85 protein-coding genes and 1 tRNA gene (2 of these 86 only partly in view) are annotated in these 115,343 nt (G+C 40.9%); 58 read left to right on the forward strand and 28 right to left on the reverse strand.

The window, feature by feature from the left end; genetic code table 11:
• From QZL88_RS07300 to asnS, 11 genes are all read left to right on the forward strand, one after another.
• A protein-coding gene (locus QZL88_RS07300; protein WP_296939641.1) for a NigD-like protein crosses the window boundary here: on the forward strand, nt 1-534 show its 3' portion. 171 nt of this gene lie to the left of the window's left edge; 534 of the gene's 705 nt are visible here — the last part of the coding sequence; its start codon lies off the left edge, out of view; its stop codon occupies nt 532-534.
• 251 nt (nt 535-785) lie between these two features.
• Nucleotides 786-1,295 carry a transcriptional repressor gene (locus QZL88_RS07305; protein ID WP_194223967.1) on the forward strand — a complete coding sequence of 170 codons (510 nt, stop codon included), beginning with the start codon at nt 786-788 and terminating at the stop codon, nt 1,293-1,295.
• Nucleotides 1,292-2,554, forward strand: a complete 1,263-nt coding sequence (locus QZL88_RS07310) for an adenylosuccinate synthase (RefSeq protein ID WP_296939649.1) — start codon at nt 1,292-1,294, stop codon at nt 2,552-2,554. The genes QZL88_RS07305 and QZL88_RS07310 overlap by 4 nt, the downstream gene beginning before the upstream one ends.
• 92 nt (nt 2,555-2,646) lie before the next feature.
• A complete protein-coding gene (locus tag QZL88_RS07315) occupies nt 2,647-3,336 on the forward strand; it encodes a zinc metallopeptidase (protein WP_296945038.1) in 690 nt (229 codons plus the stop codon).
• 140 nt (nt 3,337-3,476) lie between these two features.
• Complete coding sequence (locus QZL88_RS07320; RefSeq protein WP_296939651.1) at nt 3,477-4,607, forward strand: metallophosphoesterase; 1,131 nt, start codon at nt 3,477-3,479, stop codon at nt 4,605-4,607.
• Nucleotides 4,604-5,797, forward strand: coding sequence for a metallophosphoesterase (locus QZL88_RS07325; RefSeq protein WP_296939653.1), 1,194 nt, complete (start codon nt 4,604-4,606; stop codon nt 5,795-5,797). The genes QZL88_RS07320 and QZL88_RS07325 overlap by 4 nt, the downstream gene beginning before the upstream one ends.
• Nucleotides 5,798-5,812: 15 nt before the next feature.
• On the forward strand, nt 5,813-7,471 hold the full coding sequence (gene recN, locus QZL88_RS07330; protein ID WP_296939655.1) for a DNA repair protein RecN: 1,659 nt from the start codon (nt 5,813-5,815) through the stop codon (nt 7,469-7,471).
• A 251-nt stretch (nt 7,472-7,722) separates the two neighbouring features.
• The gene (locus tag QZL88_RS07335) at nt 7,723-8,823 is read left to right on the forward strand and encodes a DegT/DnrJ/EryC1/StrS family aminotransferase (protein ID WP_296939657.1); all 1,101 of its coding nucleotides are present in this window, start codon (nt 7,723-7,725) and stop codon (nt 8,821-8,823) included.
• 281 nt (nt 8,824-9,104) lie between these two features.
• Entirely contained in the window at nt 9,105-10,448 is a 1,344-nt protein-coding gene (gene purB, locus QZL88_RS07340) for an adenylosuccinate lyase (protein WP_296939660.1), read from the forward strand.
• Nucleotides 10,449-10,511: 63 nt separating this feature from the next.
• Complete coding sequence (locus QZL88_RS07345) at nt 10,512-11,846, forward strand: pseudouridine synthase (RefSeq protein ID WP_296939662.1); 1,335 nt, start codon at nt 10,512-10,514, stop codon at nt 11,844-11,846.
• Nucleotides 11,847-11,939: 93 nt separating this feature from the next.
• Entirely contained in the window at nt 11,940-13,337 is a 1,398-nt protein-coding gene (asnS, locus tag QZL88_RS07350) for an asparagine--tRNA ligase (protein WP_296939663.1), read from the forward strand.
• Between the two features lie 106 nt (nt 13,338-13,443).
• On the opposite strand, the gene QZL88_RS07355 is transcribed toward asnS, so the two are convergent.
• From QZL88_RS07355 to QZL88_RS07370, 4 genes are read right to left on the reverse strand one after another with little or no spacing between them, the layout of a single operon-like run.
• Nucleotides 13,444-15,261, reverse strand: coding sequence for a hypothetical protein (locus tag QZL88_RS07355; RefSeq protein ID WP_296939665.1), 1,818 nt, complete (start codon nt 15,259-15,261; stop codon nt 13,444-13,446).
• A 35-nt stretch (nt 15,262-15,296) separates the two neighbouring features.
• Nucleotides 15,297-18,293 (reverse strand): tetratricopeptide repeat protein, encoded by a 2,997-nt coding sequence (locus tag QZL88_RS07360; RefSeq protein WP_296939668.1) that lies wholly within the window; start codon nt 18,291-18,293, stop codon nt 15,297-15,299.
• The gene (locus QZL88_RS07365; protein WP_296939669.1) at nt 18,290-18,811 is read right to left on the reverse strand and encodes an NUDIX domain-containing protein; all 522 of its coding nucleotides are present in this window, start codon (nt 18,809-18,811) and stop codon (nt 18,290-18,292) included. The genes QZL88_RS07360 and QZL88_RS07365 overlap by 4 nt, the downstream gene beginning before the upstream one ends.
• A gap of 41 nt (nt 18,812-18,852) precedes the next feature.
• A complete protein-coding gene (locus QZL88_RS07370) occupies nt 18,853-19,440 on the reverse strand; it encodes a DUF3109 family protein (RefSeq protein ID WP_296939671.1) in 588 nt (195 codons plus the stop codon).
• Between the two features lie 341 nt (nt 19,441-19,781).
• On the opposite strand from QZL88_RS07370, the gene QZL88_RS07375 reads away from it, so the two are divergent.
• Together QZL88_RS07375 and QZL88_RS07380 are read left to right on the forward strand one after the other, a co-directional pair.
• Nucleotides 19,782-19,853 (forward strand) — tRNA-Arg (locus QZL88_RS07375).
• A 294-nt stretch (nt 19,854-20,147) separates the two neighbouring features.
• Complete coding sequence (locus QZL88_RS07380; protein ID WP_296939673.1) at nt 20,148-20,321, forward strand: hypothetical protein; 174 nt, start codon at nt 20,148-20,150, stop codon at nt 20,319-20,321.
• A gap of 9 nt (nt 20,322-20,330) precedes the next feature.
• Here QZL88_RS07380 and QZL88_RS07385 read toward each other — a convergent pair whose 3' ends face one another.
• Nucleotides 20,331-20,507: a hypothetical protein gene (locus QZL88_RS07385; protein ID WP_296939676.1), complete on the reverse strand. Its 177-nt coding sequence runs from the start codon at nt 20,505-20,507 to the stop codon at nt 20,331-20,333.
• A 267-nt stretch (nt 20,508-20,774) separates the two neighbouring features.
• On the opposite strand from QZL88_RS07385, the gene QZL88_RS07390 reads away from it, so the two are divergent.
• The 5 genes from QZL88_RS07390 (at nt 20,775) to QZL88_RS07410 (ending at nt 27,748) form a co-directional block, all read left to right on the forward strand.
• Nucleotides 20,775-21,383, forward strand: coding sequence for a porin family protein (locus tag QZL88_RS07390; protein ID WP_296939677.1), 609 nt, complete (start codon nt 20,775-20,777; stop codon nt 21,381-21,383).
• 3 nt (nt 21,384-21,386) lie between these two features.
• Complete coding sequence (gene priA, locus QZL88_RS07395; protein WP_296939679.1) at nt 21,387-23,828, forward strand: primosomal protein N'; 2,442 nt, start codon at nt 21,387-21,389, stop codon at nt 23,826-23,828.
• 466 nt (nt 23,829-24,294) lie between these two features.
• A complete protein-coding gene (locus tag QZL88_RS07400; RefSeq protein WP_296939681.1) occupies nt 24,295-26,670 on the forward strand; it encodes a transglycosylase domain-containing protein in 2,376 nt (791 codons plus the stop codon).
• A 55-nt stretch (nt 26,671-26,725) separates the two neighbouring features.
• On the forward strand, nt 26,726-27,331 hold the full coding sequence (locus tag QZL88_RS07405) for a CD225/dispanin family protein (protein ID WP_296939684.1): 606 nt from the start codon (nt 26,726-26,728) through the stop codon (nt 27,329-27,331).
• A gap of 12 nt (nt 27,332-27,343) precedes the next feature.
• Nucleotides 27,344-27,748: a DUF2752 domain-containing protein gene (locus QZL88_RS07410; protein WP_296939687.1), complete on the forward strand. Its 405-nt coding sequence runs from the start codon at nt 27,344-27,346 to the stop codon at nt 27,746-27,748.
• A 2-nt stretch (nt 27,749-27,750) separates the two neighbouring features.
• Here the strand turns inward: QZL88_RS07410 and QZL88_RS07415 are convergent, their stop codons facing one another.
• The 4 genes from QZL88_RS07415 to QZL88_RS07430 form a co-directional block, all read right to left on the reverse strand.
• Complete coding sequence (locus QZL88_RS07415; RefSeq protein ID WP_296939689.1) at nt 27,751-28,671, reverse strand: TraB/GumN family protein; 921 nt, start codon at nt 28,669-28,671, stop codon at nt 27,751-27,753.
• A gap of 206 nt (nt 28,672-28,877) precedes the next feature.
• Nucleotides 28,878-29,453 (reverse strand): hypothetical protein, encoded by a 576-nt coding sequence (locus QZL88_RS07420; protein ID WP_296939693.1) that lies wholly within the window; start codon nt 29,451-29,453, stop codon nt 28,878-28,880.
• An 11-nt stretch (nt 29,454-29,464) separates the two neighbouring features.
• A complete protein-coding gene (locus QZL88_RS07425) occupies nt 29,465-29,947 on the reverse strand; it encodes a sigma-70 family RNA polymerase sigma factor (RefSeq protein WP_296939695.1) in 483 nt (160 codons plus the stop codon).
• 429 nt (nt 29,948-30,376) lie between these two features.
• A complete protein-coding gene (locus QZL88_RS07430; RefSeq protein ID WP_296939698.1) occupies nt 30,377-31,072 on the reverse strand; it encodes a phBC6A51 family helix-turn-helix protein in 696 nt (231 codons plus the stop codon).
• Nucleotides 31,073-31,479: 407 nt separating this feature from the next.
• Here QZL88_RS07430 and def (QZL88_RS07435) point away from each other — a divergent pair, with 407 nt between their 5' ends.
• The 16 genes from def (QZL88_RS07435) to QZL88_RS07510 all read left to right on the forward strand — a co-directional run bounded on the left by def (QZL88_RS07435) (nt 31,480) and on the right by QZL88_RS07510 (nt 48,253).
• Nucleotides 31,480-32,049: a peptide deformylase gene (gene def / locus QZL88_RS07435; RefSeq protein WP_296939700.1), complete on the forward strand. Its 570-nt coding sequence runs from the start codon at nt 31,480-31,482 to the stop codon at nt 32,047-32,049.
• A gap of 398 nt (nt 32,050-32,447) precedes the next feature.
• Nucleotides 32,448-33,467: a branched-chain amino acid aminotransferase gene (locus QZL88_RS07440; protein WP_296939701.1), complete on the forward strand. Its 1,020-nt coding sequence runs from the start codon at nt 32,448-32,450 to the stop codon at nt 33,465-33,467.
• Nucleotides 33,468-33,485: 18 nt separating this feature from the next.
• Nucleotides 33,486-34,280: an LPS export ABC transporter ATP-binding protein gene (gene lptB, locus QZL88_RS07445; protein WP_296939703.1), complete on the forward strand. Its 795-nt coding sequence runs from the start codon at nt 33,486-33,488 to the stop codon at nt 34,278-34,280.
• Nucleotides 34,281-34,475: 195 nt separating this feature from the next.
• On the forward strand, nt 34,476-34,901 hold the full coding sequence (gene ruvX / locus QZL88_RS07450) for a Holliday junction resolvase RuvX (protein WP_296939707.1): 426 nt from the start codon (nt 34,476-34,478) through the stop codon (nt 34,899-34,901).
• Nucleotides 34,902-34,914: 13 nt separating this feature from the next.
• Entirely contained in the window at nt 34,915-35,478 is a 564-nt protein-coding gene (gene def / locus QZL88_RS07455; protein WP_296939708.1) for a peptide deformylase, read from the forward strand.
• 19 nt (nt 35,479-35,497) lie between these two features.
• Entirely contained in the window at nt 35,498-36,310 is an 813-nt protein-coding gene (locus QZL88_RS07460; protein ID WP_296939710.1) for a polysaccharide biosynthesis/export family protein, read from the forward strand.
• Between the two features lie 91 nt (nt 36,311-36,401).
• Nucleotides 36,402-37,148 carry a polysaccharide biosynthesis/export family protein gene (locus tag QZL88_RS07465; protein ID WP_296939712.1) on the forward strand — a complete coding sequence of 249 codons (747 nt, stop codon included), beginning with the start codon at nt 36,402-36,404 and terminating at the stop codon, nt 37,146-37,148.
• Between the two features lie 120 nt (nt 37,149-37,268).
• Nucleotides 37,269-39,674: a tyrosine-protein kinase family protein gene (locus QZL88_RS07470; RefSeq protein ID WP_296939714.1), complete on the forward strand. Its 2,406-nt coding sequence runs from the start codon at nt 37,269-37,271 to the stop codon at nt 39,672-39,674.
• A 95-nt stretch (nt 39,675-39,769) separates the two neighbouring features.
• Nucleotides 39,770-41,824: a tetratricopeptide repeat protein gene (locus QZL88_RS07475; RefSeq protein ID WP_296939716.1), complete on the forward strand. Its 2,055-nt coding sequence runs from the start codon at nt 39,770-39,772 to the stop codon at nt 41,822-41,824.
• An 842-nt stretch (nt 41,825-42,666) separates the two neighbouring features.
• Nucleotides 42,667-44,619, forward strand: coding sequence for a threonine--tRNA ligase (thrS, locus tag QZL88_RS07480; protein WP_296939719.1), 1,953 nt, complete (start codon nt 42,667-42,669; stop codon nt 44,617-44,619).
• Nucleotides 44,620-44,691: 72 nt separating this feature from the next.
• The gene (gene infC, locus QZL88_RS07485; protein ID WP_296939721.1) at nt 44,692-45,324 is read left to right on the forward strand and encodes a translation initiation factor IF-3; all 633 of its coding nucleotides are present in this window, start codon (nt 44,692-44,694) and stop codon (nt 45,322-45,324) included.
• A 53-nt stretch (nt 45,325-45,377) separates the two neighbouring features.
• Nucleotides 45,378-45,575, forward strand: a complete 198-nt coding sequence (gene rpmI / locus QZL88_RS07490; protein ID WP_006798842.1) for a 50S ribosomal protein L35 — start codon at nt 45,378-45,380, stop codon at nt 45,573-45,575.
• Nucleotides 45,576-45,681: 106 nt separating this feature from the next.
• Entirely contained in the window at nt 45,682-46,026 is a 345-nt protein-coding gene (gene rplT, locus QZL88_RS07495; protein WP_291107332.1) for a 50S ribosomal protein L20, read from the forward strand.
• A 158-nt stretch (nt 46,027-46,184) separates the two neighbouring features.
• Entirely contained in the window at nt 46,185-46,850 is a 666-nt protein-coding gene (locus QZL88_RS07500; RefSeq protein WP_296939722.1) for a DUF1080 domain-containing protein, read from the forward strand.
• Nucleotides 46,851-47,001: 151 nt separating this feature from the next.
• On the forward strand, nt 47,002-47,799 hold the full coding sequence (locus QZL88_RS07505) for a helix-turn-helix domain-containing protein (protein ID WP_296939724.1): 798 nt from the start codon (nt 47,002-47,004) through the stop codon (nt 47,797-47,799).
• Between the two features lie 85 nt (nt 47,800-47,884).
• Nucleotides 47,885-48,253: a VOC family protein gene (locus QZL88_RS07510; protein WP_296939726.1), complete on the forward strand. Its 369-nt coding sequence runs from the start codon at nt 47,885-47,887 to the stop codon at nt 48,251-48,253.
• Nucleotides 48,254-48,315: 62 nt separating this feature from the next.
• Here QZL88_RS07510 and QZL88_RS07515 read toward each other — a convergent pair whose 3' ends face one another.
• Complete coding sequence (locus QZL88_RS07515; protein ID WP_296939728.1) at nt 48,316-49,956, reverse strand: fumarate hydratase; 1,641 nt, start codon at nt 49,954-49,956, stop codon at nt 48,316-48,318.
• 216 nt (nt 49,957-50,172) lie between these two features.
• Between QZL88_RS07515 and QZL88_RS07520 the strand changes: the two genes are divergently transcribed.
• A complete protein-coding gene (locus QZL88_RS07520) occupies nt 50,173-51,348 on the forward strand; it encodes a hypothetical protein (RefSeq protein WP_296939757.1) in 1,176 nt (391 codons plus the stop codon).
• On the opposite strand, the gene purN is transcribed toward QZL88_RS07520, so the two are convergent.
• A complete protein-coding gene (gene purN / locus QZL88_RS07525; RefSeq protein ID WP_296939760.1) occupies nt 51,345-51,911 on the reverse strand; it encodes a phosphoribosylglycinamide formyltransferase in 567 nt (188 codons plus the stop codon). The two genes, QZL88_RS07520 and purN, sit on opposite strands and share 4 nt — an antisense overlap.
• Before the next feature lie 154 nt (nt 51,912-52,065).
• Here purN and QZL88_RS07530 point away from each other — a divergent pair, with 154 nt between their 5' ends.
• The 3 genes from QZL88_RS07530 to rnc are packed head-to-tail and all read left to right on the forward strand — an operon-like array spanning nt 52,066 to nt 54,417.
• Nucleotides 52,066-52,302: an acyl carrier protein gene (locus tag QZL88_RS07530; RefSeq protein ID WP_006798850.1), complete on the forward strand. Its 237-nt coding sequence runs from the start codon at nt 52,066-52,068 to the stop codon at nt 52,300-52,302.
• 21 nt (nt 52,303-52,323) lie between these two features.
• The gene (fabF, locus tag QZL88_RS07535; protein WP_296939763.1) at nt 52,324-53,586 is read left to right on the forward strand and encodes a beta-ketoacyl-ACP synthase II; all 1,263 of its coding nucleotides are present in this window, start codon (nt 52,324-52,326) and stop codon (nt 53,584-53,586) included.
• A gap of 33 nt (nt 53,587-53,619) precedes the next feature.
• Nucleotides 53,620-54,417: a ribonuclease III gene (gene rnc, locus QZL88_RS07540; RefSeq protein WP_296939764.1), complete on the forward strand. Its 798-nt coding sequence runs from the start codon at nt 53,620-53,622 to the stop codon at nt 54,415-54,417.
• 62 nt (nt 54,418-54,479) lie between these two features.
• On the opposite strand, the gene QZL88_RS07545 is transcribed toward rnc, so the two are convergent.
• Entirely contained in the window at nt 54,480-55,835 is a 1,356-nt protein-coding gene (locus QZL88_RS07545; protein WP_296939765.1) for an FAD-dependent oxidoreductase, read from the reverse strand.
• 235 nt (nt 55,836-56,070) lie between these two features.
• On the opposite strand from QZL88_RS07545, the gene asnA reads away from it, so the two are divergent.
• The 4 genes from asnA to QZL88_RS07565 all read left to right on the forward strand — a co-directional run bounded on the left by asnA (nt 56,071) and on the right by QZL88_RS07565 (nt 62,832).
• A complete protein-coding gene (gene asnA, locus QZL88_RS07550; RefSeq protein ID WP_296939767.1) occupies nt 56,071-57,108 on the forward strand; it encodes an aspartate--ammonia ligase in 1,038 nt (345 codons plus the stop codon).
• 155 nt (nt 57,109-57,263) lie between these two features.
• Complete coding sequence (locus QZL88_RS07555) at nt 57,264-58,934, forward strand: nucleoside kinase (RefSeq protein WP_296939769.1); 1,671 nt, start codon at nt 57,264-57,266, stop codon at nt 58,932-58,934.
• Between the two features lie 421 nt (nt 58,935-59,355).
• Nucleotides 59,356-60,327, forward strand: coding sequence for a hypothetical protein (locus tag QZL88_RS07560; RefSeq protein ID WP_296939771.1), 972 nt, complete (start codon nt 59,356-59,358; stop codon nt 60,325-60,327).
• 504 nt (nt 60,328-60,831) lie between these two features.
• Nucleotides 60,832-62,832 (forward strand): hypothetical protein, encoded by a 2,001-nt coding sequence (locus tag QZL88_RS07565; RefSeq protein WP_296939773.1) that lies wholly within the window; start codon nt 60,832-60,834, stop codon nt 62,830-62,832.
• 67 nt (nt 62,833-62,899) lie between these two features.
• Here the strand turns inward: QZL88_RS07565 and QZL88_RS07570 are convergent, their stop codons facing one another.
• The 9 genes from QZL88_RS07570 to QZL88_RS07610 all read right to left on the reverse strand — a co-directional run bounded on the left by QZL88_RS07570 (nt 62,900) and on the right by QZL88_RS07610 (nt 71,562).
• Entirely contained in the window at nt 62,900-63,352 is a 453-nt protein-coding gene (locus QZL88_RS07570) for a copper resistance protein NlpE (RefSeq protein WP_296939775.1), read from the reverse strand.
• Nucleotides 63,353-63,361: 9 nt separating this feature from the next.
• Nucleotides 63,362-63,661 (reverse strand): heavy metal-associated domain-containing protein, encoded by a 300-nt coding sequence (locus QZL88_RS07575; RefSeq protein ID WP_296939776.1) that lies wholly within the window; start codon nt 63,659-63,661, stop codon nt 63,362-63,364.
• Between the two features lie 136 nt (nt 63,662-63,797).
• Nucleotides 63,798-66,650, reverse strand: a complete 2,853-nt coding sequence (gene gcvP, locus QZL88_RS07580; protein ID WP_296939778.1) for an aminomethyl-transferring glycine dehydrogenase — start codon at nt 66,648-66,650, stop codon at nt 63,798-63,800.
• 17 nt (nt 66,651-66,667) lie between these two features.
• Nucleotides 66,668-67,309 carry an MBL fold metallo-hydrolase gene (locus QZL88_RS07585; RefSeq protein WP_296939780.1) on the reverse strand — a complete coding sequence of 214 codons (642 nt, stop codon included), beginning with the start codon at nt 67,307-67,309 and terminating at the stop codon, nt 66,668-66,670.
• Nucleotides 67,310-67,487: 178 nt separating this feature from the next.
• Nucleotides 67,488-68,138 (reverse strand): NAD(P)H-binding protein, encoded by a 651-nt coding sequence (locus QZL88_RS07590; protein WP_296939782.1) that lies wholly within the window; start codon nt 68,136-68,138, stop codon nt 67,488-67,490.
• 65 nt (nt 68,139-68,203) lie between these two features.
• Complete coding sequence (locus tag QZL88_RS07595) at nt 68,204-68,614, reverse strand: Rrf2 family transcriptional regulator (protein WP_296939783.1); 411 nt, start codon at nt 68,612-68,614, stop codon at nt 68,204-68,206.
• 70 nt (nt 68,615-68,684) lie between these two features.
• A complete protein-coding gene (gene rsmG / locus QZL88_RS07600) occupies nt 68,685-69,305 on the reverse strand; it encodes a 16S rRNA (guanine(527)-N(7))-methyltransferase RsmG (RefSeq protein ID WP_296939786.1) in 621 nt (206 codons plus the stop codon).
• 1 nt (nt 69,306) lies between these two features.
• Nucleotides 69,307-70,152: a DUF3298 and DUF4163 domain-containing protein gene (locus QZL88_RS07605; RefSeq protein ID WP_296939788.1), complete on the reverse strand. Its 846-nt coding sequence runs from the start codon at nt 70,150-70,152 to the stop codon at nt 69,307-69,309.
• A 228-nt stretch (nt 70,153-70,380) separates the two neighbouring features.
• Nucleotides 70,381-71,562, reverse strand: coding sequence for a vWA domain-containing protein (locus QZL88_RS07610; RefSeq protein ID WP_296939791.1), 1,182 nt, complete (start codon nt 71,560-71,562; stop codon nt 70,381-70,383).
• 157 nt (nt 71,563-71,719) lie between these two features.
• On the opposite strand from QZL88_RS07610, the gene QZL88_RS07615 reads away from it, so the two are divergent.
• Together QZL88_RS07615 and QZL88_RS07620 are read left to right on the forward strand one after the other, a co-directional pair.
• Entirely contained in the window at nt 71,720-73,525 is a 1,806-nt protein-coding gene (locus tag QZL88_RS07615; protein ID WP_296939793.1) for a histidine kinase, read from the forward strand.
• Nucleotides 73,522-74,280: a LytTR family DNA-binding domain-containing protein gene (locus tag QZL88_RS07620; protein WP_296939795.1), complete on the forward strand. Its 759-nt coding sequence runs from the start codon at nt 73,522-73,524 to the stop codon at nt 74,278-74,280. The genes QZL88_RS07615 and QZL88_RS07620 overlap by 4 nt, the downstream gene beginning before the upstream one ends.
• A gap of 26 nt (nt 74,281-74,306) precedes the next feature.
• On the opposite strand, the gene QZL88_RS07625 is transcribed toward QZL88_RS07620, so the two are convergent.
• The 3 genes from QZL88_RS07625 to QZL88_RS07635 all read right to left on the reverse strand — a co-directional run bounded on the left by QZL88_RS07625 (nt 74,307) and on the right by QZL88_RS07635 (nt 81,001).
• Nucleotides 74,307-75,536: a glycoside hydrolase family 71/99-like protein gene (locus tag QZL88_RS07625; protein ID WP_296939797.1), complete on the reverse strand. Its 1,230-nt coding sequence runs from the start codon at nt 75,534-75,536 to the stop codon at nt 74,307-74,309.
• 102 nt (nt 75,537-75,638) lie between these two features.
• On the reverse strand, nt 75,639-78,080 hold the full coding sequence (locus tag QZL88_RS07630; protein ID WP_296939801.1) for a glycoside hydrolase family 95 protein: 2,442 nt from the start codon (nt 78,078-78,080) through the stop codon (nt 75,639-75,641).
• A 344-nt stretch (nt 78,081-78,424) separates the two neighbouring features.
• Nucleotides 78,425-81,001 (reverse strand): hypothetical protein, encoded by a 2,577-nt coding sequence (locus QZL88_RS07635; protein WP_296939803.1) that lies wholly within the window; start codon nt 80,999-81,001, stop codon nt 78,425-78,427.
• 255 nt (nt 81,002-81,256) lie between these two features.
• On the opposite strand from QZL88_RS07635, the gene QZL88_RS07640 reads away from it, so the two are divergent.
• From QZL88_RS07640 to QZL88_RS07705, 14 genes are all read left to right on the forward strand, one after another.
• On the forward strand, nt 81,257-83,473 hold the full coding sequence (locus QZL88_RS07640) for a glycoside hydrolase family 3 C-terminal domain-containing protein (protein ID WP_296939805.1): 2,217 nt from the start codon (nt 81,257-81,259) through the stop codon (nt 83,471-83,473).
• A gap of 721 nt (nt 83,474-84,194) precedes the next feature.
• The gene (locus QZL88_RS07645; RefSeq protein ID WP_296939807.1) at nt 84,195-86,012 is read left to right on the forward strand and encodes a PL29 family lyase N-terminal domain-containing protein; all 1,818 of its coding nucleotides are present in this window, start codon (nt 84,195-84,197) and stop codon (nt 86,010-86,012) included.
• Between the two features lie 120 nt (nt 86,013-86,132).
• Nucleotides 86,133-89,324 (forward strand): TonB-dependent receptor, encoded by a 3,192-nt coding sequence (locus QZL88_RS07650; protein WP_296939809.1) that lies wholly within the window; start codon nt 86,133-86,135, stop codon nt 89,322-89,324.
• A gap of 16 nt (nt 89,325-89,340) precedes the next feature.
• Nucleotides 89,341-91,353 carry a RagB/SusD family nutrient uptake outer membrane protein gene (locus QZL88_RS07655; protein WP_296939811.1) on the forward strand — a complete coding sequence of 671 codons (2,013 nt, stop codon included), beginning with the start codon at nt 89,341-89,343 and terminating at the stop codon, nt 91,351-91,353.
• Between the two features lie 29 nt (nt 91,354-91,382).
• A complete protein-coding gene (locus QZL88_RS07660; protein WP_296939813.1) occupies nt 91,383-92,129 on the forward strand; it encodes a DUF3823 domain-containing protein in 747 nt (248 codons plus the stop codon).
• A 223-nt stretch (nt 92,130-92,352) separates the two neighbouring features.
• Nucleotides 92,353-93,861 carry a glycoside hydrolase family 71/99-like protein gene (locus tag QZL88_RS07665; protein ID WP_296939816.1) on the forward strand — a complete coding sequence of 503 codons (1,509 nt, stop codon included), beginning with the start codon at nt 92,353-92,355 and terminating at the stop codon, nt 93,859-93,861.
• Nucleotides 93,862-93,866: 5 nt separating this feature from the next.
• Nucleotides 93,867-95,519 carry a family 43 glycosylhydrolase gene (locus QZL88_RS07670; RefSeq protein ID WP_296939818.1) on the forward strand — a complete coding sequence of 551 codons (1,653 nt, stop codon included), beginning with the start codon at nt 93,867-93,869 and terminating at the stop codon, nt 95,517-95,519.
• Nucleotides 95,520-95,660: 141 nt separating this feature from the next.
• A complete protein-coding gene (locus QZL88_RS07675; RefSeq protein WP_296939820.1) occupies nt 95,661-97,922 on the forward strand; it encodes a GH92 family glycosyl hydrolase in 2,262 nt (753 codons plus the stop codon).
• Nucleotides 97,923-97,937: 15 nt separating this feature from the next.
• Nucleotides 97,938-99,680: a family 43 glycosylhydrolase gene (locus tag QZL88_RS07680; RefSeq protein ID WP_296939822.1), complete on the forward strand. Its 1,743-nt coding sequence runs from the start codon at nt 97,938-97,940 to the stop codon at nt 99,678-99,680.
• Between the two features lie 12 nt (nt 99,681-99,692).
• On the forward strand, nt 99,693-101,015 hold the full coding sequence (locus QZL88_RS07685) for a glycosyl hydrolase family 28-related protein (RefSeq protein WP_296939825.1): 1,323 nt from the start codon (nt 99,693-99,695) through the stop codon (nt 101,013-101,015).
• 9 nt (nt 101,016-101,024) lie between these two features.
• A complete protein-coding gene (locus tag QZL88_RS07690) occupies nt 101,025-103,394 on the forward strand; it encodes a TIM-barrel domain-containing protein (protein ID WP_296939827.1) in 2,370 nt (789 codons plus the stop codon).
• A 114-nt stretch (nt 103,395-103,508) separates the two neighbouring features.
• Nucleotides 103,509-106,178 (forward strand): beta-glucosidase, encoded by a 2,670-nt coding sequence (locus QZL88_RS07695; RefSeq protein WP_296939829.1) that lies wholly within the window; start codon nt 103,509-103,511, stop codon nt 106,176-106,178.
• A complete protein-coding gene (locus QZL88_RS07700) occupies nt 106,175-107,572 on the forward strand; it encodes a GDSL-type esterase/lipase family protein (RefSeq protein ID WP_296939831.1) in 1,398 nt (465 codons plus the stop codon). The genes QZL88_RS07695 and QZL88_RS07700 overlap by 4 nt, the downstream gene beginning before the upstream one ends.
• 22 nt (nt 107,573-107,594) lie before the next feature.
• The gene (locus QZL88_RS07705) at nt 107,595-108,560 is read left to right on the forward strand and encodes a family 43 glycosylhydrolase (protein ID WP_296939833.1); all 966 of its coding nucleotides are present in this window, start codon (nt 107,595-107,597) and stop codon (nt 108,558-108,560) included.
• Between the two features lie 96 nt (nt 108,561-108,656).
• Here the strand turns inward: QZL88_RS07705 and QZL88_RS07710 are convergent, their stop codons facing one another.
• From QZL88_RS07710 to QZL88_RS07725, 4 genes are all read right to left on the reverse strand, one after another.
• Nucleotides 108,657-109,109, reverse strand: a complete 453-nt coding sequence (locus QZL88_RS07710; protein WP_296939834.1) for an RpiB/LacA/LacB family sugar-phosphate isomerase — start codon at nt 109,107-109,109, stop codon at nt 108,657-108,659.
• Between the two features lie 131 nt (nt 109,110-109,240).
• Nucleotides 109,241-111,268, reverse strand: a complete 2,028-nt coding sequence (locus tag QZL88_RS07715) for a transketolase (RefSeq protein WP_296938709.1) — start codon at nt 111,266-111,268, stop codon at nt 109,241-109,243.
• 676 nt (nt 111,269-111,944) lie between these two features.
• Complete coding sequence (locus QZL88_RS07720) at nt 111,945-113,909, reverse strand: alpha-L-arabinofuranosidase C-terminal domain-containing protein (RefSeq protein WP_296945040.1); 1,965 nt, start codon at nt 113,907-113,909, stop codon at nt 111,945-111,947.
• A gap of 141 nt (nt 113,910-114,050) precedes the next feature.
• A protein-coding gene (locus QZL88_RS07725) for a glycoside hydrolase family 97 protein (RefSeq protein WP_296939836.1) crosses the window boundary here: on the reverse strand, nt 114,051-115,343 show its 3' portion. The gene runs 642 nt beyond the window's last position; 1,293 of the gene's 1,935 nt are visible here — the last part of the coding sequence; its start codon lies beyond the right edge, outside the window; its stop codon occupies nt 114,051-114,053.

Genomic DNA, 115,343 nt, shown 5'->3' on the forward strand with positions numbered 1-115,343 from the left:
GTGGCCGCTCCTGTAGGTCTTAACTTGAAACCTAAGTACGACAGAGCGATAATAAACTATACTATCCTCTCCGACGAGAAAGATGGTTATGACCATTACATCAGACTGAACGATTATTATGACGTACTGACCAAAGGCGTTATTTATATAGCCCCCGACGATCAGGTAAAACAAGACAGTATAGGGAATGATCCTATCAAAGTATATTCCGTTTGGGAAGGCGGCGGATATCTGAATATCAATTTTGGATACAACACCGGAGAAAAAGAGCCGCATATGATCAACATGGTATCGGCAGAACCGGATTTATCAGTCGACAAAGATATCGTAAAATTAGAATTCAGACATAATATAAATGGTGACGAACCATCACGATATCCGGTAAAAGGCTATGCAAGTTTCGATCTTACACCTTACAAAATCGCAGGACGTGACAAAGTTACGTTTGAGATAACATCCAAAGATTTTGGAGGAGAAACAAAAACATTTAATATAGAATACAAATACACAGTGGACGAACCACTGGACGAATAAGCAAATACATACTAACCTGAATATTTATTATAATATTCTTTTTGATTTCCTTTCTAAAAAGAGAGCTCGTGAGAGTTCTCTTTTTAATTTGAATACACTCATACTCAAAAAGATTTCTATTTCCCGGCCCAAACATACCTCATGGAAGCTTTATTAGACAAATTCTAAATAGTTAATAACTTTTTCTTCCTCATACTGCCTGATATTCTATTAAAAAGATGTATTTTTGTTCATATCAGATTTTTCTATAAATGGATAATTCAAAAGTAAAGGAACAAGTCAAAAGCGAGTTCACGGACTATCTCGGTCTGCATAAACATCGTAAAACCCCGGAAAGATATGCCATACTTGAGCATATCTATTCTACGAAAGGACATTTTGACATGGATTCTTTGTATAATGCCATGAAGCAATCCAGCTTCAGAGTCAGCCGTGCTACATTATATAACACTATCGAATTACTTCTGGACTGCGGTCTGGTCGTAAAACATCAGTTTGGAGCTAATGTATCTCAGTACGAGCGTGCCTATGGCAATGAGAATCATGACCATCTGATTTGCCTGAATTGCGGGGAAGTAAAAGAACATAAAAACGGAAATCTCTTTACTCCCACTCAGCAAAAAAAACTGCAACGATTCAAGATCAGCTATTATAGCATGTATATATATGGCATATGCAATAAATGTATGCGGGCAAAAAAAGCAGAAGAAAAAAAGAATAAACTAACAGAAAATAAAAATACACGTATTAAAAAGAAATGAAAGTAGATGTATTGCTAGGTTTGCAATGGGGCGACGAAGGAAAAGGTAAGATAGTGGATGTACTCACACCCCACTACGAGATAGTAGCCCGTTTTCAGGGTGGGCCAAATGCAGGGCACACACTGGAATTCGAAGGAAAGAAATATGTCCTTCGTTCTGTACCTTCAGGTATTTTCCAGGGAAACAAAGTCAACATCATAGGAAATGGTGTTGTACTTGACCCGGCCTTGTTTAAAGGAGAAATTGAATCGCTGGAATCATCCGGCCATGATTTAACAAAGCGTCTTCTTATCTCCAAGAAAGCACACCTTATACTACCAACCCACCGATTGCTCGATGCCTGCTACGAAGCAGCTAAAGGAGATTCCAAAATAGGAACTACCGGCAAGGGTATCGGGCCTACATATACTGATAAAATCAGTAGAAACGGTCTGCGTGTAGGTGATATACTGCACAATTTCGAGGAGAAATATAACACTGCAAAATCTAAACACCTAAGAATATTGCAGCAATATGGCCATGATATCAGTGCACTGGCCGAAATAGAAAAAGAATGGTTTGCAGGTGTAGCGAAACTTAAAGAGTTTACATTTATAGATAGCGAACACTATATTAACAACGCTGTAAAACAAGGAAAGAAAATACTGGCCGAGGGCGCACAAGGCACAATGCTCGATATAGATTTCGGGTCATACCCTTTTGTTACATCGTCCAATACTATATCTGCAGGAGCATGTACAGGATTGGGAATAGCACCGCAGTCGGTAGGTGAAGTGTATGGGATATTTAAGGCATACTGTACCCGTGTGGGTAGTGGCCCGTTCCCAACCGAATTATTCGACGCTACAGGAGATAAACTCCGCGAATTCGGATTTGAGTTCGGTTCTGTAACAGGACGTCCACGCCGTTGCGGATGGATAGACCTGGTAGCTTTGCGCTATGCCATTATGGTAGACGGCGTAACCCAGCTGATAATGATGAAAAGCGATGTCCTGGATACTTTCGAGACCATCAGAGCCTGCATCGGGTACGAAATAAACGGAGAGAAAGTTATAGATTTCCCTTTCGAAGTAGACGAGAGAATCAAGCCGATCTATGTGGATATGAAAGGATGGCAAACAGATATGACAAAAATGCAAAAGGAAGATGAATTTCCGGCCGAGTTCAAGCATTATATCTCATTTTTGGAAAAAGAATTGCAAGTTCCGATCAAGATAGTGTCGTTAGGCCCTGACAGGGAACAGACTATAATAAGGTAATTAAACCCTTTTTAAGAATATAGAATGTGCCAACAAACAATATTGGCACATTTTTTGTTTCATATATCATAAAAGAATATTCACAAAAAGATATAAATATGTATATAGGTTGGATTATATTGATACTGGTTGGGGTCGTAAGTTTTGCTGTTTCACAAATGCTGAAAAGTAAATTTAATAAATATTCTAAAATTCCTTTAACCAACGGGATGACCGGACGTGATGTAGCTGAAAAGATGCTTCACGACAACGGCATATATGATGTCAAAGTCGTTTCCACTCAAGGAATGCTTACCGACCACTACAACCCTGCCAATAAGACTGTAAACCTTAGTGAAGGAGTCTATGCCAGCAATAGTGTAGCTGCTGCCGCAGTAGCCGCCCACGAATGCGGACACGCTGTACAGCATGCACATGCCTATGGTCCGTTAAAAATGCGTTCGGCCCTTGTACCTGTTGTCAGCTTTGCTTCATCATGGGTTACCTGGATTATTCTAGCCGGAATTATTTTCATACAGACATTCCCTACTCTTATCTGGATAGGTATTGGTCTTTTTGCCCTGACTACCATATTCAGTTTTGTTACATTACCAGTAGAGATCAATGCCAGCCAGAGAGCTTTAGTATGGCTCAATACAGCCGGCGTAACAAATATGAATAACCATGATATGGCTAAGGATGCATTGAAATGGGCTGCTTATACATATGTTGTTGCAGCAATAGGATCTTTGGCTACGTTACTTTATTATATTATGATAGCCCTGGGTGGCAGACGTAATTAACTGAAGGAAACAGTATATAAATTACAAAAGAGTGGTCTTTTCCGGCTACTCTTTTTTTATCATAAATATCCCGTAATAAACAGGATTATATATCTTTGTACATTTCAAAACTATTCTATAAAGTCTGAATGAAACCGATCATGTTCATAATAATTTTCATTGTATATCTTTTAGCAAATTTCTACGTCTTCCATCATATCTGGATAGCTATGCCTCCTAATACCATCGGACGGGTAACTCTCGTCTCGTTTGCTGTGGTAGCCGTTTCATCCTTTTTTATATCTTTTCTTGCAGGGGATTTATTACCTGTATGGATGACATCTTTTTTATACAAAGTAGGTACTGCCTGGTTTTTCATCCTCTTGTATTTCCTTATTGTAATGCTGGTAAAAGATTTATTCGGGCTTACCAACCGGCTATTTCATTTTATGCCGAGCGATGCAATTACCCGCTATACAAAAGAAAATTGGGTAGGACTGGGCTTTATGGTAGGCTTTATTACCTTACTGATGATTTGCGGATACCTGAAATATCAATGGAAAGTCCGTGTAGAATTGCCTGTACAGATATATAAAACCCTGGGAGATTCTACATCTGTTAAACCCTTGCGGATAGTAGCTATTAGTGACTTGCACCTGGGCTATGGCATAGGAAAAAAGGAATTTGAGGGATGGGTAAATACAATAAATGCTGAAAATCCGGATATCGTTCTCATTGCCGGAGATATTATAGATAATAGTGTACGCCCTCTGAACGAAGGCAACTTTGCCGAAAGCTTTCATAAAATAAAAGCTCCTTTAGGGATTTATGCCTGCTTGGGAAATCATGAATTTATCAGCGGGCTCAAAAATAGTCTCGACTTCTATGAGAAAGCCGGCATCCATCTCTTACGCGACACGGCCGAATTGGTTAACAACAGTTTTTACGTCATCGGGCGCGACGACAGGTCGAACGAATGGCGCAAACCATTGAATACATTAGTCGACAGCCTCGACAAGTCAAAGCCCCTTATCCTGCTCGACCATCAGCCTTATCATCTCGAAGAGGCTGAAGCCTATGGCATCGATTTGCAAATATCCGGGCATACACATCAGGGACAGGTATGGCCTATCTCTGCAATTACCAATGCGATATACGAACAAGACCACGGTTTTGTAAAAAAAGGAAACGCTAACATATATGTAAGCTCGGGTATTGGCATCTGGGGTGGTAAATTCCGTATCGGCACCCAATCCGAATATGTAGTTATCGATTTAAAGACAAAGGAATGAGAGTATTTTTTAATGCAATTATTGTTCAGATATTTCTCAGCGCCTATATCTATTGGCGTGGCTGGCAAGGATTGCCTGATAAGAAATACATCAAAATTCCTTATGCATCTATCTATATTGCCGAACTGGCAATTTATTTCATGGGATTCTTTACCTCCGGAACAGGTTTGTTGCCTTTCGACGCCCTTCATAGTTTTGCATGGGTAGGGACTACCTGGATGCTTTTCACCATATATATGACTATCTTGCTGCTACTATACGACATAGTAAAATATATCAACAGTAAGAAAAAAATATTCGCGATAGACCTGAAAGCGAAAAAGCCCCGGCTGATTTACTTTTGTGCCTCTCTCCTATTGGTTTGCAGTGTGATGGGTTATGGCAGCTATCGCTTCCACAATCCGGTCGTTACAGAGATGAACCTGACAGTTGACAAGCATTCGCCGCATATAAAAGACCTCCGTATTGTAGTTGCCACAGATATACATGCGGGATATCTCATCGATAAGAATATAATATCCATGTACGTGGATAAGATTATGGAGCAGAAACCGGACATTATCCTGCTGGTAGGCGATATCATAGACTATGATGTAAAATCGCTTTACGAACAACGGATGGAAACCGAGTTTCTGCGGCTCAAAGCCCCATATGGAGTGTATGCATCGACAGGAAACCATGAATATATCGACTTGGGTGAGGAAAAAGACGAAAAAATACTTTGGTTGAGTAAATACGCAGGACTTACAGTATTACGGGATACAACAATACTGATTGCCGATTCGTTCTATCTGGTGGGTCGTGAAGACGACATGTATATAACCAGAAAAGAATTACCCGAACTGATGCAGGGTATAAACAAAGATCTGCCAATCATTGTTATGAACCACGAACCCCATCGCCTGTATGAAGAATCCGATGCCGGAGCGGATATAGCTGTATTCGGGCATACACATAACGGGCAGTTCTTTCCGGTAAACACCATTATGTCTATATCTTCGGCGATATACAACACAGGTATTATACCCGAACATCTGAAATACAGGTCGATGTACGAAATACCATACGGATACAAGAAAAAAGACAATACACATATTTATGTATCATCAGGGCTCGGCCTTGCAGGGCCTCAGTTCCGGATCGGCACTATATCAGAGATTGTAGTTTTGAATGTGAGATTTGATAAATGATAACTACCTTTAGCTATGCTAAAATCGCTTTATATTAAAAATTATGCACTGATTGACAGTCTCGAAATAGATTTCGAATCAGGCTTTTCTGTCATTACGGGAGAGACGGGTGCAGGAAAATCAATCATACTGGGAGCCTTATCGCTTATCCTCGGGCAGAGAGCCGACATAAAAGCCATCAAACAAGGCGAAAGCAAATGTATTATCGAAGGTGCTTTCGATGTATCGGCCTATGATCTTAAAGACTTTTGTGAGGAAAAAGGCATCGAGTACGACCCCCACAGTTATATACTGCGCCGGGAAATACTTTCCACAGGAAAATCACGTGCATTCATAAACGATTCACCTGTAGGACTAAATGACTTGAAAGAACTGGGTAGCCAACTGATAGATATACATTCGCAGCATCAGAACCTGCTATTGTCCGACAGCCGTTTCCAGATGCAGGTAGTGGACGCATTAGCCGGCAACAAGGCCTTATTGAAAGAATACCAGCAGGCTTTTTATCAATATAAGCTGGCTGAAAAAGCTTTGGCCGAACTACGAGCTTCTATCAGAAAGAGTAAAGAGGAAGAAGATTACCTCCGCTTCCAGTATCAGGCACTACACGAAGCTGCCCTCACCGAAGGAGAACAGGAAGAACTGGAAGCCGAACAGGAGACTCTAAACCATGCCGAGGATATAAAATCGGCGCTGTACAAGATACATACATTGCTCTCGGAAGACGACAGAGGTGTTGTAGCAGCCTTGAAAGAAAGTCTGAACACATCACATTCGCTGGCTAAAGTATATCCGAAAGTGGAAGAAATTACCCAACGTCTGGAGACTTCCTATTTAGACCTCAAAGACCTGTCTTCGGAACTGGAACGATCGGCTAATGATGTAGAGTTCAATCCAGAACGACTGGCTTACATCGAATCGCGGCTCGACCTGATTTATTCATTGCAAAAAAAGCATCATATATCTCTGGTATCGGGTTTACTGGAATTGTATAAAGAACTGGCACAGAAACTGGAAAAAATAGAATCATCGGACCAACAGGTTGAAACTTTAGAAAAAGAAGTTTCTGAAAAATATGATAAGATGCTCACCTTAGCCAAAAAGTTGAGCGACCATCGTAAGGCAATTACACCAGAACTGGAAAAAGGATTGGTAGAAAAGGTTGCGAATCTGGGCATGCCCAATATCCGTTTCAAATGTGAGATCACAGCCGAAGAACATCCGAATATATATGGAGCCGATAAAATACTATTCCTGTTTTCGGCTAACAAAAACGCGCCATTGCAACCGGTTGCCGATGTGGCTTCGGGTGGTGAAATATCACGTCTGATGCTTTGTCTCAAATCGATGATCGCAGGTGCAACAGCCCTACCGACTATCATATTCGATGAAATAGACACAGGCGTATCTGGCGAAATAGCCGATAAGATGGGACAGATCATGCTTGACTTTGGAAGAAAGATGCAGGTTATCGCTATCAGCCACCTGCCACAGATAGCAGCGAAAGGTAAGACACATTATAAGGTATATAAATCGGATAATGAATTATCTACTACTACCCATCTCGACAGGCTGGATAATGCGGAAAGGCTTGAAGAAATAGCGCGGATGCTGAGTGGTTCTACTGTTACGGATGCGGCAATACAAAATGCTAAGGTAATGTTGGGGTTTTAGCCCCCTAAATCCCCCAAGGGGGACTTACAAAGAGAGTAAAAGATAAATAGAACAGGCAAAAGTAACAACGTAGAAGAGTGAAAAAAGTGTTACTTTTGTTACCTTTTAACAAGTAGTAAGTATAAAGTCGTTCTAATTGTTGACTGCTAACTGTTTACTGTTAACTGTAAATAGTGTTACCTTTGTTACTTTTTGAGTTGAAAGTTGAGTTGCTGCGAATTATTAATTGTTAATTCTTAATTAGTTTCTATATGGAAATTCCTTTCCTCAACCTAAAACGGGAAAACGACCGATATGCATCTGAGATAAAAGAAGCTGTATCGCGCGTGATAGACTCAGGCTGGTATATCCTGGGAGAGGAAAAATCCAGCTTTGAAAAAGAGTTTGCCTCCTATTGCGAAGTAAAGCACTGTGTAGGTGTAGGCAACGGACTTGATGCTATCCGCCTCGTACTAATGGCCTATATGGAACAAGGCGTAATGCAGGAAGGAGACGAAGTAATTCTCCCTGCAAATACATTCATTGCAACGGCTTTGGCTATATCTCAGTGTGGACTCATACCGGTTTTTGCCGATTGTGACACTGCAACATACAATATTGCTCCTGAATCTGTAATAGAAAAGATTACATCCAGGACAAAAGCGATTATAGCAGTCCACTTATACGGACAAATTGCAGCGATGGCTGAATTGAAACAAATCGCAATACAACACAACCTGAAACTGATAGAAGATGCTGCGCAGGCACACGGTGCGGTATACAATGGCAAAAAGACAGGAAGCTTAGCAAATGCAGCAGCATTCAGTTTTTATCCGGTGAAGAACCTTGGAGCTCTGGGTGATGCAGGGGCTGTAACAACTGACGATGAAGAACTGGCTCGGATCGTCCGTAGCCTATCCAATTATGGCTCCGACAAAAAATATATGCATGAATATAAAGGGCTAAATTCCCGTCTCGATGAGATACAGGCAGCAATATTATCAGTAAAGCTAAAATATCTGGATAGAGATAATCAAAGGCGGAAAGAAATCGCAGCCTATTATTCTGCGAATATTAAGAATGTAAATATTATACTGCCGGACAATAAAGATAGCCTAAGTCACGTTTTTCATTTATATGTAATCCGGACAAACGATAGAGAAAGGCTTCAGCTATACTTGCACGACAAAGGTATTCAGACTCAAATACATTATCCCATAGCTATACATCAGCAGCCCGCGTATTACAGACAGGCAGACTTAAACCTATCTGTAGCAGAACAAATGCAAAATGAAGTATTAAGCCTGCCGCTATATCCATCATTGGCCGATGACGAATTATACCGGATAGTAAAAATTCTGAACAATTATTAAAGGGTGTGAAAGGGATATTTGTTTTTTAAGAAGAGTCGAAGCAGAACACTTCTACATCCTTGTTTTAGCGGAAGAAATCAATAAATATCTTGATTTTTAACAAGGGTTTCCTACGAGGAACAAGAAACTATTTAAAAAAGATGAAAAAATGAATATTTTCCTTTTGTAAAAACACTTGCACATATATATTTGTTATATATTTGTATAATAATTATAAGTAAATAGTGATATCGAAAATAAATTTCTAAGTTGATTAAAAACACAAAATTTCTGGCAACGTAATGACACTAACACCCCTAACTTCCATCTCACCGATAGATGGACGTTATCGTAATAAAACAGAAGAACTAGCTAATTATTTTTCAGAATATGCATTGATTAAATATCGTGTATTAGTAGAGATAGAGTATTTTATCGCATTATGTGAATTACCTCTCCCTCAACTGGAAAATATAGACAAGGCTGTTTTTGGAAAACTGAAAGATATCGTAACCGGTTTTTCAGAAAGTGATGCGACACGCATCAAGGATACTGAAAAAATTACCAACCATGATGTAAAAGCTGTCGAATACTTCATTAAAGAAGAATTTGACAAATTAGGCTTACAGGAATATAAAGAATTTATACACTTTGGCCTTACATCACAGGATATAAACAATACCTCTATCCCGCTTTCGATAAAAGATGCATTGAATGATGTATACTATCCGATGCTTGAGGATCTTATCGCCAAGCTAAAAAATCAGGCGAACGAATGGGCTGATATAGCCATGCTGGCGAAAACCCATGGACAACCTGCCTCTCCTACCCGTTTGGGTAAAGAGATAATGGTATTCGCGAGCAGGCTCGAAGGCCAATTGCAATTACTGAAAGGCATTCCTTTATCTGCTAAATTCGGTGGAGCAACAGGGAATTATAATGCACATAACGTAGCTTACCCGTCATATGACTGGAAAGCATTCGGGAATAAATTCGTATCGGAGAAACTGGGACTCGTCAGAGAAGAATGGACAACACAAATATCCAATTATGACAATCTGGCTGCAGTCTTTGATGCTCTGAAGCGAATTGATACTATAATGATCGATTTGAACCGGGATTTCTGGCAGTATATCTCGATGGAATATTTCAAACAAAAAATTAAAGAAGGAGAAATAGGTTCATCGGCTATGCCACACAAGGTAAACCCGATTGATTTTGAAAATGCGGAAGGAAATCTGGGAATTGCAAATGCTATATTAGAGCATTTGTCTTCTAAGCTACCCGTATCCCGCCTTCAACGTGACCTGACTGATTCTACAGTCTTGCGAAATGTAGGTGTGCCTATGGGACATATTGTAATAGCTATACAGAGCACACAAAAAGGATTGGATAAATTGTTATTAAATAAAGATGCCTTATATAACGATTTGGAAAACTGCTGGGCTGTTGTAGCTGAAGGAATTCAAACAATATTACGCCGTGAGGGCTATCCAAAACCTTACGAAGCACTGAAGGCTCTTACCAGAACCAACAGTACAATTACGGCCGAATCAATCGCCGAGTTTATTGAGGGGCTGAATGTAAGTGAAACCGTGAAAAATGAACTGAGAAAAATTACACCGCATTCTTACACTGGTGTATAAAATGAACTTAACCGTGAGGTTATAAAAGAAGTATTTGTATATTATTTAAACAAAAAGGAAAAAATGGTGACAGACAATGGAAATGATAGAGAAAGCCGGGAGGGCTACTCATCATCAGAAAACAATGAAAACGGGTCAGAACCTGTAAAAAAGAAACGTGCGCGTGTAGGTGATCTTCGCAAACAAGCTTATGATGTGAATACAGACCGCGACTCCAGGGATCGAAATCCTTATAAAACCGGTGGCGACAGACAAGATCGCCAAGGTAGCTCTTATAACTCAGAAAGACCATCCAGGCCTTCTTACGATAGGACTGAAGGCGGAGAACGCCGTTCATACGGAAATAGTTCGTATGGAAATCAGAACCGCCAGTCCGGAGACAGAGGCGGATATTCCGACAACAGGGGTGGAGGTAACTATTCTGGAAACAGAAGTGGTGGCAACTATTCCGGTAACAGAAGCGGAGGAGGAGGCTACTCTAATAACAGAGGTGGATATTCAGGCGGAGACAATCGTTCATCTTATGGTAACCGAGACAACAGAGGCGGAGGAGGCTATGACCGTCGTCCGGCCGGAAATCGCGACAACAGAGGTGGAGCAGGAGGTGGCTACAGCCCTTCTTTCGGTGGTGTAAAGAAACTGGTAAAACCAGTTAAATATAAGGAAAACATCGACCCAAATACGCCTCTACGACTAAATAAATATCTGGCTAATGCCGGAGTTTGTTCCCGTCGCGAAGCTGATGCTTATATCACATCAGGTGTAGTGAAGGTTAATGGTGAAGTTGTGGATCAGCTGGGAGCTAAAGTTACCCGTGGTGATCTAGTAACATTCCAAGATCAGCCGGTACGCCTCGAAAGTAAGGTATATGTTCTGCTGAACAAACCTAAAAACTGTGTTACTACATCAGATGATCCTCAAAACCGTTTGACCGTAATGGACCTGGTAAAAAATGCTTGTCCGGAACGTATTTATCCGGTTGGCCGTCTGGACAGAAACACAACAGGTGTACTTTTGCTTACCAATGACGGAGACTTAGCATCTAAGCTGATGCATCCGAAATTTAAGAAGAAAAAAATCTATCAGGTAACACTTGACCGCGATGTAGCTATCGAAGATATGCAGGCTATTGCCGATGGTGTAGAACTTGATGATGGTGAAATACATGCCGACTCAATCGCATACCAGGCAGAGGATGTACTCAACGTTGTCGGTATAGAAATACATTCGGGCCGCAATCGTATTGTACGTCGTATATTCGAGAAACTTGGTTATCAGGTAATGAAACTGGACCGCGTATATTTTGCCGGCCTTACCAAAAAGAACGTACTTCGTGGAAAATGGCGCTACCTGTCAGAAAAAGAAGTGAACATGCTTCGTATGGGAGCATTTGAATAAATTATAAATTATGAGTCATAAATTATGAATGGAATACACTATCAATGATTCCGTATCATAATTTATGACTCGTAGCTAGTAACTTGTATAAAAATGGAGAGTATTCGCAGAACAAAGATTGTAGATTTGTTTAAAGACCCTCAGTTTGGGTCTGTAGTTGATGTAAAAGGTTGGGTGCGTACCATCCGTGGTAATAAATATGTAAACTTTATCCACCTTAATGATGGATCGACAATCCATAATCTGCAGATTGTAGCCGATGTACAGAAGTTTGGAGATGACTTTTTCAAACCTGTAACAACAGGAGCTTGTATCCATGTGACAGGTACATTGGTAGAATCGCAAGGGAAAGGACAAAGCGCGGAAATACAAGCCGACACAATTGAAGTGTACGGAACAGCTGATCCTGAAACATATCCTTTGCAGAAAAAGGGACATTCTCTTGAGTTTTTGCGTGAGATAGCATATCTGCGTCCACGCACAAACACATTCGGTGCAATATTCCGTATTCGTCACCATATGTCTTATGCTATACACAAGTATTTCAACGATAAGGGATTCTTCTATTTCCACACGCCAATTGTAACAGCTTCAGATGCTGAAGGTGCAGGGTCGATGTTTCAGGCAACTACATTAGATTTCAATAATGTCCCCCGTACAGAAGACGGGCAGGTTGACTATACAGAAGACTTCTTCGGTCGACAGACAAACCTGACTGTATCCGGACAGCTCGAAGGTGAACTGGGAGCGATGGCTCTGGGTGCTATTTATACATTTGGCCCTACATTCCGTGCCGAAAATTCCAACACACCCCGCCATTTGGCTGAGTTCTGGATGATAGAACCCGAAGTTGCATTCTACGACATCCATGACAACATGGATTTAGCGGAAGACTTCCTGAAGTATCTGATTCGCTATGCTCTTGAGCACTGCAAGGATGATATTGCATTCCTTAATGAAATGTTTGACAAGGAGCTGATCGAACGTCTGAACTTTGTTATAGCCAATGACTTTGTCCGCCTTACTTATACAGAAGGTGTAGAGATATTGGAAAAGAGCGGGCACAAATTTGAGTTTCCGGTATATTGGGGAGCTGATCTCCAGTCGGAACACGAACGTTATCTGGTAGAAAAGCATTTCAAACGCCCTGTCATACTGACTGATTATCCGAAGGAAATCAAATCATTCTACATGAAGCAAAATGAAGATGGTAAGACTGTGCGCGGTATGGATGTACTATTTCCTAAGATTGGAGAAATCATCGGAGGGTCGGAACGTGAGGCTGATTATGATAAGTTGGTAAACCGGACTAAGGAATTGAATATGAATACAGACCCAATTTGGTGGTATATGGAAACCCGTAAATTTGGTACGGCTCCTCATGCCGGGTTTGGTTTAGGATTTGAGCGTTTAATCCTGTTTATTACAGGTATGGCTAATATCCGTGATGTGATTCCTTTTCCACGGACACCGAATAATGCTGAGTTTTGAGATTCAGAATATAAAACAATGAAGAGCCGCAAGATTAATCTTGCGGCTCTTTTATTATAAGATTCATACTTATTATGAATACTGTTCAATCGGATCCTATACCTAGTTAAAACTTGAAACTCAGCCCACCTAATACATTAAACCCTTGTAATGCATAACCGTATTGCAACTCATATTTCTGGAACAAAAGATTGTTTACTTTTGCATTTACAGATAACCAATCTGTCACCTGATATTCACCCCTGAAATTAAGTTCATTTATATCCTTCATCTTAACAACTTCCACAACTGGTACCATATAGTTACTATACACTGTTTTACGACCTCCGGCATACAGATAGTTCAATGAGAATGTCAGTTTATCTATCGGTTTAATGTCTGCATTTAGTTCGGCTGTAAATGTTGGACGTCCCCACGCTTTTTTCTCCGAATAGAGATCTTTATCTATCAATGTCACATTTCCGTTTGCATACTTCACATCGTAAAAGTAAGCGGTAATCTTAGCAGATAAGTCTGTATATGGTATGAGTTTTGTCTTCAGCAATCCACCCACGTGTCCTGTTCCTACATTGGCATATAAAGGTGTCCCTACATTGCCCCACATCATTACATCCGATGCATAGCCCCCGTCAGCCGGCGGATTATACAATGACTCTGCCAAATACAAATGGTCTTTATCTGTCTTTTTATATCCTGCGAATATATCAAACTCGAATCCGCTGACAACTCCAGATCTAAAGCCTAGGCGCGCATCGAACAAAGTCTTTGAATATTCTACCCGTGCAATAGGATTTACATACCTGTTTTCTTGCAAAACATCGAGGTAGGTATTATTATTTACTCCTCCGGTTACCTCTCCGTAGAATGTGTTCACATCATTAATATGGATAGCCGCCTTTACATTCGGGCTCACCAATACCTTAGTCTTGGTATCGAACATTCCGCTCACATTTACACCCAGGTCAGCATCCCAGTTACCTCCCTGAAACTTAATATATGGAGTAGCCGTAATGTTGGTAAAACTATGGAAAGCATCCTTATCGAAGGTTTCGTTCTTGCTACTGAACGACTGGTTCATTATAAAGCCTTTCACTCCGATACTTCTGTCTGAGCCTAATTCTGTATAGAAGTCCGCATTCAAATCCAACTGACCACCCTTAGGGCCGTCTTGGTTCGTATAAATACCATACTTACTTTTAAAATTCTGATAACGGACACCTCCTTTATACTTCAATATCCCCTCATTCTTATCACTGGATTTTAACCCCGCTCCTATGCTAAATATATCTACATTCTGACGCGAATCCATATCGAACGGATATATCGCAGAAGATGTATTGGAAATAAACGGATTGCCATAGTAATTATATGAAGTATTATAAAACGATGCATCGAACCACAATACCGAAGGATCAAACATATGCTGATATTTCAGGTTTACTTTACTTGCCGAATATTTCGCTTTCGCCTCATCCATCGTATACGGATCGGCATTTATATAGTCTACATTTGCACTAGTAGAGCTATGAGTTGCAGATATATCTAAACGGTCTCTATCTCCATTGACAAGTCTGTATCCGAATGCACCTTCCAGATTCGAATTATTCCCGGCTCCCAATATAAGGTAACCGCGTTTCTTACTATAATCTACTCCTGTGTTTATATCACTTGGAGCAGCACTTCCCAGTTTATTATTTGTCAGTGTTATTTGCGGCACAGTACTCACAAATTTCAGTTCTTTTGCTTTTATTACCGGAGAATAAATAGAAGGTTGTGTATTTACCTTCGATGCATCCTGTAATGTCGGATTATAATCGCGTTCGAGCAGTACCTGACGGATCAGGGTAGAATCTTTTTGGGCTGTTGCGGTCAGGCTTATAATACCTAATGCTATGACAAAAACAGATTTATATAATGTTTTCATTGTTCTTCGTTTTTCAATTTTGTACATTTTCATAATTACTTCAAAGCTGCCAGACGTGATGAAATCATTTCTGTCAAATCAGTCTCCTGTCCCTTATAATTTGCCTGCAAACTTTCGAGATACTGACGAGCCTGAAATTTATCGCCTTTAGCCGCATATACATCCGACAATAGTACAATAGCACGAGCCATCCAGTATTCGTGCGGAGTACCCTCTTTCATAAAAGACTGTATCTGCTTTTCTGCTTTATCATACGAATTGGCCTGATAATATATATCAGCCAACAGGTATTGGGATTCTGCACCAAACGCACTGCGGGTATCTTTTGCGACTTCCTGTAGGTCTGCAATCGCTTTTTCGGACTGTCCCAGATTCTTCAATGACTGACCTCTGTAAAAGCGGGCTTCGTTAGCCACACTTCCTTGCGCTTTATTCTGTAACAACTTATCGGCAGCAGCAACAACATCCTGATCTTTCTTCATCAAGTAAGCACAACGCAACATACCCAGTTGGGCTACATCCTTATTTTCACTCTTCGAGGCTACCATGTTCAGGTGTTCGTATGCACCGTATGCCGCTTCATAATTTTTTCTGTCAAACTCGATCCCCGAAGCATATATCAATGCGTCATCAATATATTTCGGATTATTACTGTTTATCACTTCCTTAAAGTTACCCAGTGCTGAAGTAAAGTCTTTAGCTTCGAATGCCATACTGCCTAAATAGAAGTGGGCATCACTCGCAAATACTCCATTAGGATACGTTTGCAGGTATCTGTTGAGTGCAGTCTTAGATTCGTCTTTACGACCTTTCATATATACATTTTCCGCGGCAAGATAAGTTAACGAGTCTTGACGGCTTGCTGATAAGACAGTACCTTTACCCAGAGAGTTTACATATGATGCGTAAGAACCGATATCATTTATATCTTTATATACCCCTTCCATACTTTGTATAGCAGTACGCGCCTCCTCCGAATTAGGATAGTTATTTACAACTTCCTTATATGCAGCTATCGACTTCTGAGGGTTGTTTGTATTGAAATACAATTGTCCTAATTGCACTCCTGCTTTTTGTGCCAGATTTGATTTAGGATATTCTTTCAGCAGTTTTTCAAGAACGGAGATGGCCTCCGGTTCCTTATTCAACATCACCAATGCACGGCTTTTCTCGAATAAGGCATTGTCATAATACTGAGAATTAGGATATTTTGTCATCATATTATTCAGAGCAGAAACTTTTCCGTTATAGTTTCGCTGCAAACCAAGTACAAATGCTTTCTGGAATTCAGAATAATCCGCATTTGCGGGATTTACATTTACTGCCTGCGAATAATAGCTTTCGGCATCAGAGAAATTACGGTTATATAAGTAGCAGTCTCCTATACGGTTCAATGCGTCCGGATAGTTCGGCGACTGGCGATTGGTTTCCGCAGATATATATTTCTTGAAATTAGTCAGTGCCTTACTGTAATTCTTTTGCTGAAAATCAGTATATGCCAGATTATACAAAGCGAGCGGATAGTTTTGTTGCTTGGTAGATGCCTGAGCGATATAAGAAGAATAATCGCGGGCAGCAGCTGAATAGTTACCTTTACGGTAAGCCAGATCACCACGCCAGAAGTAAGCTTCGTTCCGTGCTTCGGCATTATAATTACCCATATTGATGGCAGCGTTCAGATCACGCTGGGCAGCATCATATTGTCCGTCGATGGATTCCTGCACACCCAATTGGAAAAGGATCAATTGTTTTGCATCCAAAATTTGCCTACCCGGAGTTTGTATGCTATTGATGGCGGAAAGCGCCGTGTTGTAGTTCTTTGTAGACAGCAACGTGCTTGCCAGTGCTTCATTCACCTCATCTGTATATTTCGATGACGGATATTCCGTAAGAAAGCGTTGAGATGCCGTTATAGCCTGTCCGAAGGCCGAACCTCCTCCACGATTCATCAACATTACATAATTATATAAGGCTTCTTCACTTATTGTTTTATTAAACTGTGTACGTGCAGCAGCATCGAACGCCATTATAGCATTCGGCGTATCATTTACTTTCAGGTACGATTGTCCCAAGAGCATATACCCTGCTTGTCCGAGTAAATCATCCGTTGAAGCCACATCCCGTTTCAATGCATTTATCGCATTGCCATGAGCATTTGTCTGATAGTAGGCTTCTGCCAGTTGGTACATATCATCCCGGAAGGTAGTGGTTGCACTCTCCAGATATTTCTCATAACTGACTATCGAGTTACGGGCGTCTCCCTGACGGTAATAACTGTTTCCCAACAGGCGGTAAACCTCTGCCGTATTCGTACTACCCGGGTAAGTCGCAATATAATCGCGTCCTTCGGCAATGGTTTCGCTCAGATTGCCTTGCAAATATGAAGTCTGAACCAAAAAGAAAGTAGCGCTTTCTTTATATTCTCCCTTGTTTTTCAATTTACGGAAAATCGGGATAGCCTGTTCGTATTCTCCATCCTGAAAATTAGCGTATGCCATATAATAGGAAGCAGGTTCGGCATACTTACTACTATTGCGGGTAAGTAATCCGAAAAGGCGTTTTGCCTCATTCCTGTTTCCGGCCTGTAAGTTGGCATAGGCAGTTCTATAGCTATAGTCTTCCTGTTCTTTTACATCCAGATAATCCATGTCTGCCTGCGAAAGCCAGTACAATGCTTTTTGCCATTCCTTTTCGGCAAAATGAGTCGATCCGATGAAAAAACATATTTGGTTGCGATGATATGTAGACGGGTATTTTTCAAGATAATCTTTCAATAGCGTTGCATCTCCGGCTTTTCCCTGATAGTACATGGAACTGACAATCATATACTCGGCCTCAGGCAGAAGTTTGGCATCTTGCGATTGCTTCACGAACTCCTCCAATGAATTAATACAACCTACATAATTATTATCCAGAAACATCTCCTTACCTTGCGTAAAGAGCCTGCCGGGCAACTCCGTATATACGGATTTCTGCGCATAAGCAAATTGCATACTTAATGCAAGACCTAAAGCTACTAGTAGTTTTTTCATATATTCATTTTTTGTATTTCCTTTATTACTTCCTTTACTGATAACAACCCAAACAATTCGGGGTTCAATTCCGATATCTTTATAAATTCGAGTTTAGCTACATCGTCCTCGGCTTTCAGATTTTCCATATTCTTCACAAAGCATCTATATACAAGATCCAATGTTTGCACCTCGAAACCTGAATACACATATTTATTGGGTATGGAAAACAAATAATCAACCTTTTCCACAACCAACCCTGTTTCTTCAATAACTTCTCTGGCTACAGCCTCTTCACCTGTCTCTTCCATATCCACAAAACCGCCCGGGAGATCCAATGTGCCTTTTACCGGCTCATGCGCCCGTGTGGCCACGAGTAATTCTTTATCATCATTTATTATAATGGCAATAGTAGACGAACATGAGTTAAAATAATAGATAAAGCCGCAATCTTCGCATCGCTTCGACTTGAAATTATTTTCTACAAAATGATTTGAACCGCATTTCGGACAATATTTAAATTGAGTTAGAGGATGCATTGTGATTAATTAAGAATTAATAATTAAGAGTTATACACTGCTTACTTTTCACTGTTTACTGACTTTTTATATTCTTCCGCAACCAAAGTAAGTTCCTTATACCAGTCTTCGCCAAACCGCCGAACAAGAGGCTCTTTCAGAAACTGGTATATCTTCAAGCCTTCTTTATTCCCAAGCAGGACAGCAGCCTTACATACCCGCCAGCGATGATAATTGACCGCTGTAAAATCCCTGTATTTATCTAAACGGATAGGGTATAGATGACAGGAGATGGGTTTGTAAAAGTCTACCCGTCCTTCGCGATGGGCTTTTTCTATGGCACATTTACAAATTCCTTTCTCATCATAATAAGTAAACACACAGTCCTTCCCGTTGACGATGGAAGTTACCATATCGCCATCAGTATCTTTATATGCTACACCTTGTTTTTTGATTACTTCCTGAGCTGCGGGAGACAAGTCGTCCCAAACCTGAGGCAACAGGTTTTCGATAATCTTTACTTCTTCATCTTCGAGGGGAGCGCCGGAGTCTCCTTCTACACAACATTCTCCCTTACATACCGATAAATCACACAAAAAATTCTCTTCTATTATATCCGATGCGACTATCGTATCATTTATTTGAAACATTTATATTTTATTATTTAAGGTCACAGACCTATTTACTATTTCGTTAAGTTTTTATTAAATAGCAAGTAAAGTAGATTGAGACAATACTTTAACTAATTTGGTTTCTACTTACGCTTTTCGTTATTGATATTTTTTGATATTTGGGTATAAAGATACGTTTTTGTATCCAATTGCCATATATTCACACCTGTTAATAAAGCTTTATAGTTAAATCCGTCTTCAACTTAGTACAGTTTCACATAATACGTTTTCATTTTAAGAACGTGAAATTATAGATTCTATTTGCCATATGTCGGAAAATCTCTTATTTTTGCATCTGATTTGCAAATGGCAAATGTGTCGGCGCAGTAGTTCAATGGATAGAATAGAAGTTTCCTAAACTTTAGATTCGGGTTCGATTCCCGGCTGTGCTACAAATAAAATCAAAAGATCGACTGATTATCAAATAGATACTCGGTCGATTTTATTTTATAATAAAGAGAGATAAATATTTAATCTATCCTCTATTTATTATTTAGTTTTTAGCTTCACCATAACTGGGAATATCGAACTTAGATAGAAAACCAAACCCACCTAGCCTCAAGGACAGAGCAAGCTATATGAAATGAGTTTTTTCGCCATCCCATACAACCAAGTTCAGTGAAACTATTGACCAGAAGTAAATCTATTTTGATTCATTTTTACCAGTCCATTTTCCAATATAGAAAATGATGAATCCGATCGCGGATATTACTGCGATTGCGCCAACAACATATAAAAGTATGGCTGAAACGACCTTTACGCCTACAATCAATAAAGTAAGAAACAACAATATCGATATAACGCCAACTGATATAAAGAAATATTTTAATACATCCATGACATTTAATTATTCTAATTAAGCATTCTTCTTATTCCTTATTTTCCCGGCTATTTTGGTCTTTATCTACATCTTCTCTAAAAGCATGAAGATGCTCCGACTCTGCTCTCTTCTTATCACTGCTCAGTCCGTCAATTTTCTTCATCGGTGCTCCTAACCTTTTATCCAAATAGGAGTCATTGTTTGAGTTTTCATCATGGTTGGACATAATAAAGTTTTTTTAGGGTTAGCAATATATTCTACATAGAGTTAGAACAACGCAAAAAACAAAATTGTTTTCACAAATGCTTTAGAGTAATCTGCCGCTTACTTCCAATATAACATATCACCAGATATAAATTAATTCAATATCCACATCATTCGCAAACAAGGAGGAAATCAAAATCTCTTTCTTTTTCCTATATTTGTGCCGCAATAAAACTATATATATTCCGATTTGTTATAGTATATAGTATAATTAAAAATGAAATCCATTATGAAAACTAAGTATTTTTTGCCTTTAGGCCTGTTATTACTCTTATTTATAACTAGCATCAATCCATCTTCTGCCCAGATAATCAGATATGGACTAAAAGGGGGAATCGATGTTGCAGATCATAAAGTAAATTCTAGTATACTGAACGTAAAAAACCGTGTCGGATTCCAAGTCGGCGGAACTCTTGAACTAAACGTACCGCTAACAGGTTTTGGTGTAGAAACAGGATTAGCCTATGGAAACAAAGGTTATAATGTAGACAACAACGAAAAACAAGGTGATATATCAAACCTCAGTTATCTGACTGTGCCTATCAGCCTGAAGAAAAGATTCTCTATTTTCGGCATTGCCGGCATATATTTCTCAGCTGGTGTATACGGTAATCTGAAAGTAGGCGGCGGCGAACTGAAAATTGAAGATCAGACATACGACCAAAAAGGATTCCAGACAGGATTTATTGCAGGTGCAGGTGTTAGCTTATTAAGCCACCTCGACCTGGGAATGAACTACCGTTATAAATTCACCGACACTTACGATCAAGAGGCAGCTAAAGATTTCAAAAAAGTAGACAGACAAACCTGGACAGTCAGTCTTGCATACTTATTCTAACGAATGACATTATACGCCGACGTAATATTACCGCTTCCTTTACAGGGACTATACACATACATTATTCCGCCGGAACTGGCCGATACGGTCTACGAAGGCAGCAGGGTAATTGTACAGTTCGGGAAGAAGAAATTTTATACGGCGATAGTTTTCCGCACATACGAATCGGTAGAAAAACAAGCACCGATCAAAGATATAGTCTCCACTTTGGAGGACTACCCTATAGTAACCCCCTTCCAGTTGAAATTCTGGGAGTGGGTTTCATTTTATTATATGTGTTCGCTAGGTGATGTGTACCGTGCAGCCCTACCATCAGCGCTGAAGCTGGAAAGTGAGACTCATGTCTTTCTTAATCCGGACTTTGAAGCAACAGAACCTTTGACCCCAAATGAGCAAAAGGTCTTCTACTTACTGTCGCCGGAAAAGGCATCCACAATTGCCGAAATAGAAAAGCAGGCCGGTTTGGCAAACGCTATTCCCGCCATCAAATCTCTCACAGATAAAGGAGCGGCATATATAAATGAGAACATCCGAAATGCTTATTCTGCAAAAACTCTTTCAGCAGTAAGGCTAACTAGGTCATATACCGATGAAGAACTCAATGATGTACTCAACGAACTGGGAAGAGCAAAGAAACAACAGCATCTATTGACAGCATTTCTTCATCTGAAGGAAAACAACCCGATTATCACAAAGAAGCAACTATTGGAAGATACCGACGCATCACCCGCCGTATTATCCGAGTTGGCAAAGAAGAAAATACTTGAAGTGTATGATATCGAAATCAGCCGCTTCGATTATGGAGAGACCGACATCGAGTCCGCATATGAGCTGAACAGCCATCAGCAGCAGGCCTATGTGAAAATCACAAAGTTATTCAAAGAACAAGACACCACCTTACTTTACGGAGTAACCTCCAGTGGTAAGACCGAAATATATATCCGGCTTATCAGAGATGCTATAAGTAAAGGCAAACAGGTATTATACCTGTTACCCGAAATAGCGCTGACAACGCAGATCACTAACCGCCTGAAAACCGTATTCGGTAATAAACTGGCCGTCTATCACTCCCGGTTCAACGACAACGAACGGGCCGAGACATGGAACAGGCTGCTGAAAGACGGGGAAACGCAGGTCATACTGGGTGCACGTTCTGCCATATTCCTACCGTTCACCAATCTCGGACTTATCATTGTAGACGAAGAACACGAAGGCTCTTACAAGCAGCAAGACCCTGCTCCGCGTTACCATGCCCGCAATGCCGCCATTGTATTGGCAAATATATATAGCGCCAAAGTATTACTGGGTACCGCCACCCCTTCCATAGAGACATATTACAATGCCCTTTCGGGAAGGTATGGCCTGGTAAGGCTCACCAAAAGGCATGAGAATATCGAACTCCCTCAGATAGCTGTTATCAACACCAAGGAACTGAGACGCAAGAAGCAGATGAAATCAGTTCTATCCCCTCCTCTGATAGACAAAATAAAGGAAGCTTTGGAGAAGAAAGAGCAGATCATACTATTCCAGAACAGGCGCGGCTTCGCTTCTTTACTTGAATGCAAAAACTGTTCATGGACGCCGCGTTGCTCCCATTGCGATGTAAGCCTTACTTACCACAAGGGACAGCGAATGCTTGTCTGTCACTATTGCGGGTCTACATACCGGGTCCCGGATGTTTGCGAGGAATGTAAAACTCCGACACTTGAATTTCTGGGTTATGGTACGGAACGTATTGAAGAGGAAGTGAACACTCTTTTTCCGGAAGCGGCTGTTGCACGTATGGATTTGGATACGACACGGGGGAAAAAGTCCTACGAACATATTATTTCCCGACTCGAAGATAACAGGACAAATATCCTGATTGGTACACAAATGGTATCGAAAGGGCTGGATTTCGGCAATGTGTCTATTGTTGGGATACTGAATGCCGACAACCTGCTAAATTATCCGGATTTCCGCGCTTATGAAAAAGCTTTCCAACTCATTACTCAGGTCAGTGGACGCGCGGGGCGTAAGAATAAGCAAGGACTCGTCTTACTGCAAACAGCGCATCCATCCCATCCCATTATCAACTTTGTAAAGCACAATGACTACGAATCATTCTATCTGGCACAGACAGAGGAACGGAAATTGTTTCGTTATCCTCCTTTTTTCAGGCTGATATCCATTGTCATAAGAGGACGGGACGAAAGGCTGACAGAAAATGCCGCCACACAACTGGCACAAGCATTAAGACAATCCTTTGGTGAACGGATATTAGGTCCTAGTAAACCACCCGTATCACGCATTCAGTCCTTATATATCCGAAACATTCTTCTAAAAATTGAGAATAATGCATCTATACAGAAAGTAAGGGAATCTATTCTCTTTCACCAATCGGCTGTATTCGCAAATACAGAGTTTAAAGCCATTCTCCTGCACTACGATGTAGATCCGGTATAGTACTAAAAATCAAGTGTTACTTTATTTATATAATTTTATCTATATAATAAGAGCCAATAGCTGTTAGCTGATAGCTCTTTGAAACATTGGGATAAGCAGAAAGTTTTAAGTAATAAGTATAAAGGAGTTCTAATTGTTGACTGTTTACTGCTAACTGTTTACTGAAAAAAGTGTTCTTTGTGTAAATCTTTGTGCCCCTTGTGGTAAAGAGATTTAACCACTAAGTACACGACGGGAGGCACAAAGGGCTCGAAGGCTAAAGAAACTGTTACGTTTGTTACCTTTTGAAGAAAGGTACAAGTAGACAAGATACGAGATACAAGTTGTTAACTGATGACTGTTTATTGTTTACTGTTTGCTGCTAACTGTTTACTAATTACTATATTTAACCATTTAAGGATTTTTATCTCCAATATTAAAAACGTTTTACTTAAATTTGCAAACTGATTAGACCTAGACTCACTATATGGATAAGAAAGCGAAATCGAAGAAAAAGATGTTTCTTGGCAAATACACACCTCAACAAATAGTTAAAAAACTATGGGTAGCTTTCGGCTGCATCATTGCGCTGATTATCATCCTGTTTACCTGTATTGCTACAGGCATTGTCGGTTATATGCCCGATGTGGAAGAACTAGAGAACCCCATAGACAAATATGCTTCCCAGATATATTCTTCCGACGCCGTATTGTTGGGGACATATTCGCAAGCTAAAAACAACCGTATTTATTCTAATTATAGTGACCTTTCTCCATATCTGGTGCAGGCTCTTGTTGCCACCGAAGATGCACGGTTTTATTCGCACTCGGGAATCGATGCCTATGCACTAACCCGTGCCGTAGTAAAGACAGTTATTCTACAGCAATCGAGCGGAGGTGGAGGTAGTACCATCACACAACAGTTAGCAAAACAACTATACTCTCCTCCGGCGGAAAACTGGATGGTACGTGTATTTCTACGCAAACCTATCGAGTGGGTAATTGCAGCAAAGCTCGAACGTTATTATACAAAAGACGAGATTATAAACCTTTATCTCAATCAGTTCGACTTCCTAAACAATGCTGTAGGAATACAATCGGCAGCACAGGTTTATTTCAACAAAACACCGAAAAATCTGACAATAGAAGAGGCAGCTACCCTCATCGGTATGTGTAAAAATCCGTCTTACTTCAATCCGAAAAGGCAACCCGAGCGGACCAAAGGCCGGAGAGATGTGGTATTGGACCAGATGCGTAAGAACGACTACATTACGCAACAACAATATGATTCATTAAAACTAATTCCTCTCAAACTGGATTTCAGACGAGTAGACCATAAAGATGGATTAGCCCCTTATTTCAGGGAATATCTGCGCCTGACGCTAAATGCCAAAAAGCCCGACAGATCGAATTATGCGTCATGGCAACGGGAACAGTTTGCAATAGATTCGCTTAACTGGGAGACAAACCCATTGTATGGCTGGTGCAGCAAAAACAAAAAGCCGGATGGCAGCACTTACAATCTGGCAACTGACGGACTTAAGATATATGCTACTATAGACTCCCGTATGCAGCAATATGCAGAGGAAGCAATGACCGAGCATATGAGCAAGGAGTTACAACCCGACTTCGATAAAGAAAAGAAAGGACGCTCTTATGCTCCATATTCCTACTCAGTGTCTAAGCAAGTGGATTCATTGCTCTATAGAGCGATGAAACAAACCGACCGCTACCGGAACATGAAGAAAGCAGGGGCTTCGGAGAAAGAGATATTAGCCGAATTTAAGAAGCCTGTAGATATGAAAGTCTTCTCGTGGAGGGGAGAAATAGATACTATCATGACTCCGTGGGATTCGGTCCGTTATCATAAAGGATTTATGCGAGCCGGATTTATGGCTATGGATACACATACCGGCTATGTAAAAGCATATGTAGGCGGCATCGACTACCGTTTCTTCCAATATGATATGGTGAATATGGGACGCCGTCAGGTCGGTTCCACGATAAAACCATATCTGTATGCATTATCAATGCAAGAGGGCGTAACCCCTTGCGACCAAATGCAGTATGAGCAGCAAGTGCTGATCGACGAAATGGGACGCCAACATCCGCCAAGAGGAATTAGAAGCGCCAAAATAGGAGAAATGGTAACTATAAAATGGGGATTGCAAAACTCCGACAATATGGTAACCGCATACCTGATGAACAGAACTTCTCCTTATGCATTTGCGCGCTTCCTGCGTTCATTCGGGCTTACCGGACATATCGATCCTGTACCTGCTATGTGCCTGGGAACACCGGAAGTTACTGTTGCCGAAATGGTAGCGGCTTATTCAGCCTTTGCGAACAAAGGAGTAAGAGCTAATCCTGTTTATGTGACACATATAGAAGACCGTTCTGGTAATGTAGTAGCAAACTTCACAGCCAAACTCGACGAAGTATTCAGCGAGGGCACCTATGTAAAAATGCTGGATATGCTCCGTGGTGTAATCGACGGAGGAACAGGAGGTCGCGTAAGACGCAACTATGGCATTACCGCCCCATTGGGTGGCAAAACCGGAACAACACAGAACAACTCCGACGGCTGGTTTATGGGCTTCAGTCCTAAGCTTTCAGCCGGATGCTGGGTAGGCGGAGAAGACCGTTCTATACATTTCGACCGCACAAGTGACGGACAGGGTGCTGCAATGGCGCTTCCTATATTCGGCTTGTTTATGAAGAAGGTCTATGCCAATCCTAAACTGGGATACAAACAAACGGATCAGTTCGCTCCTGCCCCTGGATACGGTGTATGCGATAAAGGTACTGATGAAGATATTCCGGATGCAGCACCAGCAGTAGGCATTGACAAAATATTTAAATAGACACAGCCAAACTCAAACTTACTACTTACTACCCAATACCAGAGATTTAGTTATTATGGTAAAATATTATTATATAGATGATATATCGAAACAGCAGTGCGGGCCGTTTCCCCTGAATGATTTACCTTCAAAAAAAATCCGCCCCGAAACAATGGTTTGGCGTTCGGGAATGCCCGACTGGATAAATGCCGGAAGTGTACCCGAATTATCTTTCCTGTTCGATACAAAGATACCTCTTCCCGAAGAAAGGAAGTCGGAAGCTGTAGCAATAAAACCAAGCCCCGCCGAAACAGTTGCCACTGAGCCAAAGCCTCAATCGCAACCCATTGCTCCCCCGCAACCCGCAACCAACTATCAACAAACAAATTATAGGCAGGACAACAATACCCGGAGATGGGACGATATACTCCCCATGCCTAAGAATTGGTTAGTGGAATCAATACTATTATCCATATTCTGTTGCTCACCGATCAGTGTTGTCGGTATCTTTTATGCAGCCAAAGTGGAATCCCTCTATTATGCCAAAGAATATGATCGCGCCACACAGGCTGCCGAAAATGCAAAAAAATGGGCTTTAGCCGGAATCTTATTTTTGCCTGCCTGCTATGTGCTGCTTGTAATATTCGGAGCAATAGTAGGATCGGTATTTTCCTGGCTCTAATATTCTGTACATATGGATAGCAAAACGATACCTGCAGGAAAATATACATATATCCGGCGATTGCTGGGGATAGTGATATTATTGATTGCCGGAGGCATTCTTTACTATCTGTTCAGTCCCGAGGAATCATCCCTCTTCCCTCAATGCCCATTCTATGCCGTTACCGGATTAGACTGTCCGGGATGCGGTTCACAACGGGCTGTACACCATTTATTACATCTGCAAATCAAAGAGGCATTCAGTTCCAACCCCTTACTGATCATAGCAATTCCCTATATTCTGACATGTATATATCTGGAATATTTCGGAGGTAAAGAGCAGTATCCACATATCAGACAATCACTTTATAGCAGGAAAGCCATACATATAGTTCTACTTGTCATTATCCTGTTTTGGATAGGACGCAATCTAGTTTGACCTTATTTCACAGGCTCTACTGTATAACCTTTTGTCGCCAGCTGGTTCAGTATACCCTCTTCACCGGCAAGATGTAAGGCTCCTACAGCAATCAGATTCGATTTTTCTTTCATTATTGCAGGCAGTTTCTCCACCCACTTATTATTCCGGTCTTTATTTATGGCGTTTTGTACAGTTTGTGAAACTTTACAGGGTTCATCCGGATTATTGAAAGCCAGATTATACATACCTGTTAAATCACCGTTTTTATAATAAGCATTCAATTTATCCAATTGCTCCTTAGCTGAATGATTATTCTTTATACTGCAAACCAGAGATTCCGCCTGATCTTTTAATGGTTCGGCTTCGAATAAAGCATAAATCTGATCATCCACCGACTCCAAACCTAAAACCGATTTTCCATTCTCTCTTGCTATCCGTTGCACATAAGAGTCGATAGCTTCATGTGCCATTGGGTTAAACTCAGGATAAAGTTTCGTATAGAGCGTAATAGTATATATCATCGAAATCATTCCCGGATTGAATTGCCCGAATTGATCCATACCTACACCTATTAAAGATTTCAACCCCTCATCCAACGCCTGAAGATCTTCGGCGGAAAGCAACTTTGAATAAGATTCTCCGGCAGGCATTATCGCCGCAGCCTGCACTTTTTGCTGCATCGCTGCCTCATCCGACAACAATAACTCTCCTACTGTTTGTTCTGTTTTTGCCATCGCATCTCTCAAGCCCGGAATGTTATCGACAAAACTCACATGAGCAAGGTGATGTGTACCCAGGATATAAGACGGTTCGCTAAGGCCGTTACCCGACACTTTCCAGAGAAGAGCCCCTGTATATTTATCTCCGGCCTGTGCCGAAGCCGTGAAGGATACCGAAATAATCAGTATAATTGCAAGAATGGCTGAAGTAATAGTTCTCATCCGTAATATATTTATGATTCATTAAGACCGAAGGCCTATTTAATTTATAATCAGACTATAGCCTATAAAAAGGTAACAAAGGTAACAACTTTTTACCGTTTCCATATACTGTTACTAACTCGCTTGAAACGCACCTGTTATCTGCCGTATATAGATAAAACAATACAAAAAAGGGTGCAAATATCTTTGTTGCCGGTTTGTATACCTCATTTATTATCTTTCTCAAACTCCTGTACTTCCCTTATAGAAAGTTCCATTTTCTTTATATTATTCCAATAAACTATTTTATATATTGCTATAGCCAAGACCAGTCCTATCAATACTGAAATAATCAGTATCGTAAGATGTTTGTAAAAATAATCCGTATCATCAAGTAATTCGAAATAGCCAAACAGTATAAAGAAAAATATTATCCAAACTAAACCAACTACAAATTCTTTTAGTATAGCCTTCCTATACCAATAGAAATGTCCCGAGATTTCTGTGATGCTCATTTCGGACAAACTAATCCCTCTCAACTTTTTGAACTTATAAACCTGCCACGCCAAGAATATGACCACACTAAATAAATAAAATACAATAACAGGTGTGTGGCGAAGCGAAAGTGCAAATATCATAGGAATGCATAAAACAAGCAGTATTATGCCTATCCTTTCATATCTAATAAGGCTATTGAATGCGCTCCGGCCTTCATTAGAAATCATCTTTTGTATTTTTTCATTATCTATGGTAGGCTTTATCTCGGTCTCCTGCCACTTTTTCTTTATATTATCCAAATCCATAATGATTCGTTTTAGTCGTTCGACATATCTCTCAGCTTGTCTTTGATGCGGCTTATTTTTGTAGCCACATTGGTTACTGTCAGCCCTGTTATCTCGGCAATTTCTTTATAAGATTTATCATCGAGATAAAGTAAGACTAATGCCCGTTCTATTTTCCCCAGACGATTTATAAGCTTATATAATTCCTGTATTTCCTCATTATTATCCACCACATCGGGTATATCCATCGATATATCCACATAACTGATATCCTTTTTACTCCTACGGTAAAAAGAAACACATGTATTCAGGGCAATCCTGTATATCCACGTAGAATATTTACTATCGCCCCTGAAAGACGGAAAGGCTTTCCATAAATTGAGGACCACTTCCTGATATAAATCTCCCAACGGATGCTCCATATCGGTATAGAAAGAGGTGACTTTGTAAATGATACCTTCATTCTGCCGTATCATTTCCAAAAACTGCACATCTACATTTGCCGTTTGTTTCATCTATCAGAGATTCATTTCTATTTATATGTCGTCATTTAGTCCGTATTGTCACAAAATAATATATATTTTTCTTATTTCAGTCTACATTTCATATATATTGTATGGCTTTACAGTTAACAGAAAGCAGCAATCAGTTAACAATCAACAACTTGAATCTCGAATCTTGTCTACTCGTACCTTTCTTCAAAAGGTAACAAACGTAACAGTTTTTTTAGCCTTCGGGTCCTTTGTGATTCCCGTCGTATACTTAGTGGTTAAATCTCTTTACCACAAGGCGCACAAAGATTTACACAAAGAAGACTTTTTTCAGTAAACAGTAAACCAACTTGTAACTCATAACTGCCCGTAGGGCAAAGTAACTTGTAACTGTTAAAAGGTATCTCATATAACTTTCAACTTACTACTCATTACTTATTACTTTTCCCTTCCTCAATCCGTTCTCGATGTATATCCCGGCGGCAGAAACGGATAGGGATTCGGCTTGGGCTTTTCTACCGGGGCGACAACCGGCTGCCCCTGCAATCTATCCTGTTCATTTTCTAATTCTTCATTTTTTACTTTTAGTTTTTCGCCTTTAGCTTTACTTTCTTCCTCTAGTTTCCTGTCCACAGCTGCCACTACCTCCGGATTGAGCGAACCTCCCGAATGGAAGCCGTTCTCCTGCAAGATCATCAATTGACGCCTGGTTTCCTCGTCCTGCACTTCGATGACCAGCGGCCGACGTTCCGATGCTAGTAACCGGTCTTTGTCTTTTTTCCTTTCTTCACAGTCGAGGACATACTTTATGGCGCGGATGCTCGGCGGACAGAATTTCTTTTCCACTACACGACATTTCTCTACATCTTCCACCGGATTGTTCTTGTCAGGGACATAAGTGATCTTCTCTTTCTTCTGCACATAGCCTTCCAAGAGCTGCTTCAGACCTATCCGTGCCGAGGCTATCATCACATCTTCGCGGTGGTCGATAGCTTCTTCCACTGCTTCGCCAAACTCCGGCTTTGTCTTTTTCCATTCGTAAAATGTTTTACGGCTGATCTTAAATGATTTGCAGATTTCAGAGATACTGCACAAATCCTGTTCTATCATCCGGATAATTTCCGAAGCCGTCTTTTCTTTATACTTCATAAGGCTTAAATATTAATGTTAATAATTAGTTTCTTATATAGATAAAGATGTTTTGTTTTGATAAATTTGAGGATAAATGGTGAATACAAAAAGAATTATTTTCCGCTGTCATCCTGAGCGAAACGAAGGATCTCTTATCTTACAAGAGATGTTTCCTCTGTTCAACATGACAAAGAGGGTATAAATTTCAGAACTTAACAACCCTGCCCCAAGAATGAAGTTACATCCAAGTAATATCTAAACCTATGAAAGCCATAAATAAAGTGGTACTTATTTCTTTAAAGCCGCATTATTAACTGACATTTTACTATCTTTGTATCAAATCTCAATCAAACAATGCAGTGAAAAAAATTATATATATGCTTCTTATAGGCATTGCCCTTTCTGCGTGTAACTCAACAAAAAATATGACGACTAAAGAAAAAACATTAACCAACAGCTATGGTATCAGCACCCCATTCAGAGTACTCCAGACAGACAACATCGATGATTCTCTTTTTTTGAGAAAAAAAAGTATTGATATAGACATAAAAAATATTGCATCCGACAAAGACTGGCAACATTTTATACAACGGCTAAAACTCACTTTGGCTGTCGAATCAGGTGTGGGAATTGCCGCCCCTCAAGTCGGAGTAGGCCGGAATTTATTTTTATTCACACGAATAGACCGCCCGGATAAAGCTATTCAGGTGGCTATCAATCCGCGCATCGTAAATCACTCCGACGAAACCATCTGCTTTGAAGGTGACGGATGCCTTTCCGTTCCCGATTTGTCGGGAAGCACCAAACGTTATGCATGGATAGATGTAGAGTATTACAACGAAAAAGGAGAACTGATAAAAGAAAGATTGTCGGGACAGTCGCGAGGCAGTGATTTCACAGGAGTTATCTTTCAACATGAATTCGACCACCTGCAAGGTATCTTATTTATTGACAGGTTATTTGATGGAGCCTCAAGTCTTCAGAGAAGCAGGTAAATACAAACAGCCGGATACATAATCCAAGTTCTCACAATCTATCCGAGAAAATCTACAGTTTACTATTGCAGCCTTAATGAATGAGATAAAATACTTTCTTTCATTAAAAGCCAAACTTAATGAGTAATTTTAGAGCCTGTTTAAATTTTATTCGTTTAAATTTTCAGAACTATTTTTGAGATAGTTTTTTCTTCCTCGAAGTGATAATAGCAGGCTATTTGAACTGAGAGAATGGAATAAAGAACCAAAAATAGACTAAAAATGAACGAAAAAGAATCTATAATAAAATATTTTGGTAAAATTTAAACAGGCTCTTAATCCTTATATCACCGAAAATTGTATTTTTGTGAGAATAAACAATCCTATCAATTATTATTGATGCTAAAACTTTTACTGATATGAATGCTATAGACTGGTCAAATTTGTCTTTCGGATACATGAAGACAGACTACAATGTAAGAAGTTATTACAAAGATGGTAAATGGAGCACACCTGCCGAGACAACATCCGAATCCATTGACATTCATATGGCCGCAACCTGCCTCCATTACGGACAAGAAGCATTTGAAGGATTAAAAGCATTCAGGGGTAAAGATGGTAAAATCCGCATATTCAGAATGCGCGACAATGCTTTGCGTATGCAATCTTCGTGTCATGGCATTATGATGGCCGAACTGCCTGTGGAAGTATTCGAAGAAACTGTACTGAAAGCTGTAAAACTAAACGAACGCTTCATACCCCCATACGGTAGCGGAGCTTCATTATATATACGCCCGTTATTGCTGGGCATGGGTGCACAAGTAGGAGTAAAACCGGCTAACGAATACCTGTTCCTTGTATTCGTTACACCTGTAGGACCTTACTTCAAGGAAGGATTTAAACCTACTCCTGTAGCCATTCTTCGCGGATTTGACCGTGCTGCGCCGCTGGGCACAGGTACCATAAAAATAGGAGGAAACTACGCAGCCAGCCTAGTAGCCGGAAACAAAGCTCACGAAATGGGTTATTCGGCTGTATTATATCTGGACGCTAAAGAAAAGAAATACCTGGACGAGTGCGGCCCTGCCAATTTCTTTGGAATTAAGAATAATACATACATCACCCCTCTTTCTTCATCCATATTGCCATCCATCACCAATAAAAGCCTGATGCAACTGGCAGAAGACATGGGGATGAAAGTGGAGCGCAGACAAGTGGCTGAAGAAGAACTGGCGACATTCGAAGAAGCCGGACAGGTGGGTACCGCTGCCGTTATAAGCCCTATATTAAGGGTAGATGACATAGACGAAAACAAATCGTATGCAATATCCAAAGATGGAAATGCAGGCCCTGTGAGCACAAAATTATATAACAAACTGAGAGGTATACAACTCGGTGACGAACCCGACACTCATGGTTGGGTTACCGTATTAGAATAAGCATCCTTATAAGCAGGCATGGAGGAAAAAATAGAAGAAATTACTGTACCGGAGGAGAAGCACATGGTGCTGCGTACCGAAAATCTGGTTAAACGATACAAATCGAGAACAGTTGTCAATCACGTTTCTATAGACGTGAAACAAGGTGAGATCGTAGGTTTGCTCGGCCCCAACGGGGCGGGTAAGACTACCACTTTCTACATGACTGTAGGACTTGTAATGCCTAATGAGGGTAAAATCTTTCTCAACGAACAGGAGATAACAAAATTTCCCGTATACAAGCGTGCACAGAACGGAATCGGATATCTGGCCCAGGAAGCATCCATCTTCCGGAAAATGACTGTGGAAGATAATATACGTTCTATCCTGGAAATGACTAAAACTTCAGCCGCTTATCAGAAGGAGAAGTTGGAAAGCCTCATTGAAGAATTCGGATTGCAAAAAGTAAGGAAAAACTTGGGGGACAGGCTCTCCGGAGGTGAGCGCCGGCGTTCTGAAATAGCCCGTTGTCTGGCTATAGACCCTAAATTCATCATGCTCGATGAACCTTTCGCCGGAGTAGACCCCATTGCTGTACAGGATATACAGGAAATCGTAGCCAAGCTCAAATATAAAAACATCGGAATACTTATCACCGACCACAATGTGGACGAAACACTCAGTATTACCGACCGGGCATACCTGTTGTTCGAAGGAAAAGTTTTATTTCAGGGCACAGCCGAACAGCTTGCCAACAATGAGATAGTAAGAGAAAAATACCTCGGACGCGATTTCGAGCTGAAACGTCGTAACTTCGAACATCTGAAAGAGTAATATATCAACCCTCCGGAAATTATTATTACAAAGCAACTTTACAAACACAACTGATAGAAAGACATAATATCACCCCGATATACAGCCAATTCTATTCTTATTTTTGTTATAAAAAACAAAATAGAATAGATTCAGACTATTTACTTAATTAGATTAGAGATAAATAAAGATTTTTATCTACCTTTGTTTTTTAATATGGGAAGATTTTTGGCTTTAGATTATGGGACAAAGCGAACAGGCATAGCGGTTTCCGATACGCTTAAAATTATTGCTAACGGCTTGACTACTGTTCCTACTCATACTCTGTTCGATTATCTTAAAACCTATCTGGAAAGAGAAGATGTAGAGCGCATCATAGTTGGCTTACCCAAGCAAATGAATAACGAATATTCTGAGAATATGAAGCATATTCGCCCGTTTGTGAAAAAGCTGCAAAACCTTTATCCGGATATCCCTGTTGAAATGTACGACGAACGCTTTACATCAGCCTTAGCTCAAAAAACAATGATTGATGCGGGTCTAAAAAAGAAAGACAGGCAAAACAAAGCTCTTGTAGACGAAATCAGTGCGGTCATTATACTGCAAAGCTATATGGAGAGCCTGCGATTACAAAACAAATGAACAATAAAAAAATATGATACTACCCATATATCTGTATGGTCATTCGGTGCTAAGAAAGAAAAGCAGAGATATCTCACCCGACTACCCCAATCTGAAAGAACTTATCGAAAATATGTTCGAAACCATGTACAATGCTGATGGTATCGGATTAGCCGCTCCCCAGATAGGACTGGATATACGCCTCTTTGTTATCGACTTAGAGCCTTTAGCCGAAGACAATCCAATCTACTCAGGATTCAAGAAAGTATTTATCAATCCGGTTATTATTGAAGAAACAGGTGAGGTAGTAAAAATGGAAGAAGGTTGCCTAAGCATTCCGGGTATCAATGAGAGTGTAGACAGGAATGAAAAAATCCGGATACAATATCTCGACGAAAATTTTGTTTCTCATGACGAAGTATACGATGCTTTTTTTGCACGTTGTATACAGCACGAATACGATCATATAGAGGGAATCTTGTTTATAGACAAGATATCAGGCATACGCAAACAATTAATAAAAAGCAAACTGAATAATTTAATAAAAGGGCGGACAAATTGTCATTACAAAGTAAAACCTTCGGATAATAAAAATTGAGAAACCGGATATATAATTTATGAAAAGCCTAACAAAAGTACTTTTAATACTGTTTTGTATTATCTCCAGTCTCAGTTCTTGTGTAACCAACAAGCAAACGGATTTGCTGCAAGATATAAAACTGAATTACCCTCAGTTGATGGTCAAGGCAGAAGAATATAAAGTAATTCCCGGAGATCAGTTAAGCATCATTGTATATGCATGGGATCGCGAAACCGCAAATATGTTTGCAGGATATAGCCCCCAATATACATACAGAGGTATGAACGAATCGACAGGTGTCAGTGTAGGCTCCGAAATCAGAAGTCTGGAAAACACATGGAACATAAGACCTACAACCGTCTATGCCGATGGTACTATTAACTTTCCTTATGTTGGAAAAATATATGTACAAGGGCTTACCCTCCTGCAAATAAAAACCGCCATCAGCCAAAAACTAAATACCTTCTCGGAAGGAACTATGGCCGATGTTACACTAGCCAACAGGTATTTCAGCGTACTGGGAGAAGCCGGAGCAAACAGGATAACGATGACCAGCACTTCTATGACAATATATCAGGCACTATCCATAGCCACAAATATCGGGCCTTACGGCGACCGGTCCAAGGTGACCATTATCAGGCAAAATGCCAGCGGATCACTCACTAAAACATTCGACCTGAGAAGCAAAGATATTATCGACACTGAATTTTATTATATACAGCCAAACGATGTTATATATGTACCTCAGACCAAAGGAAAATTCCTGGGGGCAACCACATCATTTACAGGAGTTTTCGGCATGCTAACATCACTAGCCGGAGTTATAATATTAATACTCAGAATCTTTTAATATGAAAACGAGCATGAATAATAACTCACCGGAGTACATGATAATTTTGTCATGCGAGTTTCCATACATCCATTAAAAACAAAATTATTGTATGAAATACACATTATATTTTCTGTTACTCAGCATATCCATCTCAGGTATTTTCTCTTCCTGTATATCGAGCGAAGAGATAAACTACCTTCAGGCTATTGACAAACAGTATCCCCTGCAGGAATTTAAAGAATATAAACTGGATGTCGGAGATATGATATCATGTGCTATTTCATCCAGCGACCAGGAGTTGGTTAGTACTTTCAATACAGTAATTACCAATAACCAGAATGTATTGAAAACATATACGATCTACGAAGACAGTACTGTTATACTTCCGTTTTTCGGTACAGCCAAAGTTGCCGGGCATACCATACAAGAAGCCGAAATCATTGTACAAAACCTGATGCAACAATCTGTAAAAGATGTACAAGTAAAAGTAACTATGGCCAATAATTTTTTCTATATTTATGCCAACGATAAAAGAGGTTCTTATCAGGTATATAAAGACAATATGACTATTTATCAGGCATTGGCCATATCACAACAGACCACCGGCCTGATGGATCTTACCAGGGTAAGTATAGTGCGAAAAGGACCGGATGGAAATACACAGGTAAAAACATTCGACCTGAGGAGTCAGGATGTAATTCAGTCCGAATATTATTATATTAAGCCAAACGATGTAATTTATTTCCCTACAAATAAAAACTCATTCTTCAATATAAGCTCAATGAGTTCATTTATCACAACAATGTCAGTTCCCTTGCAGTTCTTGCTATATTCAATCATATACCGGGGATTTTAGATAAAAGAGCGAGCAGACACAGATGTAGAGAGATAAAAGACAATAAACATTCAGTTAGTGATGATAATTAATTGAAGAACAAAGACCCAAACATAAGCGTTATAGAAACAGATAGTTATCATGGATAATAACAATAAAAAAGTAATAGAGTCCGATCCCTATTTCGAGGAAGTAAAAACAAAGACAAACATCTCATTCGATTTTGTCCTTTGGTTTTACCGTATATTGAAATACTGGTATCTATTTATTATATCGGTTGCCCTATTTCTTGGCTATGCATACATCAAGAATAAATCATGGGTACCTGTATTCTATGTTCAGGCCCTGATGATTTTGGAAGATAGGAACACGGCCAGTGTTGTTGCAGGATCTGTACCAACAGGAACATTATTACGCAATACAGAAAATCAGCAAATTGTATTAAAATCTTATGGACTAACCGAAAGGACGGTAAAAAGTTTGCCGGCTAAAATGCGTATCGAGTATTATATACAGACCCGTTTCAAATATATCAGCCTATATACAGACACTCCTATCGAAATAGAAATGATCGATATTAAGCCTGAAGCATATAATTACGCGTACGAAGTCACATATATCGATCAGGAAAAATGCGAAATCAGTTATAAAGAAAATCCTGAATCAGAAACTAAAATCTCTTTGATAGCCCCATTCGATCAAGAAATTGACTATAAGCTATTCAGGATAAAACTACATAAGACTCCTAATTTCAGAAAAGATGTCAAAGGTGCTTTTAAACCGGACATATCAACATTCAACTTCAGATTCCTTTCGGAAGCTCAACTTATTGGAATGTATAGCGGGCGTATAGGCTCTGCCCTCCAAAACAATTCGTCTATCCTATCCATATCCATGTCAGGCACCAATCCTGCTAAGGATGTAGATTACCTGAACGTATTACTTAAAGAATTTGAAAATTACAACTTAGCTCTAAAAAACGAGCAGGCTGAGCTTACAATAGAATTTCTCGACAACCAGTTGAAATTAATTAACGATTCCCTGGATATCTCACGCTTCAAACTCGAAAGATTTCAGAAGGAAACCGGTGTATATGATGTTTCATCCCAATCTTTAAGAATAGCTCTCGACAGTGCAGACAGGGAAAAAGACGCTCTCGCTTTAAGAGAAAAATCGGTATTGCTCCTGACCGAAAAAATGAAGGAGAAAATACTCGGAACTGACGATTTAATGGATCCGGCTAGTATGAATATCCGGAATCCTAAACTAAGTGAATTCGTAGTAACATATAATGAATTATTACAAAAAGCGCGCAATCTGGGTGCAAAAAACCCATTATACAATAAAACCATAGATGAGCTGAACGACCTAAGGGTGAAAATTTTACAAGAAATCCAAGTCTCCCAGATCAATCTTCAAAACCAGAAAGATGCCCTAGTACGAAAGTATGAAGTGCTACAGTTAAAAATAGATAATCTCCCCCCTCAGGAGCGGGATTTGATAAAGTTTCAGCGGGAGTTCCGTGTAAATGAAATGTATCACCAGTATCTTACTCAAAGACAATATGAGGCCAAGATACAAAAGGCGTCAAATACACCGGACAACTTTATATGGGAAGCACCGCGGCAAATGGGCGGAGCTGTAAATGGCGGAGAAATAGGTAAGAACTATACATATTACTTTATTATAGGTCTCATCCTACCATTATGCTTTGTGGTACTGAAAGAAGAAATTTTGAATTTCTCGATTACAACGAAAGAAGAATGTGAAAAAATTTCAGGATTCCCCGTTATCGGTACAATAGAAAATGTTTCCAAAAAACTCAACAATGGAGTGGTTTTAGTCAAGAATTATCCGAAATCGAGCTTTGCCGAATCGTTCCGTAACATGCGAGTCCGGATAGAATATATGGCGCAGCGGGAAAATAAAATAACAGTCTTGGTTACATCTACCGAGCCGGCTGACGGCAAAACATTCATAGCCACAAACATTGCATCTGTGTATCAACTGATGGGTAAAAAAGTTATCATTGTAGACTTAGACCTTCGTCGCCCCTCGGTTGCTAAAACACTACAAATTGATTCGCAGAAAGGGATATCGAACTACCTGATAGGTCAGGTTACACTGGATGAAATCATATACTCTCATCCCGATTATGGCTTCGATATTATTCCTGCCGGAACACTGCCTCCAAACCCAAGTGAGTTAATAAAAACGGCTAAGACAAAACAAGTACTGGAACACCTGAAGGAAATGTACGACTATGTAATCATCGACTGTAGCCCCGTAGGACTGGTTTCGGATGCATATATACTATCCGAAATAGCTGATACAACATTGTTTGTTGTACGCCGAGCCAAGACAAACAAATCATTCTTCAAGAGCGTGATTACCCAGCTGAAATATGACGGCGTAGAAGATATAGCACTTGTGTTCAATGATGTTAAAGGACGTGAAGGTTATTACGGAACATCCCGTTATTATGGCGACAGGACATATTACCTCAAGAAGAATTCGTATTATCACGACGACTATTTCGAAAACTAAAAAATATATTAAAAAGAGAGACTCCGGCAGTCTCTCTTCTTTTTTGTTAACGTATTATTCATATATTTGCTGCTCAATGATTAATACAATCTATCGTGAAGAGATTTTTATTTTCAATACTTGTTCTGATAAACAGCCTGATCGCAGTTTCCCAGATTAATACCGACCGTGTAATCTTAATAGGACGTAACTCACTCTATTTCGAAGATTATGTCTTGGCGATACAATACTTCAATCAGGCCATAAAAGCAAAACCGTACCTTGCAGAGCCTTACTTTTACCGTGCTATTGCAAAATATTATCTCGACGATTACAGAGGTACAGAAGATGATTGTACACTGGCTCTGGAAAGAAACCCTTTCATGTCAAAAGCTTATCAGCTACGAGCCGACGCCCGCCAGAATCAGAATAACTATGACGGAGCATTAGAAGATTACAAAGTTTCGCTGGAGGTATATCCGAACGATAAATTCGCATTAATCAACATGGGTATAGTCAATATCCAAAAGAAGGATTACGAAGAAGCCGAAAAATATCTGAACACCCTGCTTAAATCCTATCCGACCTATACACAAGGCTTCCTTACCAGAGGAGCACTATATCAGGAAAAAGGGGATACTGTGCAGGCATTCGAAAATTATAACCAAGCTATAAAACTCGACAAATACCTACCCCAATCCTACTCTATGCGCGGGTTGCTCCATTATTATAAAAAGGACTATGACAAAGCAATGGCCGACCTTGACGAAGCCATACGTATAGACCCGCTTCAATCCGGCAATTATATCAACCGGGGATTGATACGGTATTCAAAGAATGACCTGCGCGGAGCAATGTCCGACTACGATAAAGTTATCGACCTCGACCCGAATAATATAATTGCCCGTTTCAACCGAGGGTTATTACGGTCACAAGTAGGTGACGACAATCGTGCTATAGCCGATTTCGATGTAGTATTGAAGTTTGAACCGAACAACTATATTGCATATTTCAACCGCTCCCTGATAAAGAATAACATTGGAGATTACACAGGATCTTTGGAAGACCTGAATGTTGTGTTGGCCGAATATCCCGAATTTTATCACGGATTTTATATGCGTTCCGAGATCAAACGTCGCCAAAACGACCTGAAAGGTGCTGAACGGGATTTCAATTATGCACGTAATGAGGAAAGCCGTAAGAACAAAGAAATACTGGCCGGACAAACCGAAGAAAAATCAGACAAAGATAAGACTAGGGAAAAATCAGACAAAGATATTGACAAATTTAACCTGCTCGTTGTAGCTGATAAGACGGAAGAAGAAAAAAGCAAATATAATAATGATACCAGAGGCCGTATACAGAATAAGCAGGTCAAACTCGATCTGGAGCCTCAGTTTATTGTTTCATATTACGAAAAACCGAACGATATCCGCCGATTTGTGTATTACAGCCAGCTTATCGACAATATAAACAAACGGGCGATACTTCCTAAGAAACTCAGAATCACCAACAGTGAAGCTTCCCTGAACGAATTCCAGATACAGGAACACTTCAGGTCGATAGACGACTTGTCGAAACGTATTGCCGATCAGCCGGCAAATGCCGACCTGTATTTTGCCAGAGCTATGGATTATATGCTCGTGCAGGATTTTACCAACTCTATCGAAGACTTTAATAAGGCAATAAGCCTCGATCCGAAATTTACGCTGGCATACTTCAATCTGGCCGTTGTATATACAAAACAACTCAATCTGAGGGAGAATGTACCTGAGTATGAAAAGAAAAGTGATCAAACGGATTTGGCTACCTTGGGCGGTATAAAGAAAGATAACTCATTACCCGCTACAACAACTATTGTAGACCCGGGCAAAATGGAGTACGACCTGATTGTCAAGAATTATAATAAGGTGATAGAACTCAATCCTGAATTTATCTATGCTTATTACAACAGGGCGGGAATACGCTACAAGCAAAACGATTACCGTGCCGCCATACTAGACTACAACGAGGCTCTCAGACGCGATCCTGAATTTGCCGAAGGATATTACAACAGGGGATTAAGCCGCTTCCAGGTCAAAGACAAAGACCGTGCGCTCGACGATATGCGTAAAGCCGGGGAAATGGGCGTTGTGGAGGCTTATAGTATAATCAAACGCATGACAGAATAAATTAAAATACTCCCGATAATATTCCTCATAGAACTGTATAAATTTCTATGAGGAATATTTTTTATACCTATTCTTCAATCTTCTACAAAAATTTTATCTATATAGTCAGAGTCGACAGCCTTTAGCTACTGGCTTGTAGCTCTTTGAAGTATTATTCAGCCCCTTCAACCTCCCCTTGGGGCAGGGTTGTTAAGTTCTCCGCTTTGTTCTATTATTTTCTGCTGTCATCCTGAGTGGAATGAAGGATCCCGATCCTGAAAAACGAGATGTTTCACTCCGTTCAACATGACACAGAGGGTATAAAAAATAGAACTTAACAGCCCTGCCCCTTGGGGGGAGGCTACAGAGAGGGTAAAAGCTAATTATTAATTATTCATTCTTAATTATTAATTGCTCTTTGTGTTACCTTTGTTACCTTTTAACAAGTAGTAAGTTGAAAGTTAAGTGAGATACGGGTTGGTAACTGATGACTGCTAACTGTTGACTGTTTACTGAAAAAAGTGTTCTTTGTGTAAATCTTTGTGCCCCTTGTGGTAAAGAGATTTACCACTAAGTACACGAAGGAAATCACAACGGGCACAAAGGCTAAAAAGACTGTTACGTTTGTTACCTTTTGAAGAGAGTTACAAGTAGACAAGATACAAGTTGTTAACTGCTGACTGTTGACTGTTAACTGATATATCTTTTACCTTTTTTATAACCGGTCACCAATAGCGGTTTACAGAAAGCGTATCTAAATTAAAATAGACAGAATATCACATCTGTTACAAAAAATGATTATTTTTGCAAGTTCAAAAAAGTAGCTTGTTTGTAGGAGCTGCATAATTAAATAGAAACTAAAAATGATAAAAATTACATTTCCGGATGGTTCCGTGCGAGAATTTGCAAAAGGAACCACATCGATGCAGATAGCAGAAAGCATCAGTTCGCGTCTGGCTCAGGACGTACTTGCAGCCAAAGTCAATGGACAAGTATGGGATTTGACCCGTCCAATAGACGAAGACGCAACGATCGAATTGCTGAAATGGGAAGATGAAGACGGTAAACACGCATACTGGCATTCTTCCGCCCACCTTATGGCCGAAGCCGTACAGATACTTTATCCTCATGCCAAATTCGGTATCGGGCCTGCCATCGAAAACGGATTTTATTATGATATAGACTTTGGTGATACCCCGGTAAAAGATGCAGACTTTGCTAAAATAGAAGCAAAGATGATGGAGCTTATCGCCAATAAAGAAGAGATCAAACGCCAGAGCATTTCCAAATCTGATGCAATAAAGATGTTCGATGCCCGCCACGAAAACTATAAGGTAGAGCTTATAAATGATCTCGAAGACGGTACCATCACCACATATACACAAGGTGTGTTTACAGACCTTTGCCGCGGACCTCACTTGCCTAATACATCTTACATTAAGGCGGTAAAAATCCTTAGTGCGGCAGGTGCATACTGGCGTGGCGATGAAAAGCGTAAACAACTTACCCGTCTCTACGGCATCACTTTCCCTAAAAAGAAAATGCTGGACGAGTATCTGATAATGCTTGAAGAAGCCAAAAAGCGCGATCACCGCAAGATCGGAAAAGAGCTGGAATTGTTCGCTTTTTCCGAAAACGTAGGAAAAGGGCTTCCATTATGGCTTCCACGTGGTACTCAGTTACGTTTGAAACTGGAGGATTTCTTAAAGAAAATCCAGCGTAAGTTTGATTACCAGCAGGTAATGACTCCGCATATAGGTAGCAAGATATTATATGTTACTTCGGGACACTACGAAAAGTACGGTAAGGATTCTTTCCAGCCTATCCATACACCGGAAGAAGGAGAAGAGTTCTTATTGAAACCGATGAACTGTCCTCACCACTGCGAGATTTACAAAATAATTCCACGCTCATACAAAGACCTGCCTTTGCGTCTGGCTGAGTTTGGCACTGTTTACCGTTACGAACAAAGTGGAGAGCTTCACGGCTTAACCCGTGTCCGTGGATTTACTCAGGACGATGCGCATATATTCTGTACACCTGAGCAATTGAAAGCTGAATTCCTGAAAGTAATGGACATTGTTTTCATTATCTTTAAGGCGCTTGACTTCGAAAATTTCGAAGCCCAGATATCTTTGCGCGACCCTGAAAACCGTGAAAAATATATCGGTAGCGATGAAAATTGGGAAAAAGCAGAACGTGCCATTATAGAAGCCTGCGAAGAAAAAGGCCTGCCTGCAAAAGTAGAACTTGGTGAAGCGGCCTTCTATGGTCCCAAACTCGACTTTATGGTAAAAGACGCCTTGGGCCGCCGCTGGCAGCTGGGAACAATACAGGTTGACTATAATCTCCCTGAACGTTTCGAACTGGAATACACAGGCGCAGACAACCAAAAACACCGTCCGGTGATGATCCACCGTGCACCGTTTGGCTCGATGGAACGCTTCATTGCAGTACTTATCGAGCATACTGCGGGTAAATTCCCGTTATGGCTGGCGCCTGACCAGGTGGTAATATTACCTATCAGCGAGAAGTTCAATGATTATGCTCACAGAGTGAACAGCTATTTCAAACAACAGGGAATTAGTTCGCAGGTGGATGACCGTAATGAAAAGATCGGACGTAAAATCCGCGATAATGAATTGAAAAGAATCCCTTATTTGCTCATTGTAGGCGAGAAAGAAGCAGAAACAGAAGAAGTTTCGGTAAGAAAACAGGGCGAAGGTGATAAAGGTTCGATGAAATTTACTAACTTTGCTGCCCAATTGAATGAAGAAGTAGAGAAAATGATGAATGCATGGGAGCAGCAATCCTAAGTATTCGTTATTTATATTTTTGAAAATTAAATATTTAAATAAAAAAGATAAAGGAATTCTAACAGTTTTTGAATGAGAAACAACAGATTTAATAATCGCAAAGAAGAGTTACACAAAATCAATGGAAATATTCGGGCTCGGGAAGTCCGTTTAGTCGGTGACAATGTAGAACAAGGTGTATACACCATAAACGAAGCCTTACGACTAGCTGATGACCTCGAACTTGATTTAGTTGAAATTTCTCCAACAGCCGATCCCCCTGTTTGTAGAATCACCGATTATCAGAAGTTCCTTTATCAGCAGAAGAAAAAACAGAAAGAGGCTAAAGCCAAGTCTGTAAAAGTTGTGGTAAAAGAGATCCGTTTCGGACCACAAACCGATGACCATGACTTTAACTTTAAGCTCAATCATGCGAAAAACTTCCTCGAAGAAGGAGCAAAAGTGAAAGCTTATGTGTTCTTCAAAGGACGTTCGATCCTGTTTAAGGAACAAGGAGAGGTTCTTCTTCTACGTTTTGCTACAGAACTTGAAGACTTAGGAAAAGTGGATCAATTGCCTGCCCTTGAAGGTAAGAAGATGATCATGATGCTTTCCCCTAAAAAGCAACCAGCAAAAGCTCCGGCTCCGGCTAAACCGAAAGACGGTGAGAAAAAGGTTATAGAGAAAAAAGCAGACAAACCAAAAGAAGAGAACAACGAAGAATAAAACGGATACTTTGTATGTATTCGTACTTTAAATAATTAAATTAATAAACTGAGATGCCAAAAATGAAGACTAATTCCGGTGCCAAAAAGAGGTTCGCCCTTACCGGATCAGGAAAAATCAAAAGAAAACATGCTTTCAAAAGTCACATCCTGACTAAGAAAACGAAAAAACAAAAGAGAAATCTTACTCACTCTTCACTTGTTCACAAAGTAGACGAGAAAGCGGTGAAAAAATTATTAGCTCTTAAATAATCTATTTCGTTTTACAAAAGCAAGTTTTAAAGATTTATTAACCGGATGTATGCACCAAAGAGTTCCAAAACGAAAGGAACCGCTGACATTCAAAACAATGTAAATTATGCCAAGATCAGTCAATCATGTTGCTTCGCGCAACCGCAGAAAAAAAGTATTAAAACTAACAAGAGGTTACTACGGAGCCCGCAAAAATGTGTGGACAGTAGCCAAAAACACATGGGAAAAAGGTCTTACCTATGCATTCCGTGACCGTCGTGCTAAAAAACGCAACTTCCGTGCACTGTGGATACAACGTATCAACGCTGCTGCACGCCTTGAAGGATTGTCTTATTCCCGCCTGATGGGAGCTCTTCACAAAAACGGAGTGGAAATCAATCGCAAAGTTCTTGCAGACCTTGCTATGAACCATCCTGAAGCGTTCAAAGCAATTGTAGATAAAGTAAAATAAATCGCTTTACTATATAAAAAAGACCGGACAAAATTGTCCGGTCTTTTTTATTTAATCAGTATAATAATTTCTTGAAATCCTTACATCTAATTGTTAAAAAAGAGATACATTTGTTCACCTTATGATTTATTTAAATGTATTATTAAAAAACAAATGCCATGAAACGTATCTTTTTGATCTTATCTATTTTATTAATTGCCTGTTCTTTATCCGCTTTATCAGCTAACAAAAACAAATGGAAACCACTCTTCGGGACTAATCTTTCAGATGCAAATTATAACCCGGAAGTATGGAGCGAAAAAGACGGAGTACTCGGCGCAGTAAAAGACGAATCTATCTGGACTACCACCCAATATGAAAACTTTGAGCTTGATCTCGAATTCAAAACAGATGAAGCAACCAATAGCGGAGTAGTCGTTTACTGTACAGATACCAAGAACTGGATCCCCAATTCGGTAGAAATACAAATAGCCGATGACCATAGCGAGCATTTCAAGAATGCCAAGCCATACGAAAAATGCGGTGCTATCTATGGCCATCTGGGTGCAAACAAAGACAAAGTAGTAAAGAAACCGGGAGAATGGAACCACATGCATATAAAATGTGAAGGACAGCATATCACTGTGACACTTAATGGACAGAAAGTCACAGAGATGAATATGAGCAAATGGACTTCGGGGACAACAAATCCTGATGGAACAAAAATTCCGAGCTGGCTGCCTAAACCATTTGCCGAACTACCGACAAAAGGATTTATCGGTTTGCAGGGAAAACATGGAAACTCCTTAATCTGGTTTCGTAATGCAAAAATACGTAGTTTATAATAACGATCAGAATATGTGATTTACTTGCGAATAGGGCGATAAATAATTTTATCGCCCTATTCACTATATCACAATGTCCGTTTTTTACAAGACAAAGAAAAGATAAGCGCTTAACTTTGCTTCTGCTTTATTTTTTCATATATTTATCTTAATGGAAACTTTCAGATTCATAAAGCCATCACCAATACTGGCTCCATTTGTTAAGCACTATTGGATATTAGAAATGGATGGGATTAATACCGTTTCGGAACGGGTAATCCCTACGGGATTTATGCAAATGATTTTCCATCGTGGTGACAGAATGAACTCGCTATCCGATAATAAAATACAACCCCAATCATTTATTTGCGGACAATCGACAGGTTTTACGGATTTAGTGTCTACCGGTAAAGTAAATATGATTGTCGTTGTTTTCCACCCTTTCGGAACCAAGGCATTCTTTCCGATGCCTATGAATGAATTCTACAGAATGGATGTATCTCTTAACGACTTGAGCGATAAATCCCTGAGCGAGCTGGAAGATCGTGTTTATAACGAAGAAGATAACAATAAGGCAATAGCATTGATAGAATCCGCACTTATTTCCCGTCTAAGGCTATTCGACAATCACAACCGGAAGCGGATAACGGAAGTAATAAAAGCTATAAATCACAAGCACCAGTCCAGTATTAGATCTTTATCCGAAATAGCATGCCTTAGTTATAAGCAGTTCAACCGTATATTTACTGAATATGTGGGTATCAACCCAAAAGAGTTTACACGCATAGTACGTTTTCAAAGGGCGTTATATACCCTACAGAACACACCGGATATTAATATCACAGAGTTGGCCTTCGATTGCGGATATTACGACCAACCTCATCTGATAAAAGAATTTAAAGCTTTTGCCGGCTATACTCCTCCCGAATTTATATCAGTCTGCACCCCTTATTCCGATTATTTCTCGTAGCAGATTGAATGTCCTTTTCTTACAAGATTCGAAGAGCCTGATACCCTACTTTTGCAATGTCAATTAACATATTAAATTCAGACTTATGAAAAGATTAGTATCGTTCTTCGAAATCCCTTGCAGTAATTTTAGCAGGGCTGTAAAATTTTATGAAACTATTTTCGGAATCGAAATGCCAAAATTTGATTGCGAGAGTGAAAAGATGGCTTTCTTCCCTGACGAAGACGGCTTGTCGCCCGGCGCAATTTCATGGGCGGAAGATTTTCTCCCGTCAAAAAACGGAGTGCTTATCAGCCTCAACTGTGAAGATATAGCTTTCGCCTTATCTTTAATAGAATCGAATGGAGGAAAAGTTGTTATCCCAAAAACAAAAATAGAGGCAGAAAACCGTGGCTACTTCTGTGTATTTGCCGATAGCGAGGGGAACCATGTAGGATTATATTCAGACAAATAGCAAAAATAAGGGCTGAACTTTAAAGTTCAGCCCCTGTTTGTCTTATAATCATATAAATGATTTTAGCATGTCGCACAGTTAATAGGCTTCAATTGTTGGAAGAAATCATTTCCTTTATCATCTACCAGAATAAAAGCAGGAAAATCAACGACCTCAATTTTCCAGATAGCCTCCATACCTAGTTCAGGATACTCAAGACACTCTAGGCTCTTGATACTGTTCTGTGCCAGAATAGCCGCCGGACCACCTATACTACCCAGATAGAAGCCTCCATGCTTATGACAGGCATCTGTTACCTGCTGGCTGCGGTTCCCTTTGGCAATCATGATAAGGCTGCCACCTTGCGACTGGAATGAGTCTACATAGGAATCCATACGCCCCGCTGTAGTCGGCCCCATAGATCCGCTGGCGTAGCCTTTCGGCGTTTTTGCCGGACCTGCATAGTAAATAGGGTGATCTTTTATATATTGTGGTAATCCTTCACCGTTATCGATTCGTTCCTGCAATTTTGCATGAGCAATATCACGCCCAACGATAATTGTGCCGGTAAGGGACAAACGGGTCGAAACAGGATATTTAGTCAGTTCTGCAAGAATTTCTTTCATCGGACGGTTCAGGTCTATCTTTACTCCACCGGCTTCCCCCGCATTGCGTAATTCTTCAGGGATGAGACGAGCCGGATTATCTTCCAGTTTCTCCAACCAAACTCCGTCCTTATTGATTTTACCTTTAATATTCCTATCTGCCGAACAGGATACTCCCATTCCTACCGGACAAGAAGCTCCATGGCGAGGCAAACGGATTACACGGATATCGTGAGCAAAGAACTTACCACCGAATTGCGCCCCCAGGCCTAACTCCTGGGCTGCCTTCAATAATTTCGCCTCCATCTCCAGATCGCGAAAAGCCTGACCACCTTCATTCCCTGAAGTAGGTAGGTTATCATAATATTTTGTAGAAGCCATCTTCACTGTCTTCAGATTTGTTTCGGCGGAAGTGCCGCCAATAGCAAATGCAATATGATAAGGAGGGCAAGCTGCTGTTCCCAACGATTTCATTTTCTCTATAAGGAATTTTTCCAGCTTACCGGGAGTCAGCAATGCTTTTGTTTCCTGATAAAGATAAGTCTTATTAGCCGAGCCTCCACCTTTGGCTACGAACAAGAATTTATATTCATCCCCGTTTACGGCATATAAATCTATCTGCGCAGGAAGGTTGCTCCCTGTATTTATTTCCTTATACATGTCCAGGGGCGCATTCTGCGAGTAGCGCAGATTGTCTTCCGTAAAAGTATTATATACTCCTTTCGAGAGAGCCTCTTCATCATTTCCTCCGGTCCATACATTCTGGCCTTTCTTACCCATTATAATCGCTGTGCCTGTATCCTGACAGAACGGAAGTATACCTTTAGCCGAGATCTCGGAGTTACGCAAAAAAGTAAGCGCCACAAACTTATCGTTATCACTGGCTTCAGGATCGGAGAGAATTTTTGCAACCTGCTCCTGATGCTCAGGACGAAGCAAAAACTCCACATTATGGAATGCATGCTGAGCTAATAAAGTAAGTGCTTCGGGTGATACTTTTAAAATTTCCTGACCTTCAAAGTTTGCGGTAGAAACGAAGTCTTTCGACAAGAGATAATACTCTGTTGTATCTTTTCCAAGAGGGAAAGTTTCCTGATACTTAAACGGAGGTGTTGCCATGAATTAATATTTTTATAGTTGATTTATTATGTGCAAAAGTAGCAAATATCTACAACCTTATCAAGGATTGCAAGTTTATAAAATAATAAAATGAAATTCTAATTATGCTAAATTTTGTAAGAGTAAAATATCTTTCAATAAAAACTTGTATATTTGTTGCGTATATACTAACTAGGGTTACTATATCAAATACATAAATTACATAAAGAGACACAAATGAGTACAAGCAAATATATAATAACATTAACACTCCTACTGCTTATCCCGCTATTTGCAGAAGCCCAGATATATAGGGCTCCTACAAAGAAAGAGGCTGAACAGATAGGAAAAAGGATATATGTTATCAGCACAGGTGATACTACTCGTGTCGTAAATACCATCAGCGGTGGACTGACTGATGAATACTCCAAATTTTTATTCAGGAAAAGCCAAAACGCAGAAATTGATTCTATCTTTGGCGAAACAGACCCCAATTATAGTAACTTAGAGGAAGCCGTTCTCGATATAGACCGGTTGTTACGTGAAGTCGGTGAAGAAAAGAAGATCAACAACGAAAGAAATGATGCTTTAGGCTTCCGGCTTGCCAGAGATTACCGGAACAGGAAAAAGAAAGAACAAGCTGCTATGAACATAGCTGACAGCCTGATGAAAAAAGATGCCTCTATTCAGGAATTAACCAATATGTATATCGGATTTAACGGAAAGCCGACCTATTACATTAATGGGCTGGAAGTACCGTTTTCTGTAACCAACCAGCTCTATCCATCGGAAGTTATTAAACGTGAGATGCGGGTTACCGATACTGCTTCGGGAAATCCATTCGGTGAGATTTGGTACCTTGTATCAGAAAAAACGCTGAATAGATTAAAAATCCCTATCGATCTGACAAATGACTATTTATTCAACAATAATGTAGCTACTACGGCAACCACTGTACCTGTAAACAACACCTCTGAAGCAAAGAAAAAAGCACCTAAAGCTCCGGAACCTGTTATTAGAAGGGAGATCACTGCCGATGGCAAGCTAGTAGACCGTGTTGTAAAAACAGAGGAAACAGATATACCTGAAGAAAAAAGTGCGACTGAATCAACAACCAGGATTATCTCCAGAACTGTAAATGATGAAAAAGTAGGTACAGATGAAAATGCTACTTACATAATAAACAGACCAGGTATTAAACGGGTAGCCAATCCTCCTCAGTCAACCATAAGACAACAACATTATAATAGCAATAACAACAGTAGCACTACTACAATTAATAACAATGTAGAAAATCAGGAGAAACCTGCTAAAGTTGAAGAAAAGAAACAGCAGGATAATACCCCTAAAACTGTTCCCAAAAAGTCAGTTCGCAGGATAAAAGAAAGGCTACAAAATCAATATAAAGATTAACCGTTCAGCACCTTATTTATAATTACAGGAAAGTATGTGTACTCCAGTTCATGTACTTTTTTTGCAACATCTTCATAACCATCAGTAGCGGAAACCGGGCATTTAGCCTGAAAGATAATTGCTCCTTCATCGTAATTTTCATTTACATAATGTATCGTAATCCCCGATTCCGACTCACCCGCTTCGACCACTGCTTTATGTACATTATCTCCATACATACCTTTCCCCCCGAATTTTGGCAGTAAGGCCGGATGTATGTTAATTATCTTATCAGGATATGCCTGTAGCAGATTTTCCGGAATTTTCAGCAGGAAGCCCGCCAATACAATAAAATCGACCTCCCTTTGCAACAAGCACTCAAGAACTTTATCTGTATGGTAAAAGTCGTTTTTTGAGTATGTAACAGAATCTACCCCTAAATTTTTAGCCCGCTGATGTACATATGCATCTTCTTTGTTCGAAATGATGAGCTTTATACTTACAGTCTCATTATTTGCGAAATACTTTATTATATTCTCTGCATTAGAACCTGACCCGGAGGCGAAAATTGCGATTTTAGTCATTAAGTATAATTTAAGATGCCTGCACACAAACAAAAAAAATGTGCAATTTTAACTATTTTATCCACAAAATATTTGTTTCATATGTATAAAAAACTGTTACTTTGCACCGACAAAATTAGAAATAAAAATTTATTATTAATCAAAACTAGAAATTATGTCAGAAGTAGCATCAAAAGTGAAAGCAATTATTGTTGATAAGTTAGGTGTAGAAGAATCTGAAGTAACAGATACTGCTAGCTTTACAAACGACCTAGGAGCTGACTCACTTGACACAGTAGAATTAATCATGGAATTTGAAAAAGAATTCGGCATTTCTATTCCAGATGATCAGACTGAAAAAATCGCTACAGTAGGAGATGCTGTCTCTTACATTGAAGCAAATGCAAAATAATTTTTTTTCCAATATTTACTTATGGAATTAAAAAGAGTAGTAGTAACAGGTCTAGGCTCGGTATCTCCTCTTGGCAACGATGTAGCCACTACATGGAACAACGCCATAAACGGGGTGAGTGGGGCTGGACCTATTACTCATTTTGACGCGTCAAAATTCAAAACACAATTCGCTTGCGAAGTTAAAGGATATGATCCTTCTGTCTATCTGGACAGGAAAGAAATGCGCAAATGCGATAGATATACATTACTTGCTATAGGTGCTTCCGAAGAAGCTATCGCGGATTCAAAACTTGATTTTGAAAAAGAGAACTGCGATCGTATAGGTGTTATCTTCTCCGCTGGCATTGGTGGTATAAAGACTTTCGAAGAAGAAGTCAGTTATTATGCAAAAAATGAAGAAAACGGACCAAAATTCAATCCTTTCTTTATCCCTAAGATGATTTCGGATATTGCAGCAGGACTTATTTCGATTCGTCATGGTCTACGCGGCCCTAACTACGGAACCGTTTCGGCCTGTGCTTCATCTACTCATAGTGCTATAAACTCTTTCGACATTATCCGTATGGGTAAGGCCGATGTTATTGTAGTGGGCGGTGCGGAAGCAGCTATTACAGCTGCCGGTGTCGGTGGTTTTAATGCCATGACTGCATTATCTACACGCAATGATTCGCCAGAAACAGCTTCACGTCCATTTAGCGCCAGCCGCGATGGGTTTATCATGGGAGAAGGTGCTGCATGTCTTATTTTCGAAGAACTGGAACATGCCCTTGCCCGTGGAGCTAAAATCTATGCAGAAGTAGTTGGCGGAGGTATGTCTGCAGATGCTTATCATTTAACTGCTTCTCACCCGGAAGGATTAGGAGCTAAGTTGGTAATGAGAAATGCTCTGCAAGATGCAAACATGAGCCCTACTGATATGGATTATATCAATGTACACGGAACATCGACCCCGGTAGGTGACCCGTCTGAGATAAAAGCTATCAAAGAAGTATTCGGTGAGCATGCATATAATCTGAACATCAGTTCTACCAAATCAATGACCGGCCACTTATTGGGTGCAGCAGGAGCTTTGGAAGCCATGTTCTGTGTATTGGCGGTTCAGAACGATATCGTTCCTCCGACAATCAACTTTACAGAAGGTGATGAAGATACTGAAATAGATTACAAACTGAACCTTACATTCAACAAGGCTCAAAAGAGAACTGTTAATGTAGCACTTTCCAACACATTTGGTTTTGGCGGACATAATGCATGTGTGATAGTCAAAAAGTTTAAGAAATAGGAAAACAACGTGCTTAAAAAGATATATCGAGGTATGAGGCTTCTTCCTAAAAGAGGGAAGGAGCCTTATGTATCTTTTTGCAAAATACTTGGGTTCTATCCGTACAATATTACATTATACGAACAGGCCTTATTACATAAGTCATCGTCGATAAAACTGAAAGACGGCAGATGGATCAATAACGAACGCCTCGAATTCCTCGGTGACGCTATTCTGGATGCAATCGTAGCTGATATTGTATTCAAAGAATTCGAATATAAGAAAGAAGGCTTCCTTACCAATATGCGCTCTAAGATTGTCCAACGCGAAACGCTAAACAGGCTTGCTTTGGAGATCGGCATAGATAAACTCATCAAAACATCGACCCGGAATACAACTCCGAATACGCACATGTATGGCAATGCACTGGAAGCATTCATTGGTGCCATATATCTTGATCAGGGCTATAGAGCTGCAAAACGATTTGTTTTTGAGCGCCTTATACAGGAACATCTGAACATAGAATCTGTAGCAGAACTAGAGGCCAATTATAAATCCAGATTGATAGAATGGAGTCAGAAGCAAAAGATATCTGTTAGTTTTGATCTTATCGATAGCTTTGTTGACGAGAACAATACTCCTATATTCAAAACAGCTGTGATAATTATGGGAGAGCAAGCTGGCCTTGGCACAGGTTACTCCAAAAAAGAATCGCAGCAGAAAGCGGCAAAAGAAGCCTACAATAAGCTACAACGCAACACAACTTTTCGCAATCATATATTTGAATTATATGAACAACAACAGCAACTACAGAACGAAAAGTATGTAAATACTGCTCCTGAGGAGGAATAACCCTAAACTTCATAATATAGAGAAAGCCACTTCCAATCGGGGTTCAGGAATTTCATATCTTGTTACGACAAGCCATATCCGTTTAACATCCCGTTAAAATACAATGGTTTCAAAACCTTTACCTTTAGATGCCATGCTGCTGCTTGCTCTTTCGACATATCCATCATGGTAAAAGGTGCTGATGGCTGAGGATTTTTATCATAATCAAATTCGCAAAGAAGAACATGCCCGTAGTCGGTGACGATAGGGCATGCTGCATATCCATTGTATTTCATCTCCGGAGACTTACCGTCCATCAGAGAAATAAGATTCATTGCAGCTACAGGAACTTGTTTACGCACAGCGGCAGAAGTTTTGCTGGTAGGAATTCCCGCGCAATCACCTAAACAAATAATATTGGAATATGTCTTGTGCACTAATGTCTCTTTGTCTACCATGACCCAGCCTTCATCGGCTAATTTTCCCTCAGTCCAGGATAGCCCTGAATTCTTTACAAAATCGGGAGCAGACATAGGAGGTGTGAAGTGCAGGAAGTCATAGTCTTCGGTGATAGGCGTTATGATTTTTTCATCCCCGACAGTTTCTATATGATCCATATACACACGTTTAGCGGAAGTATCTACTCCTTTCAGGCGGGTAGTCAAATGTATCGGAATATTCCGTTCATTGTATATTTCTAGTAAACGTGGAGTATAATACGGTACATCGTAAAGCTCATTTGCCGCGGTGTAATAGCTGAGGGTAACGTTGTCTCTTGTTTCTTGCTTGCGAGTATAATGTTCTGTCAATAAGCATATTTTTTTAGGAGCACCTCCGCATTTATGTTTGGTGTAAGTATCTGTAAAGATACCTTTTCCTCCCGTTTTGGAGAATTCCTGGATGGCAGTCCATGTTTTCTGAGCTCCTTCGAAATCATAGATAGAATGGGCATTCCCCAGGCCTAATGTATCTTTGCTGATTCCTTCTGTTTTCTCCCAGTTTATTTGTAACCCGGGAGTAAGTACAAGAAAATCATAGCTTATATTACCGTTTGATTCTGTTACTATCTGATTGCTCACAGGATTTACTTCCTTTACACTATCCTTTATCCATTTTGTCTGACTGGGTACACAACCTTTCTGATCTTTCCATACTTCATCAGGAGTGTACACCCCCGATGCAACCAGGGTGAATCCAGGCTGATAGTATTGGCGATCGCTGGGATCGATAAGGGTGATGTCCGGTTCATCCAACCAGCGTTGCAGCAGGGCAGCCATGCTGAGGCCGGCGGCTCCTCCACCGATTATGACAATTTTACCTTTCGCATTACTAGAGAATTCTGTCAGTTTGTATATTCCTGTTGCGGTAATTAATCCTGCTGCACTGGTAACGGCAGCAACTTTAAGAAACTTTCTTCTGTTAATCTTTCTATTAGGCATTAGTAGTTTATGATAATTAGAGTTTTTATGGCATTTTCGTCTAAGTTCGGATTCGACTGGGGCAAAGATACATTATTTTTATTCATCAGCCAACCGTAAATGCTTATCTATGGGGATGATATATGTTTAGAGTGGAATGACATAATGTATTAATTGGTGTGAAAATGTTTCCATATTAATATTTAAAGGTTAACTTTGCGTGTTATTTAACAGCAAAAACGTTCAAAATACCAAAATGAGCTATTTAATAAAACCAAAACAGTACCATGCTTTGCTTGACTTACAACAAACCGAAATGGGAATCAAGCGAATAAAAGACTTCTTCCAACAAAACTTATCATCAGAACTTCGGTTGCGTCGTGTTACCGCTCCTTTATTTGTCTTAAAAGGAATGGGGATAAATGATGACCTGAATGGTGTGGAACGTGCCGTTAACTTTCCTATAAAAGATATGGGGGATGAACGCGCTGAGATTGTTCATTCACTGGCAAAATGGAAACGTCTTACTTTGGCTGATTATGGAATAAATGAAGGGTATGGCATTTACACAGATATGAATGCAATCCGTGCAGATGAGGAATTAGGTAATTTGCACTCTCTGTATGTAGATCAATGGGATTGGGAGATGGTGATGTCTCCGGAAGATCGTAATCTCGATTTTTTAAAGGAAGTTGTTCGTCGTATTTATGCAGCCCTGGTTCGTACCGAATATCTTGTATATGAGGCATTCCCTGCTATAGTGCCGATTTTGCCTAGTGAAATTAAGTTTATTCATGCAGAGGAATTGTTGAAAAAATATCCGGGCTTTTCATCTAAAGAACGGGAAAATAAAGTGGCGGAAGAATATGGCGCTGTTTTTATTATAGGTATTGGAGGAGAACTGAGCAATGGTGAACCACATGACGGGCGTGCTCCCGATTATGACGACTGGACGACAAGATCTGAAAATGGATTTAATGGACTCAATGGAGATCTTATTGTTTGGAATCCGGTGTTGGGCCAGGGAATGGAGCTTTCCTCAATGGGCATTCGTGTTAATAGGGAAGTGTTACTTGAGCAATTGAAAAAATCAGGACAGGAAGATCGTACACAATTATATTTTCACAGACGTTTGCTTAATGGAGAACTCCCTCAATCTATCGGAGGCGGAATAGGTCAGTCCCGACTATGTATGTTTTACTTACGCAAAGCACATATAGGTGAAATACAGGCTGGTATATGGCCGGCAAAAATGCGAGTGGAAGCCGAAAGTCTGGGGATGCCTTTGATATAAGGACTTTTCATAAAAAGATTTAAATAAGTGCTTTTCAGATGCTGAAAGAATCAGGATTGCAGCTATAAGTTGATTATTTTTCTTAACTTTATAATTCAAGGATGTTTTTTATTAAAGACATCCTTCGTTATTTTAATTATTCAACTAGACAAAACATGGAAAATAAGGTAACTATTCACTGCACAAATACAGACAGTTATAAGGACTTCCCCGTAGGGACAAGCCTGATTGATATAATGAAAGGTTTTTCTCTGAAGACAGAATTTCCGGTTGTGAATGCAAGGGTTAATAATAAGACTGAACCGCTGGACTATCAGGCCTATCATAATAAAACAGTGACATTCGTTGAGCTGACAGAGCCTTCAGGGATGCGGACTTATGTGCGTTCACTGTGCTTCTTACTGGCAAAAGCAGTTTCGGAAATTTTTCCGGAAGGGCAACTTTATATAGAACATCCGATTTCGCTCGGCTATTTCTGCCGTATTATCAATGTATCTTCTGTTATAGATCAGGCAGCTATTGAATCTATAAAAACGAAGATACGAGAATATATTGATGCTGATATGCGTTTCGAAGGGGTAGAAGAAGAGACAGTGCAGGTTGTAAAAATGTTCAGGGAGAGAGGTTTTGAAGATAAAGCCATTCTGCTGGAGACTTCAGGTGAGATGTATTCTAAATACTACCGTCTGGGAGACTCTGTCGATTATTTTTATGGTTGCCTTGTCCCATCTGCCGGATACATAGATATATATGACTTACTCTTGTATAATGATGGTTTGCTGCTGCGTGTACCTAACCGTAGTAATCCTATTGAACTTGAGCCTGTTATAGAACAACCGAAGATGTATAATGTATACAAAGAGCACCTTAAGTTTCTTAATATAATAGGGTTGGATAATGTTGGCGATATGAATAAAGCCAATCAGGAAGGCTTGATGCCGGGAGTTATAAAAGTGTCAGAAGCCTATCAGGAAAAAACGATTGCTAATATTGCCGAGCAAATCGCAGCCCGCTCCGAAGACGGGGTTAGAGTTGTGCTTATATCAGGGCCTTCATCGTCTGGAAAAACTACGTTTCGTATGCGTCTTGAGGTCCAACTTATGGTAAATCTCTTAAAGCCAGTGGGGCTTTCTCTCGATAATTATTTTGTAGATCGTGATAAGACGCCTCTGGATGAAGATGGCGGATATGATTTTGAATCATTATATGCTTTGGATATACCTAAATTTAATGAAGATCTGGAAAGTTTGTTGAAAGGTGAGGAAATTGAATTGCCGACATTTAACTTTACTACCGGCCAAAGAGAATATAAAGGTGATAAACTAAAGCTCGATGAGCATACAATATTAGTTATAGAAGGCATACATGGGTTGAACCCGGATTTAACAATTGCAATTCCCGATTATCAGAAATTCAAGATATATGTTTCGGCTTTAACAACGATTTCATTGGATAATCATAACTGGATACCTACAACTGATAACCGTTTGCTGCGCCGTTTGATTCGAGACTATCGCTATCGTAGCTATTCAGCTATAGATACTCTGTCACGTTGGGCGAGCGTACGTAAAGGGGAAGATAAATGGATTTTTCCGTATCAGGAAAATGCAGATGTGATGTTTAATTCGGCTATGATGTATGAATTTGCAGCTTTGCGCCGTTATGCAGAACCAATTCTGTCTCAGGTGCCTAACAATGCTCCTGAATATGCAGAGGCACATAGATTACTTAAATTTCTGAAATACTTCAATTATATAAATGACAGGGAGCTGCCACCAACATCTTTGTTGAGAGAATTTGTAGGTGGAAGTAGTTTTAAATATTAATATAGCGAGATAGACTTAATTAAATAGCGAGAAGGCTGCCGATTTAAAATATTGGTAGCCTTTTTTGTTGTGGCCTTTATTGAAATATCCTTGTTGAATATAAATGCTAATTTGGTTGCAAAAAGGAGGTCATCTTACTTTAGTGTCATTTTATGCTTTATTATTATCGATAAACATGTTTATTGTGTCATTATTTGTTTATTATATTCTATTGTTCACTTTTTGGTATTATTTTAAACTCTGGTTGTTTGTTTTGAATCATATATATGTTTAAAATCGAGCTAAATTGACTGAAATGTGCTTTGTCAATGACTTTAGAACGTCTATTTTTGTTTAAAGCTAAAATGCATTGTTTTTAAATGCAAATACACAAATATTTATTAATAACTATACCACCTTACCTGGGGTGTCTTCTTTTTTTATGAAAACTATAATAAATGAAATGCTTGTTACATCAATAAACAATTCTCTGCCGGAAGGGGAGAAGCTTGTTTCGTTTCTAATGGATTTATTGAATCTAAGCAGGGAATCGGCATATAGGCGGATAAGAAATGAGATTCCTTTTACTTTCGAAGAAGTTATTGCTATCTCTCTAAAGCTGGGACTTTCTTTAGATGAAATAGCAGGACAAGAACAAAAGAACAGAGCTTTTTTTGATTTACCCGTTCCCAAATCGGCAGATCCATTGGATGTGTATTCCGAAATAGTGGATGTTGCAGCTGAGATATATAAAAAGATGCAAAAAAGTAAAGAGTCGGAAATATTCTTTACCGCAAACCAGTTGCCTTTTCCTTATTATATGTTATATGAGAATTTGTCAAAATTCTATTATTACAAATGGATACATAAGACACAGGAGGTTCCTCTCAATTTTTATTTATCTGAATTCTCGCCGCCCTCTCAGGTCTCTACTGTTCATAAAAGATACCGCTATGCGGCAACTAAGGTAAATCAGGTTACAGCTATATTGTGCCCCAGTTTTATTTTGTCTACAGTGAAAGAAATAATTTATTTTTACAGGCGTAGATTGATAACAAAGGAAGAGCTCTTTCTTTTGCAGGAAGACTTATATAAAGTAATCAATAAACTTGAAAATGATACAAGAAAAGGGATTGATGAGAATGGTGTAAAAACAGACTTGTATTGCTCTACTCTAAATATTGCATCAAATAGTATCTGGTTTAGGCATGATAATGAGACCGGAACACAGTTTTGGACTTATACAGATCCTATTACGGTGTATAATACAGAGGTTTCGAAGAGACATAAAATGTGGATCGACTCATTGTTGAAATATTCTACACTTATATCTCAAAGTAATGAGATTCAGCGTTCGGAATTCTTTAATAAGCAAAATGAGTATGTTAAAAACATAGAGAATCTTACACTTTGACAGAGTTAAGCGTATTGTCATTTTCTAGGAATCGGGGTGTTTGTATGCCTCTTTTATTGACAAACGAAAATGCTTTATTTTCACATTTATGCTGATTATATAAAATGTGAATATTTAATTTTGGTATTCGATAAGATGAATTAAAGACAAATATAGGGATAGATATTATTATAAATAGTATCTATATGTAGAGACAAAACTTACAATATCTAAAAAGAGGATTTTTTCCTGATCTAATCTTTTATGATGAAGTATTTACCCGTCGTGTTTAGTAGTTCTTTAAAAATTGTTTTATAAAGTTTTATGATGAAATAAGTAAAAGAAATTTAGACAACAATAGTTTTGCATTAGCATTGTTTGTCTTCTTATATCTGCTCTTTTCCATGCCTGAGAAGGTTCGTTGCAGTATACCGTCGTGCAGAACTATTGTTGGCTAAATTTCTTTTTATAAAACAATAACGTGATTGACAAAACTATAGAATAATTACTTACTAATTTTAATTTATGACATTACAGAGATTCTGTTGGCTGTATGGCATGTTAGTCATGCTATTACTTACGTCCGGATTGAAAGCTCAGGTTACCGTTGGATCTAATAACCCACCGGAAAAAGCTGCCTTGCTGGATATAAAGGAGAAAATAGATAAGACGGGAGGCCCCACCGTCGATAAAGGAGGGCTACTTTTGCCAAGAGTGAGTCTGGAAAGGAAATATCAGCTATATCCCTTTGTTAGAGAAGTTGGATATAATCCCTCAAATTTTGATGATCCCACCTATAATCCGGATGATGTGGATCCGGAATATGCATCCGAAAAATTAGCTCATACCGGGCTTATTGTATATAATTTAGTAGCAGATGATGAAAACGAATTATGTTTGGGCTTAAATCAGTGGGATGGTGAAAAGTGGAACTGTTTTCAGGAAAAAATGGGAAATGCAATTGTTACCATAACCAATTGCGATTCTTTAAACTTCTATGGACAATATCAGAATAAGGTGTCATTGAATTCATCCAATTACATGACTATACCTTTACTTGTAACAAAAGCAGGAGCTTATACAGTCACTATTATGCCGGATCCGGATAATGGATATTATTTTACTGCATCGGGTATATTTATGACAACAGGGTATTATTTTATAACAGTGCCCGGTGCTGGTACGCCAATTGATTACACGCCGGCTACAGGTGCGGGTAGTAATGGTGATTTGATGAAGATCGTTTTTAATGGAAAACCATTGTCTTCATGCGATCCTCTGTATGTGAAGGTGGAAGATTCTTCGAAGAAGCCTCTCTATTCGATGGATTGTAGTAAGACTAAGGTGAGAGGGGTTTATAAAATCGATGTTCCGCTCGATACAGATGAGCATTATATAGACATGGTATTAACTGTAGATGCAGAAGCATTGGGTGCTACATATATTATAGAAACCAATACTGTCGATGGTATTTATTTCAAAGCCGAAGGCACATTAAATAATACTAGTCAGCCCGTTAAATTATTAGGATATGGAGTACCTAATAGTATGGATGATAAGGTATTTACTATTACTTCGAATAGTAAGAAAACAGTAGCCACATGTAAAGCTACTGTATATATGTGTTATACTCCCAAAAAGATATTGGGAATAGGTTATTATAATACAAACTATGGATATTATATTCAAAATTCGGCATCGCTGGCGGTGATGAATGCTGATATAAATTTTGGCTCTTTGGAGAATAGTACGGTAAAAGTGGAGAAGCCGTTTTCTTACAGCTATATAAAAGGTGAGACCCAGGGTAATATCGACGGTGCGGGTTATATAAATGCAACAGCGCTTAGCACCGAGTTGGCTAAGAATCCGGATATTGTTGTCCTGGGCTTTTTCGTATCTTTTAATGCAAATACGATACAACAACTTACAGAATATCTGAATAAAGGCGGTGTTCTGGTTATGTTTACAGAATACTATACAAGTAATGCAGTGAGCGCGGAGGCCCTCTTTCGCAACATTTTCGCTGATTCTAACATCACAGGGGGTATGAAAAATGCAAGAAGTGCTGTTTACCCGTTGAGCTCTATAAATGATGAAATATTGAACGGGCCGTTTGGCGACGCCAGAGGAAAACTATGGGGAGAAGATGCTTCGCAGACATATGTTATACAGGGGCTGCCCGCAGGTGATATATACACATATAGTGGTGGAAGTCGGTTAAATGCTACAGGAGCCAATATACTTCCCGGTGTCACAATGTTTAGACATAAAACTCTAAATCTCTTCTGGGTAGGTGATGGTGGCTTTAATTCAAATCTGGGCCCGTATTACGGCAATACATATTTAGATAAAGGTATTTGCCCATTCACTATTAATTCTTCTATGCAACCTATACCACGTATCGATTATGGTGAGTCTGCTATGGGAAATGTTAATCAGACAGTATATAATTCAATATTATTTGGCAATATAATGGCTTGGGCTATAAAACAAGCTGAATTTAATGGTATCAATACTGTGAAATAAATTGATGAATATAAAGAAAGCCACTTCATTTTTTGAGGTGGCTTTCTTTATATAAAACATCAAAGAATTATTTCTTCAAAATATACAGGTCGGCCATATCTCCGGTAATTTTATTACCCTCCATATCCAGCTGAGTCAATGTATTCTCTCCTACAAAATACTGATTAGGCGCATCTTTAACACCATCCAGAACTATGGTATTACCGGCAGCATTCCAGGTATATTTTCCTTTTTCTTCCGATTTACTGTTTTTCTTATTTACATACTCTGTATTTTTAACAAATGTACTATCAGATAATGTAATGGAAACAACCATACCTTCACCACTGGCTGTAGGTATTTTACCTGTATATGTTCCTTGATAATCAAGTGAATTTTTAGCGTTATGCTCATCTTTCACTTGTTTTGCGATTTCAGAGAATTCATCAACAGAAGCTTTTTCTTCCTGTCCTTTCTGAGTGCCACCACCACAGCTATACATCAATCCCATAGTTGCAATAATGATAAATAATTTTTTCATCTTTCTATTTTATTTTTTCTGTTCACTATTATGTATCTTAACCTCATAGCCTAATTTTTCAATTGCGGCTTTAAGATTCTCCACCGTTGTCTGAGTTTTCTTGAATTCGATCTGTACTGTTTTATTTTCAAGATCTACCTTCATATCCGTAACTCCTTTTTCGAATGCAATATTCTTTTCAATACGCTTCTGACAATTCTCACAAGTCATTGACACATCGAATAGAACTGTCTCTTTATCATTCTTCAATGGTTTTTTATTCTGAGCATCTACTGTTGTACTTATACCCATCATTAAAATAACCGTCATTAAAAATAATTTCAATTTCATAGTTTCACAATTTTGTGTCTATTCTTACAATAAACAAATTAATACGATTTTAGTTTAAACTCTTTTTATATGTTTAGAACAATTCACAATCTACTGTTCCATTAAAATAGAGACATTATCCCATATCACACAGACAGGTAATCAGGTTCCGATCACCAAATGCATTATCTATACGGGCTACATTTATCCAGAATTTATTATCCTTTACAAACTGAAGAGGATAAGCTGCTTTAGATCGCGGATAAGCATGTTTCCATTCGTCGGCACATACTTCATATTCAGGATGAGGAGCATTCACCAGTACATTATCTTCTTTAGTATATGTACCATTCTCCACTTCCTTGATTTCCTCCCATATCTGGTTCATTGTATCTACAAAACGGTTAAGTTCTGCAAGGCTTTCACTCTCGGTAGGCTCTATCATCAATGTACCGTGTACGGGGAAAGACAATGTAGGAGCGTGGTAACCGTAATCCATCAAACGCTTGGCAATGTCCGATTCTGTTATACCGGATGTATCCTTCACCTTGCGACATTCCAGAATCAATTCATGTCCTACCCTGCCCGATGTACCTCTGTAAACGACACCATAAGTATCTTTAAAGCATTCGGCCAGATAGTTTGCATTCAGTATAGCTATTTTTGTCGCATGCGTAAGACCTTCTGAACCCAGCATACGGATATATCCATAAGTAATAGGCAATATCCCCGCACTGCCAAACGGAGCAGAAGCAACAGTATTCACCGTACTGCCATCCAGCTCGGGATGGTGAGGAAGAAACGGGATCAGGTGCTCAGCCACACAAATAGGACCTTCACCAGGGCCGCCGCCGCCATGAGGGATAGCAAATGTTTTATGGAGATTGAGGTGACAGACATCGGCACCGATAAAGCCCGGATTGGTCAGTCCAACCTGTGCATTCATATTTGCTCCGTCCATATACACCTGTCCTCCTTTTTCATGGACAACCTTGCACATTTCCTTTATCTCCTTTTCGAAAATACCATGTGTAGACGGATATGTAATCATACATCCTGCCAGATTATCTTTATGCAGATCAGCTTTCGCTTGCAAATCCTCCAGTACTACATTCCCATGTGTATCGCAATCTATTGTAACAGTATCATATCCGGCCTGTATAGCGGATGCAGGATTAGTACCGTGAGCCGACGCAGGAATAAGGATAATGTTGCGATGCCCCTGTCCGATACTCTCCTGATATTTACGGATTGTCATCAGGCCGGCATATTCTCCGGCTGCACCCGAATTAGGTTGGAAACTAACCCCGGCAAAGCCTGTTATTTCTTTAAGATATTCACCCAGTTCTTCTATCAATTCATTATATCCCTGAGTCTGCGACTGAGGTGCAAAAGGATGGATATTCTGGAACCCGCCCAATGAAAGAGGGAGTAATTCTGATGCTGCATTCAGTTTCATAGTACATGAACCAAGGGATATCATGGACTGTGCCAGAGAGATGTCTTTCCTATCGAGGCGTTTAATATAGCGCATCAACTCGGTTTCTGTATGGTATGAATTAAATACTTCATGCTGCAGGTATTCACTTTTACGGAGGAATTCATCTTTGATAGTCAATTTTTCGGGAAGATCATCAATCATAAATACCTCCATACGTCCGGCTGCAAGGGAAAATACAGCCAGAAGTTCGTGGGCTTTATATTCCGTAATAGCCTCATCTATGCTGATACCGACTTCCCCACCTTCGTAATAACGCAGATTGATATCACGCATTTCAGCATATTCACGCAGAGAATATTGGGAGACACCACTGGCCAAACCTATTTTTAAGGTATCAAAATACTGTTCATTAAGGACAGTATAGCCCAGTTCTTTCAGTTCATCTGCAATCAATGCTGTTGCGGAGTGAATCCGTTTTGCAATCTCCTTCAAGCCTTTAGGCCCATGATATACGGCATAGAAACCGGCCATAGTAGCCAACAGCGCCTGAGCAGTGCAAATATTCGACGTTGCTTTCTCCCGCTTGATATGCTGTTCGCGGGTTTGTAATGCCATACGATACGCCGACTTACCATAAGCGTCTTTCGATACACCGATGATACGTCCGGGCACATTCCGTTTGTTTTCTTCTTTTGTTGCAAAGAATCCGGCTGAAGGGCCCCCATAAAACATCGGAATACCAAACCGTTGGCTGCTTCCGAAAGCAATGTCTGCGCCCCATTCTCCCGGAGGAACTAACAAGGTCAACGCCATCAGATCGGTAGCTACAGCGACTTTGCATCCTGCTGCATGCACTTTTTCCGTGAAAGCTGTATAGTCTTCTACACTACCGTTCGAATTCGGGTATTGGATAACAGCACCGAAAAATTCACTGTTAATATCAAACACCTTATAATCGCCAACCACGACCTCTATACCTTGTGGTACGGCACGGGTATTAATTACTGCGAGTGTTTGCGGAAATATATTTTTATCAACAAACAATTTGTTTGCTCCGTTTTTCACCTGATCGCGACTGCGAAGGGCATGCATCATTGCTGCCGCTTCGGCTCCTGCTGTAGCTTCATCTAGCAGGGAACAATTAGATAGAGGAAGACCTGTCAACTCGCTCACCATTGTCTGAAAGTTCATTAAGGCTTCGAGACGGCCTTGAGATATTTCCGCCTGGTATGGTGTATAAGATGTGTACCAAACCGGATTTTCGAATACATTACGGAAAATAGGTGCAGGGCATACTGTATCGTACCATCCCATCCCTATATACGAAGCGCATATACGGTTTTTCGAAGCTATCAGTGCCATTTCTTCGGCATATTCGCGTTCACTAAGAGCTTCCGGCAAACTCAATCCTCTTTGCAAACGGATATTCTGAGGAATCGTCTGATCTATCAGCTCATCAAGGGTTTTCACCCCGATTTTAGCCAACATTATTTTCTCTTCTTCTGCATTGATGCCAATATGGCGATGTTGGAATCTTTCGCTTTTCATGTCCTTCCCGTTCTGTTTTATTGTAAATAAAAATTACTTTTGATTTCTTCTCCTATTGTAGTTAATGGCCCGTGGCCTGAATATATGACTGTTTCTTTAGGCAGTGTGAGCAGTTTGCTCTTTATACCGGCAATAAGCTGTTCATGGCTTCCTCCGGCAAGGTCGGTACGCCCTACACTTCCCCTGAACAATACATCTCCGACAAAAGCACAGCCTGCATCCTGATTATAGAAAATGATGCTGCCCGGCGAATGTCCCGGTATTTCCAGAACTATAAATCTCTGATTACCGAATGTCACCACATCGTTTTCATTCAGATACTTGCTAATCCGGGGGATTTCAGCACTTTCATTCTTAAAGCCGAACATTTGCAATTGGGCCGGCAATTGCTCCAGAAGAAATTCATCTCCTTTGTTTGCCTCTGTTTCCAGATGAAACTGTTCGTATATAAAATTATTTCCGAATATATGGTCAAAATGCAGATGAGTATTCAAGAGGTGCTTCACTACCAAATCGTTATCGAGGATAAAATTCAGTAAAAGCGCCTTCTCATCCGGGAAGAAACAACCCGGATCGATGATAACACACTCCTTTGTTTCATCATATGCTACATATGTATTTTCGCTAATCGGGTTAAATTCAAATATTTTTACGTTCATAGATTTTACAAATGACTTTCTGTTAAAAAACAGCCTAAAGGTAAAACTTTTTTCGTTTCAAAACTAGCCATTTAAGCTTATATCTTATGTTATAAATATACAAAAAGGCAGCATTCATATTTGAAATACTGCCTATATCGTATAGATTCTATATATCAATTAAGAAACTGTTTAGATTTTAGTAGCCGGCTGTAAAACGTTGACGAGAGTATTTGTGATTCTCAATTTCGTCAACAACGGCAACCGCCAGATCTTCAACGGACAATACCGATTCGCCATCCTTATCAAATACAGGTTCATCTGTCCCCAGCCTGTATTTACCTGTTCTTCCGGTTTTAATACCCTGATGCATATTGATAGCCGGTGAAAACATTGTCCAGTCAAGCTCTTGTTCTTTTTTAAGCACATCCAGATAATCCCTTGCCGCAGTTGCTCCGGGTTTGATACTTTCGGGAAAATCAGCGCCATCCACGATTTGCTGTCCATCAATGTACAGGCTGCCGGCGCCTCCTATCATTACATAACGCTTAACTCCGGCTTCCTTTACCGCCTGCTGGATAGCTTCCGATCCTTTCATAAAATCATTATAAATATTGGGATTCGACCATCCGGGATTAAAAGCGCTCAGTACAACATCATTCCCTTTTAACACTGAAGTTAAAGATTTTACGTCTGTTACATCTGCTGCAACCGCCTTTGGCTGACCATCCTTCACCGGAATTTTATCTACCGAACGAGCCACTGCTGTTACATCAAAACCTCTGTTTACCAACTCTTGTAATAAATGCGAGCCGACAAAACCTGTTGCTCCTATTAATGCTACTTTCATATTATTCTATTTTTAAATGTTACCTTTTCTGTATTTATATTTATTACAGTTTTATATAAAAAAAATTACTCAAACTTCTTCTTAAAATCAGCCAGTGTCTGATCTGAAAGCTTCGCGATTATAAAATCCTCTGCTTCTATATTCAAATCGTGCAGGTGTTCATTAATCTGTTTCCCTACAGGACATTTCGGATTCGGAGACGCTAATGAATTACCTAATGCTGTCCGGGAACTGACTATTCTATATATATCGGAAAGAAGGATTTTATCTGCCGGCTTTGCCAACATACTCCCCCCGTTCTTTCCTTCTTTACTAAGAACAATCCCATGCCGACGAAGGTTCGATAATTCTTTCCTTACCAATACAGGATTGATATTCATACTTCCGGCCAGATAGTCGGAAGAAAGCCACTCATCCGTACTCGTAGCCAAAAGCACTAATATATGCATTGATATTGAAAACTTACGATCGCTCATACTGTAATATTTTTAATTACAGTACAAAGGTAAACATATTTTCCTCCCTACAAAAAGAATTAACAATTATTTAAATAAGAACGTAAACGATTTTCTTGGTCTTGAAATATTCTTCTTCGAAGAACATAGATAAGTCATCAGCTTCAGCTGTCTTCTTAAAAGGTTTCAATTCGCCTTCAAGATTCCCCCCTTTAAGGCAAATCAAGCCGTTTGGCAGAGCGTTGTGTTGCTCTTTTGAAATATTCTTTTTTATAATCTTTACCAGATCGGGCAACGGCATTACTGCACGGCTTACTACAAAGTCAAATTTTTCTTTTACTTCTTCAGCTCTACAATGGCGAAACTGGATATTCTTCAATCCGATAGCTGTCGCCACCTCTGTTGCCACCCTTATCTTTTTACCGATACTATCTACCAACAGAAACTTGCATTTCGGAAACAATATAGCCAATGGTACACCGGGAAAACCTCCACCTGTACCTACATCCATAAGCTGTGTCCCATCGGTAAACTGTATAAGTTTCGCTATGGCAAGTGAATGCAAAACATGGTGTGTATACAGGTTTTCTATATCCTTACGCGAAATTACATTTATCTTTGAATTCCAGTCAACATATAGGTCATAAAGAGCCGCGAATTGCACCTTCTGTTCTTCGCTGATATCCGGAAAATACTTAAGAATTATTTCCATATTATTTTCCGACAAAAATTGATATTGGCGAATTATCTCTCAGCAGGTCCCTGATTTCATTATAGGGAAGGGATACTCGGATTTCCCCAAGAGAAGGGGCCGAATATTCTCCCGGATTGAAAATATAGGTCAGACCATTATTATCCACTAGGAAATTTTCATTCGATGTCAGGTCTTCAATCCCCCAGTAACCGAATTCGAGAAGGTCTTCGGGTTTCTGCACTTTATTCTGAGCTACTATTTTCCTTATCAAAATAGCATTCAGCAATTTCCTGTATTCGGGCAAGAATATATCCTGTTCACTCAATATATTTCCGGTCTTTAAATCTATCACAATATTGCGGTAAGCAGTAGAAGAGTTTGCCCCGCCTTTATAATCCATCGATGATATTTGGTACGACAATATATCGTCCATATCGAATATCACTTTTGTATCCAATGTTTTATAATATGAAAAATAATCCTCGGTGTCACCTGATTCCTGCCAGTCGGGAAACTGCTCTTTGGCATCAGTCTTATATTTTTCCACATAATCTTCTACATATTTATTGATGGCATCCTGCGGCTTCATTTGCTCATATTTCTCGTCTTCCATCAGTGCAAAATTCAATTCCTTCTGTACCGTAGCCAAAATTTTCTCATCAGCAAACTTCACGGGGAAAATATATGTGATCTTTAACGAACATGACGGTTTTGTAGAATCGTTATCCAAATGATATATCTTGGAAACCGATATGGAATCGTAAGATATCGCATTCGGTGTATTTATCTTTTTCTCTGTTTTACAGGATATAAAAACAGAAAGAGATAATACAAATAAGCCTATAGATGTAAATATGATTTTCATATATGCTATTATTTAACAATACAAATATACGACAAAATGGAAGAATGCCGATTTTTACCTAACATTTTTACATTTCGATACCCTTTTATCTTCATAGATTAAGTAAGCTACTTCCTGTAAATCTAGTCAGTAGCCTACCTATCATAAAAACAAAAAACTCATGGATTTGTTTATCTCCTCAGTATTTGTATTGGCATAGTTTTGCTCCGGTACAAGGCCCGTAGATCATTACTTACTGATAGTATAACCCTTCTGATTGGCAAATGCAAGAACGGATTCATTTATAGCCTTGCCAAGATCGTCGCTAGCATTGTCATTTTTCAACTGCTTGTCTATATAGTCCTGACGTTTTTTTGCCAGCTCGTTTATTTCTTTCTGTATAGCTGCTCTTTCAGCTTCTTTTTCGGTTATTACCTTTTGAATTTCAATCTTCGATTTGTTCTGCAATTCTTTCGGCAATTCAGATTGCCTAATATTATTCAAGGCTTCTTTATCGTCTTTCACCCTGTCTACCAAATCCCAGTCACTATTCTTGTAAACGCTAGCCGACTTGCTTACAGCCCGCTCTGCCATATTAGCTCTCGATATAGATTTCGCATTCACATCCTGAACAGCCTGCATCTCTTTCCGTGCAAAACCAAGGTGTCCGTAGCCCAAATAAGTAGCATTCAGCCGGTCGTTACAAATACTTATCCTGTCATCGTAAGGAGTATCGTAATAGCGCACTCTCGCATTGTGATCGATATTGAAAAACTTTCCCTTTCCTCTTATTGCTGCATCACGCCACATGCCACTAACGCCCGAACTGTGGTTGCCACAATGTATTGTATTCACAAATATATCTTTGCCCAAAGCACGATCTATAGACGTTTTATAAGAAATACGCCCCTGTGTGAACGGTTCATTACCAGCGATATAAATAAGCTTCATATCCGATGAGTTTTTTCCCCAATCCAGTGCTTCTACGGCTTTATTTATAACTGCCCCGCAATATTCGTCTCCTCCATAGGTAGTCAGTGCGAATAGTTTTTGAGAAATCAGATCGAGATCGGTAGTCAGAGGTGTTACCTGCCGGATATAATCGCTCGTGCGTATACCGTCATTCCCATATTCATACAAAGCAATTTCTATACGGGGAGCTTTCCCCTCATACCGCAGTGTGGTAAGTGTATTCACTATGTTCCATAAACGAGACTTGGCCTGTTCAATCAGCCCGTCCATACTGCTCGACGTATCGAGCAGAATAGCAACCTGTATTTTCGTCCCCCCATTCATTTCATTATCAGTTGCAGATACAGACAATTCCATGTTCTGCTCTTTTCCCCTATTTTCGGCTGTTGCGGCGGAACAGCCAACAGTCATTGCTATAAAAGCAAATAACACTGAGCTTAATAGTACAAACTTTTTCATATCATTGTGTTTTAATTGGTTTCTTTGCTCAAAAGTATTATGATAAGAATTAACAATCGCTACAAAATGGGTGAACGGTCATTTTGAATTGGTGAACTATAAGGTATAAATGTTTTAAAAGTATTTACTTTACAATCTCAATCAAACACAACAGCTTATGCATATCAGATATATACTTATACTCCTTCTTATCCTGATTTCATCACCGGGTTGGGCGCAGCAGCCGAAGAGCGCATCCAAGAAATCGAGAGAGAATATGCGGATACAGGAGGTCTCCAAAGCCATAGAAGAAGGTAAGTCCGATATGGAAGTGGCCGAAAGCTATGAGAAACTGGCAAAAGAACTGTCCGGAAAAGGAGAATATGCAAAGGCCGAAGATTATCTGACAAGAGCTAAACGAATATACCAGATCCGTAGAGAAAAGGAGAAACTGGCGGCTGTGGAACGGGAACTGGCAATAGTTCAAGAAGCACAGGATAAGAGGCATGATGCCTTTCTCAACTTTAGTTCGGCACAGACAAACACATCCAATAAGAAGATGCAGCAAATCAATACTAATGATATGTATCGTGTTCAAAACTACAACAATCCGGCTGTACAATCGGGATATATACAACAAAATATACAACTGGCCGAAGAACTGGATAGTAAAGAGGATCAAGCACTCGCTTACCGGCAAATGGCACAGGTGAACAAAGATATGGACAATGCTCCCGAAGCAATTAAGAATCTCGAGAAGGCGTTAGTCACAGTCCAGAACCAGCCGGAGGCATCCATGCAAATACGACAAGATATAGCCAGCACTTATGCTGCCAACAATCAGATAGGAAAAGCAATAGAGATAAATAAGAATCTGGTAGCAGAAGCCAAAGAAACGAATAATCCTAAAGCCGAAATCAAGCAACTGCAAGCCTTGTCGGAAAATTACATAGAAGCGAATAAACTGACCGAGGGTGTATCTGCCCTGCAACAAGCATATAGCCTCGCCATAGATAACGGACAGACCATAGAGGCCAAAAACAGCCTTGAATTGCTCGTAGAACAATATCAGAGGATGCGTCAACCCCAGAAAGCCCTGGATGCTTATTCCGACTTCATGAAGAAGCTCGAAGGACTTGTAAAGAACGACAGTACGCTGATAGACGAAAAATTCTTTCAGGTACAGGAAGAGAAAATACTCCGGCTGGAAAAAGAGCGTGCGCTGAAAGACGAACTGATATCCAGAACCAATAAGTTCAACTATGTACTACTCACAGCCATTGTTCTGATACTCACATCACTCGTCTTTATAGCCAAAGCTCTCTATTCTATCAAGAAGAAGAATAAGCGAATAGCCTTGCAATCGCTGCGCAGGGAAATGAACCCCCACTTCATTTTCAACAGCCTAAATAGTGTGAACCAGTTCATAGCGCAAAATAACGAATTGGAAGCCAACAAATACCTGTCTTCCTACTCCAAGCTGATGCGCAATATCATGGAAACCTCAAACAAGGACTTCATTCCGTTGGCTACCGAAATGGAGCAGATGAAGGAGTACCTCGATCTGGAATACATGCGCTTTCACGACAAGTTTGCCTATAAGATAGAGATAGACAATTTGCTGGATGCCGATTCCCTGTTTATTCCCAATATGCTGATACAGCCTCAATTAGAAAATGCCATCTGGCACGGGCTACGCTACAAGGATAGTATGGGGCTGCTCACACTTACCGTTAAGACCGACAATAATCATCTGACAGTAATAATCGAAGACAACGGCATTGGCCTTGCAAAAAGCCTCGAGTTGAAAACCAAGCATCAGAAAGAACACCGTTCGCGCGGACTGAACAATACTCAGGAGCGCATAAATCTGCTGAATAGCCTGTACCATACCGACATATCAATTTCCATCACCGAAAAAGAAGGCGAAGAGAGCGGAGTGATAGTCATACTACAATTCCCATTAATGAATAAGAACCTATGAACACACTACAAAAAATAAAGAGCGTAATAGTAGAGGACGAGCCCGCCGCACGGGAAGCCCTGAAAAACTATCTGGCAAAATACTGTCCGCAAATAGAGTTTATAGGCGAAGCGCATAATTGCAAGGATGCCATACCACTTCTTCACGATCTAGAACCGCAGCTTGTATTCCTCGATGTGGAAATGCCGTTCGGTAATGCCTTCGATGTACTTGAAGGCTGTAAAGACCTTTACTTTGAGACGATATTCGTGACAGCTTTTTCTGAATACTCTTTGCGGGCTTTGAATCAGAGCGCGGCATACTATCTCCTGAAACCTGTAAGCATAGAGGAACTAATATTGGCCGTAAATAAAGTTCAACAACACATTATCAATAAGGAAGTCTTCAACCGCAACAAAATACTGATAGAGAACTTCCGCGAAACCAAGCCGGAAAAACAGCAGGTCATACTCCCTACTCTCGAAGGCTTTGAAGTAGTGAAGATGGAGGATATCATCCGCCTACAAGGTAACGGAAACTTCACCGATATCTACCTGAAAGATAAGAGTAAGAAGATGGTTTGCAGGTTCCTCAAGCATTTCAGCGAGATACTGCCCTACCCTTTCATCCGCATTCATAAGTCACACATCATAAACTTCAACTTTGTAAAGTCATACCACAAAAACTCCGGCGGATATGTGACTCTGGAAGATGGCACGGAGATTGAAATATCATCCAGCTATAAGGAAGATTTCCTCAGGCTATTTAAAGCATAGATACTGAGCACATTTAAGCAAACCTACTACCGGGAATCCCTTTTCGGCATCGGGATACTCAATGGCTTTTGTCTTTTCAGCATTTTAGACGCTTCCCCTGTAAGCCAGAGATAATGATCGGATGGTACTCCGTCCAACCCTACGAACTTAGCGATATCACTTACCGGAGGGTTGTCGCTGCATTTGAATATTGCCGTCCCTTCATTTACCTCATCGAACATAGCCGCATAGATCATACCGGCGCCCGCATTGATAGCAGTAGATATCTGCTGCCAATAAAAACGTCCCCCTTGGCGTGGTATAGACCCGGAGGGCTTTATATCATCGGGAAACTCAAAGCGGCTGAGATTATGCCAACTGAATCCCGGAGTCACACAAGGCACATAATCGATATTGTTATTTTTACACCACTCCATATCACCTATTATCAGGTCGCGGAAACGGTCCATATCGTTATGCAAAAGCGGTGTAAAGCGCTGGACAGTCCAAGGAAGAACGATGTCGGCCTGTTTGATTATCGTATGTAAATAGGGGTCCGGTATACAATCGGCAGTCAGTTCACGCCAAAATGTAGGTACCCCCAGCATAACGCTGCATCCGCCATATTCCGGATCGTTTTTCAGGAAGTCGATGAAACGTTCTATGCCTATATTACGGATATTATAAGGTCTGTCAGGGAACCCGATACCCCAAATGGCGACAAGAGGTTTCCCGTTGAAAAATAAATATGTCTGATTTCCTTTCTGGTTTGTCACCCTTATGGAATCTACAAGGTACTTCCAGTCCTCTATCAGGCTGGAACAATCTTCTCCCGATCTTTTCAGTCCCGACAAATCATACATAACAGCTATCGCACGCTGATATTTAGACGCAGCCTCAAACGCGTTTCTGATTACAGCGGTCGGAGCTTCCTTCCTGGCTTTTGCCTGAGCAGAACCGAAGAAACGCTGCATAAACACACCGTCTACACCATATTCCTGCATCCATTTGAAATGCAAATCTATTGTGCTCTTGTCCGTAGAACTGAAAAAGCGGGCTGTGGAACCGTCCGCGTGCTTCAATCCCGTAGGATATGTCTTTTCATACTCGCTCACATCCGGCCACATATCTATGCGGACTTGTTTTTCATCGGGATACATCACTCCATCGGCCGGCGCCCTGAACCATCCCTGATAACCTGCCATAATCAGTCCTTTATAGCTTGGATACTGTGTCTTAACTGAGTGTTTGTATGTCTGAGCAGTAATCTTAGTCATAAAAAGACAGGATAAGATTATCACAGACAGAATAATTCGCTGATTCATTATATTTTAGTTTTATATGATTAAATAACTGCTTAAATTTTAATGTTTTAGTTCCTATTTCAGGCCTCTCTTAAATGTATATGCCTGCCCTTGCCGTGTATCCACGTCATACTCATATATCTTATACAGCAACGGATACTGAGCATTTATCTCTTTGGAGACCAGAGGTTCCTTTATTTGTGCAGTTCCGTACAGCGGGTTTGGATTTACTCCCTTAGCCTCCGACAGTCCCGCACCTGTCAATGGCACGTAAGAACGCAGGCGCATATTCCCGCCCAATTTAGATAATACCGAAACAGTCAGAAGTTCCCCGTTGTCCCACTCCATAGAAACTTCGAAACCGCCGCGAGCCATCAGCCCTTTCACTGCGCCCTTTTTCCATGCATCGGGCAGGGCAGGAAGCAGATGGAGCGCTCCATCGTGGCTTTGCAATAACATTTCGGCCACTCCGGCAGTGAACCCGAAATTACCGTCGATCTGGAAAGGCGGGTGCGCGTCGAACAGGTTCGGATATGTACGCCCGTCGTTATTCCCCGGTTCTACAAGCGATAACATATTGGATATAATCTTATATGTATGGTTTCCATCCAGAAGGCGTGCCCAGAAGTTTATTTTCCAGCCTATCGACCACCCCGTAGCCATATCGCCACGGTAAAGCAACGAATTCTTTGCTGCCTGAAACAATGCAGGATGCGAATAAGGAGATATCTGGTTGCTCGGATACAACCCATACAGATGCGACACATGGCGATGGTCATTCTTTGGGTCGTCTACGTCATCGAGCCACTCCTGTAACTGATTGTATTTGCCTATCTGCATAGGGGCAAGACGCGAAATCATATCTTCCAGTCTTCTTTCATATGCATTATCGGCCAGTTGCAAAGCCCTGGATGCGTTCAATGCATCACTCAGTACATCAAATACTATCTGGTTGTCCATCGTAGACCCGGCCGTGATGCTTGTCCCCGTTCCCGGAGGGCCTTGTTCGGGCGAAGAGGAAGGAGCCGATACCATCCATTTATATTTCGGATGCTCTACAAGAAAATCCAGAAAGAAATCAGCCGCACCTTTCAGTACAGGATACACTTCGCTCAGGAATGTCTTATCGCCTGTATATAGGTAATGCTGCCACATATGCCGGCTAAGCCATGCCCCGCCGTTAGGCCACATCCCGTAAAAAGCACCGTCTACAGGTCCGGTCGTACGCCAGATGTCCGTATTGTGATGCGTAACCCATCCGTTGGCATTGTACATTACTTTTGCTGTCTCTTTCCCCGTTTCGGCTATTTCTTTCACCATTCCGAACAACGGAAAATGTGTTTCGCTAAGATTGGTCACCTCGGCAGGCCAGTAATTCATCTCGGTATTGATATTGATAGTGTACTTGCTATCCCAGGGTGGTACAAGCTGATCGTTCCATATACCCTGCAATGTCGAAGGCTGACCTCCCGGTTGTGACGAACTGATAAGCAAATAGCGTCCAAACTGGAAAAGCAGTGTAACAAGGTTTTGGTCTTTACCATCCTTAAAGTTCCGCACACGGCTATCGGTTTCGTCGTTCATTCTTTCGGAAGTACCCAGATCCAGCTCAACCCGGTTAAACTGATTCTGATAATACTTTATATGGTCGTTCAGCGCAGTCTGATACGGTTTAGCCAGCGCGGACTTCAATATTGCTCCTGCTTTTCTGGTCTCGTTACCGCTTACATTCTTATAGTCTATAAAATTGGTCGCGATGGATATGTATATTGTCGCTGTATTTGCATTTTTCACAACGATATTATCTTTTCCGGCTTTTACCGTTCCGCCTTCTGTTTGTATTTCAGTCTGATTTTCGAATCTTACCACACCCTTTACGCCTTCATGATCAGAGCCTGTACCTTTCAGCACCAGCCTGTTGCCCTTTGCCGATATGGCATAACCTTTCACCGGAGAATCATATGACGCGGAGAAGTTGATACTGTTCTCCTTATCTGCCGTAATACGCATGATAATCACATTATCGGCAAACGAAGTGAAAACTTCACGGGTATATGTTACACCATCTACAGCGTACCGGGTAGTTGCTACCGCCGTTTTTAAATCCAGATTGCGTGAGTAATCCGAGAAATTGTCATGTCCGGCGAAGTCAAGATACAAGTTTCCGATTGTCTGATACGGCATGCCGTTGTGAGGCGTCCGCATCGTTTTGTCCAGTAATGCCTCTGCCTGCTTTTCTTTCCCTGCAAAAATAAGATTCCTTACTTCATCCAACGAACCCAGCAAAGCGGGGCTATCGTTCCGGTGCGGGCCTCCGCCCCACATTGTTTCTTCGTTCAGTTGCAGGCGCTCCCGGGCCGGGCTGCCAAAAACCATCGCTCCCAACCGTGAGTTTCCTAAAGGAAAGGCTTCTACCCATTCTTTTGCGGGACGTTTATACTGTAATTTGATATCACCGGCCTGAACGGTAAGGATGCTCAGCGCCAAAAACATGAATAATCCGAATCTCTTTCTCATGGTGTTATTTTAAGTATTGGTTATTTCCCGGGACAAAATAAAGCCAGGGGTATTAACAGGAGAGTTAAAAACGTATTAATATAATATTAAAATAGAACCTGGTATTTTATTTAGAGTAAAACCTGACAAACTTGACACTTTTTGCGCATTTTCTAATCTGTCAATTTTCGCCCCCGCTACTGGTCGCTATTTTATAAAAACTTGACAAATCTGACACTTTTTTTCAGTTTTTCAGATATCTCTATTTTAACTATCAGTAATATCAAAGACCTATCAGCCAACCGCTAAAAGCTGTCAGCTAACATATAGATAAAATTATTTTCAATTAAGAAGGAAAAGGAGACTCAATCTTCGATATTGTTCCGGCTTATCACATCGGTAAGGGAGTACTTATATTTCGAGCCCAGCAGATTATAGTATTCTTTACAGAAATTGTCATAAATGCTTTTCGCAATTCCTTTCTTACCCGAATTGAACAATATAGAGCATTTGAGGTATAACGCTTCTTCATTTATATAATCGTGGAGGAATAAAGTATCGGCAATCTTAAGTTTCAGGTCATCAGTGAGCTTATAATAATTGCTCTGTGATAGTTCCGTCAATATATCTATCGTCATATTAGAAAAATCACTTTTGAATCCGTCTACCCAGTCAGCTTCTGTGTTTGGTAACAATACTCCCCTAAGCAATAGTTCGAGCAGCCTGTCTATATTCGTCTGATCGGGTGAAGCATTTTCTTTTATTATACCAAATAACCGCATGGCCTCTGTATAATCACACATGATACCTTCATTCAATTTTATACTCCAAAAGCCGTTTTGGTTTATAATCTCTGCATTCCCTACATTTTCGAGTATTGCACGCAATTTACTAAGATAGACGTTTCTGTTGTTCTTAGCAGACTCTTCATTCTTATCGAACCAAAGCAACTGAATCAGCTTCTTCCCCGATATACCTTTTTCATCCCTCTCTGTACTAAGAATGAGCAACACCAACAGGTATTTCAGCATCGGCGTAAACTGGCCTGTTATATTCTGCCCATTTTTATCCATTACCAGAAAGCCTCCAAGAAAACAAACCGATCGTCGGGAGAAATCATAATACTGAACTTCAGGCTCCTTCGCTTTTGCCTCACTTACAGCAGGTACTATAATTCGCTGAGATGGAGCCATTATCTTTTTTCCGGTTTTTCTTTTAAATGTTCCACTTCTAATTAAAAAATAGATCGGAAGAATAAGCACAAATATAAGCCCCAGAGCTATTACTACAATCATCCACATGGAAGATGGCGAAGCCGGCTCCTCTATTGGCTGAGTAACCTGTATCTCGCTTAGAGCGATTGGCGGATAATTAAGTGAATAGATCGCAACTTCGGCTGACTTATCTGTTTTTATTTTATTTATCAATACATAAAATTTATTATCGGCCTTGGAATAATATAGCTTCATATATAAATAGTGAGCCGTGAGATCTTCGTGTATAGGAAAAGACATAGCCTCAAAGCCGGCAACATCTTTCTTAAGCCTCATTAATGTGCCGCCATTCTGGCTTGTAAATACATAAAAACAATCTTCTTTTTCATCATAAATCATATTCTCACCCGGAAGAAATTCCAACTCGGGTGCCGGAGTCTCCATTTCCCACAGTTTATTTGTCTGTTCTGTCAGGAGATTAACCGAATAAAAGTCGTAATAATTGCGGGGAGATAATTCCTGGCGCCCTGTTTTATTACCCCATCCTCCATAGATATACAAAGTATTGTTTACAATAACGGTTGAGGAAGAATGCCGGGGGGAAATATCGGGCAAAGTAGACTTTTTTATAGATTTCCGGCTTGGGTCTAAACGGAGTAATTCATTGTTATATTTATAAAAGCCATAACCTCCAAAAGACACCAATGAAGAATCGGAAGGCGAAAAAGAAACTGAGTTATTCCAATAGGCATGTTCCAGAAGCGATTTTGTATTATTTTCCCACGATTCGGAAACCGGATTGAATACGGATACTATGTTCTCGTCGAGATTATAGGATAACAGCTTGTTCGAAACAGGGTTGTAGAATAACTGATTAGGGGCATTGGCAGCTATTATTCCGCTTTTCACAGCTATTACATTTTCTTTCCTTTTATCGGCATCGAAAGTGATAAGCTCTTTAGAATCGGGGGAAGCAATATAAATTATCCCCTGATTCGGATTGAAGGCAAACAGTGAATTCTCTTTAATATGCTTCGAATAGATCTTTTCCCAAGTTGCATAAATATCGATTATCCATCGTGGATTTGTAACTACTGCCGGTACCTGGGCTACAGAGTCGGGACTGTGTTTTTCATCGTGTTTCTCCAATTTCCAGTGCCTCTGCAGATTTTTACCATTGAATATTTTTACATCCCGGATATTCACCGATGCTATATCATATAACATATATCCTTCAAATGGACATAGACCAAAAGAGACTTTCACCTCATTGGCATGTGATATCTGGTAAGGGACAGATAACTTAGTCTCCCCATACAATACAGTGATTTCATTTTTCTCTGACGATAACGTTATACTTACCGGTAGCCATTCATCGCAGATTATTTCTTTGGAAATCATATAGACAGATTCATTTACCACAAGCATCGGATATCGTTTATCTCCCTCACCCACTGTAAATAACAAGTCTATATTTTCTTTCTTATCGGTAATCATCCTGAACACGACCCCAAACACATTGTCTTTGCGCACGCTCATATCAAATGTCATGGTTGTCTCATTGTGCAGCCTGATCGGTTGGTTATTCTCCAGTATCAGTGATGTTTTTTCCTGATCATTGAACGGGAATGACTTTATATATAAACCATAATCTATACTATCAGGTTGTGCAGCATTGATTAATACTGACAAAAAGAGAAATAAAATAGTAGAGAAGAGTTTTTTCATTTAGATTTTTGTAGAAGATAAATTGTATTTTTAAAAGTCGTAACAGAAGCTAACGATTGTAAAAATAATCTATTTCTTTTTTTATTCCAACTAAAAGATTTTAGTTTTCCGATAAATCATCTATTTTTAGTCTCATTCTTTTAAAATAAAGAATATTAATCTTATTTTAACCGGTACATTAATGTTTGATTTCAACTTTTATTAATGCCTTTTGCTTTATTTTGTATTTAATAAATATCCTAAAAAATCTTTATCATGAAAACTAAGGCACTCTTGCTTCTCATTCTTTTCGCATTTTCGGGCAATCTGATATTCGGCCAGTTGTATCCTTTCCGGGATACAAAACTATCTACAGACAAACGGGTATCTGATCTGGTATCCCGTCTGACTTTAGAAGAAAAGGTATTGCAAATGCTCAACAATACCCCGCCTATAGAACGACTTAATATCCCGGCTTATAATTGGTGGAACGAATGCTTGCACGGCATTGGCCGCACAGAATACAAAGTTACTGTTTTTCCCCAAGCTATAGGAATGGCTGCTGCATGGGATACCAGATTACTAAAAGATGTAGCAAATGCTATTTCTGACGAAGGGCGTGCAATATACAATGATGCTTCGGCAAAAGGGAACTATTCTATATACCATGGTCTGACATATTGGACACCCAATGTAAATATATTCCGTGACCCACGCTGGGGACGCGGACAAGAGACATATGGCGAAGACCCTTACCTGACAGGGGCTTTAGGCAAATCATTTGTCGCCGGACTGCAAGGTGACGATTCCAAATATCTAAAAGCAGCCGCCTGCGCTAAACATTATGCTGTACACAGTGGTCCGGAGAATACTCGTCATACATTTAACACATTTGTAACCACATTCGACTTGTGGGATACGTACCTTCCGGCATTCCGCGATTTGGTTGTAGATGCCAAAGTTGCAGGTGTGATGTGCGCATATAATGCTTATAGCGGAGAACCTTGTTGCGAAAACAATCTGCTAATGCAGGAAATATTGAGAGACAAATGGGGCTTTACAGGATATGTAACATCCGATTGCGGTGCTATCGACGATTTTTACCGTCATCATAAAACACACCCTGAGGCTAAATACGCTGCTGCCGACGCTGTATACAGCGGAACTGACATCGACTGTGGAAACGAAGCTTACAAAGCCCTTGTAGATGCCGTGAAAACCGGGCTAATTACAGAGGAACAAATAGATATATCTTTAAAGCGCCTATTCGAAATACGTTTCAGACTGGGGATGTTCGATCCCGCAGAAGATGTAAAATTTTCAAAAATTCCACTTTCGGTACTGGAATCACAACCTCATAAGGATTTAGCCCTTAAAATAACCAGAGAATCAATCGTATTATTAAAGAATGAGAATAGCTTTCTGCCGCTAAGTAAGAAGTTGAAGAAAGTAGCTGTCATCGGACCTAATGCAGATAATGAAGTATCAGTCTTGGGCAACTACAATGGCTTCCCTACCCAGATAACAACTCCTTACAAAGCGATTAAGAACAAGCTGAAAAATGCAGAGGTGACTTACGAAAAGGGCATTGACTTTGTAAAACCTTCGGAAAACAGCAAAGAAGAAATCTCAGCTCTGGCCAAACGTTTGAAAGGAATGGACGTAGTTATATTTGCAGGAGGTATATCTCCGGAACTGGAAGGTGAAGAAATGCCTGTCAAAATAGAAGGATTTACGGGAGGTGACCGTACCAGCATAAAACTGCCGAAAATACAGACAGAACTGATGCAGGCTTTAAAAGCAGAAGGAATACCGACTGTCTTTGTTATGATGACGGGAAGTGCAATCGCCGCCGAATGGGAATCACAAAACGTACCTGCAATATTAAATGCCTGGTATGGAGGACAAGATGCGGGAACAGCCATTGCCGACGTCCTTTTCGGGGATTATAACCCTTCGGGAAAATTACCTGTGACATTCTATGCAAAAGATAGTGACCTTCCTGCATTCAATTCTTATGAAATGAAGAACAGAACCTATCGTTATTTTGACGGACAAGTACTTTATCCATTCGGTTATGGATTAAGTTATACCAAGTTTGAATACTCCCCGATACAAACCCCTGCAAGTATAAAAGCAGGTGAAAATATGGAAGTTTCCGTTACTGTAAAAAACACAGGAAAGACAGATGGAGAAGAAGTCGTCCAACTCTATATATCCCACGACAACAACGGGACAAACAGACAATTACCGTTATATGCACTGAAGAGCTTCGAAAGAATTTCCCTGAAGGCGGGAGAAAGTAAAATTGTAACCTTCAAACTCTCGCCAAAAGAAATGGCCCTGGCAGACGAAGATGGTATATTGAAAATGACTAAAGGAAAAAACAAACTATATATCGGAGGAACTTCTCCTACAAAAACAAGTGCGGAAAAATTACCTCTTGTAGAAACTCAGTTCGAAATAACAGGGAATGATTATATAATTGATTAAAAGAGAGATCTATTCATAGAGAAACTTTTTTAGACAAATAATCAGGGTGGATAAACATTCGACAAAGACGAAAGGTTATCCACCCCGATTATTTAACGTCTCTAATCTATATTATCCAATATACAAGAAGCCGCAAACATAATATTTTATTATATCTTTATTATCCGTACTTATTTCGTCATTAGCTATAGAAGAGAAATTTTGAACACCTAATCTTAACAAACTTACATATATTAATATCAATAAACTTTAATGAAATACCGTGTCTGGTTTAATTACTATTTCTCACTATTTAATTTACTTCCGGATTCAAAAACATTTGTTATCTTCTGAATTAATGAAACCCTTATGAATAAAAGGTTTAAAAGCCTAAATTATAGAAATTTTAATGGCTCTGTTAATGTTATTTTTAGAAAAATATTAATATGTGTTATATAAATTTGCTAACACTCAAGTCCTATTAAAATTAATAATATATAAACATGAAAAACACATTAAATTCCTCTTGAACAGAAAGCAATCATCTAAGAAGATCCGGATCCGTGTATATATTATATAACCATAGGTGTAAGACAACATAAGCCTAAGCCATTTGATATATAAATCCTCGAACCTAAACGATTATAACAACAATTTATGAATAATAATTCCAGGGAAAAATACAAGCAAAAAACAGCCTGTTTTGGGCTAATAAAATCTTGTTTTTCAGAAACTACTAAAAATGAAAAATAAAGATCTCACAACTAAAGTTATCACTTCACTTAATCCTTATTTATCTATGAATAAACCATTTAATCCCTATTTATGTATGAACAAACGATTTTTAAATTTGCTCCTATGTGGAGTCATGATTTTTTCAACAGGTATTTTCTCATCATGTGGAGACGACGTCGATGACCTGAAATCAAGAGTATCTGTATTAGAAGTGGCAATTGCTGATCTCAAAGAGCAACTGTCGAATGCAATGACAACCGGTGCAACTATCGTAAAAGTAGAAGAAAAAGACGGCACCTATACTTTAACTTTGAGTGATGGAAAAGTTATTACAATTAAACCGGGTACCAGTGGCGGGTCAAATATTACTGTAGAAAAAAATGAAAATAATATAATTATTACTGTGGATGGAACTGAATATGTACTACCTATTGGTTCGGCCGTAAACTCATTAATCTACAGTCCTGAAACTATCGACGGTATTGTCAATATTGGTAATACTGGTGCTAATGTGAATTTCCTGGCTACACCGGCTATCAGTTCCGGTGACTTGGCGAATGCTACGTTTGCCATTGCGGAAGCTCACCAACTGAAAGCAGGTGGCAATGACATGTTCAAGGTTGACGGTGATGCAACTATTGAGGGCGATTTCATTAAAGTACACCTTAAAGCTCTTGGAGTAGAAGCGGGTAAAACATATGCTGTGGCACTCCAAATGAACTTCAACGGTACCGCTATCAGTTCCAACTACTTTATGGTAAAAGTATCTGACGACTTCTCCTTCAACAGTGAAGAAATTGGAGGTTTTACAATAAAAGCGGCCTACAACCCCAAATCTCTTGAAAATGGTTTCAGTGAAATGACCATCAATGGACTTGATCTACTGAAAGTTACCAACTTCAAAGATTTATTTGACGAAATTCCTGCCAATGCAGTATTCTCTGTAGCCGGTAAAAGTGTGCAACCCGGAGGTTCAGCTCAGGAAAGATGGGATGCACTTAACAAAAATTTGTCTCAAGATGGAGCTTGGGCTATGAAAACAAGATTGGGTACAAGTTTTAATGACAATGCGGATCGGAAAGGATTCTTATTCAATATAAAAGCGAATGACGTAGTGAAGGCAAAAATTTACGTTATTATTAACGATGAGCTTGCAGGTATTGATTTTTCTGGTCAGTTTACTAAAGAGGCAGAAGCAGAATGGGGTGGACGCGAAAAAAGTCTAGCTATGGGTGCTCAGACTATTAATATACAAAAAGGATTTACAAATTACGAAACAGACTATACGATTATTCATGGCGGTGCTGCTGAATTCTTTGCCAAATGGGCTACTTTCGAAGTGAAGAAGGGCGATGACCTTCTGGTTTACAACGACGGTTCAAAATTAGTACTAGGTAACATTGCTAAGGAATACGCAACTGGTTGCCGCGGCCTGTATTGGTTCTATCGTGGTTTTGCCATCTATGTACCCGAAGCATTAGCAACAACTAATGGAAAATATGTAGATGTAAATGGTAAGGAATATGACGGCGCCGGTGGTTATGGTTATGATTTCTGGTTGGGCCAATATGATGAATATATCAATAATCCTTCGACATTCTATCCTCCTGCAGTTACTAACTTTGGCATAACTATCGATGCAACAAACGGTTCGGTTACACTTCCGGCCTCTTATTCAGGCTATGGATTCCGTATTGGGATTGGTGCTGGTTACGAATATGCCTATGGTGTGAAGAAAATCGGTTCGGCAGACCAACTCGGTTTGTTCTTCTTCAACCGTCGCTTGGCTCCCGAAGGTGCAACAATGCCTGCACCTCAATCATAAATTATTCTATAATAACAGATAAAGAGGAAACGAGGGTGTGGCAAAAGTATGTTGATACACTCACACCCTCCCCTCTTGACACAAAAGAATGATTTCCGATTAATAATTTAAAATTATATCATGAAAGATAGTAACTCAAAAACATATGGAAAAAGCGCGTCAGCCTCATGGAGGTTCATTACAGTCGCGTTTTTATGCCTCCTAGTGGCATTGCCTGCTTCAGCGCAGCTCCGGATGGTTCAGGGAATCGTCGTTGACGCCCTAGAAGAACCAGTCATCGGAGCCACTGTAACAGTCAATGGAAACGCTACCCGTGGTACAATGACCGACTTAGACGGTACTTTCAAAATAGAGGCATCGAAAGAAGAAAAGCTGACAATTTCATTCATTGGCTATCAGACAGTTGTGGTAACAGCTGATAAAACTGATCTGAAAATCACCTTACAGGAAAACAGCAAGGAATTGGAAGAAGTAGTCGTTGTAGGCTATGGCACACAGAAGAAAGTAACACTGACAGGTGCCGTTTCGGCGATAAATAGTAAAGAAATCGCTGTTACTAAGAATGAGAATGTAGTCAATATGCTTTCCGGTAAAATACCAGGTGTGCGCATCTCGCAGAATAGTTCGGCTCCCGGCGATTTTGATAGTAAAATTGACATCCGTGGTATGGGCGAACCTCTGATCGTAGTCGATGGAATTCCCCGTGATAAAGGATACTTTTCCCGTATGGATGCCAATGAAATAGAAAGCGTATCCGTACTGAAAGATGGTACGGCAGCTATTTATGGTGTTCGTGCCGCCAATGGCGTTATTCTGGTTACAACCAAGCGTGGTGATTCCACCAACGGTAAGTTTGATATCACGTTTTCTGCCAATTTAGGCTGGCAACAGTTCCTCTATGTACCCGAAACATCAAGTGCAACAGATCATATGTTGCTTACCAACGAAAAAAGATACAACGATTTTAACAGCAACTATCCTATTCGCACTACTCCTCAATATACATGGGAGGAAATGCTTGAATACAGCACAGGCCGCAAAAAAAGTACCAACTGGAACGATGAGTTGTTCAAGAACAATGTGCCGCAGTCGCAATACAACATCAGTATGGATGGAGGATCGGATAAAGTGAAGTATTTCTTCAATCTGGGCTACATCAAACAAGAAGGCGCCTACAGAAGCGGTTCTCTGAATTACGACCGTTGGAACTTCCGTAGCAACGTTGATGCACAAATTACCAAGCGTCTGAAAGCCTCTGTGCAGTTGAGTGGTTATATGGATGAAAAGAACCAGCCGCTCACCGACATATGGACAGTGTACAAAAAAGCATGGAGCTATCGCCCAACGGCCGAAGCATGGCTGGATGGCGATCATAGTATGCCTGCTTTCAACGAGCAAATGCCGGTAGCAGGTTATATGGACAATCCTGTAGCTCAAACCAACAGTGATTTTGCCGGTTTCCGCCGCGAAAAGCGTAATAACTTCAACGGCTCTTTGGCGTTGACTTATGATATTCCTGGAGTAGAAGGATTGAATGCAAAAGCATTCTATAGCTACGATTATTATTCTACAAATAATACGGAATACAAACGTACCCATAATCTATATCAACGGTTGGGTAATGGGGCTATAGAGCCTATTGTTCAGAATGCTGACAGTTATCTGAGACGCCGCACCGATCCGGCTTATGGAACAGTAATGCAATTATCATTGAACTATGCCCGTAAATTCGGTGACCACAACATCAACGCTATGGTGCTGTTCGAGGAGCAATACAATAACTATGACAACTTCTACGGGCAGCGCGATATGCTTCTCGATGGTGAATACCTTATTTACGGTGAAGCCGAAGGCCAAACCGCATTTTCCGACGGTGGCGGCATTTGGGATGTAGTTCGTCAAGCTGTGGTAGGAAGGGCGAATTATGACTACAAAGGCCGTTATATAGCAGACTTTGCTTTCCGTTACGATGGATCATCACGTTTTCCGTCCGGATCACGTTGGGGATTCTTCCCTACCGCATCTCTAGGGTGGCGCATCAGTGAAGAACCATTTATGAAAGAATGGATTCCATTCTTAAACAACCTTAAGCTGCGTGGATCTTACGGACGAATGGGTGACGATGGTGGCGCAGGCAATTATCCTCCTACGGTAGTCGGTTATGAACTGAATGGTAGAAAGCTCGGTTGGATTTATAACGGAGCTCTTATGGGCGGATTAACGCCCACGGCTATCCCCAATCCTGACTTGACATGGTACACCATAGACACTTGGGACTTTGGACTTGACTTCGACCTCTGGAACTCGAAATTGACAGGAACATTCGATGTATTCAAACGTAGCCGGAACGGACTGTTAGCAAGAAGTACATCCGTTATTCCGGGTACGGTAGGAGCTTCCATGCCTTTAGAAAATATCGAAAGTGATGAAACATTCGGATGGGAAATCAGCCTGGGACATAATAACAAGATAGGCGACATTACATATTGGGTAAATGGACAGATTTCGGCTACAAAGAATCGTTGGGACTATAAGATTGATTCTCCGGCACAAAACTCTATGGAAAATTGGCGCCGGTGGCAAACATCGGGTCGTAACAAAGACATCTGGGCTACCTACGTGGAAGGAGGACGCTTCAGCAGTTACGATCAAATCCGTTATCACAACACCACCGGAGGCAATTACGGACAGGGTTCACTACCGGGCGACTACTGGTACGAAGACTGGAATGGAGATGGAGTAATCAACCATCTGGACGAACATCCGGTGGCCACATACAACCTTCCGGTATTCAATTATGGAATCACCATGGGAGCTACATGGAAGGGTGTAGACATTTCGATGAACTGGCAAGGCTCAGCAGGTGTATACAATCAATATACTGAAGTATTTGCCGAAGTAGGTGCATTCGGGGGTGCTATACTGGATATCTACCAGGACCGTTGGCATACGGCTAATGCGACAGATGACCCATGGAATCCAAATACCCAATGGGAAGAGGGGCTATATCCGGCCACAGGCAGACCTTTTGGTTCAGGCACCACAGGTATTAAAAATACTTCGTATATACGTCTGAAAACATTGGAAGTAGGCTATACACTACCCAAACCCTTGATTAGCAAAATGGGTATCAAAAACGTTCGCGTATATCTGAATGCCTATAACCTATTGACGATAACAGGACTGGACAACATCGACCCTGAACGTCCGGGTGCTAAAGGAGGATCCAATAATAATGATGAGCAAGGTGTTTTATTTTATAATTATCCGGTGAACCGCACCTTCAATGTAGGTGCTACAATTAAATTCTAACATGAAAGGGCAGAATATGAAAACATTCAAATATATATGTATAGCAGCGTTGGTACTCACCATGGGCTCCTGCTATGACATGGATCTGGAACCAAAAGGAATCATTGGAGAAAATGTCCTGTTGACTTCCGACAATGGTATCAAAAAGTATTTCGCTGTCACTTATCAGGACCTTCCTATCGAAGACTTTAACTATAATCATACAGGGTCTGATGGTAACGGGAAGGGATATGCAACCGTCAATCAGGATGGTTGGCATACTGGCAATAAATGGACAGCACAGAAGGGCAGCCCGGCTTCAGCCGCTCTCGAAGCCTTAGGCCGCGGTACATCTTATGGTGATGGTTGGGGATATTGGCCTTACGACCGTATCCGTGATATCAATAATTTTATTCAGGTTTTTCCTAACTATAGAGATAGTTATTCGACCGAAGAAGAATATAATTCTTACCTGGGTGAAGCTCATTTCCTGCGTGCGTTTTATTATTTTGGAATGGTGAAACGCTATGGCGGAGTACCTATTGTAAAAGAAGTTCTGAACCCGACTGCAGGCGACGCATTGCTACAACCACGCAATACAGAGTACGAATGCTGGAAGTTCATCTACGAAGATCTGAAGTTTGCTATGGAAAATGCTGCAGATAGAAGCAAGTATGAGCCAGGTCGCGCCAATCGCTATGCTGCTGCAGCCCTGATGTCCCGTGCTATGTTGTATGCCGGATGTGCTGCTAAATATGGCGGCTACATCAACGTAAGTGGTCCCGCCGTCAGCAGTGGACTGATGAGTATTCCTGCAGATAAAGCAGAAGAATTTTTCCAATATGCATACGATGCTTGTAAGTTTATTCAGCAAGGTGGCTATACTCTGCATGGAGCAGGCGCCGCCGATGCTGCTGCCAAAGAAAAAGCGTATGTAGAAGTCTTCTTGAATGATAATAAAGCTGACGAGGACATTTTTGTGAAACAATATACGGCTGTGGCTGATGCCATTTGGGATACTAGTTTATTCCATTGCTGGGACGGAATGGTATTACCTTTGAGTATGATTGGCGGAGGAGCAGCAGGAGCTGCTTTGCAACCGACATGGGAACTCATGAAATTGTATGAAATGCCTGCCATCATCGACGAAGATGGCAAACCGGTTCGTTTCGACAGTCCCGAAGAGCTTTGGAATAACGGAGAAATGGAAGCTCGCTGCCGTGCCAATTTCTACTTCACCGGAATGACTGAACCAGGCTCCGGCAAAAAAACCGACATCCAGGCTGGTGTTTATACAGAATATCCGGGAACAGCCGCTGACGGCACTGCCGAAATTGGAGGAAGCCGCAATGACTATACAGACAAATATCGTATCAGGGCCCAGCGGGCAGGCGAAAGTCGGAATATTGGAGGTAAAACAGTAAGAGTAAGCGGACAGGACGGCTTGGGCGAAGGCCTCGGAGACGAAGGATATACCCGTTCGGGAGCGTTTATTCGTAAATATACAGACCCTTCGGCCGCTGCTGCCAGCCGTGTATTGTTCGGCAGTAAACAACCTTGGAAAGTATTCCGCTATGGAGAAGTGCTTTGCAATTGGGCAGAAGCCGCTTATGAGTTGGGCACGCTGAAAAATGACAACAACCTGAAGAAAGAAGCATTCGTATATGTGAATCAGATCCGTTTACGTGCCGGGGCTCATCCTCACGAAATGGTAGCCAATCCGGAAGATATAGGTACATCACTCTACGGATTCGCTATCGACGAAAACCTGAAATATATCCGTGACGAACGCGCTCGTGAACTATGCTTTGAGAACCACCACCTTTTCGACCTACGTCGTTGGAGAGTGGCCGATGTAGATTTCCTTAACGGAAAATTCGGACATACCTTACTCCCTTATTATGTACTGAACGAAGACAAATGGATATACCTGAACGAGGTAGAGACCATAGCCCGTACAGTGACATTCGAAAGAAGATGGTATTATGAACAAATACCGGGTGGAGAAATAGGGAAGAATCCGAATTTGGTACGTAATGATGGTTATTAATGGAAATAAATGAACTAAAATACTTGAATATGAAAAAAGTAATATATAGTCTGCTTGTGGGTGTCTCAGCTCTGTTAGCTACTTCGTGTATGGAGGTTGACAACTTTGATGAACCCAATGCCCATTTCACCGGACGTATTATAGATTCGACTACAGGCCAGAATATTCTTGCGGATCAGGGTGAAAATCGTGTTCGCATCTGGGAAAAGAGTTACAGTCTAAATCCCGCTAATCAGGATATCCCTGTGAAGCAGGATGGAACTTTCAATAACACGAAACTCTTCAAAGGTACTTATGATGTAGTTCCCGAAGGAGCTTGGTGGCCTTGCGATACGATACGGGTAGGTATTGGAAAGAAGTTAGAACAAAATTTTGAAGTGACCCCTTATCTGACAATGTTTGATTTCCAAATGGAGTATGTCAACGATTCACTAACAATGTCGTGCCGTTTCGACGCCCCTATCAAAGCAGGTCTACCCAATATCAGGGATATCAGGCCGTTTCTTAGCTTGAATCAATTCTGTGGTGCCGGCAATTCGATCAGTTATTATAACACTCCGGAGGATGCTAATGGTGATCCTCTTTATTGGAAAAGCATCATGTCAAGCTGGGCCAACATACCTAAGCTACAAGATGGAAAGAGTCAGGTTTATAGCTTTAGGCTACCTGTTAAACCTGGTTATATTTATTTCGCCCGCATGGGTGCCAGAGTAAATGATACTCAACAGAAATATAATTATACAGAGATCAAAATGATTGAAATCCCGAGTAAATAAAGGTACTATAAGGTGATTTAAATTATTCTCAAAATGTTACCGGGAGGGCTGACATAAAGAAAACAGACTCCCTCCCGTTTTTTTACTTTTTACAATGGTTCGTTATTAAACAGGGTAAATGACCGACTCCAAACAAACAATAAAAAGCACTTATAGATCAACAGTTTGTAGCTATTTATCCACAATTTATAACAAACTAATATTTACAATAAAGATGAAATATATGAAACTAAACAAGATACTATTGGGAGGTCTGTTATTATTAGCAACCTCTTGTAACAGCGGAGATGACGACTACATTCCGCCCGCAATAGAGCCGGATCCGAAACCAAATCCACCAGTAGAAGAGGTATATAATGATCTTGGATTTGCCCCACATGAAGACGGTAAACCTTTCGATACATACCGCGGATTGGTGATGGCAGGTTATCAGGGTTGGTTTGGTGCTCCCGGAGACGGATGCCTACATGCCGACCATGCAAATACCGAGTGGTATCACTACCGTGAGAACGAAGGTTTTAAGCCCGGTGTGTTACGAAACTCTATTGATTTTTGGCCGGATATGAGCGAATACACAGTTCAGTATACACCCGGAGATGATGGAACACCCGGTAGGTCAGAACATTTTTTCTATCCCGATGGAGAAAAGGCTACCGTATATAGTGCTTATGATGAATCGAGCGTATTGCTCCATTTCAAATGGATGAAGGAATACGGTCTCGATGGAGTATTTATGCAGCGCTTTGTGGGTGAGGTAATCAACAATGCGGATGGGAAAGCTCATTTCGACAAGGTGCTGGAGTCTGCTATGAAAGGGTCTAATACCTATCAGCGAGCCATTTGCGTAATGTACGACCTGGGTGGATATGAGCCAAATAAGAATAACAATACCGCTGCTGTTCTGGCCGACGCCAGAGATATTATGGATAAATATCAACTGTTGAATAGAGATGCTAAACAGAAATACTATCTCTATGAAGACGGGAAGCCATTGATTGCTTTGTGGGGTGTCGGTTTCAATGACGGCCGCCCTTACAGCCTTACCGATGTGGAAGAATTAATGAATGGATTAAAGGAAATGGGCTACAACATCATGCTGGGTGTTCCTACTTACTGGCGCGAAAGGCGGAACGATGCTTTACCTGATGCTAAATTGCACGATCTGGTCAAAGCTGCCAAAGTGATCATGCCGTGGTTTGTGGGACGATATGACAATAATAACTTTCCGAACTTCCACAGTTTAATAGAGCAAGACGTGAAATGGTGTAAAGAGAACAATGTAGGCTATGCTCCGCTTTGTTTCCCCGGATCTGCCGACCGCAATATGCATCCAAACAATACTGTTCAGCCGCGTCTGGGGGGTACATTCCTTTGGAATCAGATGTATCATGGCATCAAGTCGGGAGCCCAGATGCTCTACATTGCTATGTTTGATGAAATAGATGAAGGCACAGCTATCTATAAATGTCTCAATCAATCTAAAGTTCCCGTTAATACAGCCGCCCAGGATTATTATGTGGTATTTCAGAATGGTGGATATCGGATGACTTCCAGTATGGTAGAGGGACTGACAGGAAATGATTGGTGCAAAAAAGCCTCAGAACTAAATGTCACCTTTACGGGTATCGAAGACAATTTGCCTACCGACCACTATCTGTGGCTCACTGCGGAAGGTAAAAAGATGCTGCGCGGAGAAATCCCTTTGAAATCTACCTGGCCTGCTAGAAAATAGAACTTATGAAGTTATCAATAAATCTGTTTAAAACAGGAAGTCTGATCATTGCATTGCTCTTTGCGTCATGCAGTGATAGTAACGAGACCCCTGAGAAACTTCCGGAGGAAACGCCTCCGGAAGTTACTCCTCCTACACCCTCCGAGCCGGATGGCCCTTATGTCTATGATAATGATCTGGATTATGACACAGAGGCGTTTCTTAATGCCTATAAAGGAACGGCTTATAAAGGGCCTAATCGTGTGCCGGGAACAGTAGAGGCCGAAAACTTCGACGAAGGAGTGAATGGTGTTGCTTACTACGAAAGTGATTCTAAAACTGCTGACGGTCATAGAAGCGGACATGCAGTTGATATACGTGGAGATGCCAGTGCATCCGGTGGATATTATATAGGTGAAGTACAGCCCGGTGAATGGATATGCTATACTATTGAGGTGGACGAAGCCGGTGCTTATTCTATCGACACCTATTGTGTAAAAGGAGATGGCTCGGATGGCAGTTTCTATTTTGAAGTGGATGGACGTGGAGCAAGCCGGAGCATAACTATACCTCAGGGTGGATGGACGGACTTCACTAAAAAAACAACAGCTACAAACATCCAGTTGACCAAGGGGAAACATGTACTGAAATACTTCGGTAGTACCCCCGGCAATGTGGATAAGTTTGTATTTACACGCACAGGAGATTTAGAGGAACTTTCCAATTCCTTCACCTATCCTGTCACTAAAGCGATGACCAATCCTCTGTTTGTAGACTTTGAGTCGCCAATGTATAATAGCTGGTTGAAAGGTCCACTGTATACAGCCGATGCTTCGGCTCGCGTATGGAACATCAATGGGAAAGAAGTACTTTATGTATATGCATCGCACGACATGGAACCTGCACAGGGATGTGACCGCATGGATCGCTATCATGTGTTTTCGACAGAAGATATGGTCAACTGGACAGATCATGGCGAGATCATGAATGCAGCTACTGTACGAAAACAAGCCGGTTGGGGCTGTGAAGGTTTTATGTGGGCTCCCGATTGTGTATACAATCCGGCCAATGAAACGTATTACTTCTATTTCCCTCATCCTACAAATGCAGCCAATTGGAATAGTACCTGGCGTATCGGTGTAGCTACCAGCAAATATCCCGATAAGGAATTCCGTGTACGGGGATATGTAGAAGGTATGTCTGCCGAAATAGATCCATGCGTATTTGTTGACGATGATGGACAACCATATATCTACAATGGCGGCGGAGGCAAAATGTATGGTGGCAAATTAAAGAAAGATGACTGGACAAAGTTAGACGGAGCAATGACGCCAATGACGGGAATGAGTGATTTTCACGAAGCAGCTTGGGTGCACAAAAGAAATGGTGTCTACTATTTGTCTTATGCTGACAATAATCCGGGGGCTAATCGTTTGAGGTATGCAACAAGCAATTCACCACTGGGGCCATGGAAATATGAAGGTATTTATCTGCAACCGACTACTTGCGACACCAGTCACGGCTCTATCGTTGAGTTCAAAGGTCAATGGTACGCTTTCTATCATACCTCAGATGTTTCCGGGGAGGGAACTCTTCGTTCGGTGTGCGTAGATAAATTGTATTACAATTCTGACGGGACTATACAAGAGGTGAAACAGACTCGCAGACAAAAATTATAATCAAAAAGGCTTAATTCTCTATTCATTTTCTAATAAATCGATCGAATTAAGTCTTTTTTTAATCTAAAATTAATCTATCTGTTAGTTGGTATCCTTTTTATTTGCTTTTGTAAAAAATATCAACTTAATAAATTACTTATCATGAAAATCAGTAATGTATTTTTCTTCATTTGCATCCTTATTTTATCAGCTTGTACATCTATAAATAATGATAGTGCAAATAAACAGCCGGTCGACTATGTAAATCCTTATATGGGCAACATCAGTCATCTGCTTGTACCTACCTACCCTACCATTCATCTGCCAAACAGTATGCTTAGGGTATATCCCGAACGAGCCGATTTCACAGGCGATAATGTCAAAGGCCTGCCATTGATTGTAACCAGCCATAGAGGACGTTCGGCTTTCAACTTAAGCCCATATCAGGGAGCTAAAGAAAATATAAAGCCTGTCATTGCATATAGCTACGACAGGGAAAAGCTGATGCCATACTACTACGAAGTAGACCTGGACGACCAGCAAACGCATATCCAATATGCACCTTCGCATCAATCGGCTATCTACCAGATTGACTTTTCAAAATCCGAAACACCGGCTTATCTTATATTGAATTCCAAAAACGGAGCAATAAAAGTAGAGGACAATGCTGTCAGCGGATACCAAAAACTGGAAAATAATACCAACGTATATATATATCTGGAAACAGAACAAACTCCTGTAGAATCCGGCACATGGAAAGACAATGCCATCGACGAAAGCCAAAGACAGGCTGAGGGAGACAATGCTTTTGTTGTACTATATTACGGAGACAAAGCACAAACAATAAACCTTCGCTATGGTATTTCGTTTATCAGCGAAGAACAAGCAAAGAACAACCTGAAAAGGGAACAAAAAGATTATAACGTAAAACAACTCGCCGATAAAGGACGCGCGATTTGGAATGAGGTTTTAGGTAAAATTAAGGTGAATGGAAACGACGATACAGAGAAATCTGTATTCTATACATCTCTGTATCGTTGTTATGAACGTCCGGTTTGCATCAGTGAAGACGGGCACTATTTCAGCGCCTTCGATGGTAAAGTACACGAAGACGGTGGCAAACCGTTCTATACCGACGACTGGATTTGGGATACTTATAGAGCAACCCATCCGCTACGCGTACTTACTGAGGCAAAAACAGAAATAGACGTTATCAACTCATACCTTCTCATGGCCGAGCAAATGGGTACCAACTGGATGCCTACATTCCCTGAAATCACCGGAGACTCGCGCCGAATGAATTCAAACCATGCCGTGGCCACTGTCATAGATGGTTATATAAAAGGATTGAAAGGCTTCGACCTTGAAAAAGCATATATCGCCTGCAAAAAGGGTATAGAAGAAAAAACACTAATTCCGTGGTCAGGCGCACCTGCCGGATGGCTCGACGAATTCTATAAAGAACATGGCTATATTCCGGCCTTGTATCCGGGAGAGAAAGAAACTGTAGAGAACGTAAATTCGTTCGAGAAGCGCCAGCCTATCGCCGTCACTCTTGGCACGTCTTACGACCAATGGTGCCTTTCTCAAATAGCCAAGGCACTAGGCAAAACAGAAGAAGCTGACTATTACCTGAAATGTTCTTATAATTACAGAAACGTATACAATGCTGAGACAGGATTCTTCCATCCTAAAGATAAAAACGGGAAATTCATCGAACCATTCGATTACCGCTATTCGGGAGGAATGGGTGCACGTGAGTATTATGGAGAAAATAATGGCTGGGTCTACCGTTGGGATGTACCTCACAATGTTGCCGACCTTATCAGCCTCATGGGCGGCAACGAACAATTTATCGCTAATCTGAATCATACTTTCGTAGAACCGCTGGGTAAAGGTAAACCTGAATTTTACGGACAGCTACCCGATCATACAGGCAATGTGGGACAATTCTCGATGGCAAACGAACCGAGCCTGCATATTCCCTACCTGTACAACTATGCCGGGCAGCCGTGGAAAACGCAAAAACGCATTCACACCCTGATAAACCAATGGTTCCGTAACGACCTTATGGGTCTGCCCGGTGACGAAGATGGCGGCGGTACTTCAGCTTTTGTAGTATTCTCTATGATGGGCTTCTATCCCGTAACCCCGGGAATGCCTGTGTATAATATAGGAAGTCCGTTTTTTGCAAATACTAAAATGACAATGAGTAATGGTAAAGTATTCGAAATAGAGGCTCTGAACTATTCTGGTGATAATAAATATATCCAGTCGGCAACATTAAACGGAAAAAACTGGGATAAAGCATGGTTCAGCCATTCTGATATAGAAAACGGAGGTAAACTTATACTGGTTATGGGCAATAAACCAAACAGGAACTGGGGAGCAAAAGACGTTCCGCCTTCAGCCGAGAAATTATGATTAAACTATAAAAGCATGTATAAAATACATCCGTATATATTATTTTTTTTAGGTTTATTTATTCTCTACAGTCCTTTTTCTAAAAGTCAGACTAACGGCAAGAACAGGCAGATTATAGCGAACCCTCTCAGTCTGAATTATCGATTCCAGTTCGATGATCCAGCACGGAGGGAAGCTGCCGATCCTGTGATAGAATACTTTAAGGGAAAGTACTACTTATTTGCATCTAAGTCGGGGGGATACTGGAGTTCCCCTGACTTGAGCGAATGGACTTACATTCCGTGTAAATCCATCAAAACTATTGAGGGCTACGCGCCTACCATTCTTGTACACAATGATGCGCTGTATTATCTGGGGTCAGGTGCACCTACAGTATTCAGGACAACCAATCCCGATGAAGACAACTGGGTAGATGCAGGCAGCCGGTTCAGTCATGGAATGACCGATCCTGCTTTTTACAAGGACGATGACGGAAAGGTTTATCTTTACTGGGGATGCTCCGATGTAGATCCTATAATGGGTGTCCGGGTTGACCCTGACAATGGATTTAAAGAAATAGGCGAAGCCGTTGTACTTATCAGGCATAACGGAGATAAATACGGATGGGAAGTACCGGGAGTAAATAATGAAGAAACCCGCACCGGATGGAACGAAGGCCCTTGTATCATCAAATACAAAGGTAAATACTATCTGCAATATGCTGCACCGGGGACTCAATACCGCATTTATGGCGATGGGTTATACATATCCGATAATCCTCTGGGTCCGTACACTTATGTAGAAAGCAGCCCGTTCTCCTTCAAACCCGGAGGATTTATCGGCGGTGCAGGACACGGACATACATTCAGGGACAAATACGGAAATTACTGGCATGTAGCTACCATGACTATCTCAGTAAGACATATGTTTGAACGAAGAATAGGATTATTCCCCGCTTATATGTCATCTGATGATGAGTTGCATTCGCATACTGTGCTCTCCGACTACCCTTTCTACATTCCCGACAAAAAAATAGATCTGGAGAAAAACGACTGCTCTCTGTCATGGAATATATTATCCTACGGTAAAACAATTACAGCATCTTCTTCCCTGACAGGATACGAGCCGGCAAAAGCCAATGATGAGAAAGTAGAAACATGGTGGGCTGCCGCTTCGGGCAAACCGGGCGAATGGTTACAAACCGATTTGGGAAAACCAATGACCGTAAATGCAATTCAGATAAACTTTGCAGATCATAACTTCACGATGAAAGCTCCCGAAATATACCCCTATCAGTACATTATAGAGTGTTCAACCGACGGCGCCGACTGGGAAACAATCGTTGACAAAACTTCCAACAATAAGGATATGGCACATGAACTTATTGTCCTCGATAGCCCACAGGATACAAGATATATCCGTATAAAAAACACAAAAGATGTACCCGGCAATTTCTCATTATACGATCTCAGGATATTCGGAGACGGACAGGGAAAGCTACCGGAGAAGATTCCCGATATCTGCATTGAAAGAGATGCCGGAGATAGGAGAATAATAAGGCTAAGTTGGGATAAAACCTCTGGTACAAACGGTTACATCCTTCGATGGGGTGTAAAAAAGGGCCAGTTAAAAAATGCGGCAATGATATATTCCGATAATTTCTTTGAGGGACGTTTCTTCAACCGCGATTCGGAGTATTATTTCTCCATAGACTCATTTAATGAGAATGGTATTAATAAAGGAAGGAAGATATATAATACAAAAAATAAAGTTCTATAAATTCTATTTGTTATGAAAAAAATAATATTTACACTACTCTTCATCCTTGGTATAACAAGCATGTCGGCACAAGGATTAAGTAAAAAGCAACAGGATGCGGATATCAAACCCTATCCTGAGTCTGTTGACGTTGTATCTGCTAAGGATTTCGGAGCAAAAGCGGATGGAGTCACAGATGACACGGACGCTATCCAAAAAGCGATGAACTCTTTCGGTAAAAGAGGTGGGACAGTTTATTTGCCGAATGGCACATATCTGATCGCCGGATCGCTGAATATTCCGCAAGCCGTTACCTTAAAGGGTTCGATAGAATCGGTACCATCGCATAATGGTATCCGCAACGCCGGACTACCCAAACCGGGCGATGACGGCACCACACTACTCATCACAGGAAATAAAGGGAAAGACCTCGACGGTATTCCTGCTATAACAATCAATACAAACAGTACGCTTCGCGGGATAGTCATGTACTGGCCGTCGCAAGACCCGGACAAAATACCTGATGCTTATCCGTGGGGAGTAGCCATGAAAGGTAAAAATCCGGCTCTTCTCGATGTGGAAATGCTCAATCCTTATAATGCTATCGACGCATCGCATAACGAACGTGCCCTTATCCGCAATATCAGCGGGCAGCCGCTCCGCAGAGGCATATATGTAGATGCCATCTATGACATAGGCCGTATTGAAAATGTACACTGGAATCCATGGTGGAGCATGAAACCGACTCTTTACAACTGGCAAAGGGAGCATGGTGAAGCCTTCATTTTCGAGCGCACCGACTGGCATTATGTGATAAATACTTTCTGTTTCGGATACAATGTAGGATATAAATTCGGGGCTAGCCAGGGCAGTACAGGTTCATGTAACGGGAACTTCCTGGGAATAGGAGCCGATGCCTGCCACACATCGGTAAAAGTAGAACAAAGCGCTGCTTACGGAATACTTATCACCAACGGAGAATTTGTTGCCCTGAATGGCGATGACCCTACAATGGTGGAAGTAACCAATGCGAACCATGGCAATGTACGTTTTGTAAACAGTGCGTTCTGGGGCCCTTGTAATCAGATTGCCAAAATTAACGGTGAAGGAACTGTCGGTTTCTCAGATTGTATTTTCGTACAATGGGACAGAAACAAGGAAAACAGAAGTGCAATACAGGTAAACGGTGGCTCTATCGTAGTACGTGGATGCGACTTTATGCACGATAGTCCGCAGATTACTATCAGTAAAGACGTACAGCGCGCCATTGTCAGCGAAAATACCATTAAGGGGAAAGTCCGCATAAACAATAATGCAAAGAATACCTATATAGTTGGAAATCTAGGAACAGAATAACAACAGAACATGAAGAAATTTATAATAATTCTTATGTTGGTGGCTTTGTGTACGCGATTGAGCGCACAAAGCTATCAGCAAACATCTCAAGGCGTAAAAGCTGAAGTCGGCCAGACTACGATTGAGTTACAATTCTATAGTCCTGAGATCGTCAGGATTTTGAAATATCCTAAAACCGAAAAGATTAATAAAAAAAGTCTTTCAGTGGTAAAGATACCGGAAAAGACAGATTTTAAAATAAACAGGTTTAACAATGTAATTACCCTTTCATCTTCTGAAGTAATGGTCACCCTCAACCTGACAACAGGGGATGTACAATTCAACGGGTTGAATACCCGTCCGTTCATCGCTGAAAAGAGTTCTTCTTCTCGCTTTACGGAGAAACAATACAAAAGCGGAAAAACCTATGAGATTCAACAAACCTTCCTGCTGGACAAGCAGGAGGCCGTATACGGACTGGGACAACACCAACAAGGGTATATGAATCAGCGGGGGAAAAGTGTGCGCCTGCGTCAGATGAATACGGAGATTGCTGTTCCTATTATCCATTCGGTAAAAGGATATGCTGTATTCTGGGATAATTATTCAGAAACCGAATATAAAGACTCCTTCGATGGGATGTCATTTACATCGGTCTCAGGCAAGTGTATCGATTATTATTTTATATATGGGAAAGATGCGGATGGCACTATCGCCGGGATACGCGACCTTACAGGACAAGCACCTATGTTTCCGCTTTGGACGTATGGATTCTGGCAAAGCCGCGAACGTTACACCTCTCAGGATGAACTGGTAGGCATTGTCAGGAAATACCGTGAACTTGGAGTTCCTCTAGACGGCATCATACAGGACTGGCAATACTGGAGTACCGATAATACGTATTGGAACGCTGTCGAATTCGGAAATCCGGCCTTCCCAAATCCAAAACAGATGGTGGAGGATATACATGGTCTGAATGCACATGTGGCTATATCGGTATGGCCGTCTTTCGGTCCGAATACCAATATCCACAAAGATTTAAAGAAGAGGAAACTATTATTGAACTTCGATACTTACCCTCACAAGAATGGGGTAAGAGTTTATGATGCATTCAACCCCGAAGCCCGGAAAATATACTGGGATTATATGAACAAGAATCTCTTTTCGTTAGGCATGGACGCGTGGTGGCTCGATGCGACAGAGCCGGAAGATAATATTAACGAGAAAACTCTCGACGGAACTACTTATCTGGGAGCTTACAGAAATCTATCCAATGCCTTCCCGATTATTTCTGTCGGAGGCGTTTACGATAATCAGCGAAAAGTAACGTCGGATAAGCGTGTATATATTTTCACCCGCTCGGCTTTCGCCGGACAGCAACGTTACGGCGCAAATTCCTGGTCGGGAGATATCGATTCCAGATGGAGTACCCTGCGTAAACAGATTCCGGCCGGATTAAATTTTTCTCTTTGTGGCATTCCATACTGGAACACCGATATAGGCGGTTTCTGGGCAGGCAGGGCATATCCCGAAGGAATTAAAGATATCGCTTTTCACGAACTGTATGTACGCTGGCTGCAATTCGGGACATTTACGCCGATGATGCGTTCGCATGGGACAAATACTCCGAGGGAAATCTATCAGTTCGGGAAAAAAGGGGACTGGGCCTTTGATGTACAGGAAAAATATATCAATATGCGTTATAGCCTGATGCCATATATGTATTCGATAGGACATGACATTACGAATAATTCCGGTTCGATGATGCGTGCTTTGATGATGGATTTTGCAAAGGACCCGAAGGTATATGACATCGATAACCAGTTTATGTTCGGGAAATCTATCCTTGTAACGCCTGTAACCGACTCCATGTATGTAAACCGTACACGAGACGGCAGGGCGGTCGCCGACTTCAGCGCGGCAAAAACACAAAAAGTATATCTGCCGAAAGGTGCCGACTGGTATGACTTCTGGACAGGAGAGAAGATCAAAGGAGGACAGGAGATAAGCAAAGCCGCTCCTATCGACATTATTCCTCTATACATCAAAGCAGGTTCGATACTTCCATGGGGACCTAAAGTGCAATATGCAGAGGAAAAGAAATGGGATGATCTCAATATTTTCATTTATCCGGGTGCTGATACCGAATTTGTGTTATACGAGGACGAAAACAATAATTACAATTATGAGAAAGGCATTTATTCCACAATCAGAATGAAGTGGGATGATACAAACCAGACTCTTACCATAGGTGCACGACAAGGCGAATTTCCGGGTATGTTATCTAAACGGACTTTTAGAATTATACTTTTGCCAACCGGAAAAAGTATTGAATCTTCATCAGACAAAGCTGACCACCTTATTGTATTTGATGGAAAAGAAATCAACGTTAAAATGTAGTATTAATGCGTAATTAAGCGTGTCTTAATGTTCCTGTTAAGGTTATTTTAATGGAGTAGAAATATTTTTGATTTAAGAAAAACCGACTAAATATCCTTAATTAAAATTATATCCATGAAAAAGATGAATTACATCTGTGTCGCACTATTTTCGTTATTCCTCTGTGCAGGATGTTCAGACACGCCACGTTACAAAGATCCAAATGCATCTGTAGAAGACAGAGTAAACGACCTGCTCTCCCGAATGACATTGGAAGAAAAAGCTGCACAGCTCGATATGCTTTCAGCCAATGATATATTGGATGGTCCTGATAAACTTAAAGAAAAGGAGACCGCCTATTTTATCGATTCCATGTGCATCGGGTCTATACATGATTTCTATCCTAAAACAGCAGCGATAGCCAACGCAGTGCAAAAACGCGCAATTGAAAATTCCCGCTTAGGCATTCCGGTAATCTTCATAGAAGAAGCATTACACGGTTATCAAGGTGAGGGAGCAACTACATTCCCTACCCCGATAGGCAATTCATCCACATGGGACACGATACTAGTGAATAATATAGGAAAAGCTATTGCCGCAGAGGCCCGGGCACATGGCGTTCATTTCGTTTTGGGACCTAATCTCGATCTGGCACGCGATATCAGATGGGGACGTACCGAAGAAACATTCGGGGAAGACCCCTACCTCTCGTCACGTTACGCTGTCAGTCTGATAAAAGGAATGCAGGGAAACAGCCTGAAAGATAATAATACAGTAGTAGCCGAGCCGAAACACTTTGCCATACACGGTATTCCCGAAGGGGGAGTAAATACGTCACCGGTCTTTATCGGGGAACGTGAAGCCCGTTCCACTCATCTCTATGTATTCGAAAAAGCCGTTACCGAAGCTAAGGCAAAAGGGATTATGGCTGCCTATCACGAAAGGGATGGTGTGCCGGCTATTGCCGACCCGTGGCTGCTAAAAACCATATTGCGTGACGAATGGAAATTCGACGGATTCGTCGTATCAGACTTAGGCGCCATAGCCAAGCAATACAAAGACCACCATACTGCCGCGTCGGGAGAAGAAGCTATTATAAATGCGCTATCTGCCGGGTTGGACATGCAGTTTTATGATTATCCTCACGATGTATTTCAGAATACAGTTGTACAGGCTGTAAAAGACGGAAAACTAGCTGAAAAAGATCTGGACAGGGCAGTAGGAAGTATATTGAGGGTAAAATTCGAACTTGGACTTTTTGATAATCCATATACGGATGAATCGTTAATAGCGAAAGTATTTCATAGCGAAGAACATCAAAAACTGGCTCTTGAAGCCGCCCGAAAATCAATTGTATTACTGGAAAACAGAGAGAATATGCTCCCTCTAAAGAAAAATATAAAATCGGTAGCACTCGTAGGCAACTTAGCCAATGTATCTTCATTAGGAGGTTATTCTCCGGCCGGGGCAAAAGCTGTAACAGTATATCAGGCCCTGAAAAAAAGATTTGGAGACGATGTAAAGATCAATTTCGTAAACAGCGATATATCCGAGCGTTTCTCTAATATACCACCCAGCGCTTTAACGCCAAAATCAACTACAGATAAGAATGGTCTGGATACAGAATTCTTTAACAATATTGAGTTCAGTGGTAATCCTGTTTATAGTTCCGTCAATGATAATCTGTCTGTATACTGGCACAACCTGAGCCCTGCGCCGGGAGTAAATTCAGACAACTTTTCGGTACGTTGGAGCGGTTATATTACAGCACCTGTAACAGGCGAATATGAGTTCTACCTGAATGCGGATGATTATGCACGTGTTTATCTGAACAATGAACTGTTTATCGACTGCTGGGGCACCGATAAAGTAAAGCAAACCATCAACAAGAAAATAAATATGACAGCCGGGCAGCCGGTGTCTATACGATTGGAATATGCCGAGTTGGAGGATATTGCTTTTGTAAACCTTAGATGGAGAATGACACAGATTACTTCATCTTCGTTGTTCAAAGATGTTGCACAAGCATCGGCTGCTTCCGATGTCACTATTGTGGTAATCGGAGAAACCGATAGCGAAGTGGGAGAAAGCCGTGACAGGCAAAACCTGTACCCACATCAGGCAGATCTGGATATTATTAAAACTGCCAAACAAACCAACAAACCTGTAATAACCGTTATGCTTACAGGCCGCCCGCTAGTACTTACAGAAATAGCTGCAAATTCAAACGCTCTTCTTCAGGCATGGTATCCGGGCGAAGCGGGAGGAGACGCCATTGCTGACGTATTGTGGGGAGATTATAATCCTTCGGGAAAATTGTCGGTTAGCTTCCCTAAAGAACAGGGTACACTACCTATCTACTATTCGAAGAAGCCATCGGCCAGCCGTAGGTATGTGGACGGAAACGGTGACCCGCTGTACGAATTCGGTTATGGGCTCAGCTATACCAATTTCACCTACTCGGCTCTAAGCATACAACCCGAAAATCCGGGAACGACTGATAATATCACTGTTACTATCAACCTGAGAAATACAGGAAATGTAGATGGCTCAGAAGTAGTACAGCTATATATTAACGATAAGGTGAGCAGTGTAGCTACTCCTGTGAAGTTACTAAAAGGCTTTGCCAATGTATTCCTTAAAGCTGGAGAAAACAAGGTTGTAAAATTGGTTTTAACCCCAGAACATTTGTCTTTGATAAATGCTGAGATGAAACGCGTAGTAGAACCCGGAGAATTTGAAATAATGGTAGGAAGTTCATCTAAGAACATTCATTTGACTCAAACAATAACTGTTACAAAATGAAGCACTTTATCTGTCTCTTATTCTGTTTATTGATAACGGTTTCTACTCATGCACAAAAAAGAGTTGCATTTATAGGTGCCAGTATCACCGAAGGTGCCCGCACCACCGACCCTAAGAAAGATTCATATCCTGCACAATTAGGAAGTCTGCTCGGAAATGAATATGAGGTTCTCAATTTCGGTATTGGCAGCCGTACAATGTTGCGCAAAGGAGATTTTCCATATTGGGATACGGAGCAATACAGACAAGCCCTTAAAAGCAATCCTGATATTGTATTCATCGATTTAGGCGGAAATGATGCAAAATTACAGAACAGGATATATTTGAACGAAATGAAAGATGATTGTATAGATATGATCAGGTCTTTCAAAAATCTGCCGTCTGATCCGCGTGTGATATTGATGTTGCCTTTCGTTTCATTTGAGCCGGATACGACTCAAATATGGGATCCGGTACTGATAGACAGAATAATCCCCCGACTTCAACAGGCTGCCTATGAAGAAAATATCGAAGTATTGGATATGCATTCATTGCTTATCAATAGAAAAGACCTGATGCCGGATAATATACACCCGGAAGATGAAGGATCAGCCATAATAGCCAAAAGATTGTATGAACAAGTTGTACTAAAAAGGGATAAAGCTTTTGATATACTTGAAAATATAAAAGAGCCATATTCTATCAGCGATTTCAAAGGATATATCTGTGCAGACTTTAAAGTTAGAGGAAGAGAATGTAAAGTGGTAAAACCCAAAGAAGCCGCACCGGGCAAACCCTGGATTTGGCGCACCCGCTTCTGGGCACACGAACCTCAGACAGATATCGCATTACTCGAAAGAGGATACCATCTGGTTTATTGCGATGTGGCTGAGTTGATGGGGAATAAGGAAGCATTATCTATATGGTCGGACTTCTACAAGCTGCTTACCAAAGCGGGATTATCCAAGAAGAGTACGATGGAAGGTATGAGCCGTGGTGCTATGTACTCATTCTGCTGGGCAGCCGCCAATCCCGACAAAGTAAGTTGTGTGTATGTCGATAATCCTTTGCTCGATTGCCGCTATCTGGCCGACAGAGATGGGGACTTAGGAGAAATGACAAGGGATTTTATGGCCGCATACGGCCTGAAAACGAAGGATGATATCCGCAACTTCAAAGGTAGCCCTACAGATAAGGTAAAGGAAATAGTAAAAGGGAAATATCCTATACTTATACTCTGTGCCGATCAGGATGAAGCAGTCTCTCCTACCCAAACGATAACATTCGAAGATAAGATAAAAGCATTGGGCGGTGATATTACCGTAATGATGAAACACGGATTCAAACATCATCCGCATAGCTTCCCAAATCCTTCTCCAATAGTAGATTTTGTACTCAAAGCAACATATAAATAATAATATAACTAAGCTAAGAAAAATGAAAAGAACTCTTTTTACCTTGTGTATTCTCGTATTTGCACTATTGTCGACGAACATCTCCGGTCAGGAAAATCCGTTCATACAGCACATGTACACCGCTGATCCTTCGGCCCGTGTATGGGCAGACGGACGATTGTATGTCTATGCTTCGCACGATATAGCACCACCAAGAGGCTGCGACCTGATGGACCAATATCATGTATTTTCCACTGACGATATGATAAACTGGACAGACCATGGTGAGATACTTCGCTCCAGCCAAGTGCCTTGGGGCAGACCTGAGGGTGGTTTTATGTGGGCACCCGATTGTGTATATAAAGACGGGACATACTACTTCTACTTCCCGCATCCGAGCGAATCGGACTGGAGCAAAAGCTGGAAAATCGGTGTGGCCACAAGTAAGTACCCTGCGAAAGACTTTGTAGTACAAGGATATGTAAAGGGCATGGAATCACATATCGATCCAAATGTATTTATCGACGATGATGGACAAGCGTATATCTACCAAGGAGGTGGAGGCACTTGCTTCGGTGGTAAACTCAAAGACAATATGATGGAAGTAGATGGCAAGCTGCAAATTATGGAAGGTCTTTACGACTTTCACGAAGCAGCATGGGTACACAAACGCAATGGCATTTACTATCTGTCTTATTCAGACAACCACGATGACAACTGGAACGACGGAGTGAAAGGTGATAATAGGATGCGTTATGCAACCAGCAACAGTCCACTTGGCCCGTGGAAACATCAGGGTATATATATGGAACCTACAAACAGCTATACAAATCACGGATCGATAGTAGAATACAAAGGGCAATGGTATTCGTTCTACCACGATAGTTCACTATCTCTAAAAAATGGTGAGTTCAACGATTGGTTACGTTCTATCTGTGTTGATAAACTATACTATAACGAGGATGGTACCATCCAGATGGTGAAACAGACAAAAGAAGGCTGGAAATAATATATACATGTACCTCTCCTCACTATCGGTCAAAAATTAACAATCAATATACAATAAGAAAAGGCTGGATTGTCAATAATCCGGTCCTTTCTTTCTTCAGCAATTAACCTTATCAATCCTGCCCTGATGTCTCCCCCCTTCAAAGTCGGTATTGAAGAAGACTTCTATCATATCATATGCTTCTTTCTCTGTGATAAACCTGCCCGGCAGAGTCAGCACATTGGCATCGTTATGTAATCTTACCAGTTTGGCGATCTCCACGTTCCAGCAAAGGGCACTTCTTACATGCCTGTGATGGTTCAATGCCATGTTGATACCGTTGCCCGTACCGCAGATGGCAATGCCCTTGTCGCAGTCTCCGCTGTCGATAGCCTCTCCCAGCTTATGGCCGAAGTCGGGATAATCGACACTCTCCGTTCCATAGGTACCCAAGTCGGTATAAGGGATGCCCTGTTCCTTAAACAGGCTGATGATATATTCTTTCATCGGGTAGCCGGCATGGTCACTGGCCAATCCGATGGGTTTTGAGGGGATGGGAAATAAGCTCATGGGATAGTTATGAGTTATGATTGATGAATGATAAGTTGCAGGCTGCTTCATTCCACAACCTGCAACTGTTTATTCTGATTATTTTATTGTTAACTGATGACTGTTTACAGCTAACTGCTAACTGTTAACTGTCATTTCAGATATTCCTTCACCTGATTATATACATTCTCAGGAGTAAAGCCAAGCTTCTCGTCCAGTACCTTATAAGGGGCGGAGAATCCGAAGGAGTTCATACCCCAGATCTTACCTATATCGCCTACAAGACCCTGAAGGGTAACAGGAAGGCCTGCTGTAAGGCCGAACTTCCGCTTGTCCGCCGGAAGTACGCTTTGCTGGTAGGCTTCGCTTTGTGCACGGAACAGCCCTTCGGATGGTACCGATACGATACGTGTCTTGATGCCGTCTGCTTTCAGCAGCTTAGCCCCGTCTACAAGGGTTGAGACTTCCGAACCCGAAGCCAACAGGATAACATCGTAGTCCTCGTCTTCTTCTACTATGTAAGCTCCTTTTTCAGCCTGTAAGGCTTCTGTATAGCGGCTTGCCTTAGCAGGCAGGTCGTTGATGTTCTGCCGTGAGAAGATAAGGCCTGTCGGAGTGGTCTTGTTTTCCATGGCCATCTTCCATGCTACGGTAGCTTCCTGTACGTCGGCAGGACGGAGAACAAGCATCGAGTTGTGACCGTGGTGGTTCTGCAACTTCTCCATCAGGCGTATCTGGGCTTCCTGTTCCACCGGTTCGTGGGTAGGACCGTCTTCACCGACACGGAAGGCATCGTGTGTCCAGATAAACTTAACGGGTAGTTCCATCAGCGCCGCAAGGCGGATGGCAGGTTTCATATAGTCGGAGAATACAAAGAAGGTGGCGCAGGCTGCCGTGACTCCTCCGTGCAGGGTCATACCGATACACAGGCAAGCCATGGTAAGCTCCGATACGCCTGCCTGCAGGAAGGCTCCCGAGAAATCGCCTTTCTTCATGCTGTGGGTATGCTTGAGGAAACCATCGGTCTTGTCCGAGTTGGACAGGTCGGCTGAGGATACGATCATATTCTCTACCTGTTTGGCCAATACTCCCAGTACGGTAGCTGAGGCGGCACGGGTGGCCTGGTTCGGCTTCTGTTCGATGGCTGCCCAGTCTATTTGTGGTACATAGCCGTCGAACCACTGCTGCATCTTTTGTGCCAGCTCCGGGTTTTGTTTTGCCCAGGCTTCTTTGGCCGCATATTTCTTGGCTACGATCTCTGCCAGTTCGGCAGCACGTTTTTCGTAGAGTTCTTTGACTTCGGGGAAGATAACGAACGGATTTGTCGGATCTCCACCTAAGTTTTCGATGGTCTTCTCGTAAGAGGCTCCCGCTGCGCTTAACGGTTGTCCGTGTGTTTCTGTTTCGTCTTCGAAGCTGCTGCCGTCTGCTTTGACTGCTCCTTTTCCCATGATGGTCTTACCGATAATCAGGGTAGGGCGTTCTTTTTCCTGTTTGGCTTCTGTCAGGGCGGCACGGATCTCGGTGGCGTCGTTGCCTGTAATGGTAATCACACGCCAACCCCATGCTGTATATTTGGCGGCTACGTCTTCTTCGGTCACTTCGCGGGTCTTGGTAGACAGCTGGATACCGTTGGAGTCGTAGAACATGATCAGGTTGTCGAGTCCGAGGTGGCCTGCCGTACGGCCTGCTCCCTGTGAGATCTCTTCCTGTACGCCTCCGTCGGAGATAAAGGCATAGATGGTCTGATCCATGCAGTCACCGAAGCGTTGTTTGAGGAACTTGGCGGCGATGGCTGCTCCCACGGCAAAGGTATGCCCTTGTCCGAGCGGGCCGGAAGTGTTCTCGATACCACGCAGGATGTCTCTTTCGGGATGGCCCGGTGTTACGCTGCCCCACTGGCGGAAGCCCTGAAGGTCTTCCATACTGAACTTACCGGCTAGGGCTAGGGTGGAGTACAGCATCGGAGACATATGTCCCGGATCTAAGAAGAAACGGTCGCGGCCTTCCCACTGAGGATTCTTCGGGTCATAGACCAGAAATTCAGAAAAAAGCACATTGATAAAATCAGCGCCGCCCATGGCGCCTCCGGGATGGCCCGATTTGGCTTTCTCGACCATAGAGGCCGATAGGATGCGGATGTTGTCCGCGCTTCTGTTTAATAAATTGGTTGTGGTCATTGGGTATATTGTTTATGATTATTATAATTAATTCTGATTGAAAAGGTAACAAAGGTAACACAAAAAACAATTAAGAATGAAGAATGAAAAATTAATAATTTTTTCCCTCGTAACTTGTAACTGCCCGCAGGGCGCAGTAACTTGTAACTGTTAAAAAGTAACAAAGGTAACACATGTTTCAGTTTTTAGCCGTTAGCGTTGGCTATCGTATAAGTGACTTTACAGTAAACAGTATTCTCACACAAAGACACAAATTCCAGTTCATTATCATATTCACATTCATTAACCATATTTAGTTAAAACCTGACATATCTGACAGAATCTTCACCATTTTTATCTTGTTATTTTCACACTCGTTAACTATAAACAGTTAAAAGGTAACACAAAGAGCAATTAATAATTAAGAATGAAAAATTAATAATTAGCTTTTACCCTCTCTGTAGCCTCCCCTCGGGGAGAAACAACGTTCGACGGAACGAAGTGTAGTCAATGGAGGGGCCATCAATACTTCAAAGAACTAACAGCTATAGGCTAAAATACAATCGCTATTCTATATAGATAAATTTGCAAAAAAATATTCAATCCCAAATTTAGTACAAATAAAAGAATCCAAATATTATTTTCCGTCAAAGCAGAGAATATATTCGGATTCTTTCAAAATAATCTGATTATTGATTTACAGTTTTATCTTATATACACCGAATGACTGTCCCTGAGTCTGTATATTCAGTATATTTCCTTCGATTACAGCTGTTGTTTTCTCGGGAATAATATTCGATGGAGTATCGAGAGTATTAATCGCTTTCAAGTTATTATTCTTTATGACGATACAATCACCAACTGTGAATGTCGCATTCTTTTTAGTTCCGGTCAACGTAACTTTTACATTTTTCACCTCAGTACTTGTATTTGCCACTTTCACAACATAGCAGTTTTGATCTTTATCATAAACCGCAGAAGCATAAAGGTTTTCCTGACCAGTGACAGCCTTTTTATCAGGCCACAACAAAGTCATTGTATTTGTACCTTTATTCTGTGCATAAATCTGTTGTACATAATAGTTCGGAGTTTTCATCATCCGCAGATTATCAAACCAGATCATATCCGGACACCATTGCCATGCATCCACATGAGCAAAAAGAGGCGCATAAGTACACATATGTACAATATCGGCATTGCGTTCCAACCCGGTCATAAATGCAGCTTCGGACAGGGCAGAAAGGAAATTGTTCTGCTTCCCTGTTGAATGGTCATGTGATGCGTATTCTCCGGCAAATACAGCCGGGCCTTTACGGTCATAATTATCGTAACGAGCAGCATTTTTATAGAACCAATCCGGTTCTTTATAATAATGTTCGTCCACCAAATCCACTTTAAGACGTTTCATTTCAGGCCACAGATAATCAAATTGCTTTCCGTCAGCTGAAGGGCCTGAACTGCCTACTATCTTCATATCAGGATATTTCGCACGAATTTCTTTCACGAATGGAGCCAGATGTTCAGGATATTCTTCCCCCCATTGCTCATTACCGATACCTATAAATTTGAGGTTGAAAGGTTCGGGATGCCCCATATCGGCGCGTACTTTTCCCCAGGTCGAAGTTACAGGGCCGTTTGCAAACTCAATCAGGTCTAATGCGTCCTGAATGTATGGTGCTAAATCGCTTACAGGCACATGTGCATGTTGATCTTCGTTCTGAAACTGACATGCCAGCCCGCAGCTCAATACAGGCAACGGTTCTGCTCCCATATCTTCCGACAATAAGAAATACTCATAGAAGCCCAATCCGTAACTCTGATAATAGTCAGGGAAGAAACGGTGAGTAAATGTATAATGCCAACGGTTTTCATTTACCGGACGGTTTTCAACCGGGCCTATAGTTTTTTTCCAGTCGTAGCGAGTATCGAGATCCGTACCTTCAACGATACATCCACCCGGAAAACGGAATATACCCGGAGTAATATCTGTCAGCGCTTGAGCCAGATCTTTTCTCAAGCCGTTTTCACGGCCTTTATACGTGTCGGTAGGAAATAATGAAACATGATCTATAGCGATTGAACCCTTAGATGTAAAGAATATGCGCAAACGCCCTTTCTCCTCTGTCGCCTTAGCTGTTAGTATCACCTGATGCTTTTGCCAATCAGACGAGTTTATAACCAATTCTTGACTACCTATCACCTCATCTTTAGGGTTGATAAATTCGACACGAATTTTCTGATCTTCCGTCGTATTCACTTTCTTTGCCCATACTGAGAAACGATAAGTCGCATCTTTCTTAAAGCCCATCCCACGGAAACCTTCGTTCTCTATCCCTGTATGCTTATGTGCATGTCCGGGGTTGGACAGAACCAGATAATTCGGATTTTTATCAAAAGGAGGATTATCTTTTCTTACTTCCACTTTTCCGAAAGTATACCAGCCCATAAGCTCTTGCGGAAAATCGAAAGACCTGTTCTTCACCAACTCCGCATACAACCCACCATCGGCTCCGAAGTTTATATCTTCGAAGAAAAGACCGTACATGGTAGACTGAATAGGTGCTCCCACTTTTTTCGTGTCTAATGTAAATTCATAGGTCTGCTGTGCTACAGCCGACTGACCGAAAGCCAGTAATGAGGCCAGGCCTAAAACTTTATACATTTTTTTCATATTTCAACAATTAGGATCCCTCCTAGTCTCCCCAAAGGGGAGGAACCTGGTAGAGTATATGTTTCTTTAAAATTATTAATTCGTTTATTTTTCTATAACTTAAAGTCCCCCTCCGGGGGAATAGGGGGCTTACTAAAATACTATTACAAACCCACCATTCGGTTGAATTTCGACGTTTAATTTCCCGCTATTCAATGATACTTGTTTTTGACTGAAAGTACGGTTAGTGTCACCGTCGGTAATCATTGTTCCTTCTTTTGAGATATTCAGTTTCGACAAATCCAATTCCAATGTTTTCACTGCTGTTTCGGCATTAATACCTGCTATATACCATTTATCTCCTGCCTTGCGGGCAAACACTGCATATTTAGCAGGGAAACCGTCTATAAACTTTATATCATCCCATGCTCTTGGCACATTCTTCATATACTCCTGTACATAATCCGGTTGCTTCTCCATACTTTCAGGTATTTCGACATAATGCTGAATACCCGATTGGAAAAGAACAGTCAATGCAATTTCGAATCCGTTGGATGTACGACGCTGTATATTCGGTATCTCTCCAAAGCAAACAGGAGTAAAGTCCATAGGGCCAACTACATTTCGAGCAAAAACGGCTGTCGCACAATGTTGCGGAGCAAGATCGGCGGTTTCCTGAGAGAAAGTTATAAACTCGAAGCCTTTAATAGACTCCAGTGTCATCAGGTTAGGGAATGTGCGGCTCCAGCCACGAGGCACAGTAGTACCATGGAAGTTGAGCATCAGTTTATAATCTGCAGCATCCTGCATCATATCATAGTAATACTGGATAGCCGAAGGACCATCGCCCGGCCAGAAATCAACTTTAAGACCGGCAATACCCATCTTACTCACCTTTTCGAATTCGGCTCTGCGAGCCTCTCTTGTCAATAATGCATTCTTCGGGGTTTGATACGTTGTGTTCCAATCTCCTGCCGAATTATACCACAAAAGAAGTTTTACATTCTTAGTCTTAGCATAATCTATAAGCTCTTGTATTTTTTCGTAACCAATCACCGTATCCCAAAGTCCATCTACCAGAACATATTCCCATGTCATTTTAGCTGCATAATCGATATATTGTTTCTGGCGATCGTAATTAACAGACGGGTCTTTTTCTACACCCCAGCTCCATGCTACAATGCCCGGTTTTACAAAGCTTGCATCTTTCACGCGACTTGGTTCGGAAACGTCTGTTACCATCGAACTTTCTATTATGTCATTCAACTGCCCCAGCATAATTACACGCCATGGTGAACGTAACGGCAATTTAGAAATTGGAGTTACCGGGTCGGTAGGTTTCACAGTCTCTCCCTGTTGCGGAAATTCGATAAAATATTCTCCCTCAGGGCTATGTTGAGCCAGGCGTGTACCACAATATGAAGGGTCTAATCCGGCTTCGGAAAG

This window comes from uncultured Dysgonomonas sp. (assembly GCF_900079725.1).
Taxonomy (GTDB): Bacteria; Bacteroidota; Bacteroidia; order Bacteroidales; family Dysgonomonadaceae; genus Dysgonomonas.

Bases quoted from the DNA above. Each gene is read 5' to 3' on its own strand.
- QZL88_RS07670 (WP_296939818.1), top strand. From the start codon at position 93,867: ATGAAGTTATCAATAAATCTGTTTAAAACAGGAAGTCTGATCATTGCA.
- purN (WP_296939760.1), bottom strand. From the start codon at position 51,911: ATGACTAAAATCGCAATTTTCGCCTCCGGGTCAGGTTCTAATGCAGAG.
- QZL88_RS07650 (WP_296939809.1), top strand. From the start codon at position 86,133: ATGAAAGATAGTAACTCAAAAACATATGGAAAAAGCGCGTCAGCCTCA.
- QZL88_RS07520 (WP_296939757.1), top strand. From the start codon at position 50,173: ATGAGTACAAGCAAATATATAATAACATTAACACTCCTACTGCTTATC.
- lptB (WP_296939703.1), top strand. From the start codon at position 33,486: ATGGAGGAAAAAATAGAAGAAATTACTGTACCGGAGGAGAAGCACATG.
- QZL88_RS07610 (WP_296939791.1), bottom strand. From the start codon at position 71,562: ATGAAAAAGTTTGTACTATTAAGCTCAGTGTTATTTGCTTTTATAGCA.
- infC (WP_296939721.1), top strand. From the start codon at position 44,692: ATGAGAAACAACAGATTTAATAATCGCAAAGAAGAGTTACACAAAATC.
- QZL88_RS07635 (WP_296939803.1), bottom strand. From the start codon at position 81,001: ATGAAAAAACTCTTCTCTACTATTTTATTTCTCTTTTTGTCAGTATTA.
- QZL88_RS07415 (WP_296939689.1), bottom strand. From the start codon at position 28,671: ATGAGAACTATTACTTCAGCCATTCTTGCAATTATACTGATTATTTCG.
- QZL88_RS07305 (WP_194223967.1), top strand. From the start codon at position 786: ATGGATAATTCAAAAGTAAAGGAACAAGTCAAAAGCGAGTTCACGGAC.
- asnS (WP_296939663.1), top strand. From the start codon at position 11,940: ATGGAGAGTATTCGCAGAACAAAGATTGTAGATTTGTTTAAAGACCCT.
- QZL88_RS07310 (WP_296939649.1), top strand. From the start codon at position 1,292: ATGAAAGTAGATGTATTGCTAGGTTTGCAATGGGGCGACGAAGGAAAA.
- QZL88_RS07320 (WP_296939651.1), top strand. From the start codon at position 3,477: ATGTTCATAATAATTTTCATTGTATATCTTTTAGCAAATTTCTACGTC.
- QZL88_RS07505 (WP_296939724.1), top strand. From the start codon at position 47,002: ATGGAAACTTTCAGATTCATAAAGCCATCACCAATACTGGCTCCATTT.
- QZL88_RS07325 (WP_296939653.1), top strand. From the start codon at position 4,604: ATGAGAGTATTTTTTAATGCAATTATTGTTCAGATATTTCTCAGCGCC.
- QZL88_RS07695 (WP_296939829.1), top strand. From the start codon at position 103,509: ATGAAAAAGATGAATTACATCTGTGTCGCACTATTTTCGTTATTCCTC.
- QZL88_RS07560 (WP_296939771.1), top strand. From the start codon at position 59,356: ATGAAAACTATAATAAATGAAATGCTTGTTACATCAATAAACAATTCT.
- QZL88_RS07500 (WP_296939722.1), top strand. From the start codon at position 46,185: ATGAAACGTATCTTTTTGATCTTATCTATTTTATTAATTGCCTGTTCT.
- QZL88_RS07465 (WP_296939712.1), top strand. From the start codon at position 36,402: ATGAAATACACATTATATTTTCTGTTACTCAGCATATCCATCTCAGGT.
- recN (WP_296939655.1), top strand. From the start codon at position 5,813: ATGCTAAAATCGCTTTATATTAAAAATTATGCACTGATTGACAGTCTC.
- QZL88_RS07565 (WP_296939773.1), top strand. From the start codon at position 60,832: ATGACATTACAGAGATTCTGTTGGCTGTATGGCATGTTAGTCATGCTA.
- QZL88_RS07555 (WP_296939769.1), top strand. From the start codon at position 57,264: ATGGAAAATAAGGTAACTATTCACTGCACAAATACAGACAGTTATAAG.
- QZL88_RS07585 (WP_296939780.1), bottom strand. From the start codon at position 67,309: ATGAACGTAAAAATATTTGAATTTAACCCGATTAGCGAAAATACATAT.
- QZL88_RS07430 (WP_296939698.1), bottom strand. From the start codon at position 31,072: ATGAAGTATAAAGAAAAGACGGCTTCGGAAATTATCCGGATGATAGAA.
- QZL88_RS07620 (WP_296939795.1), top strand. From the start codon at position 73,522: ATGAACACACTACAAAAAATAAAGAGCGTAATAGTAGAGGACGAGCCC.
- QZL88_RS07530 (WP_006798850.1), top strand. From the start codon at position 52,066: ATGTCAGAAGTAGCATCAAAAGTGAAAGCAATTATTGTTGATAAGTTA.
- QZL88_RS07590 (WP_296939782.1), bottom strand. From the start codon at position 68,138: ATGAAAGTAGCATTAATAGGAGCAACAGGTTTTGTCGGCTCGCATTTA.
- QZL88_RS07705 (WP_296939833.1), top strand. From the start codon at position 107,595: ATGAAAAGAACTCTTTTTACCTTGTGTATTCTCGTATTTGCACTATTG.
- QZL88_RS07625 (WP_296939797.1), bottom strand. From the start codon at position 75,536: ATGACTAAGATTACTGCTCAGACATACAAACACTCAGTTAAGACACAG.
- QZL88_RS07515 (WP_296939728.1), bottom strand. From the start codon at position 49,956: ATGGCAACACCTCCGTTTAAGTATCAGGAAACTTTCCCTCTTGGAAAA.
- QZL88_RS07595 (WP_296939783.1), bottom strand. From the start codon at position 68,614: ATGAGCGATCGTAAGTTTTCAATATCAATGCATATATTAGTGCTTTTG.
- QZL88_RS07545 (WP_296939765.1), bottom strand. From the start codon at position 55,835: ATGCCTAATAGAAAGATTAACAGAAGAAAGTTTCTTAAAGTTGCTGCC.
- def (WP_296939708.1), top strand. From the start codon at position 34,915: ATGATACTACCCATATATCTGTATGGTCATTCGGTGCTAAGAAAGAAA.
- QZL88_RS07410 (WP_296939687.1), top strand. From the start codon at position 27,344: ATGGATAGCAAAACGATACCTGCAGGAAAATATACATATATCCGGCGA.
- QZL88_RS07605 (WP_296939788.1), bottom strand. From the start codon at position 70,152: ATGAAAATCATATTTACATCTATAGGCTTATTTGTATTATCTCTTTCT.
- gcvP (WP_296939778.1), bottom strand. From the start codon at position 66,650: ATGAAAAGCGAAAGATTCCAACATCGCCATATTGGCATCAATGCAGAA.
- ruvX (WP_296939707.1), top strand. From the start codon at position 34,476: ATGGGAAGATTTTTGGCTTTAGATTATGGGACAAAGCGAACAGGCATA.
- QZL88_RS07420 (WP_296939693.1), bottom strand. From the start codon at position 29,453: ATGGATTTGGATAATATAAAGAAAAAGTGGCAGGAGACCGAGATAAAG.
- rnc (WP_296939764.1), top strand. From the start codon at position 53,620: ATGAGGCTTCTTCCTAAAAGAGGGAAGGAGCCTTATGTATCTTTTTGC.
- priA (WP_296939679.1), top strand. From the start codon at position 21,387: ATGACATTATACGCCGACGTAATATTACCGCTTCCTTTACAGGGACTA.
- QZL88_RS07365 (WP_296939669.1), bottom strand. From the start codon at position 18,811: ATGCATCCTCTAACTCAATTTAAATATTGTCCGAAATGCGGTTCAAAT.
- QZL88_RS07440 (WP_296939701.1), top strand. From the start codon at position 32,448: ATGAATGCTATAGACTGGTCAAATTTGTCTTTCGGATACATGAAGACA.
- QZL88_RS07575 (WP_296939776.1), bottom strand. From the start codon at position 63,661: ATGACGGTTATTTTAATGATGGGTATAAGTACAACAGTAGATGCTCAG.
- purB (WP_296939660.1), top strand. From the start codon at position 9,105: ATGACACTAACACCCCTAACTTCCATCTCACCGATAGATGGACGTTAT.
- QZL88_RS07390 (WP_296939677.1), top strand. From the start codon at position 20,775: ATGAAAACTAAGTATTTTTTGCCTTTAGGCCTGTTATTACTCTTATTT.
- QZL88_RS07665 (WP_296939816.1), top strand. From the start codon at position 92,353: ATGAAACTAAACAAGATACTATTGGGAGGTCTGTTATTATTAGCAACC.
- QZL88_RS07660 (WP_296939813.1), top strand. From the start codon at position 91,383: ATGAAAAAAGTAATATATAGTCTGCTTGTGGGTGTCTCAGCTCTGTTA.
- QZL88_RS07335 (WP_296939657.1), top strand. From the start codon at position 7,723: ATGGAAATTCCTTTCCTCAACCTAAAACGGGAAAACGACCGATATGCA.
- rsmG (WP_296939786.1), bottom strand. From the start codon at position 69,305: ATGGAAATAATTCTTAAGTATTTTCCGGATATCAGCGAAGAACAGAAG.
- QZL88_RS07715 (WP_296938709.1), bottom strand. From the start codon at position 111,268: ATGACCACAACCAATTTATTAAACAGAAGCGCGGACAACATCCGCATC.
- thrS (WP_296939719.1), top strand. From the start codon at position 42,667: ATGATAAAAATTACATTTCCGGATGGTTCCGTGCGAGAATTTGCAAAA.
- QZL88_RS07630 (WP_296939801.1), bottom strand. From the start codon at position 78,080: ATGAGAAAGAGATTCGGATTATTCATGTTTTTGGCGCTGAGCATCCTT.
- QZL88_RS07425 (WP_296939695.1), bottom strand. From the start codon at position 29,947: ATGAAACAAACGGCAAATGTAGATGTGCAGTTTTTGGAAATGATACGG.
- asnA (WP_296939767.1), top strand. From the start codon at position 56,071: ATGAGCTATTTAATAAAACCAAAACAGTACCATGCTTTGCTTGACTTA.
- QZL88_RS07380 (WP_296939673.1), top strand. From the start codon at position 20,148: ATGATGAATCCGATCGCGGATATTACTGCGATTGCGCCAACAACATAT.
- QZL88_RS07720 (WP_296945040.1), bottom strand. From the start codon at position 113,909: ATGTATAAAGTTTTAGGCCTGGCCTCATTACTGGCTTTCGGTCAGTCG.
- QZL88_RS07645 (WP_296939807.1), top strand. From the start codon at position 84,195: ATGAAAAATAAAGATCTCACAACTAAAGTTATCACTTCACTTAATCCT.
- QZL88_RS07570 (WP_296939775.1), bottom strand. From the start codon at position 63,352: ATGAAAAAATTATTTATCATTATTGCAACTATGGGATTGATGTATAGC.
- QZL88_RS07700 (WP_296939831.1), top strand. From the start codon at position 106,175: ATGAAGCACTTTATCTGTCTCTTATTCTGTTTATTGATAACGGTTTCT.
- QZL88_RS07690 (WP_296939827.1), top strand. From the start codon at position 101,025: ATGAAGAAATTTATAATAATTCTTATGTTGGTGGCTTTGTGTACGCGA.
- QZL88_RS07355 (WP_296939665.1), bottom strand. From the start codon at position 15,261: ATGAAAACATTATATAAATCTGTTTTTGTCATAGCATTAGGTATTATA.
- QZL88_RS07675 (WP_296939820.1), top strand. From the start codon at position 95,661: ATGAAAATCAGTAATGTATTTTTCTTCATTTGCATCCTTATTTTATCA.
- QZL88_RS07510 (WP_296939726.1), top strand. From the start codon at position 47,885: ATGAAAAGATTAGTATCGTTCTTCGAAATCCCTTGCAGTAATTTTAGC.
- QZL88_RS07385 (WP_296939676.1), bottom strand. From the start codon at position 20,507: ATGTCCAACCATGATGAAAACTCAAACAATGACTCCTATTTGGATAAA.
- def (WP_296939700.1), top strand. From the start codon at position 31,480: ATGACGACTAAAGAAAAAACATTAACCAACAGCTATGGTATCAGCACC.
- QZL88_RS07400 (WP_296939681.1), top strand. From the start codon at position 24,295: ATGGATAAGAAAGCGAAATCGAAGAAAAAGATGTTTCTTGGCAAATAC.
- QZL88_RS07685 (WP_296939825.1), top strand. From the start codon at position 99,693: ATGAAAAAAATAATATTTACACTACTCTTCATCCTTGGTATAACAAGC.
- QZL88_RS07360 (WP_296939668.1), bottom strand. From the start codon at position 18,293: ATGAAAAAACTACTAGTAGCTTTAGGTCTTGCATTAAGTATGCAATTT.
- QZL88_RS07640 (WP_296939805.1), top strand. From the start codon at position 81,257: ATGAAAACTAAGGCACTCTTGCTTCTCATTCTTTTCGCATTTTCGGGC.
- QZL88_RS07470 (WP_296939714.1), top strand. From the start codon at position 37,269: ATGGATAATAACAATAAAAAAGTAATAGAGTCCGATCCCTATTTCGAG.
- QZL88_RS07710 (WP_296939834.1), bottom strand. From the start codon at position 109,109: ATGAGCTTATTTCCCATCCCCTCAAAACCCATCGGATTGGCCAGTGAC.
- QZL88_RS07460 (WP_296939710.1), top strand. From the start codon at position 35,498: ATGAAAAGCCTAACAAAAGTACTTTTAATACTGTTTTGTATTATCTCC.
- rpmI (WP_006798842.1), top strand. From the start codon at position 45,378: ATGCCAAAAATGAAGACTAATTCCGGTGCCAAAAAGAGGTTCGCCCTT.
- rplT (WP_291107332.1), top strand. From the start codon at position 45,682: ATGCCAAGATCAGTCAATCATGTTGCTTCGCGCAACCGCAGAAAAAAA.
- QZL88_RS07680 (WP_296939822.1), top strand. From the start codon at position 97,938: ATGTATAAAATACATCCGTATATATTATTTTTTTTAGGTTTATTTATT.
- QZL88_RS07370 (WP_296939671.1), bottom strand. From the start codon at position 19,440: ATGTTTCAAATAAATGATACGATAGTCGCATCGGATATAATAGAAGAG.
- QZL88_RS07615 (WP_296939793.1), top strand. From the start codon at position 71,720: ATGCATATCAGATATATACTTATACTCCTTCTTATCCTGATTTCATCA.
- fabF (WP_296939763.1), top strand. From the start codon at position 52,324: ATGGAATTAAAAAGAGTAGTAGTAACAGGTCTAGGCTCGGTATCTCCT.
- QZL88_RS07345 (WP_296939662.1), top strand. From the start codon at position 10,512: ATGGTGACAGACAATGGAAATGATAGAGAAAGCCGGGAGGGCTACTCA.
- QZL88_RS07405 (WP_296939684.1), top strand. From the start codon at position 26,726: ATGGTAAAATATTATTATATAGATGATATATCGAAACAGCAGTGCGGG.
- QZL88_RS07655 (WP_296939811.1), top strand. From the start codon at position 89,341: ATGAAAACATTCAAATATATATGTATAGCAGCGTTGGTACTCACCATG.